Origin of the sequence: Advenella sp. S44 (assembly GCF_002810445.1) — a bacterium.
GTDB lineage: Bacteria > Pseudomonadota > Gammaproteobacteria > Burkholderiales > Burkholderiaceae_B > Advenella.
Genome location: NZ_NEXS01000001.1, coordinates 748,657 through 840,098 on the forward strand (window position 1 = coordinate 748,657; position 91,442 = coordinate 840,098).

Genomic DNA, 91,442 nt, shown 5'->3' on the forward strand with positions numbered 1-91,442 from the left:
AACAAGCCGGGCGCCGGCACACTCATCGCATCCAATCACGTGGCAAACGCCAAGCCAGATGGCTACACGCTCCTGCTGGCGGCATCTTCGCTGGGGACAATTCCCAGTATCAATAAAGATGTCAAATATGACCCAGTTGAAAGCTTCGTGCCGATTACCCAGGTCGCATCCGTGGTGCATGTCATTTCGGTCAATCCGGATGTGCCGGTTAGCAATGTAAAGGAGCTGATCGAACATCTGAGGAAGAACAAAGGCAAGATCAGTTATGCCTCGCTGGGAACCGGATCGTCAACGCAGCTGGAGGCCGAAATGTTCAAGAGTATGGCCGATGTCGACATGCAGGACATCCCTTATAAAGGGAGCGCGCCAGCGCTGACCGATCTGATCGCGGGCCGCGTGCAGGTCATGTTCGATGCGTGGGCCTCCACCGGCCCCTACGCCAAAGCCGGCAAAGTCAAGGTGCTGGCCGTCACGACGGACAAACCGTCTGCATCGATTCCTGATATGCCGACCATTTCTGAAGCGGTGCCGGGCTTTTCTGCCATGCCCTGGCTTGGACTGGTCGCTCCCAAAGGCACGCCGGCCCAGGTCGCTGACGTCATTTATCAGGCAGTGCATGAAAGCGTGCAACAGGACGACGTGAAAGCCAAGTTCAAGACACTTGGGCTGGATGTGATTGCCAGTGATCCGGCCACTTTCGGGCAGTTCATCAAAAAGGATGTAAAAACCTGGAGCGACGTGATCCGCAAGGCCAATATTACGGTGAACCCATAATGACAGACGACTTGCTGCCACAGAGTCCAAAGGCCTTTCGAGCTTACGTCAGGGCCTGGATGGCGGAGCACTATGCACAATTTCGGCGCGAATGGGCAACAAAAGCCGAGCCTATATCGCTGCACTATCGGCGGGCCTGGGAAGATACCCTGTGTCGCCATGGCTGGTCGGGGCTTGGCTGGCCATCGGCATACGGAGGCAAGGCCCTGCCGCTGTCGCATCAGGCCATCTATCTGGAGGAGCTGGCTCGCAGCGGTGCGCCGCTGGGCGTCAATCTGATCGGCCATGGCATTTTTGCGCCAACGTTGTTGCACTTCGGCACGCCAGAGCAAAAGGCGCGATACTTGCCGGGGATATTGCGAAACGAACAAATCTGGTGCCAGGGTTACTCGGAACCGGGCGCCGGTTCCGATCTTGCTGCGGTCACCAGCCGGGCGCGCAAAACTGACGACGGCTATGTGCTGGACGGGCACAAAATCTGGACATCGTTTGCCAATTTGGCCGATTACTGCTTTGCGCTGGTACGCACGGATCCCGACTCACAGCGACACCGCGGTTTGAGTTTTCTGCTGGTAGACATGCGCCAGCCCGGTGTCAGGGTTGAACCGATCCGGCAACTGACCGGCGAGGCGGAATTTTGTGAAGTGTTTTTTGAGCAGGTTAAAGTGCCGTCCGATTGCCTGCTGGGACAAGAAGGCGATGGCTGGCGCATGGCGATGGCGGCAGCCAGTTTCGAGCGAGGCACCTATTTCATACCACGGCTGGTGCAGTTCGAACGCGAGCTGGCGCGAGTGCGTTCCCTGATCGACAGGGTAGCGCAAGACTTGAGTCCGGCAGCGCTGCAGGATTACCGGCAGCGTTGGGCGGCCCTGTTTGCCGATAGCACGGTATTGCAGTTGAAATCGCGCCGGGCACTGCAGGCCGCCATGGACGGCGATCCGCCAGGCCCCGAGGGCTCTTCAACCAAGGTGCACTGGAGCGAGGCTCATCAGCACATGCTTGATTTGGCGCTGGAGCTGCTTGGGCTGGACGTATGTTCGCCCGATGTCACTTTGCAGGAAGACGCGGCATTTTTCTCGCATGCCAGTCTGTGGTCGAGGGCTGAAACCGTGCTGGCGGGAACGTCGGAGATTCAGCGCAATATTATCGGCGAGAAAGTACTGGGACTGGCAAAGGGATAAACATGCTTCACAATGACGATGATTTTCTGCTGGACCCGATCCGTCGGTTTCTTGCTGAACAAGCCTCGGTGGCGACATTACGTGGCGCCCTGCGCAACAACAAGCCGTGCGCACGAGGCGCTTCAAAGGCGGCGCAGGAGCAGGTAATGCTGCCTCACGCGCCTGTCCCGGATGATGGCAGCTGTGATAGCCGCATCCATGCCACGTTATGGTCGCAAATATGCGAACTGGGTTGGCCGACGCTGCTGGTGTCCGAAGCGCACGGCGGCATCGGATTGGGCATGGCACAGGCCGCCAGGGTGATGGAACTGGCCGGGCGTGCGCTGCTGCCCCTGCCCTTGGATCAATGGATGACGACCGCGGCTTTCCTGTCCGAGCTGGATACGCAATCGTGCACATATCAATGGCTTGAGCGCGCCATGCGTGACGGGCGCCTGGTCGCATTTGCCATGCGCGCCCCAGGCGACAGATTGTTTGTGCCGTACTGTTTTGATGACAACGAAATACTCATGCTGCAATACGCCGACGACACACTGCTGGCCCGGGTGGCCGACGGCATACCCGGTGCGCCGGGGATTGATCCACTAATACCTGGCGGCTGGCTGCAGGCGCCTGCGTGGAAAACGCAGGACAATCTTGCCTGTGACGGCATGGCGTGGACACGCTTTGAGCTGCGCTCACGTGTTCTGCTGGCGGCGCAACTACTGGGCGTGGCTGCGCGCGCACTGGAGCTGGCAAGCGCTTACGCACAGGAGCGACAGCAATTTGGCCGTCCTATCGGCAGTTTCCAGGCCATCAAGCACCGGCTCGCCCAGGATTGGATGAGCCTGGATAACGCCCGTTTGGTGGTGTTGGAGGTGGCGTCTGATATGGACATGGTCGACCCCTCGAAAACGGATGCGAGAGACATATCACTGATGGTGGCGCTTGCGGAGTACACGGTACAGCAGGCTGCCAACGTTGTTGTGAGAAACGCCCTGCAGGTGCACGGTGCAATGGGGATGACTTGGGAATGTGATGTGCATTTTTACCTGAAACGGGTGCACTTTCTGTGCGCGATTATGAATCGATCGCGCACAGCGGCTGATCGATTACAAACAATATGGAAGCTGTCAGAAGACAGGATGGCCGTATATTGAACGATATTGCTTGACGGCTGCAGGGGCACTGGCTATCGTTATGATCCCGCTTGCCAGTGCAGATAAATATTACTGTGATTACATGGTTTCGCCGCCATACGCCGGCTGTTCATTTTCTTGTCATCGCGCTTGCCGTGCTGCTGTATTTGCTGTGGCCGCCTGGAGCGATCCTGTTGATCGTTCTGTACGTGGTGGCCCTTGGTGTGGCCAGTATGAACATGGCTACCAACCTGTATGTGGATACTTTCAGGCATGTTCGTGCGAATGGTGATGCGGGCGGCGTCCAGGGGCGGGTCGCAGATATCGCGCTAACCTTCGATGACAGTCCGACCGAAGGGACCGCGCAAGTCCTGGCCATACTCAAAGCGCACGATGTGAAGGCCACTTTTTTCATTGTGGGGGCCCATGCCGCGGCGCGTCCCGCCCTGTTGCGGCAAATTGTGCAGGAGGGGCACGCCATCGGTAACCACAGCTACAGTCATAAGAGCACACTGCCTTTCCGGCGGCCAGCTGCAATTCTTGCCGATATACAGCGCTGCACTGAAACGATTACCGATATTACTGGTGTGGTACCGCAGATGTATCGTCCACCATTTGGCGTGGTCAATCCCGGGATAGGCCAGGCGGTCCGGACCAGCCGTCTTCCCTGCGTGGGCTGGTCGCTGCGCTCTTTCGATACCGTGACGCCTCAGCCGGCGCGCTTGTTGTCGCGAATTACAAGACAACTGGCACCGGGCGCGATTGTGCTTTTACATGACTATCCGGCGGTAACGCCGCAAATCCTGCCTGAGCTGTTGCAGGAAATAAAGCGAAAAAATTTCAATTGTGTACTGCTGTCGCCCGAGACCCTGCTGCCCTGACTTCGCTGTGATTGCCGTTGCGCTGGCATTGCTCGAGCTTCGCGCGGCAACCACATCGCGGTACGAAGACAATCGTCGTGCTATTGCATAAAAACAATATCGGCGATATCGCTGGTTTACATCCTCAGATCTGCCATTACCATGGGTATGACAGATGCGATCAATAGCAGCGCCATGACAATGTTAAAGCCGCGTTGGGCCACCGGTGTGGTAACCAGTTTTCGCATGAGCGTTCCACCAAACATCCATACACTGATGCAAAGCAGGTTGATGATGATTGCCAACACGGAAATCTGCAACAGGGTCAGCTGCCCGATATTGTCCGGTACATAAATGCTGAACATGCTGATCACCATGATCAGCGCCTTTGGATTGATCCACTGGAAAAGCACGGCGTTCCAGAATCCAAAGGGTGACGCTTCGTTCGAGACGGCAAGCGGGGTCGGCGGGATCGAGGCGATTTTCCAGGCCAGCCACAACAAATAAGCCAGTGATGCGATTTTGAGAAAATCAATCAGCCAGCCAGCGTACAGCGTCACCCAGTGCAAGCCAAAAGACATCAGCACGATCATCACACCCATGCCCGCACTGATACCCAGGCAATGAGGGATCGTGCGTCGTACGCCGAAATTGACCGACGAAGACAGCAACATGAGGTTGTTGGGCCCCGGGGTTACCGAAGAGACAGCGATAAAAATGGCCAGTGCCACAAGCATGGTGTATGTCATAAGTGTTTCGATAGCGTGGTCTTGCATGAAATGACACTATATGACAAGATACCAGTACAGTACCGATACAGTCAGGTACTGTTTTTTCCGTCCTGTACCGTTTCTTTTACCAGAACAGATTAATGACAAGCCAGCCCATTTCCCCCGTCTGCTCTCCGCTGGACAATGACCCATTGCTGTCGGCACAGCAGACGTCGGGCGACCCGGCTGCCCAGAAAACGCCGCTGCTGGCTCACTGGCAGCCGGTCAGATCCGGTTCGCAGACGCTGGTGGATCAGATCGTGGATCGCTTTATCGTTTGCATTGAACAGAATGTATTCAGGCAGGGCAGTCGCCTGCCCTCTGTCAGATTACTCGCGCAGGAACTCAATGTCAGTCGCTATACGATTGTTGAGGCGTATGACCGCCTGGTTGCCACCAATCATGTGACTGCCAACGCCCGTTCGGGCTATTTCGTTCAGCATAAAAAAGAGCCTGCACGCGGCATCAAAAGTGGACAGATCGTACCGCCATTGCCCGAGGACAGGATTGATGTGCCCTGGATACTGAATCGCCTGTTTTCCCAGCAGAACAACCTTGGCCTCAAGCCAGAGTGGATCGACAGTGAGATCGTGGCCCGGTCCATTCGAAAGGTGGCCCGCAAGATGCAGCCGTCGGCGCTTATGTACGGCGAACCCTTTGGCTTTGCGCCTTTGCGCCAGACTATCGTGGCTCAGCTGGCGGCGCAGGATTTGCATGTGCAGCCGGCTGGCGAGGTATTGCTGACCACGGGCGTGACGCACTCGGTGGACCTGCTGATTCGCCAACTGGTGCGACCCGGCGATTATGTCGTGGTCGAAGAGCCATGCTGGTTTGTCGCTTTTGCCTATTTGCGCATGGTGGGCGTCAATATTCTGACTGTCGCGCGCACCCCTCAGGGCCCCGATATGGCGCAACTGGAGACGCACTGCCGCAAGCATAAGCCGGTTCTCTTCATTTGCAATAGCACGGTGCATAATCCTACCGGCTTTACCCTGAGCGCAAGCGCGGCGCACGACGTACTGCGACTGGCCCAGCAATATGACATGTGGATTGTCGAAGACGACACCTACAGCGAGCTTGGCGCCGGTCCACCACTGCGCATCAGTACGCTGGGTCAATGCGAGCGTACGTTCCTGCTGGGCAATTACTCCAAGACGTTGGGCGCCGCGATGCGGGTAGGCTATATTGCCGGGCCGGCGAATATTCTGAGTGAAATAGCCATGCTCAAGCTGCTTTCTGGCCTGTCTACTTCCAGCCTGAACGAGCGCGTTATTTACGAGATCATCAATGGCGGACATTACCGCTCACATATAGAACGGCTGCGGCAACGCATCAATTCGGCACGCACCCATATGCTGGCGCGCCTGAGTGCGATGGACTACGCGCTGGCCCAGCCGCCTGCGGCAGGCTTATTCCTCTGGCTTGACATGACTCGTGATGCAGAGCCGCTGGCTCGTCAATTGAATCAACGCAATATTCCTGCAACGCCCGGCTCGCTGTTTTATCCCGATCAACGAGTCAGTACGTATCTGCGCCTGTCGGTCAGCAGCTGGGATAATCCGCAATTATGGGAAGATCTGGCCGCCTGGAGGCAAGCTTAAGTCTTGCAGGCAATGCGAGCCAGCCAGGCAGCCAAGCGCAATCAGCGTTACGGTGGGTCAGGGGGCAGGTTCGCGCAACGTGGCCGTTGCAGCGTGGTGCCTGACAGTGCGTGCGGCCTGCTTGGCGGCGTTTGGGTCTGCAAATAACGGGCTGCTACCAATGATCTGACCGTTGCCCGCTTTCAGGTTGAAATAGATTTTGCCGCTCGCGGATTTTTCGAAAACGTAACGGCTGTCCATACCTGCATTCTTTCGGACCGATTCAACTCCATTTCTGGCTGAAGCCAGGGTCGTGTAGGTTTCGCTTTTCAGGACGGACGAGCCATCTGCGGCATGCAGGGAAAAATGAAATTGGCCATCCACGGATTTTTTGAGTTCGAACGAAGCAGACATAGCAATGAATTTCCTAGCAAGTGTAATTGAACAAACACCTCATGAAAGAAACCGCCTGGCAAAGCATACTGCAAATTCGGATAATTCAAAATGAAATAATTCAACTGCAATTTTTGCGAGCAACGCGCCAAGGCTCAGGCAGGTGCGATTGTGATTGATTTTCTCGCATTCCCGCCAGACTGCGATCCTGCTGCGCATCCTGAAGATGCGTCGCAGGACGGCATATGCCGCTCATTAGTATTGTTGCGGAAGCGGTCGGCTATTGGCTGTCGCTGTCCGGGCCTTTATCGTCCTGGCTAGGGTCTTCGGGCGATACCGGCTGCTGCGGCGTCAATTGCCGGATTTGTTGTTCGGCGGCGGCCGCGCGTGTCTGTATGGCGCTGACAAATTCCACCGGATCAAACTGTTCGCCATTCATATTGATATCGCCGGCCGAGACAAGTGAGGGATCGCCATCCAGGCTGACCGACAGGCCAATGTGTTCCTGCTTGCTGAACAGTAATTGGTTGCTGACCAGAACGTCAATGATCGCATCCAGGTTTTCTGCCGACGTGCTCCGGGCAGCTGTCTCTGGTGCTGCTGCAGGCGGAGATCTGAGCTGCGCTAACCTGTCGGCTACGCCTTGTGGCATGGCCTTGTCCGCATCCACTTCGATCCTGACGGAACGCAAGGTATTGAGCAGCAAGGCATATGGATCATTGCCAAATTGCGAAAGTAGCGGAACCGGATTATTGATTGACAGGTTGACGCTGGCCTTGGCAGCGCCTTCAGGTAGCGTCCATATGATCGGTCCTAGCGCCAGCTCGGGTTGATTCGATAGCATCAAATCCAGGCTGGCCAGCAAAGGCATCCACTGCTGTTGCGGTGCGCCCGATTCGCCTGACCCAGGGGTGTGCGCAAGCTGCTGCCAGATTTGCGCCATGAACTGCATTGCACCGGCCCGGTCCAGTCGGGTGGCCGCCACTGCATATTGCAGCTTGCCTAGATCGACCCCATTGATGCGAACTCGATTCATAACGGTATTTTGTTGCAGCGCCAGCAAATTGTCGCTGGGTTGTGCTTTTGCGTCGGTCTGGAATTGCTCAATTTCCAGCTGGGCATTTTCGCCGGCAAGTGAAAACGCCGCCAAGGTTGATTGCTGCTGCCATAACGGTGTCTCAGTATTGCGACCGTCATATTGAGAAGATAAGGCAAGATCCCGCAAGATCAGGGTGCTGGTGCCGTTGTCGTTTTGTGGCGGGGTGACCTGCATCAATGGCATGGAACCGGCAAATTCGGCCTGCCGGTTTGCCGCATCGATCTTGCCTTCAAAGGTCATGCCGTCAAAGTGCAACTGGCCGTCCCGCTGGTTGTTGAACGACAGCGAAGCCAGGTGTCCTTGATATTGCGTGTGCCCGTCAAAATGCGTCGTCAATTGCAATTGAAGAGGCGGCCGCCCCTGGCTCAGCTCGAACAGGCGTGCGGTTTTTTCGTTGTTGACCAATGCGACATGACTGTATGCCTGCACGGGCTCAAGAAGCCCTTGCTGCAATCGTGACAGCGGCAGCGGGCCGTGCTCGATATGCACATTGAAGTCCAGCGAATACGACTGTCCCGCGTTGTCAATTCGCAGCGTCAGCATGTAATTTGAAGAAAACAATCCGGAATCGGTTTTCTCCGATGAGACTTGCACGGGAAGCCCGTTGCTGCGCAGCTGTGCATTGATGTTCTGTGTGCGAAGGTTGACCTGTTCGTCCGCTTGTGTGCCGCTATACCATGCGCCACCGAAGTAGCCCAGGATAACCAGCAGTACAACAGCAGCCAGCGCTTTGGAGATTTTTTTGCCCATGATGTCCGTGATGTGCAACATACCGATAATGTTGCTGCATGCCCCAGCGAATGTACTATTCCGATAACCCGATTGCAGGCGCAATGTTGCGGAATGTAAGATGTGGCTTGCGGGAAAAATTGCCCGAATGAATCTGTGGATGGATTGTAAATGAAAAAAGTTTACCTTGCCGGCTTTGACGTCTTTCGGCCGGATGCAGTCAGTTATGGTGAGCAGCTCAAGGCCCTCTGCGCCAGTCATGGGTTTGAAGGGCTGTATCCGCTGGATAACGCCGCGCCGCAGCAGCTACGCGGGGCGGCGCTGGCAGACTGGATTTGTCAGGCCAATATCGCGCTGATCGAACAGGCCGATTGGGTCATGGCCAATCTGAATCCGTTTCGGGGGCTGGAGCCCGATTCCGGCACTGTCTTCGAGGTCGGTTATGCTGTCGCAAAGCACAAGCCGGTATGGGTTTATACGGCCCAGACGCAGCCATTGACTGAGCAGGCCGGCGTACAGACACGGGAGGGGCGCATTGTGGATGCACAGGGCTACACGGTGGAAGATTTCGGAATGAGTCTCAATTTGATGATTGCATGCAGCGCGAAAATTGTGCACGGCGATGTCCGGGCGTGCCTGAAGGCGATGCAGGCCCATCAATAAGGGTGCGCACGTGACGCCCCGGTTCTGCTGGCGTCACGCCTATGGCTTGGATCAGGCCGGCATGCATACTGCTTTCGGAATGCATGCCGTGTGGGCCGTGACAACGGGCCTGAATCAACCAACTGGTGAATGTGTGGCTTTACTGGCTGCTTTTCTGGCGGTTTTTTTCTTCGCTTTCTTTTTCTCGGGTAAAGCCAGCATGGTGCCGCGGCATGTTTTCGCCCCACACAGGCATTTGTACTGTTCGCGCAGCGTTTTGGTGATTTTACCGTCCATGATCAGGCCATAATCATAAAACAGTTCTTCGCCTTTCCGGATATCGCGGATGGCATAAATGTAGACCCGCTTGCCGCCACGGCCTTCCTGTGTTTCGCAGTTGGGTTCACAACTGTGATTAACCCAGCGCGAATCATTGCCACCGTCACCACCGTCAATAATTTTGCCGCTACTGGTAGAAAAAAAGAAGGTGTGAAACGGATCTTCAGGATTGACCGGATGCATTTCATCAGCCTGCCTGGGCGTGATGCGCTTGCCGGTGTATTCAATGATGCGCGTCTCCTTTGGGATATCGCGGGTGGCGAAAACACCGTTGCCGTGCAGTGTCGACTTGCGCACAATATGCCAGGCCGGATTGGCGATGTGTTTCTTTTTTTCGGTCATTTTTTCTTGACGCCAAAACAATGATCCAGGGTTGGAAACGTGCCTTCGCGTACCTCATTGGCATAAGCCTGGACGCCCTCGCGGATGGCGGCTTGTACGTCGGAAAATTGCCTGGCGAATTTGGGAATGCGGTTGGGCGTCAGATTGAAAATGTCTTCTGCCACCAGAATCTGACCATCGCATTCGGGCGAAGCACCTATGCCAATCGTGGGTATGCTTAGCGTTTGCGTTATGCGCCGCGCCAGGGGTTCTGCGGTGCCTTCAATCACAACTGCGAAGGCGCCGGCCTGTTCCTGCGCCAGTGCATCCTGATAGATCGCCTCGGCCGCTTCGTCTGACATGCCCTGGGCCTTGAAGCCACCCATGGTGTTCAAGTACTGCGGCATCAGTCCGATGTGGGCCAGCACCGGAATGCCGCGATCCACCAGAAAGCGCGTTGTTGCCGCTAGCGGCACGCCGCCTTCGTATTTGACGGCATCGGCGCCGGATTCCTTAAGCAGGAACGCGGCGTTGCGAAAGGCCTGCTCGGGCGATTCCTGGTAACTGCCGAAGGGCATATCGACCACCACGCAGACATTCTGTGTAGAGCGCACCACCGCCCGCGCGTGGGCAGCCATCTGTTCCAGCGTGATGGCCAGCGTATTCTCCATGTTGTAGCCGACCATGGCGGTCGAATCTCCAATCAGGATCATATCCAGAAACTCATCCAGTACACGGGCAAAGGGAGCGGTATAGGACGTGAGCGAGACGATTTTTTTCTGGTTTTTGTAGGCCCGCAGTTGCGGGACTGTAATACGTTTTGCTGTGGTATGCACACTCATCAAAAGCACCTTTCTTGAAAGACAGCTGGCCGCCTGCGGCCACATGGCGAAGGGGTAAGTTTACCGTGTAATCGCGGGATTTCTGTCAGTGGATTACAAAAAGGATATTATTTAAGCTTCCAGGAAAAAAACGTCTGTCAGTTGGATTGAATAATGAACACACCCCAGAATGATACGCCCGCCGTCAATGGCGCCCGGTTGATGCTTGAAACCCTGATTGCCAATGGCGTAGATACCATTTTCGGCTATCCCGGTGGGGCGGTACTGCCGCTGTACGACGCGTTGTATTCCGAGCCGCGCATCCACCATGTGCTGGTGCGCCACGAGCAGGCAGCCATGCATGCGGCCGAAGGTTATGCGCGCTCTACCGGCAGGCCCGGCGTTGTGCTCGTGACGTCCGGCCCCGGTATGGCCAATACCACCTCGGGGCTGCTCGACGCCTTGTGCGACTCGATCCCCGTGCTGTGTATCAGCGGGCAGGTCGCGACCGGCGCGATTGGCACCGATGCGTTCCAGGAGTGCGATGCGGTAGGTATATCCCGGCCCGTGACCAAATGGAATGCGCAGATCAAGCGTGTCGAAGACGTGGCGGCCATGACGGCCAAGGCCTATAACATGACAGCCGCAGGCCGTCCCGGACCGGTGCTTGTTGACTTTCCCAAAGATATCCAGATGGCGCCGGCGCCGCAGGAGCAGGAAAGTGAAGCCGTTGAACCCGCTGTTAATACGGCGGGACAAATGACGTCTTCTGTGATGCAGGCCGCCATCAAGCGCGCGGCGTCACTGATCGCCAATGCCAAGCGCCCGGTGTTCTATGGCGGCGGCGGGCTGATCAATTCCGGTCCCGACGCCTGCGAGGTTTTCTCCAATCTGGTCAGCTATACCGGCGCGCCCTGCACACTGACGCTGATGGGGCTGGGCGCTTTTCCGGCCAACGACAAACAGTTCGTGGGCATGCTCGGCATGCACGGGACGCTGGAGGCCAATCTGGCCATGCATCATGCAGACCTGATTGTTTGTATCGGCGCACGTTTTGACGATCGTATTACCGGGCGCCTGTCAGACTTCTGTCCACATGCAGTCAAAATTCATCTGGACATTGATCCGGCATCCATTGATAAAGTCGTGCGTGCCGACGTCGCGCTGGTGGGAGACTGCTATCCGGTGCTCAAATCGTTGTTCAACGAGATCAAGTCGCTGGAGCGCGAGCCTGGCCTGATCGACGATTGGTGGACTCGCATTGAAAAATGGCGCAGCACCAATTGTCTGGGATTTACGCCGTCCGACGAGGTGATCTTGCCGCAGCATTTGCTGGCAACGGTCAATGATTTGATTGAAGGCCGGGACACTATTGTGAGTACCGATGTCGGCCAGCACCAGATGTGGGCCGCACAGTATCTGAAATTTCGCGAACCCAATCGGTGGCTGACTTCGGGAGGTGCCGGCACCATGGGGTATGGCGTGCCGGCTGCGATCGGCGCGCAGGTGGGCAACCCCGATTCCCTGGTGGTGTGTATTAGTGGAGACGCATCTGTGCTGATGAATATCCAGGAGCTGTCCACGGCAATTCAGCATGAAACGCCGGTCAAGGTGATTCTGTGCAACAACCGGCACATGGGCATGGTTCGCCAGTGGCAGGAACTGATTCACGAAGGGCGCTATAGCCACAGCTATAACGCGTCCATTCCCGATTTTGTCGCGCTGGCAACGGCCTTCGGTTGGGGCGCGGCCACGGTATCTGATCCGCTACAGCTGGAAGATGCCATCCGTGATTGCTTCGATTATGACGGGCCGTATTTCCTGAATGTGGAAGTCCAGCCGCAGGAGAATTGCTTCCCCATGATGCCTGCTGGCTATGGCCATCAGCAGGTCATGCTTTCTGAAGATACCTGGTACGTGGAAGAATAATTGAGACGGTGGGGTTGCCAATTGCCTCAGTCATAGCCATGACTGGGTGTCCGTTGTTATCACCCGGGCCTTCCACTGGCATTCCTGCCATTCTTCCGAAAGGTCCGAGTCCATGACAATGCCTCTACCTACGCCGTAGACTCCTTCCTCACCTGTTATGGTGAGGGTGCGGATGGCGGCATTGAGCTGCATATCACCATTGGGGGCCAGCCAGCCAATACTGCCGCAGTACAGCCCCCGCGGTTGAGGTTGCAACTCACTGATGCGGCTCATAGCGGCGATTTTTGGCGCACCAGTGACAGAGCCGCAGGGAAACAGCGCAGTCAGGATGTTCGCCAGCGAGATATCGCCGACATGCGCACGGATCGTTGATGTCATGGTCCAGATGGATTCGTATCGCTCAATTTCAAACAGCTTCTCCACGGTAACGCTACCGGGCGTTGCGATGCGCCCCAGATCGTTACGAAGCAGATCCACAATCATGCAATTTTCGGCACGATTTTTGAGACTGGCGGCCAGCCCACGGCGGGAAAGCTCGTCCATGACGGGATTTGTGTGTCGGGGAGCAGTGCCTTTCATAGGACGGGAGCACAACCATGGGCCGCTTCGGTGTAGAAAAAGTTCAGGCGAGAACGAGAGGACATGCGTTTCTGCCATGTTGATATAAGCAGCATATCGGGTGGGCCGCCTGTGCAGCGTGTTGCGATAAATAGACAGTGGTGATTGCTCGCTTCTAACCAGAAGCGGGAAGGTGTGATTGATCTGGTAGACATCTCCGTTCATTAGCCAGCGTTTTATTTTTCTGATATCCCGTTCATAGTCTTTCCAGGAAATTCCTGGCTTCACAGATGAAATTAGTGGCTGTCCCACTGCAGCGGGCGCAAGTTGAGGAATGTTTCTGCGTTGATTGAAACCAAATGCAGTAAGCAGCGGAATGCGTTTGTCTTGCTCTGTACCTTGCAAAGCGTGTTCAGACAAACTACAGGGCTCCAGCACATATCCCAGCTCGTAGGAAAGTATTAATACAATCCAGTTTCCCTTATTTTGCTGCTCTTTAATGGCGGTGAAAGTATGGGCAAGCGTGGCGACGTCATGAGCGTCAATGCGACCGTGGTACTGCGTGAATGCAACGGACTTATGGTCGATCGTGTTGTCGAATCAGCAAGAGACCATTTTCGAGTTAATAAATATGCTGAATTGAAAAAAACAGAGTGAATTTTCATAATATTTTTTTCATCTATCATGTGCTCGATAAACGGCGAGAGAAAGACACAACATCATTACGAAAATCCAAAGCCACTGAGTGGGTAGCAGCGACTGGTCTAGAACTAGCCAGGCAAGAACTCCGGAAGCCGGTATCGTTCCTACTGAACATAGGCTTACGAACCAAGCGGGGCTATATTCATATGCTTTAGTTTTTTGAAAAATCAGAACAAACACCTAACATACAAAAAAAAGCGCGACTGGCACGACAGTAGGCTTTTCATTCGCAAAAAACGAAGGTAATTGTTCCGCCAGCCGTTATGGCTATCAGCGGTTTACCCTTGGCATAACTGCGAACTGATACACAGATGCAAAGCAGTGTCGTTCGTTGTTTCACCGAATCTCGCTTGATTGGGTAGACATTTTTCACCAGGATATCTGGATTACACTCGTAATGCCGTTGCCATTCTTCCACCGGCATCATTATTACTATTGATATATATTAATTACTAAATAATCTATATTAAACTGGCCATATTCTTTAAAATGACTGGTTACGCGTTTCTTTATATCATTGCGTAATAATCAAACAAAACCATCAAGGGTAAACCCTTGTACTTTTCGAGCTATAGAATGAGTTATCACCCACCGGAAAAAGACGGGCTGGCCGGCCTTGAAGCACGTTTGCGGGAAGATATTTCCCGGCTTGATCTGCCCGGCAAGGACTGGGTCCAGCCGCGTCAGGTTAATGGTGAGCGTTTATTGAATGTCGCCATTATCGGTGGCGGAATGGCGGGTCTGACGGCAGCGGTGGCGTTGCGCAATCTGGGAGTGCACGCCTGTAATTTTGATCGCGCCCCCGCTGGCTTTGAAGGGCCGTGGGCAACAACGGCGCGCATGGAAACCCTGCGCTCGCCCAAACAACTGACGGGGCCCGCCCTGGGGCTGCCGTCGCTCACGTTTCGGGCCTGGTTCGAAGCACAGTACGGACGCCAGGAATGGGAGGCGCTGGATAAAATACCACGCTTGCAATGGATGGATTATTTGCGCTGGTATCGCAAAGTCATGAATGTGGATGTGCGCAATGAACATCACGTTCGTCATGTCCATCTGCATCCTGACAATTATCTGGAACTGACGCTGCAGGCCCCAGAGGGCCAAAAAGTGGTGGCTGCCCGGCGCCTGATTCTGGCGACCGGCCGCGATGGCCTGGGCGGGCCGGCTTATCCTGCATTTGCCGATAAGGTGCCGGCTCATCTGCGTGCGCATTCTTCGGATTTCTTTGACTACAACACGCTTGCCGGCAAGCGCGTCGGGGTGATCGGCGCAGGCGCGTCGGCCATGGACAGTGCTGCTACTGCGCTGGAAGCTGGTGCCCATAGTGTGGATATGATCATTCGGCGTAATGAGATTCCTCGTATCAATAAAGGCAAGGGCTCTGGCAGTCCCGGCCTGGTGCACGGCTACGCAGGCTTATCGGATGACTGGAAGTGGCGTATTCGCCATTACATCAATGTGCAGCAGGTGCCACCGCCCAAAGGCAGTACCTTGCGCGTGGCTTCCCATCACAATGCCCGCTTCAATGTCGGCTGTCCGGTAGTGGACATCGACGTGCGCGAGGATGTGATCTATCTGACCACGCCCAAGGGCACCTTTGTTTTGGACTTTCTCATTTTTGCCACCGGCTTTAACATCGACTGGCACCTGCGTCCGGAGTATGCCGAGCTGGCGCCGCTGGTGCGAACCTGGGGGCAGCGTTATGCTCCGCAGCCAGGGCAGGAAGATGCCGAACTAGCTGCCTGTCCCGACTTGGGGCCGGGTTTCGAATTCCAGCCCCGCGCGGGTGTGGATGCGCCTGGATTGGCGCATATTCATTGTTTCAGCTACCCTGCCGTCGCCTCGCATGGCACGGTCTCTGGCGATATCCCGGCTATTTCAGACGGCGCATCGGCCATTGCCCGCGCCATTGCCGGTTCGCTTTACCAGGAAGATGTCGCCGCTTATTATGCGCAACTGGAAGCCTATGCTGAGCCGGAGCTCGATGGCGATGAGTGGACGGCCGCGAACCCGCCCTTGCCCGTGGAGGCGCAATGACGCTGTGGCTGATTAAGCGCGTCCTGCAGGCGCTGCTCATTATCCTGTTGATGACAGTGATTGTCTTTATCGGCCTGCACGCGGTCGGCAACCCGATTGATATCCTGATCGGGCCCGATGCGGATCAGCGAGACCGCGCCCGCATCATCGCGCAGATGGGACTGGATAAGCCGTTATGGTTGCAATATTTTCATTTCCTGGGCAGTGCGGTGCAGGGTGACCTGGGCAATAGTTTTGTTTACAACCAGCCGGCCCTGCAACTGGTGTTGCATCGTCTGCCAGCGACCATGGAGCTGGCGTTGGCTGCCCTGGTGATTGCGATTGTGGTCGGTGTGCCGCTGGGGCTCATAGCCGGACTGTATTCAGAAAGTATTGTGTCCCGCACAATCATGACCGGCAGTATCCTGGGTTTTTCCTTGCCAACGTTCTGGGTCGGACTGGTGCTGATCATGGCATTCAGCGTCAGTCTGGGATGGTTGCCTTCTTCGGGACGAGGGCAAACCGTGACGCTGTTTGGCTATCAATGGTCGTTTCTGACGCTCGATGGTCTGCGGCATATGTTGTTGCCGGCCATCAATCTGGCGCTGTTCAAGGTTTCACTTGTGATCAGGCTTACTTATGCCGGCGTGCAGGAAGTGCTGCCGCTGGACTATATCCGTTTTGCCCGTGCCAAGGGTCTGAGTAATCTGCGGGTAATCGGCGTGCATGTGCTGCGCAATATCATGATCCCTTTGATTACTGTCCTGGGGCTGGAGTTTGGCTCCACCATTGCCGGGGCTGTGGTGACCGAGAGCATTTTCTCCTGGCCTGGCGCAGGCAAACTGATCCTGGATAGTATCAATGGCCTGGACAGACCGGTTATCCTGGCCTATCTGGTCATTATTGTCTGTGTTTTCGTCACCATCAATTTGCTGGTGGATATTGCCTATCGCCTGCTTGATCCGCGCGTTCGGCTGGAGGGCGCGCGATGAGCCAGCCTGTGACCGAGTCCGCCGTGCAAGCGGTGATTGCCGCTCCTAAGCCTTCCCTTTTTCGAGAAAGGCTGTCCGATTTTTTCTCTTCCAAGCGCGCCGTCATCGGCTTTGTGCTGCTGTTGCTGCTGGCTTTCGGTTCGGTGTTCGCCCACTGGCTGACACCGCAGAACCCTTATGACCTGATGCAACTGGATATTCTGGATTCGCGACTTGAGCCAGGGAGCGCCAACGGTGCCGGCACCTATAACTACTGGCTGGGGACAGATGGACAGGGACGGGACCTGCTGTCTGCCATTTTGTACGGCCTGCGTATCAGCCTGACCGTCGGCGTGGGTTCTGCGCTTATTGCAAGTGTGGTCGGAACAATACTGGGTGTGCTATCGGCTTATGCCGGAGGCCGCATAGACAGCTTTATCATGCGCACGGTGGATTTGATGTTATCGTTTCCAGCGATTCTGATTGCGATGATGATTCTGGCGTATCTGGGCAAGGGTATTGGGAATGTGATATTGACGCTTGTGATACTGGAGTGGGCCTATTACGCCCGCACCGCCAGGGGGCAGGCGCTGGCAGAGCGGCAGAAAGAATATGTTGAGGCGGCCAAAAGCCTGAATATTCCGCAATGGCGGATCATGCTGCGGCACATTCTGCCCAATTGCCTGCCGCCCTTGATTGTGATTGGCACCTTGCAGGTTGCGCGTGCGATCACGCTGGAGGCGACTATGAGTTTCCTGGGGCTGGGCGTGCCCGTGACCGAGCCTTCGCTGGGTTTGCTGATTGCCAATGGCTATCAATATATGCTGTCGGGACAGTACTGGATCAGCCTGTTTCCGGGGGTCGCACTGCTGGTCACCATTGTGGCGCTGAACCTGGTGGGCGACCGTCTGCGGGAAATATTTAATCCACGGAGGCAGCGATGAGTACAACGCCTTTGCTGGACGTTCGCGATCTGCGCACCCATTTTATGACCCGTGCAGGACAGGTGCCCGCTGTAGACGGTGTATCGCTGCAACTGGAGTCGGGCCGTATTCTGGGGCTGGTCGGCGAATCCGGTTCAGGCAAGTCGGTCACCGGCTTTTCCGTTATGGGACTGGTGGATGAACCGGGCCGTATCGTCGGCGGGCAGATTTTGTTCAAGGGCCAGGATTTGCTTACGCAGCCGCAACGACAATTGCGACACCTGCGTGGCAACCGGATCTCGATGATTTTCCAGGATCCGATGATGACACTGAATCCGGTGTTGCGGGTGGATACGCAAATGATTGAAACCTTTCGCGCACACGAAAAAATCAGTCGCAAACAGGCCTGGGAACAATCGCGCGATATGCTGGGGCTCATGGGTATTCCCAGCCCAGAAGCTCGCCTGTCGGCCTACCCGCATCAGCTTTCGGGCGGCATGCGTCAGCGTGTGGCTATTGCCATAGCGCTGTTGCTACGACCTGATCTGATCATCGCGGACGAGCCCACGACGGCGCTGGATGTCACGATTCAGTCACAGATCTTGTCGGAGATACAGAAGCTGTCGGCCCGGTACGGTACGGCGCTGATCTGGATTACCCACGATCTGTCAGTGGTTGCCGGACTGGCCGATGATCTGCATGTCATGTATGCCGGTAAAATTGTGGAGGCTGGTACGGTCGATCAGGTGCTGGACAATCCGCAGCACCCGTACACCCAGGGCCTGATCCAGAGCCTGCCGGCCAATAATGTAAGAGGGCAGCCGCTGCGGCAGATCGCAGGCATGACGCCTAATCTGCTGTCATTGCCCGCGGGCTGTGCGTTTGCCTCGCGTTGCCCGCGACGTACCGCGGTCTGTGACACGATGCCTGCGCTGGACGAACTGGCTGCCGGGCATCGGGTACGTTGTTATCATCCGGGCGCTGTTCCCGAAACGGAAGAGGCCCTATGACAAATGCTATAGAAACCCCGCTGATGCGGGTCAGCCATGTATCCAAGACCTTTGGACATACCAGTGATGGAATACTGGACCCCTGGCTGCAAAAGCTCAGGCTGACGCGCCCCTCGGCGGCAACGCGCGCCGTAGACGATGTGAGTCTGGATATTGCCAAAGGCGAAGTGGTCGGCCTGGTCGGCGAATCCGGTTGCGGCAAGTCGACGCTGGGTCGGATGGTGGCCGGCATTATGGAGCCAACAGCCGGTCATGTACTGGTCAACGGGCAGGATTTGAAAACACTGCCCAGGCACGAGGCCGAGGCTGCCCGCCTGAAAATCCAGATGATTTTCCAGGACCCCTATGCCAGCCTGAACCCGCGCATGCGCGTGCGCGACATTGTGGGAGAGTCTCCTCGACTGCATAACATGGTATCGGCGGCGGGCCTGGAGCAGTATGTATCCGAACAACTGGAGCGCGCCGGTTTGTCGGCCAGCCTGCGCAACCGTTTTCCGCATCAATTCAGCGGCGGGCAGCGCCAGCGCATTGGTATCGCGCGGGCATTGGCTGTGGCGCCCGATATGCTGGTCTGTGACGAAGCCGTTGCGGCGCTGGACGTCTCCATTCAGGCGCAAATTCTGAATCTGTTCATGCGATTGCGCGCAGAACTGGGGCTGACCTATCTGTTTATCAGCCATGACCTGGGTGTCGTGGAGCATTTATCTGATCGCGTCGTCATTATGTATCTGGGCCGCATCGTAGAACAGGCGCCGGTAGCAGAGATTTTCAGCAGGCCCAATCACCCCTATACCCAGGCTTTGCTGGCCGAGATCCCCAAAATGCGGGATCGCAAGAAAGTATTTTCGATTATCAAGGGTGAAATACCCAGCCCGCTTAATCCGCCGGCAGGCTGTCATTTTCACCCGCGCTGTCCGCATGCCATGCCTCGCTGTCGTGTCGAAGTGCCGCTACTGAAAGCGGTATCCGGCGGACATTTGAGCGCCTGTCACCTGAATGACCAAACCTGACAGAATGTTAGGGATTCGTTGCCCGATTCCGATCGTGTTGATTATATTGATAAAGTAGCAGTAACCTTTTAGAGGAATACAAATGAAAAAGCGCGTACTGGCTGCCATCGCAGCAAGCCTGCTGGCCGCAGGCAATATGACCCATGCCGAAGAACTGACCATTGCTTTTGCCGACAATTTGTCTTCGCTGGATCCACAACTGAACAACTTCGCGGGCGATCGCTCGGCCGGCCTGTTTTTCTTTGATATGCTGGTCAATAACTACCACAATAAACTTTTGCCAGGCCTGGCCACCGAATGGAAAAATACCGGCCCCACAACTTGGGAGTTCAAATTGCGTCCCGATGTTAAATGGAGCGACGGCACCCCGTTCACGGCGGAGGATGTGATTTATTCGATCGAGCGTATCCGTAAGGTACCAGGTTCGGTCGCGCCGTTTACCGGCTATGTGCGTACAATCAAGAGCGTGACCGAAAAAGAACCGGGCACGCTGGTATTTGAAACCACGATTCCCAATCCCGGCTTGCCGCTGAACCTGGCCTCTGTGCATTTGGTACAGAAAAAAAGCACGGAAAATGCGACAAGCGATGACTTCAATTCCGGTAAAGCGCTAATTGGCACAGGGCCGTATAAGCTGGTTTCCTACACGCCCGGCGCGGGCTTTCAGGTAGAGGCCAATCCCTCATACTGGGGTGAAAAACCCTTGTGGGACAAAGTATCGTATCGCTATGTAGCCAACGCCGCGACGCGGTCTACGGCGCTGCTGTCGGGCGATGTGGATGTCATCGATAAGGTCTCGGTCGCTGATCTGAAAAAGCTGGAAAACAACGACAAAGTCAACGTCTATGCCTATAACGGACTGCGCGTATTTCTGCTGCAACCCAGCTTTAATCCGAAGCCCAATAAATTCATTACCGACAATAACGGCAAACCCCTGGATAAGAATCCCCTGCTTGATCTGAAAGTGCGGCAGGCATTGTCGCTCGCGATCAATCGCGATGCCATCGCCGATCGCATTCTGCAGGGCAGTGTGACTGTGGCAGATCAGTGGATGCCCAAGGATTCGATTGGCTACAACCCGAATATCAAGCCGATTGCCTTTGACGCGCAGAAAGCCAAGGATTTGCTGAAAGAGGCCGGTTACCCTGACGGTTTTAATTTGACCATCCATGTGCCCACTGACCGCTATCCCATGGCGCCCGAAACAGTGCAGGCCGTGGCCCAGTTCTGGAGCCGCATTGGTGTGAAGACCCAGGTGTCCGTAGTACCGTGGGCCGTTTACTCAAGTGCCGCCAGGAAAAACGAATATGCCATGTCGGTGATTGCCTGGGGGAATGGAACGGGTGAGGGCAGCTATGCCATGGTTAATATCCTTGCCACCGTCAACTCCGACAAAGGCCTGGGTGCCTCCAATTGGGGCCACTATAGCAGCCAGAAAATGGACGACTACCTGAAGCAGGCAACTGAAGAGTTCGATGATGACAAGCGTGAAAAAATCATGCAGGATGCGGCCCAGGTGGTATCGGACGAAGTAGGTGTGATTCCCATGTTCCATTACAAAAACATCTGGGCGACACGCAAGGGACTGGTTGTCAAACCCTTGAGTTCGGATCGTACCGTGCCGGCCATGGTAACCAAGGAATAAGCTGACAGCAGACGAATGCCAGCGCCGCGCCATCAGGGCTGCTGTCCAATGTGCAGATATCACGTCTGTCATTGGGCAAGCATGATGGTGAGGTACAGCGAATGAATGGAAGATCTATGCTAAATGAAATTTTATCGGTAACACCTGCCGATGCGCTGATCGATGAGCCACGTGTTATCCGTGTCGATGGTCTGTCGGCCGGTGAACGTATTACGATTGTGAGTCAGACCGAGCGCGCCGGTGGCGTGACGTGGCACAGCCAGGCCGAATTTGAGGCTGATGCACAAGGCGTTGTGGACGTCAGCACCCAGGCACCGCTGGCCGGGAGTTACCAAGGCGTGTCCCAAATGGGGCTGCTATGGTCACAAGTGCCGGCAGAGCAGAATCGCCGCGAAGTATTTGCCGACACGGTGGCGCAACCGCTGGTAACCGAGCTGACCGTGACCACCGCCAGTAACACACTGCGCGCAACACTGACCCAGCGCCTGATGGATGAGGGTGTTGAACGCATCGAGGTACGCGAAGATGGACTGGTAGGCACATTATTTTTACCCTCCACACCCGGACCGCATCCGGCTGTGATGATCCTGAACGGATCGGGAGGCGGTATCAATGAGCCTCGTGGTGCGCTGTATGCGTCGCGTGGTTATATTGCATTTGCATTGGGCTACTTCAAGGCGCCAGGTCTGTCGGACTATATTTCGAACACGCCGCTGGAATATTTCAGAAAAGGCATGGACTGGCTGCGCAGGACCCAGCGGCCGCTGGGCGGATTCGTTGCATTGAGCGGCCAGTCGCGTGGCGGAGAGTTGGTCCTGCTTCTGGCAAGCCTGTTTCCGCAGGACGTCAGTGCAGTGGTGGCCTATGTGCCGGGGGCTGTGGTGCACAGCGGGCAAAACGCCGCTGATCCGCAGGTGGGTCGCAATGGCCCGGCCTGGCTGCTTAACGGCAAGCCGCTAACCCATGTATGGCAGGACAACAAGACGGCCACCTGGGCGCCATTCGACGAAGGCCCCTCGCCGCATCGTCACGAACGCGCTATCATGACCGCCTTGCAGGATAGCGATGCGGTCGCCCGCGCCCGCATTCAGGTCGAAAAGATACAAGGACCGATTATTTTGCTGTCGGCCACCGATGATGGGGCCTGGCCATCCAGCCTGTACAGCAAAATGATTTATGACCAATTGAATGAAGTGGGATTCGAGCATGTTGTGCAATGGGTGGACACCAAGGACGGCGGCCACAGCATCGTATTCCCTTACGTGCCCACGACACAACTGGTGTATGCACATCCGGTCTCGGGCAAAATCAACACCGGGGGCGGGACACCATCTGCAAATGCACAGTCCGATGAACACAGCTGGGCTGCGATCACGGAATTTCTGCAAAATGCCGTCAGGGCGCATCTGAAGCGCCGGCAGGACAATGAAAGACAGTCATATTAGCCAGGTGGATGGCGACAGGCCTTGCTTGTGCCGTCAGTTGAGAAGCGTGGGGTTGATTCGATTGTGAATCATCTGCCGGGCAGGCGCTAATATTTTCCGGTGAGCCCGCCATCCACAATCAGTTCCGTGCCGGTGACGTACGAAGCCTGATCGGAGGTCAGGAATGCGATGCAATGGGCAACTTCCCAGGCGGTGCCCATTCTTTTCATTGGAACCTGCGCGTCTCTTTTTGTTCGAACTTCCTCCATATCACCGGATGAGGAAAAAACAGCGCCCACATTTTTTTGGATTCTGGGAGTGTCAATCAGTCCCGGAATAACGGTATTGGCTCTGATATTTCGATCAGCATATTCATGGGCAATCTGCTTTGTCATTTGTATCAATGCCGCTTTGGTAACGCTATAGGCCAGGTGAGGATATCCCACATAACGGATGCCCGCTACTGAGGCAACAGACACAATGCAGCCTGCGCCGCGCTCAATCATGCCCGGTATCAAGCGCTTTGAAAGCAGCAACAGGCTTTCAACATTGGTCTGGTGGATGCGTTGGAGGTCTGCGACGGACGTTTCATGGATACCGCCGGTTTTTCCGATGCCTGCATTGGCGATCAAGGTCGAAATGGGGCCAAACCGTTCCGTGGCGATCTTCAACACACGGTCCATTTCGTCGGGGCGGGTAATATCGCCTTGCAAGGGTAAACAGGTCCCCCCTATGCGTTCGATTTCCTGGGCGGTTGCCCGGGCGGCTTCGGCATGACAATCCAGGGCAATGACTTTTGCGCCGGACTGGGCAATGAGTACCGACGTTGCCTTGCCGATACTCCAGCCTGGTGCACTGCTGCCGGCGCCGGCGACCAGTACCACTTTGTCTGTATCATCCATTGCCTGTGTCCCTTTTTGAATATGGAATGGCCTGATCAATGGTGTCCCAGATAAAACGGCCCGACGGAGTGTTTTGCTCTTCGGCGATATGGGAAACCAGACCCGCGGCTCGCGAAATGACCGCAAAACCGCGCATCAGTCGTGATGGTACGCCAATGGCGCCGAGCAGGGCGGCAACCGCCCCGGTCGCGTTGATCGTAATGTGCCTGGCGTATACCTGGTCCACAGCGCGGCTCAACTGCTTGAGCGCGTCGATATAGTGACGCTCCAGCGCCGCTTCGCTATCGGCAAGGTCAAGCAGCTTCAATGAACGAGGATCATCCGGCTTGTGCAAATGATGACCGAATCCCGGCAGGAATTTTTTCCGGTCTTTATATCTTGTGGCAATGGCCAGCGCTGCTTCTTGCTGATCGGGCGAGGCAATAATCTCGTCCAGCAATATCGAGCAGTTTTCCATGGTTCCTACAAACTGGCTGCCGACAGCCAGCAGTCCCGAGGCCACCGCGCCCTGCAGATTTTCCGGTGCACTCATGTAGATCAGTCTGCTTGCGATGGCGCTAGGCGTCAGCCCGTGTTCCATAAGGGTAACCAGGACTGCATCTACAACTTTGATGTCGACCGGGCGGGCTTTTCTGCCCATGATCTGCAGGAACATGACCTCAGTGAAGGTAGCCTCTCCGATCAGATCATTGACAAGGTCCTTGTCACGGTAGTTCATGCCGGTAAGCGAGTGTGTGCATAGTTCAGTGACGGGCTCTTTCATCGTGTACTCCTTATTACAATTGTCGTGTTTCGGTGGTGTCCTGCATGCCGGACAGGACCAGTTCCTGAATGGTTTTCTTGAGCACCTTGCCTACCGGTGATCTGGGCAGACTTGCAAAGAAATAGATGTTTTTTGGCGTGTGAACCGGACCCAGTTTTTCTCTGACTAGTCGCTTGAGTTCGTCCGCTGTCGCCGCACTATCAGCGCGCAATTGAACAGCGGCGTTTACCGACTCGCCCCATTTTTCATCTGTGATTCCAAAGACTGCTGACTCGTACACACCGACGTGCTGCGATAGAACATTCTCAACATCTATCGGATAGACGTTGAAACCACCCGTGATAATCACATCGCGAATTCTGTCTTTGATAAACAGAAACCCTTTTTCGTCTACAAACCCGACGTCGCCTGTATGCAGCCAACCGTTTTTTATCGTCTCGGCTGTTTTCTCGGGCAGCCGCCAATACCCGGTCATCACAAGATCGCCACGGATCACGATTTCACCGGTTTCATTGGGAGGCAGCCTATTTTGCTGTTGATCTACAATCGCAATATCGGTGAACCAGCTGGCTTGTCCGACAGAAGTGCGGTATTGCGGTTGAGCCAGAGCATCGGGCCCAATCAACGTGGCTATTTGCGGTGCTTCTGTTTGCCCATAGGTCGTGGCAAGGACGTTGCCGAAAAAATCCTGTGCGCGTGCTATTTTTTCTGCCGGCATACCGGCTCCGCCGTATATCAGCAGCCGTAGACCCGGGAAATCCTTTGGTGATCCGGCGGCGATCAGCTTGTAGATGAGTGTCGGGGGCATAAAGGTCATCGTGCCCTTTTGTTCCCTGAATGCATGCACGATGTCGGCCGCCTCTGCTGATCCAGACAGCACCAGGCAGCCGCCTTGCGCCAGTACAGGCAAAACGTAAGTTCCGGTGCCATGACTGATGGGGGCGCAAATAACAAATTTGTCATTGTTTGTTATTTTCCAGCCGTGGATCTGATTGATAATAACGGCAACCCACGCCCGGTACGGTTGCATCACCCCTTTTGGCATACCAGTCGTGCCGCCCGTGAATTTGATGGCCTGGATCTCGTCATCGCTTCTGATCGCTTCGGGAACAGGCTGTCCGGTAAATCGTTCGATCAAGATGGGGATATCATGTGTATTGATGATATGTACGGTCTCCAGGCCGGCGGTCAATACTGCGCCATCGCCGTCCTGAATGATAATAGACGGCTTGATGACGGTTGTGATTCTTCTGATTTCTGTCGGTGTGCTTCGGTAATTGAGCGGCACCCATACCTTGCCGGCAGCCATAATGGCAAGCATGGCAACAATATAGGCGACCGAGTTCTGCGCGCATAGTCCGACCATGGAACCTGGTTCGTCGTCCAGTTTGTGGATTGCGCAAGCCAGCGCGCTTACCCGGTCTGCCAATGCGGCATAACTGACGCTTTCCTGCCTTGACTCAATGGCCGTGCTTTCAGGATAGCGCAGGGCTGCTCTGAAAAAAAAGTCTATTGGATACATCTTGTTGTTACCTTATTTCAGTTGGCCTGCAGCTTTGCCTGGCGCACGACCTGTTCCCATTTCGCAATTTCGTCCCGGGTAAATTGATCCAGATAGGCCGGGGTGTTTTCTATGGGCGCTGCGCTATAGCCGTTTTTGGCAAAGCTATCCTTGACTTCGGCGCTGGCGATCACTTTGTTCAATGCATCATTGAGTTTGCTGATAATCTTGTCGTCCGTCCCTTTGGGGGCTGCAATTGCAAACCACGAACTGACGAGAAAATTGTCAATCCCTTGTTCCTTGAAGGTGGGCACGTCGGGAAGCGCGGGATCACGCTTTTCTGTTGTGACCGCTAGCGGTATGAGCTTGTTCGATTTGATTCGTCCTACAGACGAAGGAATGTTGTCAAACATTGAATCGACCTGGGCGCCCAGCAAATCGTTGACTGCGGGGCCACTGCCTTTGTATGGAATATGAAGAATGTTCGTGCCCGTCAGGACCTTGAACAGCTCACATGACATATGAATAGACGACCCGATGCCTGATGAGGCGCAGGTCAGCTTTCCCGGGTTCTTTTTTGCATACGAAATATATTCGTCCACTGAATTGATATTTTTTTTCGGATTGACGACGAGCACATTGCCGATGGAGGCGATGAAGCCGACACTTTTGAAGTCGTTCAGATAATCGTAATTCAGGTTTTTATAAAGTGAACGGTTGATCGTGTTGGCAATGCTTCCGACCAGCAAGGTATAGCCGTCATTCTTTGCCCGGGCGACGTATTCCGTGCCAATGTTGCTGTTGGCCCCGGGTTTGTTTTCCACAATAACCGTTTGGCCCAATTGGCTGGAAAGGCCTTTAGCGATTAATCTCGCGAGGATATCGGTGGCGCCTCCCGCGGAATAGCCGACAACCAGGTTGATTGGTCGATCGGGATAGGCCGCTGCCACAGCAGGGGAGGCTGACAGTAGCGCCAGCGTCAGCGCCGTCATGCCAAAGCATTTTGTTTTCATCATGTCTCCAGTCTCATGTTTTATTGTGTTGATATGCAGCTGCATTCTAGTCAGGTTCAATAGTGTGACAAAATAAATTTGTCCAGAAATTGGACATAAGGAGCAGATATGCATTACAAGGATGAGCCCAAAACATTGGTACGCGGCCTCGCGATACTGGAGGCGCTTAGCAATGCCGATGCCTCTGGATTGAAGATTGCACAAATCGCAGCCAAGACCCAATCAATGAAATTTCTGATACAGGTCGTTTCGCATACAATCGCGACAAACTAAACCCGATCGCTAATTTTGGAGATGAGTCTGAGCAATTTAAAGGCGTACTGAGAAAAATCAGCGAGAAGACAGGAGATTCGTCTTTTCTGATCAGACAGGATAATGCGGATTCTTTATGTATCCATCGGGAAATAGGCACTTACCCCCTGCAGGTCCTCTCCATTCAGATTGACCATAAGCAGCCGATGGGCGTGGGGGCGGCCGGGCTGGCATTGCTTTCTTACCTGCCGGAGTCTGAGCAGGAGCGCATTCTTGCCGAGAATGAACAAAAGCTCTATCCCTATGGGGCAATTTCAGTGAAAAAGCTGCGATTGCTGATGAAGGCGACGCGAGAGCGAGGATGGTCTGCGGTTGGCAATGCTGCTGTACAGGGCGTGCTCGGAGTAGGAGTGGCTATCGCCGACAGACGTGGATGCCCCAGGTTTGCCATCAGCGTATCATCGGTGGAGGCGAGGTTTACCGTGAAGCGTCAAAGAGCAGTGGTACAAATAATAAAAGATGAAATTTCGGCATTGGAGTCGTACGGCTACATAAAATGACCAAAGCCGCATTTTGTCCATAACAACGGCAGCGTAAAGGGGCGCGAATTTTTTTCCTGTCTCCGTTAGAATGTCATATCGCATATGTCATGAATTCAAGAGCAACAACGTAAAGGAAATATTATGCAAAGCGCAGAGGCAGTCGATCTGATCGATACGCTACTGGGCCTTAAGCCCGATAGCAAGACCTGGCAAGCCCGTCAGTTCAGGGAAAAAGTCAAAACCGGCACGCAGCAAAGCTACGAAGCCCTGTTTTTTCCCGACGTAAGTTTGCCGCTGCATGATCGCTGGCTGGTGGCCGTATATGCCAGCAGCCTGATGAAGTCGCCCGAGCTGACAGCGCACTACACAGAACAGGCGTTGCTGGCGGGCATTGAAGAAAAGCTGGTGCAGATCGTGACTGAAGATCATGTTGAGGATATCGTCAAAAGTGAACTGAACAGTGTCCTGCAATTTACCAAGAAGCTGATTCTGGATCCGATAGAAGGCAATGAAGAAGCGTTGCTGACGCTGAAACAATCGGGCATGTCTACGCAAGACGTGGTTGTGCTTGGGCAATTGATCGGGTTTCTGGCCTACCAGATACGTCTGGTGGCCGGGTTGAAGGCAATGCAGAAACTGGAGCAGGCAGCATGAGCGATGTAATTAAAGTCAACGGATTTACCAATCAGACGCTGGGCTGGAAGGCCTGGCTGGATGTCGTGGACGCCAATGCGGCAACACCCGAACAGAACAAAGTATTGGAAGCGAGTCACCCGCAGGCCAAGACTTCCGATTATTATCTGCTGTTGGTGCATGAGCCGCACATTCTGGATCGGCGCTCATATACCTATAACGCCATCATGTATGCGCCAGGTGGTTTGAATCGTGCTGATCGGGAACTGGGCGCGCTGGCGGTATCGCGCATCAACGGCTGTGTCTACTGCGCTTCGGTGCATGCGCAGCGCTTCGAGCAACTGGCCAAGCGGAATGAAATCGTGCGCGACGTGTTTGTGGATCCTGCCACCGCAGCAAAAAATGAACGCGATGCTGCCGTTATCGACATCGCGACAGCGCTTACGCGCGGTGCGTCCGGATTTGATGCAGAGAATCTGCAAGTGTTGAAAAATCAGGGTTTCACCGAGATTGAAATGCTGGATTTGATCCATTCGGTGTCCGTGTTCGGCTGGGCCAATCGCCTGATGCAGAATCTGGGCGAGCCTGTTTTTTCAGCAGAGTAATTAATCAGTTAAACAGAGGGACGATGAGTGCGATAAGGCTGGCAGATCCATACGCGGCATCTGCATATCCTGTACGGGGAAAGCACACGCGCTGGCTGTCGCGCTCATCTACGCGCCTCATCACTATCGGAAATGATTGATTGCGAATCTGATGATTATCGCTCCCGCAATGTGATCTAAACCTGACGATGTTGAGTAATCACTTTGCGCGCTGCAATGGACGCGTCTGAGGTGGTGCCCAGTACGGCGGTAAGCGCAATATCCACTGAGGCAATCTGATCCCCAAAAATGCATTCTCAATAAGCAAACCGCTCCTGCAACGCTTCCAGATGGCATTCCTTCAAAATCGCCAGTTGCCGCTCACGGGCGCTTTTTTTGAAGCCACCGGTTTTTTTTGCGATGATCAGCTCGTTTTTCATGGAGTGTTCCCAACCTACCAGTTCGGTGACGGTCACCTGATAGCCGCGCGCTTCCAGTTGCAGGCAGCGTAATACATTTGTGATCTGGCTGCCGAATTCGCGGGTGTGCAGGGGGTGGCGCCATAGTTCGGACAAGGGCGTTTTACCCAGAGTATTGCCCTTGGTGGCGCGCAGTGCCGCGGCCACTTCTGCCTGGCAGCAGGGCACCAGCACGATAAAACGGGCATCGCGAGCCAGGGCAAAGCGGATGGCGTCGTCAGTGGCAGTATTGCAGGCGTGAAGCGCGGTGACAATATCGATTTTTTCAGGCAGATCGGCAGAAGCAATGGACTGCTCGACAGTCATATCCTTGAACTGCATGCCGTCAAAGCCCAGGCGGCGGGCCAGATCTTCCGATTTTCGGACCAGGTCGGCACGCGACTCAATGCCATATACCGTGGCGCTGTCGTGTTCCTTGAGAAACAGATCGTACAGAATAAAACCAAGATAGGACTTGCCGGCGCCGTGATCGACCAGCGACAGCGCCCGGCGCTCGTTCAGCACGGTTTGCATGAGCGGCTCAATGAATTGGTACAGGTGGTAGACCTGCTTGAGCTTGCGCCGCGTGTCCTGGTTGATTTTTCCTTCGCGCGTGAGGATATGCAGTTCCTTGAGCAGTTCCAAAGACTGTTGCGGCTTGATTTCCGGAATCAGGGTCATGTTGTGCCTTTTATACCGTCATCGAGAAAATCCGCGCATTCGGCTGCTTGCGCAGCATGCGCAGATCAAAGGCCATACAGATATTGCGCGCGAAAGTGCGCCCGGCCTCGGTAATGTCGATGCGGTCGTCACCGATGCGGATCAGGCCGTCGCTTTGCATCTCCTGTAGCCGCTCCAGTACGTCGGGCAGTTCGGGAAACTGCAGGGCCGGATCGGCCCAGCTTGTCTGCAACTGGCACATCAGGTTCAGAATGTGGCGCCGGATGATCAGATCTTCCTGGTCCAGCAAATGGCCGCGGAACAACGGCAGGACGCCGCTTTCTACACGGGCATAATAATCTTCAAGAACTTTTTCGTTCTGCGCAAAGGCATACCAGGTATCGCTGATGGCAGATACCCCCAGACCGATCATCAATTGTGTTGACGATGACGTGTAGCCCATGAAGTTGCGGTGCAGGTCCTTTTTAAGCATAGCCTGATACAGCGAATCGGATGGCAGCGAAAAGTGATCCATGCCGATTTCCACGTAGCCCAGCTCTTCCAGCAGCCGCTTGCCATTTTCGTACAGGGCGCGCTTCTCTTCGCCCGAAGGCAGGTCATTTTCGTCGAAACCACGCTGCCCATTGCCCTTGATCCAGGGAACGTGGGCATAGGAATAGAAGGCCAGGCGGTCGGGCTTGAGCGCGATGGTTTTCTTGATGGTCGATTCCATGGCGGCCCAGGTTTGGAACGGCAGACCGAAGATCAGGTCGTGACTGACACTGGTGTAGCCGATAGCACGGGCGGCGTCGGTGGCGTTCAGCACGTTTTCGTAGGGCTGGATGCGATGAATGGCCTTCTGGACCATCGGATCGTAATCCTGCACGCCGTAGCTGACCCTGCGAAAACCCAGGTCGTACAGCGTTTGCAAGTGTTCCTTGCGCGTATTGTTGGGATGGCCTTCGAAGCTGAACTCGTGATGCTCATGGACGATGGCGTCGTCCAGGATTCCAGTCAGCAGGCGCTTCAGGTTGGTGCTGCTAAAGAATGTCGGCGTGCCGCCGCCCAGGTGAATTTCCCGGATGACGGGTTTGTCGTCCAGCAGCTTGCGGTACATGGCCCATTCTTTGAGAACCGCATCAACATAGGGTTCTTCAACGCTGTGCTTTTTGGTAATGCGCTTGTGACAGGCGCAGAACGTACAGAGCACCTCACAGAATGGCAGATGGATGTACAGACTGACGCCTTCCTGGGCGTTCGACTCTGTAAAACTGCGCCTGACGGTCTGCAGATAGGCGTCGCTATCGAAACGGCTTTCGTCCCAATAGGGAACAGTCGGATAGCTGGTGTAGCGTGGGCCGGGGATGTTGTATTTCTGAATTAGTGTGTTCATTGTGTACATGCGCCCCCGGCATGAGGCGGGGGGCGCTTAAAATGCGGGCTCGGTGTCGTCCGGGTCGGCGGTTTTGGCGGTCTTGCGGGCAGCCGCGCTTTTGCTTGCGACTTTCTTTGCAGCGGCTTTTTTGACAGCTGTTTTCTTGGTGGCAGTTTTGCTTGCAGTCTTGCGGGCAGTTTTCTTGGCTGCTTTTTTGACCACTTTGCCGCTGTCGGCCTCTGCCGCGCCAGCGGCGCTTTTTGCCGCGGACTTGCTGGCGGCTTTGGCAGCCGATTTAGACGTCGCTTTTGCCGTTTTGGCTGGGCGGGGCTCAAATTCAAACTCTATTTTACCCGCTTTCGACATGGCCAGGTAGGCTTTGAACTTACGGTTGGTACGATTGGACACAAAACCGTCCAGCAGGTCGGTTTTACCCTGGCTCAGCAGCTTGCCCATCTGCTCGTGGCCGATTTCTTGCTGCAGGATGACTCGCCCTGACTTGAAGTCGCAGGTTTTCTTTTCGCTGACCGAATTCTCGCAGACGTAGCTCATGCCCGTGTCATATACATTGCCCTGGCATTTGGGGCATTGGCCGACAGGCGTCAGTTGGGAAACGTCCAGCGGTTCGCTGTTGTCGTCATCAGACTGGCCAAAATCGAATTCCAGCTTGTTTTCGGCTGTAATACGTAAAATGGCGGAAAAAGGTCGCCCCATTTTGCTGATGAAGCCGCTGAGCGGGCCCAGGGTTTTGTTTTGCAGCAGTTCTTCCACTTCGGGAATTTCAAAGGTACGTCCGCCAGGATGCTTGGTAATGGAAAAATCGCAGTTGGTGCAGGCGTAACGGCGGTAGTTTTCCTTGACGACGCTGCCGCAGGCCGGGCATGGTGTGATGAGCGTGGCGTAGTCGCCGGGCACGGTGTCCTGCTCGTATTCCTTGGCCCGCTTGACGATAATTTGCGTGCTTTGCGCAATTTCGCGCATGAATGCTTCGCGGTCCAGCTGGCCCTGTTCCATTTGCTTGAGCTTGTGTTCCCATTCGCCCGTCAGTTCGGGCGAGGTCAGCTCGCGTACGTTCAGTCCGACCAGCAGCGTCATGAGCTGGCGCGCCTTGGCTGTGGGAATCAGTTCGCGGCCTTCACGCCGCAGGTACTGTTCGTTGAGCAATCCTTCGATAATGGTGGCGCGCGTGGCCGGTGTTCCCAGTCCGCGCTCAGACATGGCTTCACGCAGTTCATCGTCGTCCACCAGTTTGCCGGCCCCCTCCATGGCCGATAGCAGGGTGGCCTCTGTATAGCGGGCGGGCGGACGGGTTGCCAGTTCCTTGGCCGCGATATCTTCCGTTTTGACGGTTTCATTTTCAGCCACGGGCACCAGGGTAGCATCGCTTTCCTGGTTCTCGCGTCCGTAAATTTCCAGCCAGCCCGGCTTGATTAGCACCTTGCCTTCAGTTTTGAAGTGGTGACTGGCCACAATCGTGATGCGCGTGGTTACCCTGAATTCGGCAGGCGGAAAGAACACGGCCATGAAACGCTTGGTGACCAAGTCGTAGATTTTGGCTTCGGCTTCGCTCAGTTCCTTGGGCACCTGCAGGGTAGGGATAATGGCAAAGTGATCCGAGATTTTTTTGTTGTCGAAAATTCGCTTGTTAGGCCTGACCCAGCTGTTTTGCAGGATTTTCTTTGCAAAGGGCGCATTGCGGCGTCCCAGCAGCGAATCGGCGCCCACGATGGCGTCAAAGGTTTGCTTGACCGTACTTTGGTAGTCTTCGGGCAGGTAACGGGAGTCGGTACGTGGGTAAGTGAGGGCCTTGTGTCGTTCGTACAGGCTTTGCGCCAGCGCCAGTGTGGTTTTGGCGGTAAAACCGAAACGTGAGTTGGCCTCGCGCTGCAGGGATGTCAGGTCAAACAGGCCTGGCGACATGGATGTTGATGGCTTGGATTCTTCGGTAACTGTGCCGTCTTTATGGCGACACGCAACAACCACCGATTGCGCACTGGCAGCCGACCACAGGCGGTTGTCTTTTTTCTCGGGATCGTGTTCATCCTTCTTGAAGGCAGGATCGAACCACTTGCCTTCATACAGGCCGCCGGCGGCTACGAAGGTGGCATGCACCTCCCAGTAATCGCGCGATTTGAACTTGCGGATTTTTTCTTCACGTTCGAAAACAATGGCCAGGGTCGGCGTCTGGACCCGGCCGATAGGCGTCTTGAAAAAGCCCCCGTCCTTGCTGTTGAAGGCGGTCATGGCGCGTGTGCCGTTGATGCCGATCAGCCAGTCGGCTTCTGCGCGCGAGCGGGCCGCCGCTTCCAGCGGCTTCATCACGCTGTCGTCGCGCAGGTTGTCGAAGGCCTCGATAATGGCGTTGCGTGTCATGGATTGCAGCCAAAGCCGCTTGATAGGCTTATTGACGCCAGCATACTGAATAATGTAGCGGAAGATCAATTCTCCCTCTCGCCCGGCGTCACATGCATTAATAATGGCAGTGACATCCTTGCGTTTGAGCAGGCGCACCAGCATTTTGAGGCGGTCGGTGGCTTTTTTGTCCGACGGCTTCAGGTCGAACGTTTTGGCGGGGATGGCCGGCAGATGATTGAAGGACCATTTGCCACGTACAACATCGTCGGGATTGGTCAGGGTTAGTAAATGCCCTACGCTGGACGACAGGACATACTGGTCGTTCTCGAAGTAGTCGCCTTCACGATGCATGCCGCCCAAGGCACGGGAAATATCGAGTGCAACTGAAGGTTTCTCAGCGATAATCAGGGTTTTCGTCATGGTTTTCCGAAGTTATGAACCGCAAGCGGATGTGTTATTTTTCACCTGAGTGTACTACACGGCTATTTTCCACACAGCGATAATCGCCTGCCGTGCTGTTTCTGGTGGCTGGCACTTTCCCGCCAGCTCAAGCGCGGATAATACGAGAGGTAATTCAATTGATGCAAGCTCCAACGGCTCTTACTGCCCAATCCGGGCATGAACAAATCGTCCGATGGCGTCTCTTTTTCTATATGGGAGCGCGGGTGCTGGGTATCGGCTTGCTGGCCAGTGGCATTGTGACCTGGATTGCGGCAAACTGGGATGGCTTTGGCAAGTTCGAGCGTATCGCCGGTGTCCAACTGTTGCTGGTTGCTGTTGTGGCTATTGCGCTGGTGCAGGCCGGGCGGGGGCGGCGCAGCTGCAGGCTCGTTACTGGCGTCCCGGGTCCCGCAAGTTCAGGCAGTGGGGCAGTACCGGCTTATGCTGGCGCTCTGTTTCTCGCTTGTGTGGCAACGGGGGGTCTGCTGGCGCTGCTGGGGCAAACCTATCAGACCGGCGCCGACCCCTGGACGCTGTTCGGCTGGTGGGCCTTGCTAACGGTTCCCTGGCTGCTGGTGGCCCGCAGCTGGTTTGTCATCGTTCTGTGGTTACTTGTACTAAATACGGCCATCATATTGCTGCTGGGCACGCAATTGGTGCTAAGCCCGCAGCGTTATACCCCAATGGGCTATGCGTGGGTGGTGGCTGCTATCAATGCCGGCCTGCTAGCGGGCGCCGAGCGTTTGCGCAGCCACTATAGCGATCCCTATCGGGTGGTCCCCCGGTTGCTGGCGCTCATTATACTGATCGCGCTGTTTTGTACGCTGGCTGCGTCTCTGGAATCGCTGTTTGACGGCCAGTCCAATCACGCCATGCTGCTGCAGGCAGTGCTGGTCGGGGCGGTTGTCTCAGGTGGGTTCTATCGTTATCGCCGTATCAGGCCCGATTTTTTCATTCTTTCGCAACTGGCCGTGTTTACGGTGCTGTATGCGGGAACCTACGTGCTTATCGCAAGCTGGCTGTTCGCCGAATCGATTGAGCTGAGCGTGGCGCTGGCCTTTCTGGTGGCGCTGGGCGGGATGCTCGGTTGCGTGTCCTGGCTCAGGAAGGTGTATCAAGCGCGGTCTGGCGCGCCCATGGCAAAAGCTGAATTTGAAGCTACCCCGGCGCGAAGTTCGCCGTTGTTGTTCTTGTTTTCATTCGGTTTTATATTTTTGTTGGGCCTAGCCCTTATTTTGGTCCTGGAAATACCGCCAGTCGGCGCTGCAGGCGCGGCTTTGGTTGCGGGGCTGTTGGCATACTTCGCCCCGCCTGGAAAATGGCGTGTCGTTGGCGCGACGCTGATGCTGGCCGGTTTGCTATTGCTGGCATTCGAGGTTTTCGGCCCAAGCGAGATAGACTATATGGGCCGCGATTTGCCAAGATTGGGTCTGATTGCCGGCCTGCTGCTTCTGTACCATATGTATCAAGTACCGTGGTTCCAGTTTTTGTGCGCAGTCGCAGCGCTGGTGCTCTTTGCCATTCTGTGGCCGCAGTACAGTCCTGGTATTGCGTTCGATCCTGCAGATGCCGGCTTGTACGGTAATCGCCATGACGCAGGCTGGGTGTTTTTTCTGAGCGAACTGGCGCCTGGCTGCATTGTATTGGCCTGCGTGATTTTGATGGGCCTGCCACCGGTCTGGCTGCGTCGCTACAAAACGCTCGCGTGGGCGCTGCTGGGCGTGCCGCTTGGTGCCTATGTGATTCACATGTCGGGGTTTTCCTACAGCGGTAATCCGAGTGTCCAGGATGGGTCGAACATGCTGGCCGTGGCGCTCAGCAAATGGCGTTTGCCCACACGGTTCCCAGTGGCTTACCTGGGTAATCTGGTGTTTGCCCTGCTGCCTGTTGGGATTGCATGGCTGTCAGCCACACGACGACGCGTTCCCGTAGCGGATCAGGCCATCGTGTTGCTGGTTCTGCTGGCGCTGGGCGTGCTGTGGGGCGATTTGCCTGCGGTCCAGTTGGGATTGTTATTGTGCCTGCTGGGCTACGAGCTGCGTTACCGTAGCATGCGGGTTGTGGGCGTGATCAGTATTGTGGTTTTTCTGGCGCAGTTTTATTTTCAACTGCATTTTCTTCTGCTGGATAAAGCGGTATTTCTGATCGCGCAGGGTGCCTCTCTGCTGGTGATTGCGCTGCTATGGTACCGGTTGCGTCCCGTTGCCGCCGTGCGACAGCCGCCTGTCGATCAGGATGGCACCACAGATCCGATCTTCGATATGCCCGATGGGCTCCATGGGCGCCAGGGGTCGCGCTTGCTTGTACCAGGCACTTCATCTGTCGCCCACACCCTGCCTGCACCTGTGGCCAGGTCCGGCCTCGGGTGGCCAAGCGTGCCGGTGCTTGCGAGCATTGTGGCCGGGCTAGTTGCCGTGCTGGCTGTGGCCAATACTGACATCGTGCAGAAAGAAGCGATTATCCGCGAAGGGACACGATTTGTGGTTGCATTGCGTCCGGTGGATCCACGCTCTTTGATGCAGGGCGACTATATGACGTTAAATTTTACGTCGCAGCGTGCAGACGACCGGGACCTGTTTTCCGATTATTCGCACCGGTATGTTGAACTGGAGCCCGACGCGCACGGTGTCTATCACTTTACACGGACGCTGCCGCAAATGGCGCCGCCGGCGCAACCCGGCAACGTCGTGGTGCGCTATCGCAGGCAGCTGGATGAGCGGGTGCTGTTTGTTACCGATGCGTATTTTTTCCCGGAGGGGCAGGGCGAACACTTTGCACGAGCCCGCTATGGGGAATTCCGTGTTAATCAGGACGGGGTGGCATTGTTAACCGGTTTGCTGGACGATAAACAAAATCGGCTATAGGTCGTGGTCGGTATTCAACAAGGGTACGGCGTCGTTGCGATGGTAGTTCGAGGAAAGCTGGGTGGTCGTTTTGACTAAAAAGAATGCCTAAGATGAATGTCAGCCAATATTAAAACGCTGTCGCCATGCCGCCACTGCCGCGTCCCAGAAGTCGTTCACGGTGTTGACGGGCAGTACGTCAAAACCCAGCGCTGCCCAGGCTCGCTGCAGGCTCTTGACGGGGTTATGTACATCGATGGCCTGCGCATGATTCTGCTTCGAGAGTTTTCTGCCCTCGCCGTCCAGCACCAACGGAATATGCATCATTCGCGGTGGCGTAAAACCCAGCATGCGGGCCAGTTGATGCTGCCTGGCGGTCGAAGATAACAGATCCTGACCTCGCACAATATCCGTCACTTGCTGATCGTGGTCGTCCACTACCACAACCAGTTGATAGGCGAACAGGCCATCGGCGCGTTTGACGATCATATCGCCTACGGCTTGGGCAACGTTTTGAGTTCGTTCACCCACCCAGCGATCAGTAAAGGAGTAAGCCTCATCGGGCATTCTCACGCGCCAGGCGCGGGGCGAGCGCCCGCCCGCAATGCCGGCCCGACACGTGCCCACGTAGGGCCGCTCGCCGTCTTCTCCCGCTAGGCCGGCCTGCTCGGCGTTGCTGGCGATCTCATGCCGTGTACAGGCGCATCCGTAAATCAGGCCTTGTCTGTCAAGTTGCTGGTATATGTCGGCATATCGCGACAACCGCTGCGACTGCCAGATAATGTCGCCATCCCAGCGCATTCCCAGTTGTCGCAATTGTGACAGGATGATCCGGTCTGCATCCCGTGCTACGCGCGGCGTGTCGATGTCTTCGATGCGTAGCAGCCATCGGCCATGATGGGCGCGGGCGTCCAGAAAGCTGGCCATGGCGGCGACAAGCGAGCCGTCGTGCAGAGGGCCGCTGGGACTGGGCGCAAAACGCCCCGTATAGGGGGCGCAGGTGGTGTGTGACGGGGTGGGCAAAATGAGCGGGACAGAAGTAGACAGAGTTAAAATAACCAGCAACTGGCCTGGCTGCACAAAGGCTTAGGCTCGCATCGTTTCCGGCGGCATATCTGCCCCATGCTCGCTTCATGCGATACATGGTGGCAAGCATCCCGCCGGAAAACGGGTCAGTGAAACAGTTTTTCTTCGTCGTCGGTAACCAGTTCTTCCAGAATCAGATGATCAATTTCCGCTTCCTGGCTCCACAAAACCATCAGCGTGATAATTTTGATGTGCTGCAACGACAAGGGCGCTTCCGGCGCTGCCATGGCCCGATCGATGATGATTTCTCGCAGTGGAGGTGCCACAGCGCCGCTATACTCCAGAAAACTCAGAAAGCCGAGTGCCGCCACGCCCAGGTGTTGTTGTTCGCCCGGCGTATAAAAGCGTGTACTGGAGTCTGACATGCTGGTCAGTTCCACGCATTTTTCCGTAGATTCGGCCAGACCGAAAAGCCAGCCGATCGCATCGTCAATGTCATCGTGCTCAAAGCCAGCAGCCATGAGCCTTTTGGTCAGGACGTCTGCGGAAGGGCAGGATTCTGGAGTGTAATAGTTCTCGAAGAGATAAACCAGGACATCATACATAATGCGTTTTCCCCAAAAGGTTTATTCAATGATAGCCCTTCAGTCAAATGACACCATCCTGCCTTCAAAATTCTTTAATTAAGCTGAAAGCGTAGATAAATGGTGGTATTTGACGGGCTACACCCGTCAGCCGTTACGCAGGCTTAATGATTATACTGTACGGGTTTTTGAGTGGGCAGGCAACGGTTTATTGGATCTGGTCATAAAAAAACCTCACAGCAGCTTACAGGCCCATGATTTAAAATGACTTTTCTATGACAAGTATGTTGCCTGGCCGCCGCGTCTCCTGTTTCAGACGATTGCGGTTTGCATCACCAACGTTCCCCTTAGCGCAAACATTAAGCAAAAACAAAAAATTACAGATAGATCTGCAGATTGACCATACTGAGGAAGCGGCGCAAGCAAGAAGACAAGCTGGGAGCAAAACCCGGAAGCGAAATCTGCAAGCGAAACCTGCAAGCGAAATCCGGATAAAAATCACAGTTGACGCCTGGCGCGAGACACCGCTGGGGGGAAAGAACGGGCTTTGCCCGTTGACCGATAAACGGTTCGCGACAAGAGGCCATCGTAAGCGCGTATTTTTCATGGGGGCCGGACATGCGAAGGGAATTTGAATACAATGAAAACTTACTTCGTCCTCGTTCGCATTTATAAGGAAACGCCATGTCATTTAGTTCCGCCGATGCCCAGTCGCTAATGGAAATTACCTCCCGTCCGCCTTTGTATTTCGTCAGTGGCGAGGGTTCCTGGCTGACGGACGACACCGGCAAGCGATATCTGGATTGCATTCAGGGTTGGGCGGTAAATTGTCTGGGACACTGTCCGCCGCAATTGGTCAAGGCGCTCAACGACCAGGCCGGAAAACTGATCAATCCGTCGCCCGCGTTTTTCAATGAACCGTCCGTGGCGCTGGCCAAGCGGCTGATTGATGCGTCGTGCTTCGATCGCGTCTTTTTTACCAACAGTGGCGCCGAGGCCAACGAGGGTGTGATCAAGCTGGCGCGCAAATGGGGCCAGAAGAAGAAAAACGGCGCCTACAAAATTATCACTTTCGACCACAGTTTTCACGGCCGTACACTGGCCACCATGTCTGCCTCGGGCAAGCCTGGGTGGGACACGAAATTTGCGCCGCAGGTCGATGGCTTTCCCAAGGCAGAACTGAATAATCTGGAATCGGTCAAGGCGTTAATTGACGACAATACGGTCGCCGTCATGCTGGAACCGGTGCAGGGCGAAGGCGGTGTCATTCCTGCAGAGATGGCGTTCATGAAAGCGCTGCGTGAACTGACCCGCGAGAACAATATGCTGCTGATCGTGGACGAAGTGCAGACAGGCATGGGCCGTTGCGGCGAACTGTTTGCCTATCAGGCTTATGGCATAGAGCCGGACATTATGTCGCTGGGCAAAGGTATCGGCGGCGGCATTCCCCTGGCCGCCATGCTGGCCCGCGAGGAAGTGTCGTGCTTTGAGCATGGCGATCAGGGTGGAACCTACAATGGCAACCCATTGATTACGGCCGGTGGTATTGCTGTTTTTGACACCTTGGCTGCACCGGGGTTTATGCAAAGTGTTCAGGTTCGTTCCGAACAGTTGTCGCAAGGTTTGCTGGCGCTGTCGGAAAAATGGGGCATGAAAGGCGAGCGTGGCATGGGCATGTTGCGCGCGTTGATGCTGGACAAGGACGATGGACCGGCGATTGTGGACGCAGCGCGCGAGCGCGGTCCCGAGGGTATGCTGCTGAATGCGCCGCGGCCTAATTTGTTGCGCTTTATGTCCGCCTTGAATATGACAGAAGACGAACTCAAGCTGATGCTGGCGTGGCTGGATGAAGTGATTGCCCAGGTCAGAGCCTGACCAGACCCCTGTCTGCCGACAGGGCAATGAGCCAGCCGGATGTTGTCGAATCCATCCGGTTGCTCCCAACGGATGACAAGGAGCAGACATGCAGAACGAAATGGAACTCAAAGAGCTGGTAATCGAGCTGTCGGATAATCTGAACCAGTGCATGGCGCAGCAGGCGGCGCTGCAACACGCGGTGTATGCGGTGCTGGCCAATGTAAGCGACAAAAAGGCCGTGCGCAATTCACTGAATGTCTGTGCCGAAAGTTTTCTGCAAGCTCAGGAGTCTTTGGGCTTGCCGGACGATATGATTGAAACTTACCAGGACGAGATCGCTGAACTGCTCGATACGCTGTCAGACGATATCGAACAGCAGCGTGATGCGGACTGGGCCAATGAAGGTGGCAATATTCATCTGGATGAAGACAAGCAATAATAAAATCTGGCTGAAATAGCACTGACGGGTGGCGCTTTACGCGCCAATCTTGTATCACGGTCGCAGCCTGGATCCAGATACCCGATGTTTCATTGGACAATCATGGCGTAACTTCGCCCCGGATTGACTGCGTATCGTCAATCCTGATCAGTTCCGCACCATCGCTTACCTGATCGCCAACGGCAAAGAACACTTCCTGGACAACCCCCGATGTGGGAGCGCTAATGGCATGCTCCATTTTCATGGCCTCCATGACCATCAGGGCGTCGCCTTTTTTTACGGTATCGCCGGACTTGACCGACAGAGAGATAATCTTTCCAGGCATGGGGGCGGTCAGGTTGCCACCATGATCGGCGCTCTCGTCGGCGGCATGGCGCAACACGTCGGGCAGCCCAAAAATACGGGTGCCGCCGGTTTGTCCTGTGCCAAACAACCAGGCCTGCTCTCCCTCCCGTACGACAGTGCCACGATAATTGCGGCCGTCCAGGTTGACCTGGGTGTGCCAGCTGGCGCCGTCGGCCTGCGCTGACCATGATAGCGGATAGCTACGGTCCTGGTGCACCAGTTGCCACTGTCCGTCAACGCGCTGCATGTGTAGCGTATGCGCAATATCGCCATCCTGCAGTTGCAGTGTCTGTTGGTAGGAACCCGACAGGCGCCAGCCGTCGGTGCTGTCCCATGGGTCTATGCTGATGAGATCACCCTGGTTGCTGTTATGGCCTGTTTGCCCCTGGGCACTGATCCAGGTAGCTGCCACGCAGGCAAGTGCCGGCAACGTGGCTGCGGTGTGTTCGGGCAGCAATTGCTCGCGATTTTTCTCGATCAGCCCCGTGTCCAGATCGGCAGTGGCAAACGCCGTGTTTTCCATGAGCCGGCCCAGAAACGCCAGATTGGTGCGAACGCCAACAACATGGGTTTGCGCCAGCGCCGTATGCATGCGCGCAATGGCCTGTTCGCGGTTTTCACCCCAGACAATCAGCTTGGCGATCATGGGGTCGTAATAGGGCGAGATGGTATCGCCCTGGCCGACGCCGCCGTCGACGCGAACCGTACCGTTACGAAAGGCGACGTGATCCGGCAGGCGCAGATGGCTTAGTGTGCCGATGGAAGGCAGAAAGCCGTTGTCCGGATTTTCTGCGTAGATCCGCGCTTCAATGGCATGACCTTGCATAGTCAGTTGCGCCTGCGTCAATGGCAGGGGCTGTCCGGCAGCAACGCGCAATTGCCACTCGACCAGGTCCAGCCCGGTGATCATCTCGGTGACCGGATGCTCCACTTGCAAACGGGTGTTCATTTCCATGAAGTAAAAGCGACCGTCCGGTTCAGCAATGAACTCGACAGTGCCAGCGCCTACATAACCTACAGCCTTGGCGGCGGCCACGGCCGCCTCGCCCATTTGCTTGCGGCGTTCCGCGGTCATGCCTGGCGCCGGCGCCTCTTCGATGACTTTTTGGTGGCGGCGTTGGACCGAGCAATCACGCTCGAACAAGTACACGGCATTGCCCTGGCCGTCAGCAAAGACCTGAATCTCGATATGGCGCGGTTTGGTCAGATAGCGCTCGATCAGGACCATGTCGTCGCCAAAGCTACTAATCGCTTCACGCTTGCATGAGGCCAGCGCGGCGGCAAACTGCGCAGCGCTATTGACCACGCGCATGCCTTTGCCACCGCCGCCGGCACTGGCCTTGATCAGTACCGGATAGCCGATGCGGTCGGCTTCCTGATGCAAAAGAGACGGGTTCTGGTCTTTGCCGTGATAGCCCGGCACCAGCGGGACGCCAGCCTGTTCCATCAGGGACTTGGCGGCAGACTTACTGCCCATGGCGGCAATGGCTGAGGCCGGGGGGCCGATAAATGTGACGCCAGCCTGCCCACAAGCCTGGGCAAAGGCTTCGTTCTCGGACAGAAAACCGTAACCCGGGTGAATCGCTTGTGCGCCCGTCGCCTTTGCGGCATTCAGAATCACCTCTGGCAGCAGGTAGCTGGCGCGCGGTTCGGCCGCGCCAATATGGACCGATTCATCGCAGGCTTGGACATGGGCTGCGTCGGCATCGGCATCGGAGTAGACGGCAACGGTGCGAATGCCCATGCGTCGGGCAGTGGCGGCCACACGGCAGGCGATTTCGCCGCGATTGGCAATAAGGATAGTATGGAACATGATCTTGTCTCCGGTCAGATACGGAACACGCCGAAACGGGTGTCTTCTATCGGGGCGTTCAGGGCTGCGGACAGGCTTAGTGCCAGTACCCGGCGGGTGTCTGCAGGCTGGATGATGCCGTCGTCCCACAGGCGCGCGGTGGCGTAGTATGGGTGTCCTTCTCGCTCGTACTGGTCGCGTATCGGAGCCTTGAATTGTTCTTCCTCGTCGGCAGACCAGTTGCCGCCCTTGGCCTCGATGCTATCGCGGCGGATTGTAGACAATACGCTGGCGGCCTGCTCGCCACCCATGACTGAAATACGTGCATTGGGCCACATAAAGAGCATGCGGGGATTGAAGGCGCGACCGCACATCCCGTAGTTGCCTGCGCCGAAAGAGCCGCCGATGAGAACGGTGATTTTGGGCACCGATGCGGTAGATACCGCCGTGACCATTTTGGCGCCGTGGCGGGCAATGCCTTCATTTTCGTATTTACGGCCCACCATAAAGCCGGTAATGTTCTGCAAAAAGATAAGCGGAATCTTGCGCTGGCAGCACAGTTCAATAAAGTGCGCGCCTTTTTGCGCCGCTTCGGAAAACAGGATCCCGTTGTTGGCGATAATGCCCACCGGCATGCCGTGCAGATGAGCAAAGCCGGTCACCAGCGTGGTGCCGAAACGCGCCTTGAACTCATCGAACTCGGATCCGTCCACTATACGCGCAATGACCTCACGTACGTCGTAGGGCTTTCGGGTGTCAGCAGGAATAATGCCGTTGAGCTCTGCAGGATCGTACACCGGCTCGCGCACTGCCTGCAACCTGAGCGGCATGTCCTTTTTGATATTCAGCCGTGCCACTGTATCGCGGGCCAGCTGCAATGCATGCAGGTCGCTGTTGGCCAGATGATCCACCACGCCGGACAGGCGCGTGTGAACATCGCCGCCGCCCAGGTCTTCAGCCGTGACGACCTCACCTGTTGCGGCTTTGACCAGTGGCGGGCCGCCCAGGAAGATAGTGCCCTGGTTTTTGACGATGATGGATTCATCGCTCATGGCTGGCACATAGGCGCCGCCGGCCGTACACGAGCCCATGACAACGGCAATTTGCGCAATGCCCATGGACGACATGACCGCCTGATTGTAAAAAATGCGGCCGAAGTGATCCCTATCGGGAAACACCATATCCTGACGGGGCAGGTTGGCACCGCCAGAGTCCACCAGGTAAATGCATGGCAGGCGATTCTGCTGGGCGATTTCCTGGGCACGCAGATGTTTTTTTACCGTCATCGGGTAGTATGTACCGCCCTTGACAGTGGCGTCGTTACATACGATCACGCATTCAATCCCGTTGACCCGCCCGATGCCGGTAATCACCCCGGCGCCTGGCGCTTCGTTGTCATACATGCCGTGTGCTGCCATGGGCGACAGTTCCAGGAACGGCGAACCGGGATCCAGCAGGCGTTCAACCCGCTCGCGCGGCAGCAGCTTGCCCCGCGCCACGTGCTTGTCGCGTGCACTCTGGCTGCCGCCCAGCGCGGTTTTTTCCAGATGCATCAATAGATCATCGATCTGTTGCTGCATCGCCTGCGCGTTTTCCAGAAAGCCTGCGGAACGGGCATTGATTTTTGAGGTAATAACGGGCATACATCGTTTCCATGCAAGAAGCCGGCCGCTGCGAGCCATCGGGCGCGAGCAACAGGAGAGAGTGTGGATGAGGGCCGTGCCCGGTAAACTCGCTACCCGGCACGGATTCCAACAGGATCAGATCATTTCGATGGCAAGCGCCACGGCTTCCCCGCCGCCAATGCACAAAGAGGCCACACCGCGTTTGCCTTTGGTCTTGCGCAGCGCGCCAAGCAGTGTGGTCAGAATGCGGGCGCCGGATGCGCCGATAGGATGACCCAGTGCAGTGGCGCCGCCATGGATATTGACTTTTGCGTGATCCAGCTCCAGCTCTTTCATGGCGGCCATGGTGACCACGGCGAAGGCCTCGTTGATTTCGTAAAGATCAACGTCGTCTTTGCCCCAGGACAGCTTGTCCAGCAGTTTCTGGATGGCGCTGACCGGTGCGGTGGTAAACCATTCGGGCTCATGAGAATGCTGTGAATGGCCAACAATACGCGCGATCGGTGCGGCACCCATTTTTTTTGCGGTCGATTCGCGCATGATGACCAGTGCAGCAGCCCCGTCAGAAATGGAAGACGAATTGGCTGCAGTGACCGAACCGTCTTTTTTGAATGCAGGCTTGAGGGCCGGAATTTTTTCGGGCTTGGCTTTGCCTGGGGACTCGTCGGTGGCGACAACCGTCTCACCGCCCCGGCCGCTGACGGTCACGGGGGCAATTTCCCATTCGAAGCTGCCATCGGCAATGGCGGCATTGGCGCGTTTGAGCGATTCTATGGAAAACGCATCCTGTTCTTCACGGGTAAAGGTGTACTTATCTGCACATTTTTCGGCAAATACCCCCATGGCGGTACCGCGCTCGTAGGCGTCTTCAAGGCCGTCCAGTGCCATATGGTCGTAGACAGTGGAGTGACCATAGCGGTAGCCCTGACGACCCTTGAGCAACAGGTAGGGGGCATTGCTCATGCTTTCCTGGCCGCCGGCGACAACAACATCGGCGCTGCCAGCCAGCAGCAGGTCGTGGGCAAACATGGCTGCTTTGAGCCCTGAGCCGCAAACTTTGTGAACGGTGGTGCAAGCCACGCTCCTGGGCAGTCCTGCACCCAGGGCTGCCTGGCGGGCCGGCGCCTGGCCTTGTCCGGCCTGCAGTACATTGCCCATAATGACCTCCTGCACATCGTCGACCTTGATGCCTGCGCGTTCGACGGCGGCGCGAATGGCCGTAGCGCCCAGCTCGTGCGCAGCCAGCCCGGAAAGGCTGCCCATCATGGCCCCCATGGGGGTGCGGGCAGCAGAAACGATTACGATAGGATCATTCATGTCGATTCCTTAAATGAGTGATGTTGCCGCGGCACGCCTGGATAATGCAGGCAGCGCTCAGCGGGATAGGGAAAGATGTCTTCAATTTTACCGGAGGCCACCCGGTTCTGCCGGTTCTGCCACCATTGGTAATCCAGCAATTGGCCGTGGTGTTTCAGGAATGCCCGTCGCACGCGCGGGTCGCCCAGCAGGAACCGTTCAAATTCTTCAGGGAATACGTCATTGGCGTGAACGGCGTACCAGGGCTCGTCGGACATTTCGGCCTCTTCATTGGGCGCTGGCGGAATGCTTCGGAAAACCATCTCGGTGATCGGCTGGATCTCGTCATAGTCATAAAACACGACGCGGCCCAGGCGCGTGACGCCGAAGTTTTTGTACAGCATATCGCCCGCAAAGATATTGGCGGCGGCCAACTCGGCAATGGCATCGCCATAGCCCTTGACGGCGTCTTCGAGCGCTGCGTCGCTGGCTCGATTCAGATACAGGTTCAGCGGTGTCATGCGCCGCTCGATATACACGTGACGAAGCACAATTGCGCTCTCGGTTTCTTCGATTAGACTGGGCACCTCGGTGCGCAGTTCCTTGAGCAGAGCATCGGAAAACCGCGCCAGCGGCAGCGCCACTTGTGAATACTCCCAAGTGTCGGCCATGCGCCCGACGCGATCATGCAGTTTGACCATCTGGTATTTCTGGCGCACTGTCTGGTGGACCATCCCGTCCTTGCGAATCTTGTCGCGGATCAATTTGAACACATAAGGGTAGGAGCCCAGCGTGAACACGGTCATGACCATCCCTTCAATACCGGGTGCGATATCGAAGGTATCGGTCGAGTGCGTAAGGTGATGCAGAAAGTCGCGGTAAAACAGGGTCTTGCCCTGTTTCTGCAGCCCGATAGCCGTATACAGTTCCGCCTTGGGTTTGGCCGGCATCAGGCTTTGCAGAAACGAGACGTAGGAGGACGGGGTTTCCATGTCTACCAGAAAATAGGCACGGGTAAAACTGAACAATGTGCTGATATCGGGGCGGGTGTGCAGCAGCGCGTGCAACTGGATCTCGTRTGCCGGCGTGTGCAACAGCGGGATGGCAAATGGGTAGAGCTGTCCGTTATTGATGAAGCGGCCTATGATATAGGCACCCTTGTTACGGAAAAATAGACTGCGCAACACATGGATCTGGCAGTCGGGCGCAATGCGTGAGCCGCCGGTTTTGATGATTTCTTTTCGCAGCACGCTGACGGCGCGGCGGGCCAGCAGGCGGGCGTCCGCCGGCAGGTCGTGATAAGGCAGGGCCAGTCCGAAATCAGCCACCAGGTCTATGACAGTCGACACGATACCGTGAGTATGCGGGTAGTAAACGCGATAGGAGCTGCCCTGGGCATCAATGTAATCAGTGGCAACGGCGGGGCGCACAAACAGAAAATCGTTGTGGAAATAGTCGCGATGCATGATGCGGCTGCAGACCGAATTGAAGAACGTCTCGGCACATTCCGGCTGGCTATGCTCCAGCAGCAGTTGGGTATAGGCCTGCTTGATATCCTGCCAGTATTGGCTTTGTGCTTCGGTAAAAGAGCCGCCCAGCTTCGGATCCTGCATGGCCATGCAGGTCCTGGCCAGCAACTGGGTAATTTGACGAGTACATTCGCGCACCCGCGTGTCGTAGTAATCGATCCGCTCGCGGTTGACGCGCTGCATGCCATGCCAGTCATGCGACTCGAACAGGGCTTTGGCGCGTTGCGCCACAAAGCGGAACAACGAGTAGTGCCGATTGAACCCGGCCAGGATTTCTTCGGCCAGCGCAGCAGGTTCCGGCACTTGCGGATCGACTTGTCGGACTTGCTGGTGATCTGCGGTAAGCGGCATCGTCATATGTCTTGTGTCTTGCGGCAAATGGCTCGGTTCGCCAACCGGGCCGAAACGTTATTGTGTTTCGTTGAACAATTCGCGCCCAATGAGCATGCGGCGGATTTCGCTGGTGCCGGCACCAATCTCATATAGTTTGGCATCGCGCCACAGGCGCCCGGTCGGGTATTCATTGATGTAACCGTTGCCGCCCAGAATCTGGATACCTTCGCCTGCCATCCAGGTGGCTTTTTCCGCGCAATACAGGATGACGGCGGCGCAGTCTTTGCGCACCTCGCGCACGTGGCCGGTGCCGAGCCGATCCAGATGCTTGCCCACGGTATAGCAAAATGCCCGGCTGGCCTGCAGCGTGGTGTACAGATCGGCCATTTTTCCCTGGATAAGCTGGAACTGGCCGATAGACTGGCCAAATTGCTTGCGGTCATGCACATAGGGCACGGTAATGTCCATGACGGCCTGCATGATGCCCAGCGGGCCGCCGGCCAGCACGGCGCGCTCGTAATCGAGCCCGCTCATCAGCACCTTGACGCCACCATTGAGCTGCCCCAGGATATTTTCTTCCGGCACTTCGCAGTTCTCAAATACCAGCTCGCCGGTATGGCTGCCACGCATGCCAAGTTTGTCCAGCTTTTGTGCGACGGAAAACCCCTTGAAGTCTTTTTCAATAATGAAAGCGGTAATGCCCTTGGCGTTGGCTTGCGGGTCGGTTTTGGCGTAGACGACCAAGGTATCGGCGTCGGGGCCATTGGTGATCCACATTTTGGTGCCATTGAGCACATAGCGGTCGCCTTTTTTCTCGGCGCGCAATTTCATGCTGACTACATCGGAACCGGCGCCGGGCTCGCTCATGGCCAGCGCACCGATATGCTCGCCGCTTATAAGCTTGGGCAAGTATTTTTTCTTTTGCGCTTCGGTGCCGTTGCGATGCAACTGATTGACGCACAGGTTGGAGTGGGCGCCGTAAGACAGGGCCACCGAGGCACTGGCGCGCGAGAGTTCTTCCATGACTATCATGTGGGCCAGATACCCAAGATTGGCGCCACCATATTCTTCACTGACTGTCATGCCAAGGACACCCAGATCGCCGAATTTTTTCCACAGATCCATGGGAAACTGGTCATCGCGGTCCAGCTGGGCTGCACGCGGAGCTATCTCTGCCTTGGCAAAATCTGCTACGGCATCGCGCAGCATGTCCAGATCTTGGCCCAAGTCAAAATTCAAACCGGGAAGCGTCATGAAAGATCTCCGTCGAGGTGGTGCGTAAGTGAGTGAGGGTCTGAGTGGAACTCACCAACAACTATAAGTTTACGTGAACCGGATCGCGGCTTGATGACCGAAGGGTGCAAACAAGGGTAATCGCCAGTGTGGAAATTGCGATTGCTCGCATTTCTCCCGGGTCCGGGACTGGCGCTTAATATATCATTACGTTTACGTAAACGTCAATAATGATTGGCTCAGGAAAAACCCGTACGCGGAAAATGACATTGGGTGTGGGTCGTGGAGCCAGCGTCCGTGCCTGGATCCGTGTCGGTGTGTGCGTGCCGGTGTCCGTGTCGCCAGGCGAGCGCGTGACGCTTATTGGGTTTGCATGAACCTGGGGCTGGGACAATTTATCCTGATGTCGCCGTGTCGCCCACTTCGCTTAGCAGTTTCAGGCAGTTTTTTTCCTGTTCATCGATTTCAGCCAGGGTCTGGTCCAGGTCCTGCTTTTGCTGCATGAGTTGCTGCTTGTGCCGGGTCAGAATTGCCAGGTAACTTTGCAATTGCGGCTGGGTGCTGCCAGGCCCTTCGTACATGCCGATAAGCGAGCAGATCTCGGATAGTTGCAGCCCTAGTCTTTTACCACGCAATGCCAGTTTGAGGCGTGTGCGATCCCGATGCGTATAGATCCGCTTTTGCCCGTCGCGGGTCGGATTGACGATGCGGTGATCTTCGTAGAAACGAAGCGTGCGCGGCGTGATATTGAATTCTTCCGCAAGTTCGGAAATAGACCAGGTGCGTGGGTTCATGGGGCCAAAGCAGTCCGCAAGAGGATTCGGACTTGCATGTTTACGTTAACGTAAACTATGATCTATGAATTAAAACTAATTGTCAATGAGGAGAGGTACGCATGAATGAGCTGGAAGCAAGACTGGATTATCCCTTCGGTGAACAGTTGCCGCAACCGGGCGAGGCCCAGGAAATTGCGCCTGGCATCAAGTGGATTCGCATGCCCCTGCCTTTTGCGCTGGATCATATCAACCTGTGGCTGCTCAGGGACGAAGTGGATGGGCGCCAGGGCTGGACGGTGGTCGATACCGGAATTGCCAAACCGGAAGTCAAGGCGCTGTGGGAAACGATTTTCGACAATGCGCTCGAAGGCCTGCCCGTCTTGCGGCTGGTTGTCACGCACATGCATCCGGATCATACGGGCCTGGCAGCGTGGATTTGCGAGCGCTGGAATGCGCCGCTGCATATGAGCATGACCGATTTCTACGTTGCATCGCTGTGGTCGTCGCGATCGGCTGGCGGAGCCGGCACCGGTGGCGATGTGGCGGTTGCGCACTTTGCGCGTCACGGTCTGACAGATGCGGATGCGCAGGAGCAGATCCGCCAACGGGCCAGCTACTATCCGTCATTGGTTGAAGGCATGCCGCGGCGTTTCGTGCGGATGCTGGGTGGCGAGCGCCTGCGCATCGGCGACCGCCAGTGGGAATTCATTGCTGGCTACGGTCACGCGCCGGAACATATCAGCCTGTCCTGTCCGCAAATCAAGATACTGATTTCAGGTGACATGGTATTGCCGCGCATTTCCACCAATGTGAGTGTCTTCGATCATGAGCCCGACGCCGATCCGTTAAAGCTGTATCTGCAGTCGCTGGCTAGCTACGAACCGCTGGACGCGGACACGCTGGTGCTGCCTTCGCATGGCAGACCCTTCAAGGGATTGCACGAGCGGTTGCGTCAGCAGCACGCGCATCATGCCGAACGCCTTAGCGAAGTGTTGCAGTGGTGTAGTGAAAAGCCGATGTCGGCGTCTGATGTGGTGCCACTGATGTTCAAACGCAAGCTGGATTTGCATCAGATGACATTTGCCATGGGGGAAGCCCTCGCACATTTGCACACGCTGTACCATGAGGGCAAGCTGACTCGCAAGGAGGATGACAAGGGCGTGTTGCGATTCTCCGCAGCGTCCTAATTTCGTACTTTCGGGCTGCCGGTCTGGCGCGATGTCGTGGTGCAAGTTACGCATCCTGCGCGCCCTTGAATTTCCGACACGCCTTTCGTTTTTTCCATCTTCTATTGCCGCTCAAAACTTGTCCAGGCGGTGGAATAATGGTATATTTAAAAGGTCATAAGTATGGCTTTTTCGCCTTTACTCACGGAAAATGCGCCCTGGAAAGCAGGCAAGGCCATAACACGGACACTGACGGAGACAATTTATGTATTTCGATATGCAGGCACTGGAAGGAAAGAGTACCTACAAACTGATGGGCAGTGTCGTGATGCCACGCCCGATTGCCTGGGTGGTTACTCAGTCCGAAGACGGCGCCTACAACGCTGCGCCGTTTTCCTTTTTTAATGTGCTCTCGGGCGACCCGCCCGTGGTGGCGCTTGGCATCGGCCACCATGGTGATGAAAAGAAAGACAGTCTGCGCAATATTGAACGCACCGGCGAGTTTGTCATCAACCTCGTGCCGGCATCACTGATGGACGCCATGAATATTACCGCGACTGAATACCCCTATGATGTTGACGAATTGCGCGAAGCCGGACTTGCCACGCTGCCTTCGGAAAAGGTAAAGCCGGGCCGGATTGCGGCCAGCCCTGTCGCGCTGGAGTGCCGGCTGTGGAAAGAAATTGATGTCGATAGCAAGCGCATTATTCTGCTTGCTCGCGTCGAAGGCCTGCACGTGGACGATGCCGCCGTGATCGATGCAGAAAAATGCTACATCGACGGCAACAAATTGGATCTGGTCGGACGCATGCACGGCGCCGGCTGGTATTCGCATACGCGCCAGTCCTTCAAGCTGCCGCGTATTCCCTATAAACCGAAAGCGTCATAAGCATCTGCGACGCGCTTGATATTCGAAACTTAACTACCCAGAGGCATGATGAAACTGCATTGGTCACCCCGTTCGCCGTTCGTGCGAAAAGTCATGATCGTTCTTCACGAAACCGGCCAGACCGACTCGGTCGAACTTGTTCGCACGCCGGTTGCCATGGCAGAGCCGAACCTGACATTGCTGCCGGACAATCCGCTGATCAAGTTGCCGACTCTGGTGCTTGACGATGGCTATAGCCTGTTCGACTCGCGCGTCATTTGCGAGTATCTGGCCGGGCGCTCGGGGCAGCAGGGGGCAGCACTGTTTCCTGACGACCCGCAAAAGCGCATTCGTGTACTGCGCCAGCAGGCGCTAGGCGATGGCTTCATGGATGCCTTGCTGCTGTTTCGTCAGGAGCGCAACAAGGCGGCAGAAAAACAGACCGAAGCCTGGTTAAGCGCGTTTGCGCTCAAAACCGAAGCGACGCTTAACTTCTTGCAGGAAAACAAGGCCGACATTGAGCAAGCCGGGTTTGATATGGGTGCCATTACCATCGGCTGCGCGTTGTCTTATCTTGACTACCGATTTGCCGATCTGGGCTGGCGCCAGCGTGCGCCCGATCTGGCGCGCTGGCACGCCGATGTATTCATGCGCCGTCCCTCTGTTGTCGCCACTGAACCGGCAGAAACGCCCTGATCGGTGTCAGACTTAGCATTTTTATTTATCCCAAGCCACTACTGCAATAATTCCAGGAAAATCTATGAGTCGTATCCCGTTTCCCACCGTCGAGACCATGAACGAGGCCCAGCGTGCTGTTTATGACGATATTGTCAGTGGCCCGCGCGGCCGGCTGGTCGGTCCCTTGCGCGCGGTGCTGCATAACCCGGAGCTGGCGCAGCGCTGGCAGAAACTGGGTGAAATGCTGCGCTTCGGTACCAGTTTGCCGCCGCGCCTGAACGAATTGGCGATTCTGGTCACGGCGCGCCACTGGAACAGCCAGATCGAATGGTTCATCCACGAGCAGGCGGCGCTATCTGCGGGTCTGCCTCAAGCCATTGCAGATGAAATCAAAAACTGCGAAGCCCCGGGTTTTACCGATCCGCAGGATGCCGCCGTCTATGAGTTTGCCCGGCAGTTGCTGGCGCATGGTACCGTTGCTCCGCCCGTCTATGAGCGCATTCGCAGCTGGTTCGATGTGACTGGTGTGGTCGAGCTGACCGCCGTCGTGGGTTATTACACCATGGTGTCCATGACGCTCAATGCCCACGAAATTCCATTGCCCGATGGCGCGGCGAACCCGCTGGTGCCACCACAGCGCGACGGCATGCAGGCCGTCAGTAAGCTGGCGGCAATCTCTCTGGAGGGCATCACGGCGTGACCGAAAATTACATTCCCGATAGCGTGGAAATGCCGCGCATGCCCACCGCGCCCGCAGTCACTTTGCCTGATGGCAGTTGTGATACCCATTGTCATGTCTTCGGACCCTATAGCACTTTTCCCTTGCATTTGCGTTCGACCTACGCACCGCCGGATGCGCCTGCCGCGCGTTACCTGAGCATGCTCGATACCGTCGGCATGCAGCGCGGCGTGCTGGTTCAGCCGGCGCCTTACGGCACCGATGTATCGGCGATCATGGATGCGATTGCACAGCGTCCCGAAACATTGCGCGGCATTGGCGTGGCAACCCCGGACACAGACGCACAACAGTTAATGCAATGGCGCGCCGCCGGCATTTGTGGTTTGCGCTTTATTGAAGCACGCGACCCGCAAGGCAATTTGTTTCCGGGCAGCGTCGGTTTTGACAGCATCGAAATCCTGGCGCCCGCTATGCGGGCAGCGGGCATGCACGTCCAGATGTGGGGCCCGTATGATCGTTATAAGCCGTGGCTGGAGCGGGTGACAGACCTGGGGCTGCCAGTAGTGATTGATCATATGGCCAGTGTTGTGCTCGACCGAGGCATGCAGGATCCGCTGTTCCAACTGGTGTGCCGACTGCTGCGTGAAAACCGGTTGTGGATCAAGCTGTCGGTATGCCGAGTATCGACGCAGGCGCCTGACTACACCGATGTTCGTCCCTTCCATGATGCATTACTTGAGGCCAACGTCAATCGCGTCTTGTGGGGATCGGACTGGCCGTATGTCCGCATGGGCGAGCGTGCCCCCGACGTCGGTCGACTGATTGACCTGGCATGGGATTGGTTCGGCAACGATACGGTCCGCCAGCAGATATGGGTAGACAACCCATCGACACTCTATGAATTCGTTGAAGGAGCAGAACAGTAAATGGCCCTGGATAAGGAACAAATTGACGCCTTCCGGGATAGTGCCCGGGATCTTTTGTCACGAACCAACCATGCCGAGCGTATCCGTGAGCGGGTGTCGCAGTTGCCTGCGCTGGATAGCGATTTCTGGCGGCAAATGGCCGATGCCGGCTGGCTGGCGGTGCTGGTTCCCGAAGAGCAGGGTGGACTGGGCCTGGGTCTGGGCGAAATGAACGCCATTGCCCAGGAACTGGGCGCCGCCTTGCCGGCAGAACCCCTGGTTGCTGTTGCCGTGCAGACCGTGACACTACTGAATGCGCTTGAGCCCGGCGCTTTGCGCGATCGGTTGCTCGCCGGTATTGCGGATGGATCGCTGGTCGTTGGCACCGCCTGGCAGCAGACCGCAGATCAAACCGAAGCGCACCGGGGCCCGGCTATTGTGGTCGATGGCGACATGCAAGCGGTGTCGGCGCGCTTTGTCAACGTGTCACCCGCCACCGGCGCAAGCGGCTGGCTCGTTGTCGCAAGCGAACAGAATGAAGATGTCCTGCTGTGGATCGAAGCGAACGCCCACGGCATGCAAATGACTGACTTGCCGCGCGTCGATGGCGGCAGCCTGGGCTCGTTGCAGTTGCAGGCAACTCGCGTGGACCAGACACAAGTGCTTGCACGTGGACCGGCAGTGCTGGCGGCACTGAACAAGGCCGTTGATTATGCTCGCATTGCCGTATCGGCACAATTGCTGGGCTGCGCAAGGCGCGCCTTTGACACGACGCTGGAGTACATGAAGGTGCGCGTGCAATTTGGCAAGCCGATAGGCGCATTCCAGAGTTTGCAGCACCGAATGGTAGACAGTTATATCCAGTTGCAGATGCTTGAGTTTGCTTTGTGGGACGTGACCGCAAGGCCCGCAGAGCAGCCAGCAGCGCTGGCCATGCAGGCTTCACGCCTGAAGGCCCGGGGCGAAGTGGCCGCCGGCCAGATTACGCGCCTGGCGGTGCAGATGCATGGCGGCATGGGTTATTCTGACGAGTCTGATGTCGGCTTGATGCTCAAGCGCGCCATTGCGTTGTCCAGCGAACTGGGTAACCGCCGCGCGAATCTGACGCGCTATGTGAAGTCACTGCAACTGCAGCCTGCCGCAACGGCGGGCGATACAACTGAGATAGATGCATCGGAAGACACCTGGACTTCATTTCCCACTGATGGCGATTGGGACCAGATGCCCGAAGACCAGTTCCGGCAGATGTTGCGCGCTTTCTATCGCAAATACTATCCCGAGCATTTGCGGCATCGCACCCGTCGCCTGCACTGGCATGAAATTGGCGACTGGTATCGCACATTGGCGCGCCAGAAGTGGATCGCTCCTTCCTGGCCGAAGCAATATGGCGGCATGGCATTGTCAGCGGAAAAAATGATTGCTTATATCGAAGAGCAGGAGCGTTATGGCGTGGGTCGTCCGCCCGATCAGGGACTGGTCATGCTGGGGCCGATCCTAATTCGCTATGGCACGCCGGAACAACAGGAAAAGTACCTGCCGGCGATTTTGTCAGGCGAACATGTCTGGGCGCAGGGCTACTCGGAGCCCAATGCCGGATCCGACCTGGCGTCACTGCGTTGCGAGGCGGTGGCGCAAGGTGATCACTTCGTTGTCAATGGCCAGAAAACCTGGTCCACGCTGGCTCAGGATGCTACGCATATGTTCATGCTGGTGCGTACGGACAAAGACGTCAAGAAGCAGGCCGGCATCAGTTTTTTGATGGTGGATTTGAAAACACCGGGCATTACGGTCAGGCCGATCCGCACTATTGCGGGTGACGAAGAGTATTGCGAAATTTTCTTTGACGATGTGAAAGTGCCCAAAGAGAATCTGGTTGGACAACTGAATCAGGGATGGACGATTTCCAAGGCGCTACTTGGCTTTGAGCGCCTGTTTAGCGGTAATCCCAAACATTCGCAGAGTACGCTGGCCATGATCGACAAGGTCATCGCCGCAAGCGGGTTGGACCAGGATCCGGCCTTCATGGCCGAATATGCCCAGCTGCATATGGATATTGCTGATCTGTCTTCCGCTTACGCTGCATTCTCCGATATTGTTCGACGCAATGAACCGCTGCCGGCTAATGTGTCGTTGTTAAAAATATGGGCGACGGAAACGCACGAGAAAGCCTCGCTTCTGTTGCTGGACGCAGCCGGCGAACAGGCAGGCACCACAGGCGCAGCCGTTTTTGGAGAAGGAGCAAGCGCCTTTAGGGATACTGCTGACGACGACCAGTCCAATGGACAAAGTCATGGGGCCGTGACCGTGGACGATTTGCAGATGCCGCTATACAACGCTGCGGCCGCAAAAATATTTAGCGGAACCAACGAGATTCAAAGAAATATCCTGGCAAAAGTGGTGCTGGCGCTGCCGACGTCATAGCCGGATGAGCCGATAGCAGTACTGCAATTGAACTAACGCAATTGAACACTGTAATCGGCAACTGAACACTGCAATTGATTAGCGCAATTGAGCACAGTCGCTGAGCAAAGCAACCGAATATAGCAACTGAAATGAAATTGGAGTAGACATGGCACAAACGCTTTCGCATATCCGGGTATTGGACCTGGGACGGGTATTTTCGGGGCCGTGGACCGGCCAGATGCTGGCGGATCTGGGCGCCGACGTGATCAAGGTAGAGCGGCCCGGCCGTGGCGATGATGTCCGGCAGCAGGGCTACCGGGCCAAGGACGAAGCCGGCAACGAAACAGCCGAGACCTCGTCATTCCTGGCCATGAATCGGGGCAAGCGCTCTGTCACGGTCAATATATCCAGTCCCGAAGGACAAGAGGTGATACGGCAACTGGTCCGGCATTGCGATGTGCTGATCGAGAACTTCAAGGCTGGTGATCTGGCCCGTTATGGCCTCGATTACGACTCGCTCAAAGCCATCAACCCGCGTCTGGTGTATTGCTCCATTAGCGGATTTGGTCAGTCGGGGCCTTACAGCCATCGTCCGGGTTACGATCCGATTTTCCAGTCCATGAGTGGACTGATGAGCCTGACCGGCAATCCCGAAGAAGAACCTGGAGGCGGTCCGCAAAAAGTCGGTTATGCGGTGTCGGATCTGACAGCCGGATTTTATGCCATCATCGGCATTCTTGCCGCGCTGAACCATCGCGATGCCGTGTCCGGAGAGGGCCAGTATATCGATATCGCCCTGTTCGACGCGCAGGTGGCCTCTATTGGTCATATCGCCATGAACTATCTGGTATCGGGCATCGTTCCCAAACGCATGGGCACAGCGTCGCCCATTACGTGCCCGTACCAGGCGTTTGAATGCAGCGATGGACACCTGATGATAGCTGTCGGCAATGATTCGCAGTTTCGCCAGTTTGTGCAACTGCTCGGCCTGCCCGAGCTGGCTGATGATCCCCGCTTTGTCTTGAACCGGTTGCGTGCACAGAACCAGAAGGAGCTTATCCCGATGTTGCAGGCCGTGATGATCAAGCATCCGATCCGGCACTGGCAGGATCAACTGGACGCCATGAACGTGCCTTGCGGACCGATCAACGATCTCAGTCAGGTATTTGAAGATCCCCAACTGCAGCACCGCGATATGCTGATGCATATGCAGCACTCGACAGCGGGCCGTATTCCGCAGATTGCCAATCCGCTGAAGCTGTCAGCCACGCCCGTTGATTACCGACGCCCGCCACCGACTCTGAGCGAGCATACCGACGAGGTGTTAAATGAGTTGCTGGGGATGGACCAGGCAGCCATTTCCGCATTGCGCGAGAAGAAGGTTATTTAACGCGCCGCTGCTTGTTAACAGGCCATTACGCCGATGCACAACAGTGTCGGCCAATCGGTGTCCGAAAATATGCCGTCGCGAAGAATCTAAGCGGCGGCATATTTTTTATTTTCGATTAAATAACGGCTCGGGGGCATGTGAACCGGGTTTGACGTGGGCCGGATGCTGTGCTGGTTACGGCCAGAGCCAGAAGAGGCAGAAGAGCCAGAATCACAGCCAGAACTCAATCGCCAATAGTCGGCAAGTGTTCGTGTCAGTGTGATGCAACCATGCCAGGATTCTGGGCCGCGTGTTTCGTGTTAATGTTCTATACCGGTTGCGGGTGTAGAGAAAGTCGAGGACGTTAAGGCGCTTGCCGCCGGAAAAAGCTGGCGATGTCAGGGAGCGACTGTCACCACGTTCCGGTTTTGAGTATGTCCCGGGACTGTGAGCAATGCTATTTCACTTGTCATAAATTAGCAACAGCATGGTGGCCACCAATGCTGGGCGCGCTTCTCCCTCTATTTCAAATTTATTTTCAAACGTAAATAGCGTGCCGCCATTTTTCGGTTGTGCGTCAAGCAGCGACTGCTGCAACCTGACTTTGGAACCCACAGGTACCGGGCTCACAAAACGCAGGTGATTTAGTCCGTAATTGAGTCCCTTGCCGCGGTTTTCAATCTTGAAAATATCCCGGGCCAGCAGGGGAATCAGAGACAGAATAAAAAAGCCATGCGCAATCGTTTTGCCATCGGGCATATCGGACTGAGCACGTGCGACGTCAACATGTACCCAGTGATCATCGCCGGTCAGGCGCGCATAGTGGTCAATCTGATCCTGCGTAACGGTAAACCACTGGCTTGTGCCAAGAGACTGTCCACAATACGTAGCCAGATCGGCAGGGGTATCTACAAGCAACATTCACAGACTCCATCAGAATTGTCCGCACTGCAGGAGGCGGACGGTAGAAAGGGCCGCTGGCTAAGGCGACCCGGCCGGGCAATCGGGCCCGCTGGCCCGCTACTTGCCGCGGTATTCGCTGTTTACTGCCCGATTGTGACGCCGGTCGTTTTTACAATGGTTTCCCATTTCTTGCGATCGGTTTCGACAAACTCGCGGGCTTGCTCCAGCGACATAGATACCGGTGGCAGATAACCCTGCGCTTCCAGGCGTGATATCGTGTTCTGCTCTTTCAGTACCGAATTCATAGACGTGTTCAGACTGGTCAATATGGCGGGATCGGTTTTGGCCGGTGCGATCAACAGGTTCCAAATCTCGATATTCAGATCTGGATAACCGCTTTCAACCAGGGTCGGGACCTCGTCCATTTGCGGATAACGCTCGGCACTGCTGACGGCAAGAAATTTCAGTTTGGGATTTTCCAGCTGCGCTTTTGCTGCGGGCCCGGTCAGAATGCCGATAGGTACCTGACCGCCGATAAGATCGCTGGTCAGCGGCGAATCTCCTTTGTAGGGAATATGTACGGGGTCGATGTCGGTGATTTTTTTGAAGTATTCAAATACCAGATGACCGGGTGTGCCGGCACCCGAGGTGCCGTAAGACAGGCTACCGGGCTTGGATTTTGCCAGCGCCACCAATTCCTTGATATTGTTTACCGGCAGATCCTTGTTGACGGCAATGACCAAAGGCAGCGAGCCGATGTTGGCGATGGGGACCACGTCGTCTGATTGGTAGGGCACTTTCATGCCGATCAGACGGGCAATAATTGTGCCCCCTACCGGACCCACGCCCAGGTTATAGCCGTCCGGATGTGCACGTACCACCGAGGCGACGCCTATGGTGCCGGCAGCGCCCGCGCGGTTTTCCACCACCATGGTCTGCTTCATCTGTTTGGACATGCCTTCGGCCAGTATACGTGCGGCGGTATCGCTGGATCCGCCTGGCGGAAACGGTACAGTCAATTTAACGGGTTTTGAGGGATAGTCTTTGGCTGCCAGCGCCGGCGTGGGCGAAACCAGCGCGGCACAGAGTGTCAGCGTAGCTGCCACGACAGCCTGCAAGCGCAGGCCCGTACGTGGGGCAAATGATGAAATGGGGGACAGTCTCATGGAGTTCCTCGTTGATTATGAAAGGCGCCCGTTGTTCTTATCGATAAGGCTGTGGCGGGCAACGCAGCACTGGATACTGGACATGCTAGGGTATTCTGTTTGTAATGTCAATAGGTCGTATTATTGAACTATATAGGCTATAATTATGTCCTATTGGGATAGGACACTGAATAGCCCCGCTGGTACAGTGGTGTGGCTGGTGCCAGCGCCGGAGAACGCAAAATGATGAAGCGTCGTGACCGATTACGCATTTCCCACCAGAAAGCATGCACATCAGATCAAGGAGATGGAAAAATGAGTCAGAAAAGCGGACCGCTCTCGCACGTACGGGTGCTGGATCTGAGCCGGATCATGGCTGCCCCGTGGGCCAGCCAGTTGCTGGCCGATATGGGCGCGACGGTTATCAAGGTGGAAAGACCCGGCCAGGGGGATGATACGCGAGCCTGGGGGCCGCCGTTTCTGAAGGATAGCGAAGGAAACAATACCGGCGAAGCGGGTTATTATCTGTCGGTCAATCGTGGCAAGCAGTCCATCACCATTGCCCTGGATACGCCGGAAGGGCAGCAGATCGTGCGCGAGCTGGCGGCCGATTGCGATATTGTGCTGGAAAATTTCAAAACCGGTGCGCTGGCCAAGTATGGGCTGGATTATGCCAGCCTGAAAAAAGTGAATCCGCGGCTGATCTATTGCTCGGTCACCGGCTTCGGTCAGGATGGCCCACGCAAGAACGAGGCGGCCTACGATTTCCTCATCCAGGCCATGGGTGGACTGATGAGCGTGACAGGCGAGCGGGACGACAAACCCGGCGGCGGTCCGCAAAAGGTCGGCATTCCCATTGTTGACCTGATGACGGGTATGTATACGGCCGTAGCGGTTCTGGCTGCGCTGGCCAACCGCGAGCAGACCGGCGAAGGCGAATATATCGACCTTGCCATGCTCGACGTCCAGACGGCCGTGTTGTCCAACCAGGCCATGAACCATCTGCTGTCTGGCAATACGCCCAAACGCGGCGGCAATGCGCATCCGAATATTCAGCCCCAGGATGTCTATGCTTGCCAGGACGGCGCAGTGATTCTGGCTGTCGGTAACGATCGGCAATTTGTCAAATTGTGTGATGCCTTGAAGCGGCCTGAACTGGTCAGCGACGAGCGGTTCAGTGTCAATGCCCAGCGGGCGCGCAACGTGGCCGAACTGACACGACTGCTGCAGCAAGAGTTTGCCCGCTGGCCTCGTGCCGATCTGGTGGCGGCCCTTAGCGCGGCGGGCGTGCCTTGCGGTCCGATCAATAGTGTTGCCGAAGTCTTTCAGGAGCCGCAGATCCAGCATCGCAAAATGCTGCGCAATGTGCCTCATCCATTGGGGGTTTCGGTCCCGCAGGTAGTTTGCCCGATCAACTTTACCAACCGGCCGCTGGCGTTTGACGCCGCACCGCCGTTACTGGGCGAGCATACCGAAAAAGTGCTTACTGATCTGGGCTACAACGCCACGCAGCTTAGCGAGTTGCGCGAATCCGGCATAGTCTGAAGCTAAGGAAAATCAATATGAACGAAATTGCACTGGAAAAGCAGGGAAAAATAGCGATTGTCACACTGGACAGCCCACCGGTCAACGCCCTGACCCTGGCCCGTTACGAGGCGATCACCCGGGTTTTTGAATCGATCAACACCATGGACGATATTAATGTCGTTGTCTTTACGGCCAAAGGCACCAAAGCCTTTTGCGCCGGGCTGGAGCTCAAGGAGTTCCTGGCGGCCACGCCTGAAGAAGATCCCATGCGGGCCAAAGTGGTGCGCGCGACTTTTCATGCCATTCGTCATTGCGTTGTACCCGTCATTGCCGCGGTCAATGGTCCCGCGCTGGGCGCGGGCAGCGTACTGGCCAGCAGCAGCGATATTCGCGTCGCGTCGGAAAAGGCGACCTTTTCCATGCCGGAGATCAATGTTGGACGCTGTGGTGGTGGCGCACATACCGGTCGCCTGGTGCCGCAAGGCAGCTTGCGATACATGGCCTTTACTGGCGAGCAGATCAGCGCCTGGGAGGCGCATCGCGTTGGTTTTGTCGAACGGGTGGTCGTACCGCGACTGCTGATGTCAACAGCCATGGATATGGCGCAGGTTATTGCATCAAAAAGCCGAATCGGACTGGTGACCATGAAAGAAGCCCTGAACCGGATCGAAACCATGCCGGTGGATGAGGGCTATGAGCTGGAACAGCAGTACAGCACCAAACTGATGCAGTCGGAAGATGCGCGCGAGGCTGTGCGTGCAGTCGTGGAAAAACGAGCGCCGGCGTTCAAGGGACGATAGTCTGGTTGATACGCCTTTGGATACACGGTGATCAGCATCACTGGCTATAATGCACTAGTTAATGGCATTGCCGCAGGCGGAAGCATAGACATACATCCCGTTTTCGGCAAAGTCCCGCCACACAATGGACAGGAAAATGACGCAAGCGCAGAACAGGAACAGCATTGCCCCGATTGACTTCAGCCGTAGCGCTGCAGCCCGTTACGTACAACTGGCCAGCTTGTTCCGGCGCAGGGTCGAATCCGGGCAGTGGCCCGTCGGCTCGCAAATACCAACAGTGGACGAACTGGCTGAAGAGTGCCAGGTCGCCCGCGCCACGGTGCGCCAGGCCCTGGACTTGCTGGAGGACGAGAAGCTGATTGCGCGTTATCGCGCAAAAGGCACGTTTGTTACCGGCAAGCCGCAAGAGCAATTCTGGTGTGAGGTGGCTTCCAACTGGGATGGCCAGCTTATTGCGCCTGAAGGCGTCAGTATTGAAATCCTGTCTGCCAGGGACCGGCGCATGCCATCTTCGGCAGACCTGTCGCTGGGCAAGCTGGCCGACAGTTACCAGTACTGGCATCGCCGTCACTGGCGCAACGGGCGACCCTATTATCTTGGCGAAGTCTTTATCGATGAGAAAGTGTGCCGGCGGATTCCGGCCAAGGCCTTCGAAACCAAAACTTCGATGCGCATCCTGCGCGATCTGCCGGGCCTGGAAATCGTTGAGGCGCATCAGACGCTGACATTGGGTTCAGCCGATCCGGAATTGGCCGACCTGCTGCAATTGCCGCTAAACGCCCCCGTGGCGCATGTGCATCGCAGCGCCGTTGATCAGAACGGCACAATCGTTTTTATCGGTGATGGCATCTATCGTGGCGATGTTGTCCGGCTGGATATCAGACTGAAGTAAATGGCTGCTTGAACCTCGAAACACAATCCTTGAATCTCAAATTATTTCATTTGAAATTTATTTGCTGCTGGTGGCCAGTTTGACTGCCAGGCCGACAAACACCACGGCAGCCAGGCGGTTCACTATATGCTGGGCAAGTGCCGATTGCTTCAGATAGCGTCCTGCCAAGCTGGAAAATGCCGCGAGCAGATTGAACATCAACAGCGCACACACAATGAAAATTGCACTTAGCGCAAGTAGCTGCAACGTGACCGAGCCAGCTTCGGGGCGCGCAAATTGCGGCAGGAAAGCCAGAAAGAAAATACTCAGTTTGGGATTGGTGGCACTCATCAGGATGCCACGCCTGTAGAACTGCAGGTCGCTGCGGCGTGATGGCGCGGCCTCGCTTGAGGCAAAGACGGGCGGCGCGCGCCATGCCTGCCAGGCCATGTACAGCAGGTACGCGGCGCCAATCAGCCGCAGCACCAGAAACGCCGTTTGCGAGGCGGCAATCAGTGCAGCAACCCCGATGGTCACAATAAAGGTATGCCACAGCAGCCCCGTACATAGACCCAGCGTGATCATGACTCCGGCACGCCAGCCCCACAGCATGGATTGAAACAGCACAAACAGGTTGTCCGGCCCTGGCGAGAGGGCCAGCAGGCAGGCAATGCCCGCGAAAACGAATGCGGTGTCGGCGCTGATCATGATGTCTCCGAACCAGAGGTGGTTATAATTGTTGGCTGTAATGAATCATAAACCACAGGGTTGCAACATGTCATCTGAATCTTCCATTCATACCCGTTTACAGCATCTGGGCATGGCGCCGTGTGACGCGCAGCATCCGGTTGCGCCAGTGGGTCTGCCGGCTGTGCGTACCAGTACGGTCAAATTCAATACTGTCGAAGATCTGGAGGACACCTATAAACGCAAAAGCCGCGGCGAGCGCCTGGTCACTTATGGTCGTATGGGTATGGAAACCCATGCCGCCCTGGAAGATATATTCTGCGCGCTCGAAGGCGGACGGCGTGCCTTTCTGGCTTCATCCGGCCTGGGCGCCATCAGCATGACGCTGCTCTCGCTGCTGAGCGCGGGAGACCACCTGCTGGCTGCCGATTGCGTGTACGGACCAGTCGGTCATCTGGCCGATACGGTGCTGCGACGCCTGGATATTGATGCCACCTTTACCTCAGCCAAAGATCCGCAGGCGCTGGAGCAGCATCTGAAGCCCAACACCAAAATATTGTATGTGGAAGCGCCGGGGTCCCTGCTCATGCAGATGCTGGACATGCCGGCGCTGGCTGAATTTGCCAGACGACACGAATTGATTCTTGTGACGGACAATACGTGGGGGTCGGGCTATGCCTATCGGCCGCTTGCGCTGGGGGCAGACGTCAGCATTGTGGCTGGCACCAAATATGTGGCCGGACACTCTGACCTCATGTTGGGGGCGGTGATCGCCAAGGATCCAGCGTTGATCAAAACCATTGACACCAATCAATATGCGATGGGATTTTCCATCAGCGCCGACGATGCCTGGCTGGCCATCCGCGGTGTGCGCACCTTGCCGGTACGCATGGAGCAGCATGCGCGCAATGCCTTGGCCGTGTGTCAGTGGCTGGCGCGGCAAGCGGCAGTGAAAAAGATTTTCCATCCCGCCTGGCGCGATGATGCCGGCCATCAATTATGGAAACGCGATTGCACGGGTTCCAACGGTCTGTTGTCGGTTGCGCTTGATATGTCGAAAGAGCAGGTGCGCACTTTTGTCAATGCACTGGAACTATTTGGCATCGGCTACTCCTGGGGCGGGTACGAAAGCTTGGTACAGTGGGTCGATAGTGGCTCGCTGCGCAGCCATGCGTACTTTGACGCTCATGCGCGAGAAAATGTGCAGGTGGTCCGCCTGCATATCGGCCTGGAGTCGGTTGATGACATCATTGCCGATCTGCATCAAGCCTTGCAAAAAGCGGGTGCGTTATCCTGATCCCATGTCCGGTGGCAACAGCAGCTCTGCCGATTGCATCTGATAAGTCAGTTGCAGCGCGGATATCAGCTGATCACAAGCGTAGCTTGCCGCCTCAAATATTGACGCGCCGGCCAGCAGCCGACCTGTGAGCGTTGCGCCAAAAAGGTCGCCGGTGCCTTTGGGCGTCGCGTCAATGCGGGCATGGCTCAGGATTTTTTGTTCATCGCGGGTTACCACGGCGACCAGCATCTGGTTGTCAGGCCATTCGGCGGGCGCGGCACTTGTTACCACCACCCATTGTGTGCGACCCACCAGCAGGTGGCGCGCCGCACTGACCACGCTGTCAATATCCGTTGCAGATAAACCGGTTAGCTGTTGTAATTCAAAGCCATTGGGCGTCAGGCCGTTGGCCAGCGGTAGCAGGTAGCGCTGGTAGGCTTGCGCCATATCCGGACTGACATACTGCCCGGTGTCGTGATCGCCCAGTACAGGATCCATAACCACTTGCAGGGTGGGGCGTAACGCGATGACCTTGACAATCCAGTCGGCCAGCAACCGGATTTGTTGCGGGTCGCCCATGTAGCCGGTAATGACTGCCTGAAGCGCGCTTAGCGCATCGCGCGCAAACAGGTCACTCAGATATCCGCCAAACCATTCGGCGGGTATGGCCCCGCCGTGAAACGTCGAGTAGTGCGGGGTGTTGCTGAACATGACGGTGGGCACGGTGGCGACCGTGAGGCCCTGCGCCTGGAGCGCGGGTACCGCCACATTATTGCCTACCCGGCCGTAGACGACTTGGGATTGGACCGAGATTACGTCAATGGCCAGTGGGCGCAGCGCCGATTGCGACCGGGAGTATGCGCCAGGGTCAACCGGATTGCTCAATCCGTCTCTCCTTTCTGCGTTGACGGCCAGTAATGGGCGTCGGGCGTTGCCCTCGCGCCGAAAATCGCCTGTCCGACACGGACAACGGTAGCCCCTTCTTCAATCGCGATTTCGAAGTCGCCCGACATGCCCATCGATAGCTCTTCCAGTCCGATGCCGTCGGGAGCGTCCTGGCGCAGCCGGTCGCGCAATTGGCGCAGCAATATAAAGCAGCGACGCACGCGCGAGGCTTCTGCCGACAGCGCCGCCAGGGTCATGAAACCTCGTACGCGCAAGGCAGAAAACGCCGGCAACTCCCGCAGGAAGGCGGCCACCTCGTCTGGCGGCAGGCCATACTTGCTGGCTTCTCCGGACGTGTTTACCTGTACAAAGACATCCAGGCCACGGCCTTCAGCCTGAAGGCGACGCTCCAGAGCAACGGCAACGCGCAGGCTGTCCAGCGCCTGGAATTCCGTGGCAAAACGGGCTACCAGCTTGGCCTTGTTGGTTTGCAAATGGCCGATGACCGACCACTGCAGATCAGTCAGGTCAGCCATTTCTTCCCACTTGCGATAGGCTTCTTGCGGTTTGTTCTCGCCAAACATGCGGCATCCGGCTGCATAAGCCTGACGCAGGTTTGTCTGGGGTTTGGTTTTACTGACCGGCAATAGGCGCACGCTTGCCGGATCGCGGCCGACCCGCTGGCATGATGCCTTGATGCGCGCCTGAACTGCTGCCAGGTTATGACGGAAGTCGTCGACCGTTTCAGCTTGCGGCCATTGGCCGTGCTGATCGTGCCGGGTAGGCGTATTCAAAGGAGTTTCTGTGCTCATGTATCTTCTCGCTGTCATCAGGCCTGGGGCATTCCATGATGCGTATGCACCGTTGTCGTCAGCGTGGTGGCCGACACGCGCACGCCGGACGGCGTGGCAGCAGGCGACCGAGTTCGTTTTCGGCGGTAGCAATGTAGCGTTATCGCAAGATTGGAAAGGAAATCAGGCAAGCTATCAGTATAAGCCTTAAAACGGCAGCCTTAAAGCTTGGTGCTGATGCTGATGTGCGGTCAACGGGCAATCAACGGGCAATCAACGGGCAATCAACGGGCAATCAACGGGGTATGCGCACCCCGCAGAGCATCAGCGGTGCAGAAGCGGTGTCGCATACCCCCGGCATGCGACTGGAATCACTGATACGTTTGCCGCTTGTGCTCTTTATTTTTTCTCGGCCAGTACTTGGTCAAGCAGTTTTTGTGCCTGCGTAATGCTGGATGCGTAATCACCGGTCATGCCGGGCGAGGTGACGTACTTGCCGCCAATCGCAAAAGACGGCGTACCTTCAATTGCGTACGTGTCTGTGACTTCCCCGGCGCGCTTGACCTTGGCGGTCACACTGAACGAATCGAAAGCAGAGGTAAAGGCAGCTTTGTCTATGCCCTGGGATTTGACCCAGTCGACAATGGCGTCCTTAGTGAACAGTTTTTTGCCTTCACGATGAATGGCGTTGAACACCTTCGGATGCAGCTCAAGCTTGTCTAGCGCTTCGAGTGAATAGTACAGTTGCTGCATGGGCTGCATGGCGGCATTGAAAGCGACCGGTACCCGCACGAAAGCCACATCAGCCGGCAAGGTTTTTACCCACTTTGCCACCAGCGGCTCCATTTCAGCGCAATGCGGGCAACTGTAGGCAAAAAACTCAAGGACTTCAACCTTGTCTCCCGAGCCTGAAGGCTGGGCCGTATTCAGCGTTTTGAAGGCCGGGCCGGACTGGGCCATGACGGGAACAAAGGCTGCGGCACCGGTAAGCAGGGCAGCAGATACGAAACGGAGCAGGAGAGAGGATGATTTCATAGTCTGTTTTTGAAGTGGGTTAATAATCAGGCATGCCCGCAAGCCGCCCGTGAGTTGGCGATACTGCATTAGGACACGCTGTACCCGCTAAAGTTCCCGCTGCGGCGTGCCCTGGCCTAGCGTACGATGGTAGAGTTGATTTTCGCCCCTGACAGCTGGGCACGGGACTCGCTCAGTTCCTTGTCGCTGTCGAACGGACCGATGCGTACGCGATTGACGTTCATATTGTTCACTCTGGCTTTCTGGATCTGAACGTTAAATCCCATCATGATCATGCGGGCGCGAAAGGCGTCGGCTTCTTTTTCATCGCGATATGAACCCACCTGCAGGTAACGTGGCCCGTTATTGCCAGTACGCGCAGCCGGCGCGCTGTTTGCCGGTGTCGTGGGTGTAGTTTTGGTGCTGGCGGTTGTCACCGGCGATTTTGCTGTTGCAGACGGTTTTTTGTCTGCTGGCAAGGTGTTAATAAGCGAGGCAATCTGATCATCGTTTGTGTTTGGCGTGGTCTTGGCCGGTGGCGTCACGGCGGGCAGCGTGCCGTCAGCCGTAAAAGGCATGTCGTCCGTGCTGTCGGGAATCCCGATCAGTGGCGCTAGTGGCTCGATTTTCGGGCGCAGCGGCGGCTGTTGTGCAGAGTTGATGCTGCCATCGCTATTCATCCAGGCGTTCGGATCGATCAGCGGTGCACCGGCACCGGGTTGATTCCGGCCGGACAAGGCACCATTTTGGCCGTTTGCCGGCTGACGGGAATCCTGGATTGGGGACGGAGAACGCATGATCATGAAAGCGGCCACCGCAGCCACGGACAGGCCGATGATCAGGCCGAGCAGAACAGAGGAAAATGTCATGCTTTTGCCCGAAGAAGATCGGGAGCTACGGGCGGCGGGGCGTTTCTTGCGTGTTGCCATAGTGGGACTGTCTCGCTTACATTTGCTGGGGCGCGGACACACCCAGTAAGCCCAGGCCATTGGCAATGACCTGGCGGGTGGCATCGGCCAGACGCAGCCGCGCACGTTTCAGTTCGATATCGTCAAGCATGATACGCTCGGCGTTGTACCATGCATGGAAATCGGCCGCACATTCCTGAAGCCAGAACGCCACCTGATGGGGCGACAGTTCGTGGCCCGCTGACTGAATCAAGCCGGGCAGTTCTGCCAGGCGCTTGAGCAACGTGATTTCAGTGGGAGCTACCAGCCTGCTGCTGTCGGCCTCGTGCAGACCGTCTGTGAGGTCGGCCGAGTCACGCAGCAGCTTGCAGATACGCGCATGCGCGTACTGCACATAATATACCGGATTCTCTTCGCCCTTTGCCAGAGCCAGATCAATATCAAATACAAATTCGGTATCTGCCTTGCGCTGTATGAGAAAGTAACGCACCGCGTCCTGACCTACCCAGTCGATGAGGTCGCGCATGGTGACGTAACTGCCGGCACGCTTGGAGATTTTTACCTCCTGTCCGTTACGCATCACCTTGACCATTTTGTGCAGAATATAGGAAGGATAGGTTTTTGGAATGCCCAGATTCAGCGCCTGCAGTCCTGCGCGCACGCGCGCGATAGTGCCATGGTGGTCAGTACCCTGAATATTGATGGCTTGCGTATAGCCGCGGTTCCACTTGCCCACGTGGTAGGCCACGTCGGGCACAAAGTAAGTGTAGCCGCCGTCGGATTTACGCATGACCCGGTCTTTGTCGTCGCCTGTGCCCAGTTCGGTAGTTTTGAGCCACAAGGCATTTTCGTGCTCGTAGGTGTAGCCGCTGGCGATCAATTTGTTGACGGTATCTTCAACTTTGCCGTCGCTATACAACGAACTTTCAAGATAGTAATTATCAAATTTCAGGCCAAACGCCTGCAAGTCAAGATCCTGTTCGCGACGCAGACAGGCCACGGCAAATTGGCGGATGTCTTCGAGAGAATCCAGGTTACCCGAAGCCGTGACGCTGCGGCCGTCTGCCTGCACTGTTGTTTTGTTGACGTAGTCGCGGGCAATATCGGCGATATATTGGCCACGATAGCCGTCTGCAGGATAGGCGTCATCGTCTGGGTTAATACCGCGAGCGCGCGCCTGCGTACTGACCGCCAGGTTGTGGATCTGGTTTCCTGCATCGTTGTAATAGAATTCGCGCAGGACATCGTAGCCGCCGGCATCCAGCAGGCGGCAGAGGCAGTCGCCCAGGGCGGCCTGGCGGGCATGGCCCACGTGCAGCGGGCCGGTCGGATTGGCCGAGACAAATTCGACGATCACCTTTTCGTTGCGCCTGGCGGCGTTGCCGTATTGGCTGCCCTGTTGTGCGATAACCTGCAACACTTTGTGGTGCGTTGCCTGCGTGAGCCGCAAGTTGATAAAGCCTGGGCCGGCCACGTCGGCCGATTCGACCACGCCGTCGGCGGCGGGATTGGCCAGCACATGGGCGACAATTTCCTGGGCCAGTTCTCGCGGGTTGCGCCGGGCGGGTTTGGCGATTTGCATGGCAACGTTGCTGGCAATATCGCCGTGATCGGCCTGCTTGGGACGCTCCAGTTTGATAACGGGGCTGGCCTCGGGCAGGAGATGGCGTACGGCTGCCTGAAGCAGCGAAAGTAAGTGTTGTTGCAGCTCGGGGAGCATGGCGTCCGGGGGGTGGGAAAAAGGCAGATTTTACCATACCTGGCCTGTCTGTAACTCAAAGCCCGCGGTTTCCCGCAGCCACTTGGCGTAGGCCTGGATGTCGGCGCGACCGACAATCGGCTGGCTGACCAGCGCTTTTTCCTTGCCCGGCGGCACCGCCATCATATTGCCGTAGAACAGATCGGCGACTGTCAGTGCATGGGCGGTGGGCAGATCGCGCTCAATAAACTGCTCAATCTGCATGCGGCGGGCCCGGCCGAACTTGACGGACTGATGCTGCCGTATCGTAATGCCGTCCTCGGTCTCCATTTTGCGGTCCGATGCGAGCCGTTCGCTGGCCGGATTCTCTGGTTCATAGCCCATCAGGTTGTTGTGCACCAGCGGATTGCGGATGCGCAATAGATCCTGGGGCAGGGGCTTGAAGGCCACGCCCGCCGACAGTCCCTGTTGGTGCATCCATTGCAGCACCACATTGCCCAGATCACCGGGCAATCCGCTGGCATTAGCTACCGATGTCGTGTCCGTATCCTGTATGGTGCCACCCATATCCGAGTGATTCCCCATAAAGCCGATCTCATGGAAGTTCTGACGATCGCTGCGGCCAATCGAAGTGAGCGGGAAAATATTGTTATGTTCGTTCAAAGCCACTGCATGAGCGACCCAGTGCCACGCCGGCGATACCCGGTAATCATGGGCGGCATTATTCGAGCCCAGCACGCCAAGCTGCGTTACTGTATCGAACAGGCCCATGAAACGAAAATCCAGACACGCGCTGACCGTCATTATTCCGTCCGGCGCTTGGCCATTTTTTGCGTATGGCGCGTGGATTTTTGCGGTGAACAGACCGTCGCGTGTCTGCTGCATGAGCAAATTGGCAAAAATGCGAGCGGCTGTCGCGCCTCGGGAAAAGCCAATAATATCAATTGGGATGTGACCACCGGCCGTTCTCAGCGAGGCAGCGTCAGTGAGCAGGGAGTCAATCAGGCGATGCATCTGCGTACGAACAATGCCAGGAACCGAGTCTGCGAACAAGGTGTCCAGCGGGCGCAGCAACACGCCCAGCGGCCCCAGAATATAAGGCCTTTGCAGAACGCTGGATACCCCATAGACGGCCGGTTCAGCCAGCGCGTACACGCCATCGGTGGTGCCCGGACCGCCAATATAGTGCACCGGGCCAGAGTTGTACTGCTTTTGCAGCTTGTATACGTTGGAATTGCTCTGGCTTCCCTGGTTGCGGGTGCCGTCAAAGGCAAAGAGCAACAGGCCCAGCGGATCAATGTAGCGACGCGGCTGCCCGGCCGCATAACCCAGCGGATCCGCGCCCGGCAGGGGGCCTGCCGGATCAGGCTCCAGATAGTGACCAAAGGCAGGGTCATAGGTGCGATAGATATTATCGAACCAGCCTGTCGCTTCGTCTTCATACTGGCCCGGGTAGCGCAAGTGCAGGGTCAGGCGACTGACCATCGGCGTCATTTTGCCTTGTGGCTGTGGGCGGGCCAGCCAGACGGTGCGGGCCTGGCCGTCGGTGACAGCCAGAGGCAGCCCCAGGGTGTCTGTGTGAATAAAGTGCAGCGTCCCCGCAGGCTTCTTGCCCCGTATGTTGCGCAACGCGTCCCGTATCGACGTATTTATCGCATGCGCGTGCGGCGCAGCCGGGGCGTTCATGAATGCTGCCGCTGTCGCGTAATCGATAAAGGCGACGGGGATGGCGCCGGCATAAATGTACCGTCGCGAAATCGCGCCATTGGGCGGTATTCGCAGGGGCGCGCCGGTCTTGACAGACCAGTGGCCGACCACGCGGTTATCCTGGTAATAAAAGTGAGTCAATGCCTGCTCGTCGTGTCGGACAATACGCAGGCCCTGGCCATTGTGCAGGTTCTGCAGAATACGTTTGCCTTGTCGATAAACACGCTCAAGGCGCCGGTTCGCTGCGTAGCGGGTGTGCACGCGATCGACCTGGACCGGCAAGCCGCTGGCGTCCCGCACGATACGGCTGCGATGTATGCGTTGGCCGTCAGAGCGGGCGATTGCGGCACCGCTGCTGTCCCAGGCATACCAGATGCGCCGCTTTCTGGATGCCACTGGTGCGCGGGCCAGTTGTCCGCCTGGGTAGCGGTAATGTTGTTCTATCATCCCTGCCAATCGCTGTTGCGGGCCGTACATATAATGTCGCTTAACGGCACTGGCAGCGGCCGGAAAATAATACGATTCGCCCAGTATCCGTCCGTCGCGCCCGACCTGCCGGTCCAGACCCAGGATTGGACGGATCGTGGCGCCGGCCAAGGCCACTACATGCAACTGCTGGCGACCGGACATATCGCGCCGGTACTGGGCGCGAACGTGATTGCCGAAGGCAAGCAGGCCATCCTTGTTGATTTGCAATACCGGATGGCGCTGTCCGCCGGCGTCTTCCCACACAATGGCACGCAATTGCCCTGCAGGCGTATACGTGTATTGCAGGCGACCGCCTTCGGGCAGCAAATGGATCACTTGACGGGCTTGCGGATCGCTCAGCAGGACATCTTCATAGTGAACCCTGTGCGGATTGTCTGGCGTTGCAGGTCTTGTGACGCCGATGCGCAACACGCCGGTGACCGGATTTGGCGCGTGGATTCGGGTTTCGTTGGGATGCGTCAGCGAAAAGCCGCCGGCTTGCGGATAACGGATGTGGGTTGTCGCCATCGATCCTGCCGCTGCCACTTCCCTCAATAGGCGCAAGCGATACCGCGAATCATATTCGTATGACCAGCGCACCCCGTTTGCAAACGCCTGGGCGGTCGGTTGCCCTTTGCTGTTGTACCGGATGGTCTGATCACCTGTGAGCGCACTGCGCCAGAACGTGAGCAGACCCTGCGGGTTATAGTGCAACTGCAGGCCCGGCCAGAATCCGTCTGACAGGCTAAGCCGTGAAGGCATGCCGCCTGGATGGCGGGCAATGTACAGGCCATTGATGGATGACAGCCGCCCGTCTTCATAATACGTGGCCTGAAGGCCTGGGGCAGGGCAGCCAAGACAGCCATGCCCCTTGGCCGATTCGAGCAGATAGCGACCGTGTCTTTGTCGCCAGACAAACGTTGTGTCGTGCCCGTTTCCGTCTGCGATGCGCGTGATTCCCCGTTGTGCGCCGATCGGCAGATAACTGAACAGTTGCGTTCCGACACCTGCCGGCTCATCGTGCATAACGGCGCGGATGACCCGGCCGCGCTTGTCATAGTGCCATGTTCGAAGCCGGTAGAACGCCTGCGAAGGCAATAAAACGTTCTGGTTGCCGTTGACGGCGTGCAAAGCCCAGCCTGGTTTGTCTGTACCGGCCGCGCGGAACCTGCCTGTGCGCAAGGCAATGATACGCGTTAGCTGCCCTTTGCTGTCGAACACATGATTGGCGTTTTTTTTCTCGGGTGCCGCGACCGCCAGGCCCGTCAGCTTGAATGGATCTCCCGCCTGGTATGCCGGTTCGTACAGATATCGAGTTTGGCTGCCATCGGAAATGGTGGCAAAGGCCAGACGCGCCGCGACAGGATCGTAGGTGTATCGAATCGGTCCGTCAGGGGTATCGATTTGCGTCAGACGGATGCGCGCATTAAAGCGGGTGTCCCGATCGTAATGAAATACTAGGGTGTGGCCGGCCTGGCTGGTAACATGCCGGATTTTGTCGGCAAATATCGAGGCACGACTGTAGCGCTGAATTTGCAGGTGGTGGCGATCGACCCGGATTGACGAGAGCAAGCCTTGATGATCGAAGGTAAGGGTGCTGCCGTTAGGCCAGCGCCAGGTCCAGCCGCTGGCGGCAAGTTGCAGGCGGCCATAGGCCGGCGCATTGGCTGCTGCGACCTGACCGGCCCGAGGATTAAATGCGATACGCGAGCCGTCGGCCTGCGTGATTTGCAGGCCATTGGGTGTACGTTGCAGATAAATGTCGAAATTGTGACGCCAGCCGGATCCCAGACCGAGGTCCGTGCGATCCATTGCGTTGTAGCTGCGAACCAGCAGCAATCCGTCTGCGCGCAAGGGCACATCCACTGCTTCCTGATATTTATTTCCGGTTGCCAGATTCACCGGATTGCCCGCGCCAATATTGACTACCGGCTCGTTGGCCTGCAAGGTATAAGGGCTGCTGCCAAGGCAAGGATTGGCGCTGCCAGGCGGACGCGGACATTGCGCATTATTTGCTTGTCCGGCAACGCCCTCTGAGGCAAAATAAAGCATGCCTGCAATTATTGCAATCCAGTGCGGGCGGACAGGAAATATTGAACGGGGACGGGTTCGCATGACCAATAACCTGAAAAATGCGTATCATCACCTTTGCAACGCATTTGCAGTGGGCGCAGTCCAATAAAATATCTAATGAGGAAAACCGTTATGTTGATTACTTTTCGTTCGGATGTGGCCGGAGATGTCCTGATGATGGCCGAGCAGGCCAGGACTGTATTGCAGGCGGCGGGGCGCGAGTATGAGACCGTGCCTGAAATGGGCGTCTTTACCGTGGCTCAGCTGGAAGAAGCCATTCGCCATCTCGAGCAGGCGATCAATGCGGATCCCGATTCGGCACCCGACCATCAGTTTGACGATAAAGACCGTGAAGAAGAGGACGACGAAGTCGCTGTGCATCCCATTAGTGAGAATGTCAGCTTGCGCCGCCGTGCCTATCCGTTACTGGACATGATGCGCCAGGCCAAAGCGGCCGGCAAGGAAGTGGTTTGGGAAAAAGGCAGCGCCTGGTAAAGGGGCGGGACCTGATACAAAAGACTGGCAAGTTCAAAGACTGACTAAACCGAAGGCCTGCCAAATCAAAGGCTGACTAATGCGATGCCAGTGCACGCAATAGCCAGCCTTTTTATATTTCAGCCGTCAAGCTCAGCGGTTATGCCACATCGCGCAAGGCGGCGCCTTCTTTTGCCTGCTGGTTCAGATGGCGGTTGACCGCACTCAGGACAGCAACAAACGATGCGGTCACGATGTCCTTGTGAATGCCGACCCCGAAGCCCGTTGCCGATTCACCCAAGCGCAGTTCGACATAGCAGACAGCGGATGTTTTTTCGCCGGAGCCCATGGCATGTTCATGATAATCCATAAACCGAATGGGCAGGTTCAGTGCGTTGATGAAGGCCGAAATGGCGCCTTCGCCGCTTCCTTCCATCACTTTGAGCTGACCGTCCACTTCCAGTTCGGCGCGGATACTGAACTGGTCGCCGTTCTGGTCATCGCCCTTGCTGTTGATCTGGTGTCGCAACAGTTTCCACGGCGTTGTCTGCTTCAGGTACTCTTTTTCGAAGATGTCGAACACCGCGTTGCCATTGACTTCAGTGCCGGTTTCATCGGTGACGCGCTGGATGGCGCGAGAAAATTCGATTTGCAAGCGGCGAGGCAGGTTCAGGCCGCGTTCGTTCTCAAGAAGATAGGACACGCCCCCTTTTCCAGACTGGCTGTTGACCCGGATGACGGCATCGTAGCTGCGTCCGAGATCGGCCGGATCGATCGGCAGATAAGGCACTTCCCAGACAGCATCGTCTTTCTGCACGGCAAAGCCTTTTTTGATGGCATCCTGGTGCGAGCCCGAGAATGCGGTAAACACCAGATCGCCAGCATAAGGGTGACGAGGATGGACGGGCAATTGATTGCAGTATTCTGCGGTGCGGCGCACATCGTCTATGTCGGAAAAATCCAGACCCGGGTGGACGCCCTGGGTGTACAAATTCAGAGCCAGGGTGACAAGACATACGTTGCCCGTGCGCTCGCCACTGCCGAACAGGCAGCCTTCGATACGGTCTGCGCCGGCCATGACAGCCAGTTCGGCGGCGGCCACGGCGGTGCCACGGTCATTATGGGGGTGAACGCTGACAATGGCGCTTTCGCGATTATTGACATTGTTGCAGAACCATTCGATCTGGTCGGCGTACATATTCGGCGTAGTGGCCTCAATGGTCGCAGGCAAGTTGAATACGATCGGGTCTGTGGCAGTAGGCTGCCACACATCGGCCACGGCGTTGCATACCTCGACGACAAATTCGGGCTCGGTCGTGCTGAACACTTCAGGCGAGTATTCGTAGCGCCATTTGGTTTCAGGATGCCGGCTGGTGGCTTGCTTGATCAAGGCAGTGCCGGTCTTGGCGATGTTTTTGACTTCGTCCTTGTTCATGTTAAAGACGATTTTGCGAAACGCCGGCGCGCAGGCGTTATACAAGTGCACCATGGCCTGGCGGGCGCCGGCCGCAGCCTCTACCGTCCGGTTGATCAGATCTTCGCGCGACTGGGTCAGCACAATGATAAGGACGTCATCGGGAATGTGGTTTTCTTCGATTAGAATGCGAACAAAATCAAAATCTGTTTGGGACGCGGACGGGAAACCGACCTCGATTTCCTTGAAGCCGATCTTGACCAGATGTTTGAAAAAACGCAGCTTGCGCTCAATACTCATGGGTTCGATCAGGGACTGGTTACCATCGCGCAGGTCGGTACTCATCCAGATGGGGGGATGTTCGATTCTCTTGCTGGGCCACGTACGTTCCGAGAAATCGCGCTCGAACGCCTTGAAAGGAATATATTTGGAAGCGGGGTTGGAAATCATGATGCACCTATTTTGGGGAGAATCCCGGTGCGAACAGACTGGATTTAAGCAGCGACGCCGGGATTCAGAATAATAAAACGGAATCCTTGTGGCTTATACACGGGCTGTCGAACTGCCACGAACGCTCTAGGCTCGACAACCGGTCGCTAGCAGTAGCAGCAGAGAAGAAGAAGAAGCAACAGCAGAACGCGTTGCGTTGGACGTAGCGGCAGCCCACAGCTTTCCCGTGGTGCAAACGGATTTGCGACCGGAAAAAGCGTTGCGAGAAGATGCAGACTGGCTGTTCATTCTTTAACTATAAGAAAAATTACACCGGCGCGCAAGTGTTTTTTCCAATGCGCGCCGATATCCTGCCCTTTCGATCAGGTAATGGTGTGCTTGACCTCATCGCGCGCGGGCCGAAGATGGGTGTCATCGGACCGTCCGATGGTCGGTTGCGACTGTTCAGAGGTGGAAACGGTTGGGCGATCCTGCGCTTGATCTTCCGACAGGACCGGCTCATCTTGTGTTGGCGTTACAACGTCCGGCGTTGCCCGGACAGTATGGACGGGCTCGGTCGCCTGGTCTTGTTCCTTAATGTGGTGGCGGTTCGCGGCAGTTGCAACTTCGCCAGTTTTAGTTTGGGCAGTCGTGGCTTCTGCATCTGGCGGCTGACCGGACGAACTGACAAATGGAGTATCGCTGGCTGCGGTAGCGGGGACATCGGCCGTCGCGACCGTCGGGTGCGAATCGGCCAATACCGGCTCGGTTGTGGAAGTCGACTGCACAGCAGACCCACCAAGCGATGGATCCCGCTCTTCTGTTTGTGCCAGTGTTGCGGCGATCCGGCTGTCTGCGGCGGTCACGGTGCCCGCGCCCAACAGGCGTTCCTGGTCGCGAATCTGTGCCAGCTTGCTGACCCGGTTATTGTCCAGTTCGTCCTTGGTTGTTTTCAGGTTGCCGATATTGATGGGCTCGGAACGATCGCGCCAGACCCAGCCGAGCACATCCCGGCCTTCAGGTGACAGACTCTGGATAAGCTGGCTCGCCGTATCTGCAGGAACTGTCTTGTAGGCGGCGCGTTCGACACTGCCGCTATACCAGGCGCTCAGAAAAAAGTAGACTATCAGAGTGCCCAGTAACACCACGCCCCACCAAAGGTAGGTGTTAATGCTCTGTAAGAAGGCGACCAGTTGTTCGTTGAATTTGTTCAGAAAAGCGTAGTCCTGTGCTGCGCCGAATTCGAGAATACTGGCGGCAACCCAGAGCCAGACGACGATTGTGACAATAATCACGACCGCACGCATTATAATCCTTGGGGTAGCCAGCTTAAGCAGCGTTTTGCTTACCAGTCTGGCATCATTTTGCTGAACCGCGGCATTGCTGTATTTCATAGGTATTCCAAATCCGATATGCGTCATGCGTTAGAACTTCGAACCGGCCAGCAGTTGGTGCTGACCCCGCAACTGCAACAATCCTTGCGCTTGTTACAGTGTTCTGCGCTGGATCTCCAGGCAGAACTGGCACAGGTGCTGCAGGACAACCCCATGCTTGAACTTGTCGATAATAACCAAATATCGGAAGATAGTACAAATACAAGCGAAAACGATGCCGAGCTTTTACAACAGGACTGGGCTTCCCAAACCGGGCAGAAGTCGCGCGATGACGAATATTTCCAGCCCGAAGCCGCCGTCGGCTTGTCGCTTTCCGAGTATCTGCGAGAGCAGTTGCGATTGACTCATGCTTCCGAACGCGATGTCAGCCTGGCCGAATATCTGATTGAAGAACTGGACGACAACGGCTACCTGACGTCCAGCTTGCAAGAGATAGCGGCATTGTTTTCGGAAGAGGCCAATGTTACCGAAGACGAGCTGGCCGTCGCACTGCGGCTTTTGCAGTCCTGTGATCCGGCCGGCGTGGGGGCGCGCACCCTGTCCGAGTGTCTGCTGTTGCAGCTGAATGTATCGACGCTGGCCGACCCGCCCACCCCAGAGGTGCTGGCCTGTGCCCGCCTGATTTGCGAACATGGTCTGGAGGCCCTGGGACGCGCCGATATGGCGCAATTGCGATCCGTCACTGGCGCCGATATTGACCGGATCCGCCAGGCCCATGCGTTGATCCGCCAGCTGGATCCCAGGCCCGGCAAACAGTTCAGTACGCCCACGGCCGATTATGCGGTGCCCGATGTGTTGGTGCGCAAAATCAATGGCGAATGGGTTCTGGCCATTAATCAGGCAGTCATGCCCTCGTTGCGTATCAGTGAGGGGTATGAAACGATGATTCGTCGCCTGGGCAAAGACGCCGGATCCGGCATGAGCGAACAACTGGTGGCTGCCAAGGGATTTATCCGTCAGGTCAGTCAGCGCTTTACAACGATCCTGGACGTCTCGCGGGCCATTATGGACAAGCAGCGCGATTTTCTTGAGTACGGAATGGCGCGTCTGCAGCCGCTCACCTTGCGTGATGTCGCCGACGCCGTGGGTATGCACGAATCGACAATTTCCAGGGCGACAACGCAAAAATTCATTGCGACCCCCCACGGGGTGTTTGAATTGAAACGTTTTTTCGGTTCCGGGGTGGCGACCGATAGCGGCGCAAATGCTTCCGCAACGGCGGTGCAGATTCGCATCCGCAATTACATCCAGGCCGAACCTGAGGGCAAACCTCTGTCTGACAGCCGCCTTACTGATATGCTGGCGCAGGAGGGCATTACAATCGCGCGGCGTACAGTGGCCAAGTATCGCGAAGTCCTGGGTATTCCGTCTGCATCCCTGCGCAAGGCCCGGGCCAGCCTTAACCAGGAGTAGCGTCAGCCTTGCGGCCACGCTGCGGGCGCGCAATGGCGTTTGGTTGCTATGCTTGCCAGAAGCACCGGTCGTCGCACACGGCCGTTGACATAGTGTGGCCGATCACGACCAAAGAACGCCGGTAACATACCGAAAGAAAATAGATAGTTGGCTTTTTGCAAAACAAAGCTAGGCACTTGCAAGTTTTTTTGCGTTAGATGATAATACCTCTCATGTATATTTGCATTTGTAATGCCGTCACCGAAGACGCCGTTGTTCGCGCCATAGCCCAGGGTGCCAGCACGTTGAGTGACCTGCAGGATGAATTGGGTGTCGCCACCAATTGTGGGTGCTGCGCACAAATGGCTTGTAGCTATTTGGAGCGCGCATCGTGCACGGGCGCGCCTGTCGTCCACGACGGCGTCAATGACCATTGCGGCAAGGAAAAATGCGATGTGCTGGCCACAGAGTCTGTGGTGCTCTGGCGCTCGGCGGCCTGACTCCTCGGGCTTTTTCAAGACACCTGACGGCGCCGCCGTCTTTTTTTTCGCTTCGCCGTTGTTGCGGCAATCTGCGGTTTCCCGTCTCACCCACGACACATTAATGCCACGTCCACGGCATTTTCATGCCTCATACTCATCATCATTTTTTCGTCAGTTTCGCGATACCTCCAACGCACTTACACAGTACTTTCACGGCATTGCACGACATTTCCAAGGGGTTTTTACATCACTTTGGCGACACGTTGACGTAACTGTGACGCGATTTTGACGTGATTTTCACGAAACCTCCATAGGACTTCCTTGGAACGTTGACGGCACCTTGACCGGGCTTTCTCCAGACTTTCGTGAGACGTTCACCGGACTTTGACGGATCTGTAGGCCCGTTTCAACCCATTTTTTTGGCCATTTCACGTCCGTTTCATCATGCGTTGACCGCCGCTGATTGCTGAACAAAAACGCTTTCATTTCCATTCTCATTTACCACCTGCAAGGCTTTTGCGGCAAACCGGAGTAAAGCGCGTGTCTTCCCTTATAATTTCTCTTATTGCACCACCGGGCTGCTTTCGCAGCCAATCAGCCGCTACTGACGGTGCCTCTCACAGCAAAGGAAACTATCATGAAAGGCGACAAGGACGTTCTCAGATTGCTAAATAAGCAACTGACTAATGAATTGACTTCAATTAACCAGTATTTTCTGCATGCCCGCATGGCCAAGAACTGGGGATTGAATCGCTACAATAAAAGCGAATACCATATTTCCATCAAGAAAATGAAAAATGCCGATGCCATCATCGAGCGCATTTTCCTGCTTGAGGGCCTGCCGAATCTGCAGGATCTGCACAAGCTGCATATTGGTGAAAACGTGCCGGAAATTCTCAAGTGCGATCTGAAGATCGAGATTGACAATCACCGCACACTGACCGAAGCAATCGCGCACTGTGAAAGCGTGCGTGACTATGTCACGCGCGACCTGCTCCAGGAAAACCTGGAAGACGTCGAAGAACAGATCGACTGGCTGGAGACCAATATTGAACTGATCGGCAAAATCGGCCTGGAGAACTATCTGCAAAGCCAGATAGGAGACGATGACTGATTGCAGTAACAAAGGGGCCGGAAAGGCCCTTTTGTTTATTGCGAGTTACGCATCCTATTCTGGCCAGGCGCCGTCGCTGCACGGGCACCGTCAGCTATTATTCATTATTGACTAGCGTGACGGGCAGTCCGATACATTACCCCAGGCATTATTCGCGCCGCAATACTGATTGCGTACCCGCGACAGGCAGGCTGGACGATCGAAAAAGCCCAGTGCGCGACATTCGCTCATTGCCTGACGAAAGGCCGGCTCCCAGTCGCCCGCTTGTGCAGCGCGACCTGCGTCTCGCGAGCGGCGAATAGGTTGCATGCCTTGCTCGTTGTCACCGGTATGGCCACCGTCAAGGGTGTCGGTAGCGTCGCCGACGGTAATTTCACTATTGTTTGTCGTGACGGCCTGTTCAATGGCCTGCTCGCCTTCCTCGGCATCAACCTGCCATTGCACCGGATCGGGCTGTTTGGGTACGCCCTGCGCGCCGCTCATCAGCGGCTGCTGGGGCTGCAGCTGGATCGGGCGGCCATCTGCATCCACCATGGGGTTGGGGTCAGACTCCATGACGTTAGGTACATTGGCAGAAACCGGCGCGTGCTCAATGAGCCAGTCGCCGGCCTGCAGGCCGCCCCAAGTGGCCACACCGGCCACAATGAGAAGGGACAAAAATAATAAACGCCAGGACATCTGCATACCTCGGTTGTAATTCGGCCAATTTTAGCCGTTTTCCCCAAATACTTTGCCGCCATGTTCACGCATCGCGTGAAAATTAATCTCCGGATTCAGCTCTTGCGCGACCCGCAATTGGGCCGGTGAAGTAATCAGGAACGCCAGCGCATCCACCACGTCGTACGCAATATGCGCCGCGTTGCTGTCCATGAACTTCTTGAGCGCTTTCGGGTTCTCGCTAGTGACCCATCGCGCCATGGTATAGCGTGAGGGAATCATGCGGGCATCGGCACCATATTCCGTTTTCAGGCGGTGCGCCACGACCTCAAACTGCAACTGCCCGACCGCGCCCAGCAGTAACGCGCCGCCGGCAGCCTGGGGACGGAATACCTGAATCGCGCCTTCTTCGCCTAATTGTGTCAGGCCGGTGCGCAATTGCTTGGTGCGCAGCGGATCCTTGACTTCAACGGCCTGGAACAGCTCAGGCGCAAAAAACGGCAAGCCGGTAAACTGCAAGGTTTCGCCTTCGGTCAGGACATCGCCCAGCTGGAGTACGCCATGATTCGGAATCCCAATCACGTCGCCGGCATAGGCTTCATCAAGCAGATCGCGTCGTTGGGAAAGGAACGACACGACGTTATTGGGGCGAATTTCCTTACCGGTGCGACTCACTTTCAGTCGCATGCCGCGCTCAAAACGACCGGAACTGACGCGAACAAATGCGACCCGGTCCCGATGCGCAGGGTCCATATTAGCCTGAACTTTGAATACGACCCCTGAAAATTTGGTTTCATCCGGTTGCACCACACGCTGCAGTGCCTGGCGCGCCCCCGGTTTGGGCGCCCATTCGACCAGTGTATCCAGCACTTCCTGCACGCCAAAGTTGTTGACGGCCGAGCCGAAAAACACAGGGGTCTGTCTGCCACCCAGATAGGCTTCGTGCTCGAAGCCAGGCGCGGCTTCCTGAAGCAAATCGATTTCTTCTTTGGCCTTCACGAAGGCGCTGCCGAACCGGCGGCTGATTTCCGGGTTGTCCAGCCGCTCGATGATGTCCTCATCGTTATTGCGGCGTTGCTGCCCGGCGCGGAACACCCGCATGCGATTGCGGCGGATATCGAATACGCCGCCAAATGACTTGCCCATGCCAACCGGCCAGGAAAACGGCACGGCGTCCATGCCCAAATGCGATTCGATTTCGGCCAGCAGATCCAGCGGTTCCTGAACTTCCCGGTCCATTTTGTTGATGAATGTAATAATCGGCGTGTTGCGTGCGCGACACACCTGCAGCAGGCGAATCGTTTGCGCTTCAATACCGTTGGCGGCGTCGATTACCATCAGCGCCGCATCCACCGCAGTCAATACCCGGTAGGTATCTTCAGAGAAATCCTGGTGGCCTGGCGTGTCCAGCAAATTGATAATGCAGTCGCGATATTCCATTTGCATGACCGAAGAGGCCACCGAAATTCCGCGCTGCTTTTCTATTTCCATCCAGTCGGACGATGCGTGGCGACTGGCCTTGCGTGCCTTGACGCTCCCGGCAATCTGAATCGCGCCCGCGAACAGCAGCAATTTTTCAGTGAGCGTGGTTTTCCCGGCATCGGGATGGGAAATAATCGCAAAAGTCCGGCGACGGGCGACTTCCTGCGCAATGGAAAGGTTTGACATTGATAGCAATAATCTGGATGGTATGCAGAGGATGAGCCAGGCACATCGCTAGAGCGAGTATGTGCGCACAGCAAACCCGACATGTTAATCGTTATTCGCGATTAATTGGGGGGTTGGCAAGGACTGCCAACGACAAAATCACATAAGTTCAGCATTTTACCGTGTCCGACGCGGCCCATGTTGGTATCGGCGTGTGGCGGTGGAGACTGGGTGGAGTATGGCATGGAGCTGGGGTCACTGGCCGTGACCATCGGGCGTGCGGAACTGGTTGCCATGGACGGAATCCATGATGGCGCCTGGAGCGCAACCGCGGCCGAAAGCGCCAAATTCTGACGCGCATATCGCTAACGCGTTGCACCGCCTGTGCTGTCGGTAAGGGCATACAATAGTCGCTGTTGACGATCATTTATGGCGGCCATAGCAATGACAATCCTTCATACCCTTTCTGCGACCGAACTGATGGCGCTGATTCACGCCAGGAAAATTTCGCCGGTGGAGCTGGTCAGGACCAGCCTGGAGCGCGCCGAAGCGCTCAATCCTGCACTGAACTGTTTTATTACGATGTGCGGCGACAAAGCCATGCAACAGGCGCACGAGGCCGAGCGGGCCATGATGGCCGGCAAACCGCTGGGGCGCCTGCATGGCATTCCGTATACTGTCAAGGATCTCGTTCATACGGCCGGCGTGCGCACGACATTCGGTACCGTGCTGTATAAGGATAACGTGCCGGTGGAAGACGCGCCGGCTGTGGCCAGGCTTAACGCCGAAGGTGCCATTTTACTGGGCAAGACAACGACACCGGAGTTTGGCTCACAGCCTTTTACACGGTCGCCGTTATTCGGGCAGACATGCAACGCCTGGGATGCCAAACGCACAAGCGGGGGCTCCAGCGGGGGTGCTGCCGTGGCCACCGCCGTTGGCATCACTCCGCTGGCCATTGCCACTGATGGCGGCGGCTCCACCCGGATCCCGGCTGCCTGTAATGGCGTCGTGGGAATCAAACAAAGCAATGGCGTCATTCCGCATAGCCAGGCCCAAGACTTGTTCGGCAACCAGACCTATGTTACTCCGACAACGCGCAACGTTGCCGATACCGGTCTGATGATGGATATCATGGCCGGAGACTACGATCTGGACCCTTGGTCTATCGGACGGCAACCAGTCGATTACGAGAAGGCGGCGCGCCATGAGGGCGATCTGCGCGGCAAACGCATCCGATATTGTTATGCACCGCAGGGCAGGACAATATCCAGGGACGTGCAGGAAAAATTCGACGAAGCATTGCGTGTGCTTGAAGGCCTGGGCGCCGTGCTCGAACCCTTTGATGCACCGGATTTTATTGTCGAGCCCACTTGGCGCACCATCAATCACACCGTCTGGCGTGCACGCTTTTTGCCTTTGGTGGAACAGCACGCAGACACTTTCAGTGAAACCTTCCGTCGCCAGGTTTTATCGGCAGGAGAGTTTTCCGCCATGGACTACCAGGAAGCCATGTTTACGCGCACTGTGCTATTTAAACGGCTGCAGGCGCTGTTTACTTCTGCCGACCTGCTGGTGGTCCCGACGCTGACAAGGACAGCGCTGCCGCTGGATATGGATTTGTTCGACCCGTTCGAGATGGATGGCCGCAGCTACGAGGGCATTCGCAGCCACTGGTACCCGTGGACAATGGTGTTCAATATGACCGGGCATCCTGCCGTAACCCTGCCTTGCGGTCTGGCGCGCGACGGGTTGCCGACGGGCATTCAGTTTGTCACGCGCTGGGGCAGCGATGCGCAATTGCTTCAGTTCGCATCCGTCTTTGAGCGGGCCAGGGGCGTTGCTGATATTCCTCCTTTGGCCCGCCAGCCGTGATGTTGCGATAGCCCCGATCTGGGCGCTCATTATGGACGGTTGCGTGGATATGTGGCCTGGGTAACAGATCTGGAGATAATCAGACGCTGTCGATCCTGCTCAGCCGTGGCAAGGGTGTTTCTACTCCATGCTGATGCCGGTGCGTTGTACCACCGGGCGCCAGGTTTCCAGCTCTTCGCGTATCCGTTTTGAGGTTTGTGCTGCGTCCTGCGGCGATGTAATCAGGCCTCGTGTGGCAAGTTGTTGTTTCAGGTCGGCCGCACCAGCCGCTTTTATAAAGGCGGCCTCCAGGTTCTTGATTGTGTCGTCGGGCGTGCCGGCAGGCACGACGATGCCATAAAAACTGGTCGCCGCCTTAAATTCAGGAAATCCCTGTTCCGCCAGCGTGGTTACGTTGGGAAGCGCCTCGAGCTTTTGCGTACCGCTTATCCCCAGAAACTTGATTTTCCCGGCGCTATACAAAGGCATCATGCTGGCGACGGCATCCCAGCCGATCGGAACAACGCCGCTGGATACATCAACCAGCATGGGCGAGGCGCCGCGATAGGCAACCGGTTCGATTTTCGTGTTCTGGCTTTCGTTGAGGGCCAGAATGCCTAGATGCCCTGAGCTGCCGAGTGTCGCGACGCCTAGGCTGGCGCCGGCTTTCGGGTTCTTTTTAGCCCACTCGACAAAACCCTTCATATCATTGAAGGGCTGGGATGCCCCCGTTACGATGGCAGTGGGAATGTTGACGAGCGTGACGACCGCGCGCAGGTCTTTTTCTATGTCGTATCCCGGATCTTTATAAGTCAGCGGAAAAATCGTCAACAGCGGCGACGGAGCCAGATAGACCGTTTTGCCATCCGGTTTTGCATTCAGTACATGTTTGAGGCCAATGCGTCCCGAGGCGCCCGGTCGGTTTTCCACAATCACAGTGCCTGCGCCATCTTTGCGTAGTTGTTCTGCGAACGTGCGCGCTGTCGTATCGGCGGCCCCGCCCGGCGCGTAACCCACCACGATGGTCATTGGATCAGGCAGTAGGTTGGCGCTGTCCTGGGCATGGGCAGGCATGCCCGCAGCCGCCACAGCGCAGCAGGCAAGCAATAGAAAAAAGCGACGGCGAATGGGCAAGACAAAGGGCATTGGCTGGTTTCCCGTAAAACTGGTCATAATCAAATGAATGGATATATTAATAATACGGGAAAATCGGGTGTGATGACCCGCTACGGTTTCTGTTTGGCGCTGAAAAACAGAATAAAGTAGCCGAGAACGGCCGCAAGTACCGAGCCGGCAAATACGCCGATCTTGGCCAGAGCCTGCACCGCCGGGTCAGTAAACGCCAAGGCACCGATGAACAGGCTCATGGTAAAGCCGATACCGCACAGCATGGCCACGCCATAGATCTGCGGCCAGCTGGCCCGTTCCGGTTTGTTGACCAGGCCAAATTTGACCGTCAGCCAGACCAGGCCGAAAATGCCCAGTTGCTTGCCTAGGAACAGGCCTGCAGCAATGCCCAGCACGACCGGGTGTCCCAACTGGCTCCAGGAAAGTCCCGCGAACGAGACCCCGGCGTTGGCAAAGCCGAAAATGGGCACGATCAAAAATGCCACCCACGGCGACAGACCGTGTTCCCATTTAAGCAGGGGGCCGGCGTTCGTCGCCTGGTTTTTGCCAGCCATGGGCAGCGTCAGCGCCAGCGCGACGCCGGCCAGTGTGGCGTGGACTCCGGACTTGAGCACGAACCACCACATGAACACGCCCAGGATGGCGTAGGGCAGGGTGCGCATAACGTTGCTGCGGTTTAGCAATACCAGCGCGATAAGGGTGCCTGCAGCCAGTGCAAGATACAGGCTTTGTATTTGTGCCGTGTAAAACAGGGCGATCACGATAATGGCGATGAGATCATCAATAATTGCCAGCGCAGTCAGAAACACCTTCAGCGAGGCAGGCACGCGGGAACCAAGTAATGCCAGCACGCCAAGCGCAAAGGCGATATCGGTTGCCGCCGGGACAGCCCAGCCGCGGATTTGTTGCGGATCGTGATAGTTGAAGGCAACGTAGATCAGGGCCGGGGCAACCACACCTGCAATAGCGGCCAGGCAGGGGAGCAGCCGCTTCTGATTGCTGGATAGTTCTCCGGTCAGCAATTCCCGTTTGACTTCCAGACCCACATATAGAAAAAACAGGGCCATCAGCCCGTCATTGATCCAGTGCAGAACCGACAGACCCGCGACATAGCTCGACAGGGTCGAGAAATAGGCATCAGCCATGGTGGAGTTGGCGAGCCAGATTCCCAGCACGGCCGTCACCATCAGAATGATGCCTGAGGCTGGCTCGCTATTGAAAAAATGGACGACTTTTTGCGCAAGGTAGCGGTTCATGGATAAGAGAATTGGATACTGCGGTAAACGTAGAAGGCTAACATAAATTCAGCTTAATGTAAATTTTCTGAGGCAAGATGAGGCCGGTATTTGGGGCGCGGCTTGTGGGTGGGCAATCATGGTACACGGGCTTCCGGTATATGGGCTCATCGGCATATGAATTTGCCGTCTGGGGCGGGCCATCTGGTAAAGGGATATCAACAGGAATATCAGGCCGGCATGGGCAGGACACCATTGACCAGAAAAAAGCCGATGCCGTAGGTCATGACTTTGCCAGAGCGTAGTTGCGTGAACGATACCTGGTCCGCGCTGATTTCACCAAACCACTGGTTGGTCTCTTGTGGTTTTTTTTGTCTGAATGCCGCGGGAGAAAAGAGGGCAACGCACAGGCCGTGTTCAGGATCGCGGGCCGAGCAGTATTCGAAGGCTTGCACGTTGGCGGCGCGCATGGCGCTGCCTATCTGCTGCGCCGCCTGGTAATTGACCGGATCCGTCAAATCGGCCTGATACTGATTAAATGGCGGTTCCTGAAGCTGTATCCCTTTTTCTGTGCCGTAGCGCACCGAAAAAAGCGTATGTTCGCTGCGGATCCTGTCTTTGACCGGCGTGCCATCCATTGAGTGCCAGAACACGAAACGATAGAAAGCGCTTTCGGCCAACACCGCGCCGATATTCTTGCCCCCATAAAACAGGCTGCGCTCGTGCACGCGACCGAAGCGCGAACCCCATTTGAGCGGCGGGTAGCGGAACGGCGTTTTGAGCAGATAATGCAGGGGTTCGCAGTCTGGTTGCGAAACGGGTTTGGCCTGGTCCAGCATCTGTTCCAGCAGGGCCTGTTCGTCCAGCGTGTCGACATAGCCAAGTGTGGCAATCTGCTCCTGACTTTCTACAAGCCGGTACAGCTTGCCGTCAATAGACCGGATATGGTCGGGACCGTTACAGGCTTGCCAGATCATTACACTTTACCGCGGATGGCATCAACAAACTGCAGCACCGTGGTCATTCCCTGGATGGTTTCAATTTGGGTGGCAGGGATGCCACCGGTGATTTTGTTTGGGGTGCGCATGAAGTGGCGAATCCATTCCTGATCGCCGCCCGTGAGGGCGAAGAGGGCGCGGGCTAGACGCAACAACAGCAAGGCCAGCTCACCCTGTTTGCTGTCAGGGTCCAGCGATGCGGTGGTTTTGAGGCGGCTGATTGCGGTGCGGTGCATGCCCAGCACCGCGGCCAGCTCTGCCTGCTTCAGGCCGAGTTGTTCGGCAGCGCGCAGCACTGCCTTGGCCAGAACGGCTTCAGGCGCAGGTTTGGGTTGTTGCAGGGCGGTCATGGCTGGCCTCCGATGGGATGAGACGTTAGTGCAAGTATAGCTTATTTGTGCATTATGCACAAATTATTATAAAAAGTGATATTTGAACATACCGGAAAACATTGCCGAAGATGCGCCGCCTGCCGTCGACTGCTGCTGCAGTTTGCCAACTGCCTATTCACGTTTCACCTCTATATCGGTATCAGCGACCTGAAGCGTATGCGCCACCGCGAAAACGACCACTGAAGCCGTTGCCGCTACTAATCGTCAACCATCGACCATCAACCATCGGTTACCCGATGGCCGTTTAACGCTGTCCGGTGAAGAGCGCACAAGCGAGACTGCCGAATTATCGCAACAGACCGCCATTGTGGGTTGCACGTCACGCCAAACTCCTCAATTTAATGAAATTAACACTCTGCAACGGGTTTGTAGCGCTTCAATTGCATCGGCCTGCAAAAAAAACGGCTATGATTAGGGCATCCTTTTTCCGATTCACTACCTTACGGGTTGCTACCAACATGAAACGATTTTTCGGGATGATCGGCGCATTGATGCTGGCCGTGTTTTTGTCCGGTTGCGGCTATAACCAGATCCAGACGCTGGATGAGCAGGTCAAGGCGGCCTGGTCTGAGACTCTTAACCAGTATCAACGTCGGGCAGACCTGGTTCCCAAGATTGTCGCCAGTGTAAATGCCTATATGGTCAACGAGCGCGAAGTGCTCACACAGGTCACCGAGGCGCGATCCAAAGTGGGCAGCGTACAGATTTCTGCCGATACGATTCCCTCACAGGAACAGTTGCAACAGTTTCAGGCCGCCCAGAACCAATTGGGTTCTGCCCTGTCCCGCCTGATCGCCGTATCGGAAAACTATCCGCAACTGAAGGCCGACGCCCTGTTTCGTGACCTGAATGCGCAACTGGAAGGGACCGAAAACCGGATCGCTACTGCACGTGGCCGTTACATCAAGGACGTCCAGGCATATAACACGCTGATCCGCCAGTTCCCGACGCTGATCACCGCGAAAATAATGGGTTATCAGGTCAAGCCCAATTTCGGCACCGATAATCAGGACGAAATCATGCGCAATCCCGAGGTCAAATTTGATACGGGCGCCCGCGCTCCGGCGGGTAATGCCGCCCCGGCCCAGCCTGCGCCAGCTCAGCCCGCACCCGCCCAGTGATGCTACTGCCTGTCGCTTTTCAATCCTGCGGATCGATTGTTATGTGTCGTTTGCAATCGCTGCTTCGCCTCCTGATTCTGCTGGTTGCGGTGGCTGGTTTCGCGCCGGCTGTGGCGCAGCAGGAAGTACCGGTGCCACAACTGACTGCGAGAGTAACCGATACCTCTGGTACGCTGGACCAGGGGCAGAAGGAGGCGCTTGAAGCCAAGCTCAAGGCCCTGGAAGAAAACAAAGGCGCGCAGGTATTTGTACTGATGGTCCCCACCGTACAGCCCGATACCGTCGAGAGTTATGCGCGCCGCGTATTCGATCAATGGAAAGTGGGTCGCGCCAATGTGGATGACGGTATTCTGTTTCTGATCGCCAAGGATGACAGGCGTATGCGACTGGAGGTTGGCTACGGGCTGGAAGGGGCAGTGCCGGATGCACTGGCCTCGCGCATTATCAACGATTACGTTGCCCCGCATTTCAAGACAAATGACTATGCCGGTGGCGTTAACGCCGGCGTTACGGCCCTGGTTTCGCTGATTGAGAACGAAGCGCTTCCCGCGCCTGAGAAACGTGCCGCGGCTGGCAGCGATGAATTTGACGAGGGCCTGTTTGGTGCGCTGGGCCCCATGCTTATGTTTGGCTTTTTTCTGATCGCCTTTTTTCCGCCGATTATCAGCGCGGTGGCAGCGGGCGTCATGCTGTTTGCGATCACCGGCAGTATTATCCTGGCAGGGCTGGCTGCCATCGCCGCGCTGGTCATCAGCGGCATTGCCCGAAAAGTCGTCCCCCGTGGCGCTGTGCGTGGAGCACGGCGTAACGGCACCATTCTTGGCGGTGGCCTGGGCGGCCTGGGTGGCGGTTTTGGCGCTGGGCGCGGTGGGCGTGGCGGTGGTGGCTTCGGAGGCGGCGGCTTCGGTGGGGGA

The 91,442-nt window shown here is 56.3% G+C and carries 78 protein-coding genes and 1 pseudogene (1 of these 79 running past the window's edge); 41 read left to right on the top strand and 38 right to left on the bottom strand.

The window, feature by feature from the left end; genetic code table 11:
* From CAP48_RS03495 to CAP48_RS03510, 4 genes are all read left to right on the top strand, one after another.
* Positions 1-774 carry the 3' portion of a tripartite tricarboxylate transporter substrate binding protein gene (locus tag CAP48_RS03495; RefSeq protein ID WP_100694594.1) on the top strand. The gene continues 213 nt to the left of window position 1, outside the view, so the window shows 774 of its 987 coding nt (coding positions 214-987); its start codon lies off the left edge, out of view; its stop codon occupies positions 772-774.
* Complete coding sequence (locus CAP48_RS03500; protein ID WP_100694595.1) at positions 774-1,955, top strand: acyl-CoA dehydrogenase family protein; 1,182 nt, start codon at positions 774-776, stop codon at positions 1,953-1,955. Before CAP48_RS03495 ends, CAP48_RS03500 begins: the two co-directional genes overlap by 1 nt.
* Before the next feature lie 2 nt (positions 1,956-1,957).
* Positions 1,958-3,094 carry an acyl-CoA dehydrogenase family protein gene (locus tag CAP48_RS03505; protein ID WP_100694596.1) on the top strand — a complete coding sequence of 379 codons (1,137 nt, stop codon included), beginning with the start codon at positions 1,958-1,960 and terminating at the stop codon, positions 3,092-3,094.
* Between the two features lie 74 nt (positions 3,095-3,168).
* Entirely contained in the window at positions 3,169-3,954 is a 786-nt protein-coding gene (locus CAP48_RS03510) for a polysaccharide deacetylase family protein (RefSeq protein ID WP_153045648.1), read from the top strand.
* Between the two features lie 116 nt (positions 3,955-4,070).
* Here the strand turns inward: CAP48_RS03510 and CAP48_RS03515 are convergent, their stop codons facing one another.
* Positions 4,071-4,682 carry a LysE family translocator gene (locus CAP48_RS03515; protein ID WP_161495190.1) on the bottom strand — a complete coding sequence of 204 codons (612 nt, stop codon included), beginning with the start codon at positions 4,680-4,682 and terminating at the stop codon, positions 4,071-4,073.
* Between the two features lie 122 nt (positions 4,683-4,804).
* Between CAP48_RS03515 and CAP48_RS03520 the strand changes: the two genes are divergently transcribed.
* Positions 4,805-6,304 carry a PLP-dependent aminotransferase family protein gene (locus CAP48_RS03520; RefSeq protein ID WP_100694599.1) on the top strand — a complete coding sequence of 500 codons (1,500 nt, stop codon included), beginning with the start codon at positions 4,805-4,807 and terminating at the stop codon, positions 6,302-6,304.
* 57 nt (positions 6,305-6,361) lie between these two features.
* Here CAP48_RS03520 and CAP48_RS03525 read toward each other — a convergent pair whose 3' ends face one another.
* Together CAP48_RS03525 and CAP48_RS03530 are read right to left on the bottom strand one after the other, a co-directional pair.
* A complete protein-coding gene (locus CAP48_RS03525) occupies positions 6,362-6,697 on the bottom strand; it encodes a YegP family protein (RefSeq protein WP_100694600.1) in 336 nt (111 codons plus the stop codon).
* A gap of 259 nt (positions 6,698-6,956) precedes the next feature.
* Positions 6,957-8,546 (bottom strand): YdgA family protein, encoded by a 1,590-nt coding sequence (locus tag CAP48_RS03530; RefSeq protein WP_161495191.1) that lies wholly within the window; start codon positions 8,544-8,546, stop codon positions 6,957-6,959.
* A 129-nt stretch (positions 8,547-8,675) separates the two neighbouring features.
* Here CAP48_RS03530 and CAP48_RS03535 point away from each other — a divergent pair, with 129 nt between their 5' ends.
* Positions 8,676-9,167: a nucleoside 2-deoxyribosyltransferase gene (locus CAP48_RS03535; protein ID WP_100694602.1), complete on the top strand. Its 492-nt coding sequence runs from the start codon at positions 8,676-8,678 to the stop codon at positions 9,165-9,167.
* A gap of 114 nt (positions 9,168-9,281) precedes the next feature.
* Here the strand turns inward: CAP48_RS03535 and CAP48_RS03540 are convergent, their stop codons facing one another.
* Both CAP48_RS03540 and panB read right to left on the bottom strand, forming a co-directional pair.
* Positions 9,282-9,827, bottom strand: a complete 546-nt coding sequence (locus CAP48_RS03540) for an SET domain-containing protein (RefSeq protein ID WP_100694603.1) — start codon at positions 9,825-9,827, stop codon at positions 9,282-9,284.
* Entirely contained in the window at positions 9,824-10,648 is an 825-nt protein-coding gene (gene panB, locus CAP48_RS03545; protein WP_100694604.1) for a 3-methyl-2-oxobutanoate hydroxymethyltransferase, read from the bottom strand. Before panB ends, CAP48_RS03540 begins: the two co-directional genes overlap by 4 nt.
* A 153-nt stretch (positions 10,649-10,801) precedes the next feature.
* On the opposite strand from panB, the gene ilvB reads away from it, so the two are divergent.
* Positions 10,802-12,556: a biosynthetic-type acetolactate synthase large subunit gene (ilvB, locus tag CAP48_RS03550; RefSeq protein ID WP_100694605.1), complete on the top strand. Its 1,755-nt coding sequence runs from the start codon at positions 10,802-10,804 to the stop codon at positions 12,554-12,556.
* 30 nt (positions 12,557-12,586) lie between these two features.
* Here ilvB and pabB read toward each other — a convergent pair whose 3' ends face one another.
* Positions 12,587-13,702: an aminodeoxychorismate synthase component I gene (gene pabB, locus CAP48_RS03555; protein ID WP_100694606.1), complete on the bottom strand. Its 1,116-nt coding sequence runs from the start codon at positions 13,700-13,702 to the stop codon at positions 12,587-12,589.
* Between the two features lie 690 nt (positions 13,703-14,392).
* Here pabB and CAP48_RS03560 point away from each other — a divergent pair.
* From CAP48_RS03560 to CAP48_RS03590, 7 genes are all read left to right on the top strand, one after another.
* Positions 14,393-15,853, top strand: coding sequence for an NAD(P)-binding domain-containing protein (locus CAP48_RS03560; RefSeq protein ID WP_100694607.1), 1,461 nt, complete (start codon positions 14,393-14,395; stop codon positions 15,851-15,853).
* Positions 15,850-16,824 (top strand): ABC transporter permease, encoded by a 975-nt coding sequence (locus CAP48_RS03565; RefSeq protein ID WP_100694608.1) that lies wholly within the window; start codon positions 15,850-15,852, stop codon positions 16,822-16,824. Before CAP48_RS03560 ends, CAP48_RS03565 begins: the two co-directional genes overlap by 4 nt.
* Positions 16,821-17,747 (top strand): ABC transporter permease, encoded by a 927-nt coding sequence (locus CAP48_RS03570; RefSeq protein ID WP_192871272.1) that lies wholly within the window; start codon positions 16,821-16,823, stop codon positions 17,745-17,747. Before CAP48_RS03565 ends, CAP48_RS03570 begins: the two co-directional genes overlap by 4 nt.
* Positions 17,744-18,736, top strand: a complete 993-nt coding sequence (locus CAP48_RS03575) for an ABC transporter ATP-binding protein (protein ID WP_100694609.1) — start codon at positions 17,744-17,746, stop codon at positions 18,734-18,736. The genes CAP48_RS03570 and CAP48_RS03575 overlap by 4 nt, the downstream gene beginning before the upstream one ends.
* Positions 18,737-18,744: 8 nt before the next feature.
* Positions 18,745-19,746 carry an ABC transporter ATP-binding protein gene (locus CAP48_RS03580; protein ID WP_369806321.1) on the top strand — a complete coding sequence of 334 codons (1,002 nt, stop codon included), beginning with the start codon at positions 18,745-18,747 and terminating at the stop codon, positions 19,744-19,746.
* Between the two features lie 82 nt (positions 19,747-19,828).
* Positions 19,829-21,391, top strand: a complete 1,563-nt coding sequence (locus CAP48_RS03585) for an ABC transporter substrate-binding protein (protein WP_100694611.1) — start codon at positions 19,829-19,831, stop codon at positions 21,389-21,391.
* Between the two features lie 116 nt (positions 21,392-21,507).
* Positions 21,508-22,836, top strand: a complete 1,329-nt coding sequence (locus CAP48_RS03590) for an acyl-CoA thioester hydrolase/BAAT C-terminal domain-containing protein (protein WP_100694612.1) — start codon at positions 21,508-21,510, stop codon at positions 22,834-22,836.
* Positions 22,837-22,922: 86 nt separating this feature from the next.
* On the opposite strand, the gene CAP48_RS03595 is transcribed toward CAP48_RS03590, so the two are convergent.
* Genes CAP48_RS03595 through CAP48_RS03610 form a run of 4 tightly spaced genes read right to left on the bottom strand, consistent with a single transcriptional unit; the run spans position 22,923 to position 26,994 of the window.
* A complete protein-coding gene (locus CAP48_RS03595) occupies positions 22,923-23,717 on the bottom strand; it encodes an SDR family NAD(P)-dependent oxidoreductase (RefSeq protein WP_100694613.1) in 795 nt (264 codons plus the stop codon).
* A complete protein-coding gene (locus tag CAP48_RS03600; RefSeq protein ID WP_100694614.1) occupies positions 23,710-24,480 on the bottom strand; it encodes a citryl-CoA lyase in 771 nt (256 codons plus the stop codon). The genes CAP48_RS03595 and CAP48_RS03600 overlap by 8 nt, the downstream gene beginning before the upstream one ends.
* 13 nt (positions 24,481-24,493) lie before the next feature.
* On the bottom strand, positions 24,494-26,002 hold the full coding sequence (locus CAP48_RS03605) for a class I adenylate-forming enzyme family protein (protein ID WP_100694615.1): 1,509 nt from the start codon (positions 26,000-26,002) through the stop codon (positions 24,494-24,496).
* A 17-nt stretch (positions 26,003-26,019) separates the two neighbouring features.
* Positions 26,020-26,994, bottom strand: coding sequence for a tripartite tricarboxylate transporter substrate binding protein (locus tag CAP48_RS03610; protein ID WP_100694616.1), 975 nt, complete (start codon positions 26,992-26,994; stop codon positions 26,020-26,022).
* Between the two features lie 108 nt (positions 26,995-27,102).
* Here CAP48_RS03610 and CAP48_RS20185 point away from each other — a divergent pair, with 108 nt between their 5' ends.
* From CAP48_RS20185 to CAP48_RS03625, 4 genes are all read left to right on the top strand, one after another.
* Positions 27,103-27,267 carry a hypothetical protein gene (locus CAP48_RS20185; RefSeq protein ID WP_161495193.1) on the top strand — a complete coding sequence of 55 codons (165 nt, stop codon included), beginning with the start codon at positions 27,103-27,105 and terminating at the stop codon, positions 27,265-27,267.
* A gap of 185 nt (positions 27,268-27,452) precedes the next feature.
* On the top strand, positions 27,453-27,806 hold the full coding sequence (locus CAP48_RS03615; protein ID WP_100694617.1) for an IclR family transcriptional regulator C-terminal domain-containing protein: 354 nt from the start codon (positions 27,453-27,455) through the stop codon (positions 27,804-27,806).
* A 123-nt stretch (positions 27,807-27,929) separates the two neighbouring features.
* Positions 27,930-28,442 (top strand): CMD domain-containing protein, encoded by a 513-nt coding sequence (locus CAP48_RS03620; protein ID WP_100694618.1) that lies wholly within the window; start codon positions 27,930-27,932, stop codon positions 28,440-28,442.
* Positions 28,439-29,026: a peroxidase-related enzyme gene (locus tag CAP48_RS03625; RefSeq protein ID WP_100694619.1), complete on the top strand. Its 588-nt coding sequence runs from the start codon at positions 28,439-28,441 to the stop codon at positions 29,024-29,026. The genes CAP48_RS03620 and CAP48_RS03625 overlap by 4 nt, the downstream gene beginning before the upstream one ends.
* Positions 29,027-29,322: 296 nt before the next feature.
* On the opposite strand, the gene CAP48_RS03630 is transcribed toward CAP48_RS03625, so the two are convergent.
* Genes CAP48_RS03630 through CAP48_RS03640 form a run of 3 tightly spaced genes read right to left on the bottom strand, consistent with a single transcriptional unit; the run spans position 29,323 to position 34,273 of the window.
* Positions 29,323-30,144: an SAM-dependent methyltransferase gene (locus tag CAP48_RS03630; protein WP_100694620.1), complete on the bottom strand. Its 822-nt coding sequence runs from the start codon at positions 30,142-30,144 to the stop codon at positions 29,323-29,325.
* 10 nt (positions 30,145-30,154) lie between these two features.
* On the bottom strand, positions 30,155-31,516 hold the full coding sequence (gene hemN / locus CAP48_RS03635; RefSeq protein ID WP_100694621.1) for an oxygen-independent coproporphyrinogen III oxidase: 1,362 nt from the start codon (positions 31,514-31,516) through the stop codon (positions 30,155-30,157).
* A gap of 36 nt (positions 31,517-31,552) precedes the next feature.
* Entirely contained in the window at positions 31,553-34,273 is a 2,721-nt protein-coding gene (locus CAP48_RS03640) for a DNA topoisomerase III (RefSeq protein WP_100694622.1), read from the bottom strand.
* A gap of 161 nt (positions 34,274-34,434) precedes the next feature.
* Here CAP48_RS03640 and CAP48_RS03645 point away from each other — a divergent pair, with 161 nt between their 5' ends.
* Positions 34,435-37,158: a GDYXXLXY domain-containing protein gene (locus CAP48_RS03645; protein WP_100694623.1), complete on the top strand. Its 2,724-nt coding sequence runs from the start codon at positions 34,435-34,437 to the stop codon at positions 37,156-37,158.
* A 99-nt stretch (positions 37,159-37,257) separates the two neighbouring features.
* Here the strand turns inward: CAP48_RS03645 and gluQRS are convergent, their stop codons facing one another.
* Together gluQRS and CAP48_RS03655 are read right to left on the bottom strand one after the other, a co-directional pair.
* Entirely contained in the window at positions 37,258-38,184 is a 927-nt protein-coding gene (gene gluQRS / locus CAP48_RS03650; RefSeq protein WP_192871285.1) for a tRNA glutamyl-Q(34) synthetase GluQRS, read from the bottom strand.
* A 125-nt stretch (positions 38,185-38,309) separates the two neighbouring features.
* Entirely contained in the window at positions 38,310-38,768 is a 459-nt protein-coding gene (locus CAP48_RS03655) for a DUF494 domain-containing protein (RefSeq protein ID WP_100694625.1), read from the bottom strand.
* 254 nt (positions 38,769-39,022) lie between these two features.
* Between CAP48_RS03655 and CAP48_RS03660 the strand changes: the two genes are divergently transcribed.
* The 3 genes from CAP48_RS03660 to CAP48_RS03670 all read left to right on the top strand — a co-directional run bounded on the left by CAP48_RS03660 (position 39,023) and on the right by CAP48_RS03670 (position 41,043).
* Positions 39,023-39,382 carry a hypothetical protein gene (locus CAP48_RS03660; protein ID WP_100694626.1) on the top strand — a complete coding sequence of 120 codons (360 nt, stop codon included), beginning with the start codon at positions 39,023-39,025 and terminating at the stop codon, positions 39,380-39,382.
* A gap of 49 nt (positions 39,383-39,431) precedes the next feature.
* Positions 39,432-40,622: an acetylornithine transaminase gene (locus CAP48_RS03665; RefSeq protein WP_100694627.1), complete on the top strand. Its 1,191-nt coding sequence runs from the start codon at positions 39,432-39,434 to the stop codon at positions 40,620-40,622.
* 88 nt (positions 40,623-40,710) lie between these two features.
* Entirely contained in the window at positions 40,711-41,043 is a 333-nt protein-coding gene (locus CAP48_RS03670; RefSeq protein WP_100694628.1) for a hypothetical protein, read from the top strand.
* A 100-nt stretch (positions 41,044-41,143) separates the two neighbouring features.
* On the opposite strand, the gene CAP48_RS03675 is transcribed toward CAP48_RS03670, so the two are convergent.
* The 6 genes from CAP48_RS03675 to CAP48_RS03700 form a co-directional block, all read right to left on the bottom strand.
* On the bottom strand, positions 41,144-43,201 hold the full coding sequence (locus CAP48_RS03675; RefSeq protein ID WP_100694629.1) for an acetyl/propionyl/methylcrotonyl-CoA carboxylase subunit alpha: 2,058 nt from the start codon (positions 43,199-43,201) through the stop codon (positions 41,144-41,146).
* A gap of 14 nt (positions 43,202-43,215) precedes the next feature.
* Positions 43,216-44,823 carry a carboxyl transferase domain-containing protein gene (locus CAP48_RS03680; protein WP_100694630.1) on the bottom strand — a complete coding sequence of 536 codons (1,608 nt, stop codon included), beginning with the start codon at positions 44,821-44,823 and terminating at the stop codon, positions 43,216-43,218.
* Positions 44,824-44,940: 117 nt separating this feature from the next.
* On the bottom strand, positions 44,941-46,122 hold the full coding sequence (locus tag CAP48_RS03685) for an acetyl-CoA C-acyltransferase (protein WP_100694631.1): 1,182 nt from the start codon (positions 46,120-46,122) through the stop codon (positions 44,941-44,943).
* Positions 46,119-47,981 (bottom strand): bifunctional isocitrate dehydrogenase kinase/phosphatase, encoded by a 1,863-nt coding sequence (gene aceK, locus CAP48_RS03690; RefSeq protein WP_100694730.1) that lies wholly within the window; start codon positions 47,979-47,981, stop codon positions 46,119-46,121. Before aceK ends, CAP48_RS03685 begins: the two co-directional genes overlap by 4 nt.
* Positions 47,982-48,038: 57 nt before the next feature.
* A complete protein-coding gene (locus tag CAP48_RS03695; protein ID WP_100694632.1) occupies positions 48,039-49,217 on the bottom strand; it encodes an isovaleryl-CoA dehydrogenase in 1,179 nt (392 codons plus the stop codon).
* Positions 49,218-49,591: 374 nt separating this feature from the next.
* Entirely contained in the window at positions 49,592-49,990 is a 399-nt protein-coding gene (locus CAP48_RS03700) for a MerR family DNA-binding transcriptional regulator (protein WP_100694633.1), read from the bottom strand.
* 101 nt (positions 49,991-50,091) lie between these two features.
* On the opposite strand from CAP48_RS03700, the gene CAP48_RS03705 reads away from it, so the two are divergent.
* From CAP48_RS03705 to CAP48_RS03735, 7 genes are all read left to right on the top strand, one after another.
* Positions 50,092-51,159, top strand: coding sequence for an MBL fold metallo-hydrolase (locus CAP48_RS03705; RefSeq protein WP_100694634.1), 1,068 nt, complete (start codon positions 50,092-50,094; stop codon positions 51,157-51,159).
* Between the two features lie 244 nt (positions 51,160-51,403).
* Positions 51,404-52,027: a flavin reductase family protein gene (locus tag CAP48_RS03710; protein ID WP_100694635.1), complete on the top strand. Its 624-nt coding sequence runs from the start codon at positions 51,404-51,406 to the stop codon at positions 52,025-52,027.
* Positions 52,028-52,075: 48 nt separating this feature from the next.
* A complete protein-coding gene (locus CAP48_RS03715) occupies positions 52,076-52,702 on the top strand; it encodes a glutathione S-transferase family protein (protein ID WP_100694636.1) in 627 nt (208 codons plus the stop codon).
* A 64-nt stretch (positions 52,703-52,766) separates the two neighbouring features.
* Positions 52,767-53,384, top strand: coding sequence for a carboxymuconolactone decarboxylase family protein (locus CAP48_RS03720; RefSeq protein ID WP_100694637.1), 618 nt, complete (start codon positions 52,767-52,769; stop codon positions 53,382-53,384).
* Positions 53,381-54,289: an amidohydrolase gene (locus CAP48_RS03725; RefSeq protein WP_100694638.1), complete on the top strand. Its 909-nt coding sequence runs from the start codon at positions 53,381-53,383 to the stop codon at positions 54,287-54,289. Before CAP48_RS03720 ends, CAP48_RS03725 begins: the two co-directional genes overlap by 4 nt.
* Positions 54,290-56,689 (top strand): acyl-CoA dehydrogenase, encoded by a 2,400-nt coding sequence (locus CAP48_RS03730; protein WP_100694639.1) that lies wholly within the window; start codon positions 54,290-54,292, stop codon positions 56,687-56,689. It abuts the gene before it with no gap.
* 148 nt (positions 56,690-56,837) lie between these two features.
* Complete coding sequence (locus tag CAP48_RS03735) at positions 56,838-58,061, top strand: CaiB/BaiF CoA-transferase family protein (protein ID WP_100694640.1); 1,224 nt, start codon at positions 56,838-56,840, stop codon at positions 58,059-58,061.
* A gap of 441 nt (positions 58,062-58,502) precedes the next feature.
* Here the strand turns inward: CAP48_RS03735 and CAP48_RS03740 are convergent, their stop codons facing one another.
* Positions 58,503-58,961: a MaoC family dehydratase gene (locus CAP48_RS03740; RefSeq protein ID WP_100694641.1), complete on the bottom strand. Its 459-nt coding sequence runs from the start codon at positions 58,959-58,961 to the stop codon at positions 58,503-58,505.
* A gap of 122 nt (positions 58,962-59,083) precedes the next feature.
* Positions 59,084-60,109, bottom strand: coding sequence for a tripartite tricarboxylate transporter substrate binding protein (locus CAP48_RS03745; protein WP_100694642.1), 1,026 nt, complete (start codon positions 60,107-60,109; stop codon positions 59,084-59,086).
* A gap of 294 nt (positions 60,110-60,403) precedes the next feature.
* On the opposite strand from CAP48_RS03745, the gene CAP48_RS03750 reads away from it, so the two are divergent.
* The 3 genes from CAP48_RS03750 (at position 60,404) to CAP48_RS03760 (ending at position 63,307) form a co-directional block, all read left to right on the top strand.
* Positions 60,404-61,633 (top strand): CaiB/BaiF CoA-transferase family protein, encoded by a 1,230-nt coding sequence (locus CAP48_RS03750; protein ID WP_100694643.1) that lies wholly within the window; start codon positions 60,404-60,406, stop codon positions 61,631-61,633.
* Positions 61,634-61,650: 17 nt separating this feature from the next.
* Entirely contained in the window at positions 61,651-62,415 is a 765-nt protein-coding gene (locus tag CAP48_RS03755) for an enoyl-CoA hydratase-related protein (RefSeq protein WP_100694644.1), read from the top strand.
* Between the two features lie 136 nt (positions 62,416-62,551).
* Complete coding sequence (locus tag CAP48_RS03760; RefSeq protein WP_100694645.1) at positions 62,552-63,307, top strand: GntR family transcriptional regulator; 756 nt, start codon at positions 62,552-62,554, stop codon at positions 63,305-63,307.
* Positions 63,308-63,364: 57 nt separating this feature from the next.
* On the opposite strand, the gene CAP48_RS03765 is transcribed toward CAP48_RS03760, so the two are convergent.
* A complete protein-coding gene (locus CAP48_RS03765) occupies positions 63,365-63,994 on the bottom strand; it encodes a LysE family translocator (protein WP_100694646.1) in 630 nt (209 codons plus the stop codon).
* 67 nt (positions 63,995-64,061) lie between these two features.
* On the opposite strand from CAP48_RS03765, the gene CAP48_RS03770 reads away from it, so the two are divergent.
* Entirely contained in the window at positions 64,062-65,270 is a 1,209-nt protein-coding gene (locus tag CAP48_RS03770) for a PLP-dependent aspartate aminotransferase family protein (RefSeq protein WP_100694647.1), read from the top strand.
* On the opposite strand, the gene pdxK is transcribed toward CAP48_RS03770, so the two are convergent.
* From pdxK to CAP48_RS03800, 6 genes are all read right to left on the bottom strand, one after another.
* Complete coding sequence (gene pdxK, locus CAP48_RS03775) at positions 65,262-66,137, bottom strand: pyridoxine/pyridoxal/pyridoxamine kinase (protein WP_100694648.1); 876 nt, start codon at positions 66,135-66,137, stop codon at positions 65,262-65,264. The two genes, CAP48_RS03770 and pdxK, sit on opposite strands and share 9 nt — an antisense overlap.
* On the bottom strand, positions 66,134-66,949 hold the full coding sequence (locus CAP48_RS03780) for a YggS family pyridoxal phosphate-dependent enzyme (protein ID WP_192871273.1): 816 nt from the start codon (positions 66,947-66,949) through the stop codon (positions 66,134-66,136). The genes pdxK and CAP48_RS03780 overlap by 4 nt, the downstream gene beginning before the upstream one ends.
* Positions 66,950-67,327: 378 nt before the next feature.
* Positions 67,328-67,963: a thiol:disulfide interchange protein DsbA/DsbL gene (locus CAP48_RS03785; protein WP_100694731.1), complete on the bottom strand. Its 636-nt coding sequence runs from the start codon at positions 67,961-67,963 to the stop codon at positions 67,328-67,330.
* 116 nt (positions 67,964-68,079) lie between these two features.
* Positions 68,080-68,811, bottom strand: a complete 732-nt coding sequence (locus CAP48_RS03790) for an SPOR domain-containing protein (RefSeq protein WP_161495194.1) — start codon at positions 68,809-68,811, stop codon at positions 68,080-68,082.
* Positions 68,812-68,887: 76 nt separating this feature from the next.
* On the bottom strand, positions 68,888-70,570 hold the full coding sequence (gene argS, locus CAP48_RS03795) for an arginine--tRNA ligase (protein WP_100694651.1): 1,683 nt from the start codon (positions 70,568-70,570) through the stop codon (positions 68,888-68,890).
* A gap of 30 nt (positions 70,571-70,600) precedes the next feature.
* Positions 70,601-74,839 carry a phospholipase effector Tle1 domain-containing protein gene (locus CAP48_RS03800; RefSeq protein ID WP_100694652.1) on the bottom strand — a complete coding sequence of 1,413 codons (4,239 nt, stop codon included), beginning with the start codon at positions 74,837-74,839 and terminating at the stop codon, positions 70,601-70,603.
* Between the two features lie 90 nt (positions 74,840-74,929).
* On the opposite strand from CAP48_RS03800, the gene CAP48_RS03805 reads away from it, so the two are divergent.
* Positions 74,930-75,292: a DUF1840 domain-containing protein gene (locus CAP48_RS03805; protein ID WP_100694653.1), complete on the top strand. Its 363-nt coding sequence runs from the start codon at positions 74,930-74,932 to the stop codon at positions 75,290-75,292.
* A gap of 139 nt (positions 75,293-75,431) precedes the next feature.
* Here the strand turns inward: CAP48_RS03805 and leuA are convergent, their stop codons facing one another.
* Complete coding sequence (leuA, locus tag CAP48_RS03810) at positions 75,432-77,135, bottom strand: 2-isopropylmalate synthase (RefSeq protein ID WP_100694654.1); 1,704 nt, start codon at positions 77,133-77,135, stop codon at positions 75,432-75,434.
* 362 nt (positions 77,136-77,497) lie between these two features.
* A complete protein-coding gene (locus CAP48_RS03815) occupies positions 77,498-78,508 on the bottom strand; it encodes a hypothetical protein (protein ID WP_100694655.1) in 1,011 nt (336 codons plus the stop codon).
* 18 nt (positions 78,509-78,526) lie between these two features.
* Between CAP48_RS03815 and rpoN the strand changes: the two genes are divergently transcribed.
* The 3 genes from rpoN to bfr all read left to right on the top strand — a co-directional run bounded on the left by rpoN (position 78,527) and on the right by bfr (position 81,496).
* On the top strand, positions 78,527-79,921 hold the full coding sequence (gene rpoN / locus CAP48_RS03820) for an RNA polymerase factor sigma-54 (protein WP_100694656.1): 1,395 nt from the start codon (positions 78,527-78,529) through the stop codon (positions 79,919-79,921).
* Between the two features lie 212 nt (positions 79,922-80,133).
* Positions 80,134-80,400, top strand: a complete 267-nt coding sequence (locus CAP48_RS03825; protein WP_100694657.1) for a (2Fe-2S)-binding protein — start codon at positions 80,134-80,136, stop codon at positions 80,398-80,400.
* 619 nt (positions 80,401-81,019) lie between these two features.
* Entirely contained in the window at positions 81,020-81,496 is a 477-nt protein-coding gene (bfr, locus tag CAP48_RS03835; protein ID WP_100694659.1) for a bacterioferritin, read from the top strand.
* 111 nt (positions 81,497-81,607) lie between these two features.
* Here the strand turns inward: bfr and CAP48_RS03840 are convergent, their stop codons facing one another.
* Positions 81,608-82,174 carry a hypothetical protein gene (locus tag CAP48_RS03840; protein ID WP_100694660.1) on the bottom strand — a complete coding sequence of 189 codons (567 nt, stop codon included), beginning with the start codon at positions 82,172-82,174 and terminating at the stop codon, positions 81,608-81,610.
* 30 nt (positions 82,175-82,204) lie between these two features.
* On the bottom strand, positions 82,205-83,821 hold the full coding sequence (locus CAP48_RS03845; RefSeq protein ID WP_100694661.1) for a peptide chain release factor 3: 1,617 nt from the start codon (positions 83,819-83,821) through the stop codon (positions 82,205-82,207).
* A gap of 177 nt (positions 83,822-83,998) precedes the next feature.
* Here CAP48_RS03845 and CAP48_RS03850 point away from each other — a divergent pair.
* A pseudogene (locus CAP48_RS03850) lies at positions 83,999-84,136 on the top strand (DUF917 domain-containing protein); the annotation flags it as partial.
* A 108-nt stretch (positions 84,137-84,244) separates the two neighbouring features.
* On the top strand, positions 84,245-85,675 hold the full coding sequence (locus tag CAP48_RS03855; RefSeq protein ID WP_100694662.1) for an amidase: 1,431 nt from the start codon (positions 84,245-84,247) through the stop codon (positions 85,673-85,675).
* 120 nt (positions 85,676-85,795) lie between these two features.
* On the opposite strand, the gene CAP48_RS03860 is transcribed toward CAP48_RS03855, so the two are convergent.
* The 4 genes from CAP48_RS03860 to CAP48_RS03875 form a co-directional block, all read right to left on the bottom strand.
* A complete protein-coding gene (locus tag CAP48_RS03860) occupies positions 85,796-86,800 on the bottom strand; it encodes a tripartite tricarboxylate transporter substrate binding protein (protein ID WP_242444307.1) in 1,005 nt (334 codons plus the stop codon).
* 80 nt (positions 86,801-86,880) lie between these two features.
* Complete coding sequence (gene nhaA / locus CAP48_RS03865; protein ID WP_100694663.1) at positions 86,881-88,038, bottom strand: Na+/H+ antiporter NhaA; 1,158 nt, start codon at positions 88,036-88,038, stop codon at positions 86,881-86,883.
* A gap of 209 nt (positions 88,039-88,247) precedes the next feature.
* Positions 88,248-88,994: an RES family NAD+ phosphorylase gene (locus tag CAP48_RS03870; RefSeq protein ID WP_100694664.1), complete on the bottom strand. Its 747-nt coding sequence runs from the start codon at positions 88,992-88,994 to the stop codon at positions 88,248-88,250.
* Positions 88,994-89,365, bottom strand: coding sequence for an XRE family transcriptional regulator (locus CAP48_RS03875; protein WP_100694665.1), 372 nt, complete (start codon positions 89,363-89,365; stop codon positions 88,994-88,996). Before CAP48_RS03875 ends, CAP48_RS03870 begins: the two co-directional genes overlap by 1 nt.
* 500 nt (positions 89,366-89,865) lie before the next feature.
* Here CAP48_RS03875 and CAP48_RS03880 point away from each other — a divergent pair, with 500 nt between their 5' ends.
* Both CAP48_RS03880 and CAP48_RS03885 read left to right on the top strand, forming a co-directional pair.
* Positions 89,866-90,528, top strand: coding sequence for a LemA family protein (locus CAP48_RS03880; RefSeq protein WP_192871274.1), 663 nt, complete (start codon positions 89,866-89,868; stop codon positions 90,526-90,528).
* A 41-nt stretch (positions 90,529-90,569) separates the two neighbouring features.
* Positions 90,570-91,442, top strand: an 873-nt coding sequence (locus tag CAP48_RS03885; RefSeq protein ID WP_100694733.1) for a YgcG family protein, incomplete at its 3' end; no start/stop codon positions are given.

Coding starts and splice junctions, on each gene's coding strand:
- CAP48_RS03525 (WP_100694600.1), bottom strand. CDS start 6,697: ATGTCTGCTTCGTTCGAACTCAAAAAATCCGTGGATGGCCAATTTCAT.
- CAP48_RS03505 (WP_100694596.1), top strand. CDS start 1,958: ATGCTTCACAATGACGATGATTTTCTGCTGGACCCGATCCGTCGGTTT.
- CAP48_RS03530 (WP_161495191.1), bottom strand. CDS start 8,546: ATGTTGCACATCACGGACATCATGGGCAAAAAAATCTCCAAAGCGCTG.
- CAP48_RS03645 (WP_100694623.1), top strand. CDS start 34,435: ATGCAAGCTCCAACGGCTCTTACTGCCCAATCCGGGCATGAACAAATC.
- CAP48_RS03750 (WP_100694643.1), top strand. CDS start 60,404: ATGAGTCAGAAAAGCGGACCGCTCTCGCACGTACGGGTGCTGGATCTG.
- CAP48_RS03565 (WP_100694608.1), top strand. CDS start 15,850: ATGACGCTGTGGCTGATTAAGCGCGTCCTGCAGGCGCTGCTCATTATC.
- CAP48_RS03840 (WP_100694660.1), bottom strand. CDS start 82,174: ATGTCCTGGCGTTTATTATTTTTGTCCCTTCTCATTGTGGCCGGTGTG.
- CAP48_RS03745 (WP_100694642.1), bottom strand. CDS start 60,109: ATGAGACTGTCCCCCATTTCATCATTTGCCCCACGTACGGGCCTGCGC.
- ilvB (WP_100694605.1), top strand. CDS start 10,802: ATGAACACACCCCAGAATGATACGCCCGCCGTCAATGGCGCCCGGTTG.
- CAP48_RS03860 (WP_242444307.1), bottom strand. CDS start 86,800: ATGCCCTTTGTCTTGCCCATTCGCCGTCGCTTTTTTCTATTGCTTGCC.
- CAP48_RS20185 (WP_161495193.1), top strand. CDS start 27,103: ATGCATTACAAGGATGAGCCCAAAACATTGGTACGCGGCCTCGCGATA.
- hemN (WP_100694621.1), bottom strand. CDS start 31,516: ATGAACACACTAATTCAGAAATACAACATCCCCGGCCCACGCTACACC.
- CAP48_RS03605 (WP_100694615.1), bottom strand. CDS start 26,002: ATGTATCCAATAGACTTTTTTTTCAGAGCAGCCCTGCGCTATCCTGAA.
- CAP48_RS03695 (WP_100694632.1), bottom strand. CDS start 49,217: ATGACGCTTCCCGGTTTGAATTTTGACTTGGGCCAAGATCTGGACATG.
- CAP48_RS03720 (WP_100694637.1), top strand. CDS start 52,767: ATGAGTCGTATCCCGTTTCCCACCGTCGAGACCATGAACGAGGCCCAG.
- CAP48_RS03575 (WP_100694609.1), top strand. CDS start 17,744: ATGAGTACAACGCCTTTGCTGGACGTTCGCGATCTGCGCACCCATTTT.
- CAP48_RS03560 (WP_100694607.1), top strand. CDS start 14,393: ATGAGTTATCACCCACCGGAAAAAGACGGGCTGGCCGGCCTTGAAGCA.
- CAP48_RS03875 (WP_100694665.1), bottom strand. CDS start 89,365: ATGACCGCCCTGCAACAACCCAAACCTGCGCCTGAAGCCGTTCTGGCC.
- bfr (WP_100694659.1), top strand. CDS start 81,020: ATGAAAGGCGACAAGGACGTTCTCAGATTGCTAAATAAGCAACTGACT.
- CAP48_RS03760 (WP_100694645.1), top strand. CDS start 62,552: ATGACGCAAGCGCAGAACAGGAACAGCATTGCCCCGATTGACTTCAGC.
- CAP48_RS03660 (WP_100694626.1), top strand. CDS start 39,023: ATGACAAGTATGTTGCCTGGCCGCCGCGTCTCCTGTTTCAGACGATTG.
- CAP48_RS03500 (WP_100694595.1), top strand. CDS start 774: ATGACAGACGACTTGCTGCCACAGAGTCCAAAGGCCTTTCGAGCTTAC.
- CAP48_RS03590 (WP_100694612.1), top strand. CDS start 21,508: ATGCTAAATGAAATTTTATCGGTAACACCTGCCGATGCGCTGATCGAT.
- CAP48_RS03585 (WP_100694611.1), top strand. CDS start 19,829: ATGAAAAAGCGCGTACTGGCTGCCATCGCAGCAAGCCTGCTGGCCGCA.
- CAP48_RS03815 (WP_100694655.1), bottom strand. CDS start 78,508: ATGAAATACAGCAATGCCGCGGTTCAGCAAAATGATGCCAGACTGGTA.
- CAP48_RS03600 (WP_100694614.1), bottom strand. CDS start 24,480: ATGAAAGAGCCCGTCACTGAACTATGCACACACTCGCTTACCGGCATG.
- CAP48_RS03780 (WP_192871273.1), bottom strand. CDS start 66,949: ATGAGCACAGAAACTCCTTTGAATACGCCTACCCGGCACGATCAGCAC.
- CAP48_RS03700 (WP_100694633.1), bottom strand. CDS start 49,990: ATGAACCCACGCACCTGGTCTATTTCCGAACTTGCGGAAGAATTCAAT.
- CAP48_RS03785 (WP_100694731.1), bottom strand. CDS start 67,963: ATGAAATCATCCTCTCTCCTGCTCCGTTTCGTATCTGCTGCCCTGCTT.
- CAP48_RS03790 (WP_161495194.1), bottom strand. CDS start 68,811: ATGACATTTTCCTCTGTTCTGCTCGGCCTGATCATCGGCCTGTCCGTG.
- CAP48_RS03845 (WP_100694661.1), bottom strand. CDS start 83,821: ATGTCAAACCTTTCCATTGCGCAGGAAGTCGCCCGTCGCCGGACTTTT.
- CAP48_RS03825 (WP_100694657.1), top strand. CDS start 80,134: ATGTATATTTGCATTTGTAATGCCGTCACCGAAGACGCCGTTGTTCGC.
- CAP48_RS03625 (WP_100694619.1), top strand. CDS start 28,439: ATGAGCGATGTAATTAAAGTCAACGGATTTACCAATCAGACGCTGGGC.
- CAP48_RS03520 (WP_100694599.1), top strand. CDS start 4,805: ATGACAAGCCAGCCCATTTCCCCCGTCTGCTCTCCGCTGGACAATGAC.
- CAP48_RS03765 (WP_100694646.1), bottom strand. CDS start 63,994: ATGATCAGCGCCGACACCGCATTCGTTTTCGCGGGCATTGCCTGCCTG.
- leuA (WP_100694654.1), bottom strand. CDS start 77,135: ATGATTTCCAACCCCGCTTCCAAATATATTCCTTTCAAGGCGTTCGAG.
- rpoN (WP_100694656.1), top strand. CDS start 78,527: ATGCGTCATGCGTTAGAACTTCGAACCGGCCAGCAGTTGGTGCTGACC.
- CAP48_RS03615 (WP_100694617.1), top strand. CDS start 27,453: ATGGGCGTGGGGGCGGCCGGGCTGGCATTGCTTTCTTACCTGCCGGAG.
- CAP48_RS03880 (WP_192871274.1), top strand. CDS start 89,866: ATGAAACGATTTTTCGGGATGATCGGCGCATTGATGCTGGCCGTGTTT.
- argS (WP_100694651.1), bottom strand. CDS start 70,570: ATGCTCCCCGAGCTGCAACAACACTTACTTTCGCTGCTTCAGGCAGCC.
- panB (WP_100694604.1), bottom strand. CDS start 10,648: ATGAGTGTGCATACCACAGCAAAACGTATTACAGTCCCGCAACTGCGG.
- CAP48_RS03670 (WP_100694628.1), top strand. CDS start 40,711: ATGCAGAACGAAATGGAACTCAAAGAGCTGGTAATCGAGCTGTCGGAT.
- CAP48_RS03655 (WP_100694625.1), bottom strand. CDS start 38,768: ATGTATGATGTCCTGGTTTATCTCTTCGAGAACTATTACACTCCAGAA.
- CAP48_RS03640 (WP_100694622.1), bottom strand. CDS start 34,273: ATGACGAAAACCCTGATTATCGCTGAGAAACCTTCAGTTGCACTCGAT.
- CAP48_RS03855 (WP_100694662.1), top strand. CDS start 84,245: ATGACAATCCTTCATACCCTTTCTGCGACCGAACTGATGGCGCTGATT.
- CAP48_RS03755 (WP_100694644.1), top strand. CDS start 61,651: ATGAACGAAATTGCACTGGAAAAGCAGGGAAAAATAGCGATTGTCACA.
- CAP48_RS03540 (WP_100694603.1), bottom strand. CDS start 9,827: ATGACCGAAAAAAAGAAACACATCGCCAATCCGGCCTGGCATATTGTG.
- nhaA (WP_100694663.1), bottom strand. CDS start 88,038: ATGAACCGCTACCTTGCGCAAAAAGTCGTCCATTTTTTCAATAGCGAG.
- CAP48_RS03870 (WP_100694664.1), bottom strand. CDS start 88,994: ATGATCTGGCAAGCCTGTAACGGTCCCGACCATATCCGGTCTATTGAC.
- CAP48_RS03800 (WP_100694652.1), bottom strand. CDS start 74,839: ATGCGAACCCGTCCCCGTTCAATATTTCCTGTCCGCCCGCACTGGATT.
- CAP48_RS03675 (WP_100694629.1), bottom strand. CDS start 43,201: ATGTTCCATACTATCCTTATTGCCAATCGCGGCGAAATCGCCTGCCGT.
- CAP48_RS03665 (WP_100694627.1), top strand. CDS start 39,432: ATGTCATTTAGTTCCGCCGATGCCCAGTCGCTAATGGAAATTACCTCC.
- CAP48_RS03620 (WP_100694618.1), top strand. CDS start 27,930: ATGCAAAGCGCAGAGGCAGTCGATCTGATCGATACGCTACTGGGCCTT.
- CAP48_RS03705 (WP_100694634.1), top strand. CDS start 50,092: ATGAATGAGCTGGAAGCAAGACTGGATTATCCCTTCGGTGAACAGTTG.
- CAP48_RS03730 (WP_100694639.1), top strand. CDS start 54,290: ATGGCCCTGGATAAGGAACAAATTGACGCCTTCCGGGATAGTGCCCGG.
- CAP48_RS03740 (WP_100694641.1), bottom strand. CDS start 58,961: ATGTTGCTTGTAGATACCCCTGCCGATCTGGCTACGTATTGTGGACAG.
- CAP48_RS03610 (WP_100694616.1), bottom strand. CDS start 26,994: ATGAAAACAAAATGCTTTGGCATGACGGCGCTGACGCTGGCGCTACTG.
- CAP48_RS03680 (WP_100694630.1), bottom strand. CDS start 44,823: ATGCCCGTTATTACCTCAAAAATCAATGCCCGTTCCGCAGGCTTTCTG.
- CAP48_RS03570 (WP_192871272.1), top strand. CDS start 16,821: ATGAGCCAGCCTGTGACCGAGTCCGCCGTGCAAGCGGTGATTGCCGCT.
- CAP48_RS03805 (WP_100694653.1), top strand. CDS start 74,930: ATGTTGATTACTTTTCGTTCGGATGTGGCCGGAGATGTCCTGATGATG.
- CAP48_RS03735 (WP_100694640.1), top strand. CDS start 56,838: ATGGCACAAACGCTTTCGCATATCCGGGTATTGGACCTGGGACGGGTA.
- CAP48_RS03595 (WP_100694613.1), bottom strand. CDS start 23,717: ATGGATGATACAGACAAAGTGGTACTGGTCGCCGGCGCCGGCAGCAGT.
- CAP48_RS03710 (WP_100694635.1), top strand. CDS start 51,404: ATGTATTTCGATATGCAGGCACTGGAAGGAAAGAGTACCTACAAACTG.
- CAP48_RS03630 (WP_100694620.1), bottom strand. CDS start 30,144: ATGACCCTGATTCCGGAAATCAAGCCGCAACAGTCTTTGGAACTGCTC.
- CAP48_RS03515 (WP_161495190.1), bottom strand. CDS start 4,682: ATGACATACACCATGCTTGTGGCACTGGCCATTTTTATCGCTGTCTCT.
- CAP48_RS03770 (WP_100694647.1), top strand. CDS start 64,062: ATGTCATCTGAATCTTCCATTCATACCCGTTTACAGCATCTGGGCATG.
- CAP48_RS03535 (WP_100694602.1), top strand. CDS start 8,676: ATGAAAAAAGTTTACCTTGCCGGCTTTGACGTCTTTCGGCCGGATGCA.
- CAP48_RS03685 (WP_100694631.1), bottom strand. CDS start 46,122: ATGAATGATCCTATCGTAATCGTTTCTGCTGCCCGCACCCCCATGGGG.
- CAP48_RS03715 (WP_100694636.1), top strand. CDS start 52,076: ATGAAACTGCATTGGTCACCCCGTTCGCCGTTCGTGCGAAAAGTCATG.